Genomic DNA, 115,343 nt, shown 5'->3' on the forward strand with positions numbered 1-115,343 from the left:
TGGCGACGGCGGCTTCGGTGCAGCCGAGGTCTTTCAGCCGGTCGAGGAGTTCGATGATCGAGCCGCCGGTGGCGATCTCGTCGTCGAGGATGATCGCCCGTTTGCCGGCCACGTCGCCGACGATCGCGTCGATCACCACCCGGTCGTCGGCCAGCCGCTGCTTCGAACCCGCCGCGACCGGAAGGCCGAGCAGCCGGGCGAACTGGGTCGCGGTCTTCGCGTTCCCCAGGTCCGGGCTCACCACGACGGTGTTGGTCAGGTCGGCCGAGCGGAAATGATCAGCCAGTACGCCGATCGCGGTCAGGTGATCGACCGGCACCGAGAAGAACCCGTGCACCTGCGGCGCGTGCAGCGCCATCGTCAGCACCCGGTCGACTCCGGCTGCGACCAGGAGGTCCGCTACGAGCCGGCCGCCGATCGAGATCCGGGAGGCGTCCTTCTTGTCGGAGCGTGCGTACGCGTAGTGCGGCATCACCGCGGTGATCTGCTCCGCGGAGGCACCCCGGGCCGCGTCGATCATCAGCAGCAGCTCCATCAGGTGCTCCTGGGTCGGCGGCACCAGCGGCTGGACGATGTACACGTCACGCTGCCGGCAGTTCACCTGCAACTGGACCTGCAGGCAGTCGTTGCTGAAGCGATGAATCTCCACCGGCGACAGCTCGACGCCGAGATCGGCGCAGATCCGGTCGGCCAGACCGGTATGGGCACTCCCGCTGAACACGACGATCTCTCGCACGGCTCTCCCCGAACGCTGTGACCCGACAGCCGAAGCGTAGCTCGCAACCCGCAGCCCACCACCCACCCGGTCACCTCGCGGACAACCACCCAGGCCGCCCTCACCCTCCGGACGACGCGTCCCAAGGAGCGCCGGACTCTGATGACGCCCCGGACGGCAGGTCGTCAGCGCAGGAGGCGGCCGGCGTCGGCGCTGGCGGCCAGCGGGACGGGAGTGCGTGAGGGCGTGGGCGTTGGCGCTGGAGGCCAGCGGGACGGGAGTGCGTGAGGGCGTGGGCGTTGGCGCTGGAGGCCAGCGGGACGGGAGGTCTTGAGTGCAGGAGGCGTCGGCTGGTGGCGCCCCGGACGGGAGTCGTCAGCGCAGGAGGCGGTTGGCGTTGGCGCTGGTGGCCGGCGGGACGGGAGGTTGTCAGTGGAGGAGGCGGGCGATGGTTTCGGCGGCGGTGCGGCAGGCTTCTGCTGAGGCGTCCAGGTGGGTGACCAGGCGGAGTTGGGTGACTCCCACTCCCCCGACCAGGACACCTTCGGCCTTGGCAGCCGCGACAACTGAGGCGACCGTCTTGCCGGTGGCGGCGAGGTCGGCTACGACGATATTGGTGTCCACCTGGTCGGGTTTGACCGAACCGGGGGCAGCGTCGGCCAGGATCTCGGCGATCTCCCGCGCGTGCGCATGATCCTCGGCCAGCCGCTCGACGTTGTTCCGGATCGCATAAAGACCCGCACCAGCCAGTACGCCGGCCTGCCGCCAACCGGCACCCAGCCGCTTGCGCCAGACCCGCGCCTCCCGAATCAGCTCGGCCGACCCCACCAGCACCGACCCGACCGGAGCACCCAAACCCTTCGACAGGCAGACGCTCGCCGCCGCAGCCCGTGAACCGAAGGCCGACATCGGTACGCCGGACGCCACCGACGCGTTCCAGAGCCGGGCGCCGTCGAGGTGCAGCGGCATCCCGAGCGCGTCGAGTTCGTCCGCGAGAGCGTCGTACGCCGTCTGGATCGTGCCGCCGCCGAAGTTGTGGGTGTTCTCGACCGAGACGGCCGACGTCGTCACGAAGTACGGGCCGAGATCGGGCGCGATCAGGGCGCGGATCTGGTCGAGATCGATCTGCCCGCCCGGCGCGCTCCACGTGCGCGTGGTGATGCCGCTGATCGCCGCGTGCGCGCCCAGCTCGGCCCGCGCGATGTGCGCACTGGCCTCGCAGAGCACCTCGGAGCCGGGCGCAACGAGCGCCCGTACGCCGAGGATGTTCGCCAGTGACCCGGTGACGGTGAACAGTCCGGCCTCGTGCCCGAGCAGACCGGCGACGGTCTCCTCGAGCTCGGTGACAGTCGGATCCTCGCCGTACACGTCGTCGCCGAGCGGAGCGCTCGTCATCGCGGCCAGCATGCCCGCCGACGGCCGGGTCACGGTGTCCGAGCGGAGATCGATCACGCCGTTGCCTTCTCTCGAACCAGTCAGCTCAGGCCTGCGCGCCGCGCAGACGCTCGGCGACCAGGAATGCCAGCTCCAGCGACTGGTGCCTGTTCAGCCGCGGGTCGCAGGCCGTTTCGTACCGGTTGACCAGATCCTCGGCCACTAGCTCCTCGCCACCGCCGAGGCACTCGGTGACGTCGTCGCCGGTGAGCTCGATGTGCATACCGCCCGGCCAGGTGCCGACCTGCTCGTGGGCGTCGAAGAAGCCCTGCACCTCGTTGATCACGTCGTCGAAGTTGCGCGTCTTGTACCCGTTCGGGGTCTCGTAGGTGTTGCCGTGCATCGGGTCGCACACCCACGCGATCGGCGAACCGTGATCGCGGACCGCCTCCAGCAGCGGCGGCAGCCCGTCGCGGATCTTGCCCGCGCCCATCCGGGTGATGAAGGTCAGCCGGCCCTCGATGCCCTTCGGGTTCAGCTTGTCGATCAGGGCGCGGATGTACTCCGGGGTCGTGGTCGGCCCGATCTTCACCCCGAGCGGGTTCGACAGCGAGGCCAGGAACTCCACGTGCGCGCCGTCCAGCTGGCGGGTCCGCTCCCCCACCCAGAGCAGGTGACCGGACACGTCGTACGGCTGCTCGGTGCGCGAGTCGATCCGGGTCAGGGCGTGTTCGTACTCGAGGATGAGGGCTTCGTGCGAGGCGTAGAAGTCGACCGTCTTGAACTCGTCCGCGGTCGCTCCGCAGGCCCGCATGAAGGCGAGCGCGCGCTCGATCTCGGAGGCGAGCTGCTCGTAGCGACGTCCGACCGGCGAGGACTTCACGAAGTCGGTGTTCCAGGCGTGCACCTGGTGCAGGTCGGCGTACCCACCGGTGGTGAACGCGCGCGTCAGGTTCAGCGTCGCGGCGGCCGCGTTGTAAACACCCCGAAGCCGCTGCGGGTCCGGGATCCGCGACTCCTCGGTGAACTCCAGCCCGTTGACCGCGTCACCCCGGTACGACGGCAGGGTGACCCCGTCGCGGGTCTCGTCGCCGCTGCTCCGCGGCTTCGCGTACTGCCCGGCGATCCGGCCGACCTTCACCACCGGCACACTCGCGGCGTACTGCAGAACGACGGCCATCTGCAGCAGCACCCGGAGCTTGGCCCGGATGTTCTCCGCGGTGACCCCGTCGAAGGTCTCGGCGCAGTCGCCGCCCTGGAGCAGGAACGCCTCGCCGCGCGCGACCGCCCCGATCTTGGTGGTCAGGTCGTCGCACTCACCGGCGAACACCAGCGGCGGCAACTTCCTGAGCTGCCCGATCACATCCTCGAGCACCTCCGCGTCCGGCCACTCCGGCTGCTGCAGCGGCTTGAGCGCCCGCAGCTCCTCCAGACTCGGAACCCCAGGCACCAGCGCAGAACTCAACGTCGCGAATTGCATACCCGAACCATATTCCAGCCCGCATAACCGCTGCGTAACCGTCTCACCCGAGCGAGCTGGGGTCCGCTGGTACGTCGACGGCGTGGGCCCGCAGGACCGACAGAGGGATCGTCTCGAGGGCGCGAGCGTGCGTGGAGGCCAGTACTACGGGTGCCGCGGCGCCGGCGTGGTACGCCTGCAGCCAGCGGACCGCCACCACGCACCACCGGTCGCCCGGCTGCAACCCGGGGAAGCTCAGCTCGGGCCGCGGCGTGGTCAGGTCGTTGCCGACGGACTGCTGGTGCGCCAGGAACTCGGTCGTCACCACCGCGCAGACCGTATGACTGCCGAGGTCCTCGGGTCCGGTGCTGCAGCAGCCGTCGCGGAAGAACCCGGTGAGCGGATCGGTCCCGCATTCCTCCAGTGCCCCGCCGAGCACGTTCAGCTCGCTGTCCATCGGGCTGGTCAGGAGGCCTTCGTGTCGTCGATCCGCGGCTTGACGTGGTTCTCCACGATCTCGCCCGCCTTGATCAGTTCCTTGGCCTTGTCGGCGTAGATGTCGACGTACTCCTGGCCTGACAGCTCCATCAGTGCGTACATGATCTCGTCGGTGACCGAACGGAGTACGAACCGGTCCCGCTCCATGCCCTCGTACCGGGAGAAGTCCAGCGGCTTACCGATCGCGACGCCGGGGCGGATCAGGCGCGGCAGCCGGCGGCCCGGCTCACGGATCAGCCACTGCGGCCAGACGGTGCCGGGCGGGTTCATCTTCTCGGTGTCGATCATCGCGACCGGGATCACCGGCACGCCGGCCACGATCGCCATCCGGGCGACGCCGGTCTTGCCCTTGTACAGCCGGCCGTCGGGCGACCGGGTGCCTTCGGGGTAGATGCCGAACAGTTCACCTTTGGCGAGGATCTCCAGGCCGGTGTTCAGCGCGGCCAGCGAGGCACGGCCGCCGGAGCGGTCGATCGGGATCTGGCCGACGGACCGGAAGAAGGTCGCCACCAGCTTGCCCTTGAGACCGGGCGCGGTGAAGTACTCCGACTTGGCCGGGAAGACGATCTGCCGCGGTACCGCCACCGGCAGGAACACCGAGTCCATGAAAGCCAGATGATTGCTGACCAGCAGCGCCGGTCCGGTCGCCGGAACGTTCTCCAGCCCGCTGACCTTGGGACGGAAGAGCAGCTTCACAATCGGTCCGACGAAGAATCGCCTGAGGAACAGGTACAGCATCCGCCTTCACCTCCGTCGCTCGGCCGATACCCTACGTTCCACCCTCCACCCAGGGCAACGTTACGGGCAGGAATAGCCGTGTCGCGGACAGTGTTGTCAGCCCGTTGCAGACTGGGTGCGAGATCGGTCACGAGAGCCGGGCGACACCCTGGCCGGGGCTGGGCGAGCCGCCTCCGGGCTGCGACCATAGCCGTCTCGGGTACTACGAGAACTTGTCGAGGAGCAGCCGTGCCAGTGCAAGCCCACGCGGAGGAGTTCCGCAGCCCCGGTTCCGGCGGAGGAGCCGGCACGGGGATCCTGCTGAGCCACGGCTTCACCGGGTCGCCCCGCTCGATGCGCCCGTTCGCGGAGCATCTCGCCGCCGAGGGCTACGGCGTCGCCGTACCGCGGCTGCCCGGTCACGGCACCGACTGGCGGGAGATGAACACGACCCGCTGGCAGGACTGGTACGCCGTCCTCGACAACGAACTCGAGCGGCTCCGCAAGGAGCACGACCAGGTCTTCGTGGCCGGCCTGTCGATGGGCGGTTGTCTCGTCCTGCGGCTCGCCGAGCAGCACGGCGCGGACATCTCCGGCGTCATCCTGGTGAACCCGTCGGTCCGCACCGACGACAAGCGACTCGTCCTGCTGCCGGCCCTCCAGCGGCTGGTCCCCTCCTTCCCAGGCATCTCGAACGACATCAAGAAGCCCGGCGTCGACGAGGGCGCGTACGACCGGATGCCGCTCAAGGCCCTGTACTCCCTGTCGCAGCTGTGGCGGGTGACCCGCGACGATCTGGCGAAAGTCACTCAGCCGGTGCTGTTGTTCCGCAGTACTGTCGATCATGTCGTGGAGCCGAGTTCCGGACGGGCGATCCTGTCGGCGATCTCGTCCCGCGACGTGACCGAGACCCTGCTCGAGGACAGCTATCACGTGGCCACTCTGGACAACGACGCACCGCGGATCTTCGCGGACACTTCCGCCTTCATCAGTCGGCTGACTGCCGCCAGGCCGGCCGCTGATGCGTGACAACGGCCTGTCCGCCTCGGCGTACACGTCGATGGGCGGCATCGACCCCCTCGTGAGCGAACCGGTCCTGGCCGCACTGGCCGAGGCGGGCATCGCCGCGTACGCCGTGACGCCGGGTGAGCCGGGTCCTTCCGGCGAGCCGGCGGCCACCCCGGTGAGTGACACCGACGGTGACGTCACGGGGCTCGCCGAGGTCGACGTACCGAAGAAGGCCGATGTGGACGCGCCGGAGAAGTCGACCCCGGCCGAGAAGATCGGCGCTGGACTGGACGAGATCTTCGTCGACGCCGGCTCCGCCGAGCAGGCCCGTGGGGTGATCGACCGCAGCGCCGAGGACGCCGAGTGGAAGTCGCTGGTCGAGCAGTTCAACGCCCCCTCGGCGCCGGGGCACTCGGACTCGCCGGTGCCCAGGTGGCCGGTCAGCGAGGACGTCGACGAGAACTCCTACGAGCCGCTGATCGACGTACCGGCCGGCTTGGACGTGGATGACACCGACGAGGAGCCGCCGGAGGAACCGCCGGCCCGGCGTACTGACGATCCGCACGACCACTACGTGCCGCCGGAGCCACCTCGCGGACCACGGCTGGACTGGATCAGCCGGGCGGCCTGGCTCGGGCTGCTGGGCGGGCCCGCCTTGCTCATCCTGGCGGCCCTGTTCGACTTCGGTACCGGCCGGATCACCACGCTCGCGGTGGTCGGGTTCATCGCCGGCTTCCTCACCCTGGTGATCCGGATGAAGGACCGGCTCCCGCCGGATGACACCCCGGACGACGGAGCCGTGGTCTAGCACCACTAGAGTGCCGATCGTCGGACAATCCGACGACCGCTCTGCAGAGGAGGCAGCCCCGTGCAGGTCACCGAGACCGTCGAGATCACCGGCCACCTGATGGACACGGGACTGCTGTCCCGCGTCCTGGACGACATTCGCGGGTACGGCGGTGACTACACGCTGGACAAGTTCGACCTGGGCTACGACAAGGACGACCCGTCCACGGTCCGGATGACCGTCGGCGCCGAGGACGAGGAGTCGCTGCAGCGGCTGCTGATGCGGATCCAGACCAAGGGCGCGAACCTCGTGCACCCGGGCGAGCCGGAGATCTCCGACGTCAGCCAGGACGGTGTCTTCCCCGACGGGTTCTACTCGACCACGAACCTGCCGACCAGTGTCCGGCTCAACGGTCACTGGGTCTCGGTCCAGCAGCCGGAGATGGACTGCGGGCTGCTGGTCGAGGGCGAGACGGTCCGGACCATCCCGATGTCCGAGGTGAAGGTCGGGATGAAGATCATCACCAGCGCGCAGGGCGTCCGGGTGACGCCGCCGCTGGTCGAGACGATCGAGGACGCGTTCGGGTTCATGGACTCCGAGGTGTCCAGCGAGAAGCCGCAGCGGGTGCTGGTGAAGCAGGTCGCGGACGGGATGCGCGAGGCCAAGGCGAACGGCCAGAAGGTGCTCTGGGTGGGCGGCCCCGGCATCGTGCACACCGGCGCCGCGCCCGCCATGGTCGCCATCATCGAGGCCGGCTTCGTCGACATCCTGTTCGCCGGGAACGCGCTCGCGACGCACGACATCGAGTCCTCGCTGTACGGCACCTCGCTGGGCGTCGACCTCGCTCGCGGCCGCGGTGTCGAGCACGGGCACGAGCACCACATCCGCGCGATCAACACGATCCGCAAGGCCGGCTCGATCGCCGACGCGGTCAAGCAGGGGGTGCTGACCTCGGGCGTGATGCACTCACTGGTGCAGAACGGCAAGAGCTTCGTCCTGGTAGGTTCCGTCCGCGACGACGGACCGCTGCCGGACGTCTACACCGACGTCCTGGAAGGCCAGCGGGCGATGCGCGCCGAACTCGAAGGTGTCGGCTACTGCCTGATGGCGGCGACCATGCTGCACTCGGTTGCCACCGGCAACATCCTGCCGGCGTCGATCCCGCTCACCTGCGTGGACATCAACCCGGCCACGGTCACCAAGCTCGCCGACCGCGGCTCGTCCCAGGCCCGCGGCATCGTCACCGACGTCGGCCTGTTCGTCGAGCACCTCGCCCGCGAACTCTCCCCGACGTACGCCGGCGCCAACTGACCGCCGTAGCCCGCTTGCCGTACGCCGGTACGCCGCTCGCCGGCGTGATCTTGTCGGTGCCGTGGTTCATGGTGGATCCATGGCACTGAGAACGAAAGCGAACTGGTTCGGCGTCGCGCTCAACTCGCCGGACCCACAGAAGCTGGGACGGTTCTACCAGCGGCTCCTCGACTGGACGCTGTACGCCGACGAGCCCGACTGGGTGACACTCGCCCCGGACAAGAAGACCGGCTACAACCTCGCCTTCCAGCGGGAAGAGCTCTACGAGCGACCGGTGTGGCCCGCCGAGAAGGGGAAGCCGCAGATGATGATGCACCTCGACATCGCGGTCGACGATCTGCAGCAGGCGGTCGCGCACGCGCTCGAGGCCGGCGCCGAGCTGGCGGAGTTCCAGCCGCAGGACGACGTCCGGGTGATGCTGGATCCGGACGGGCATCCGTTCTGCCTGTATCTGGATTCGGACGACTAGGTGGTGTGGGTTACGGCGTGACCCATCGCCGCAGGGCAAGATGGCGGGCATGACCGAACTGGTGCACCTGGCTGTGGCCGAAGGCGTCGCGACGATCACGCTCGACTCGCCGCACAACAAGAACGCGCTCTCGCAGCAACTGACGGGTGAACTGCTGGCCCACCTGGAGTCCGCGGGCGCCGACGAGGCCGTCCGGGTCATCGTGGTGCGCTCGGCGCTGGATGTGTTCTGCTCGGGTGCCGACCTGTCCGAGGCGACCTCGGTCGGGATGGGCGTCGGCGCGCAACGGATGGTCGACGTCCAGCGCGCGATCGTGGCCAACCCGAAGCCGGTCGTCGCCCGGGTCGCGGGTCCGGTCCGGGCCGGCGGCATCGGGATCGTCGCCGCGGCCGACATCAGCGTGGCCGCCGAGAGTACGACGTACGCGCTGACCGAGGTGCGCCTCGGGCTGGCGGCCGCGACGATCTCGCTGACCGTCATCCCTCGCCTGACCGACCGGGCCGCCGCCCTCACCTTCCTCACCGGCAACACCTTCGACGGCACCGAAGCCGCCCGCCTCGGCCTGGTCACCCAGGCGGTCCCCGACGACGACCTCGACACCGCCGTCGCCGGCATCGTGTCCTCGCTGCTGAAGGGCGCGCCGCAAGGCCTCCGGGAGACCAAGAAACTCCTCACCCGCGAACTCCTCGCCGACATCGATGCCCGCGGCACCGACCTCGCCGAGCTCTCGGCGTCTCTGTTCGGCTCCCCCGCCGCCCAGGAAGCCATGCTCGCCTTCCTCAGCCGCAAGAAGAAGTGACTACGGCCTGAATCCGCCGTTGCTGTAGAGCAACTGGCCGTTCATCCAGCCACCTCGCTCCGAGCAGAGGAAGCTGATGAGGTTCGCGGTGTCCTGTGGGGTGCCGAGGCGCCCCAGGGCGGTGGCGGCGATCCCCAGTTGCTTGATCTCCGGCGACATCCAGCCGGTGTCGATCGGACCGGGGTTGACGACGTTGGCCGTGACACCGAGTTCCTTCAGCTCCTCGGCGGCCGCCAGGGTGATCCTGTCCAGCGCCCCCTTGCTGGCGCCGTACGGCAGGTTGTGCGTGGTGTGGTCACTGGTCAGCGCGATGATCCGGCCCGCCCCGAACGGCTCGTCGTACTGCTCCGCGAACGCCTTGATCAGCAGCCAGACCGCCCGCGCGTTGACCGCGAAGTGGCGGTCGAAACTCTCGACGGTGGTATCGAGGATGCTGCTGTCGACACTCTCGGCGTGCACCATCACCAACGCTCGCACCGGCCCGAGCTCGTTCCGCACCTTCCCGATCAAGGCGGCCGGCGCCTCGACGTCCTGGAGATCGGCCTCGACAGCGAGCACTCGCGCGCCGTACCCCTTGAGCACCGCCGTGGTCTCCGCCCGAGCTTCCGCGTCGGCTCCCCACGGCATCCGCGCGTCGTACCCGGTCAGGTAGCTGAAGGCGACATCCCACCCAGTGGCCGCCAGACCCGCCGCGATCCCCGCCCCGATCCCGGCCCGCCGTCCGACTCCGGTCACCAGCGCCACCGGTCGCCTCGATTCACTCATACCGCCATCCTTGCGCGATTTCCCTGCCACACAAAGGGATTAATCGGTTGCGGATCGCACTCGGCGATTGCTGGACTGGGCAGCATGAGGATCTCCGCTGCCATGCGTACGACGTTTCGCGAGCAGGGCTTTCTGGTCGTTCCCAACGTTCTCACCGAGGATCAACTGGCGACGGGCCGGATGCTGGTGGCGGCGGAGTTGGAGAAGCACCCACCCGAGCCGGGCCACGTCGGCTTTCATTTCGCCTGGCCCCGGTTCGAGGACGGCGGGCATCCGCTGCTCGAGCTCTACCGTGAGGCCGTCGCACCGCTGGCGGCCGAGCTGGTGCGGCCGGAGTTCGGCGTCGACGACCCCGACTTCGCCCAGATCGCGACGACGATTCCGCCTTGGTCGCACCGGCCGGGAGCACCGCACGTGGACGGTGTGACTCCGCTCGCGCCGGACGGTACGCCGTACACGTTCTCACTGCTCGCCGGGATCTGGCTGACCGACCAGCAGGAGGAGTACCACGGGAACCTGCACGTCTGGCCGGGCACGCATCGCCGGTTCGGGGAGTATCTGGCCGAGCACGGCGCCGATGCCCTGGCCGAGCTGTCGAAGGACACGAGCGGCGCGCCGTACCCGAAGATCGAACTGGGCGAGCAGGTGCAGGCGACCGGCCCGGCCGGAAGTGTGTTGTTCGCGCATTACCTGCTGGGGCACAACATCGGCGGCAACACCGGCCCGGAACGACGAGAGACGATCTACTACCGGCTGCAGGCCCACGGGCACCGCGACCGGTGGCGCGACGTAGTGATCGACCCGTTGAGCGAGTTCACGGAAGGGTGAGTTCGACCAGCATCGGGAGGTGGTCGGAGCCCGCGGCCAGGTCGGCGCGGGTGACGCCTTCGACAGAGTCGAGTGGGATCACTCGGCCGGCGAGGCCCGGCGACAGCATGGCGCCGTCGATGCGCTTGACCGGGTTGTCCGAGTGGAAGGTCGGGCCGGCGTCGACGCCGAGGTCGGTCAGGCCTTCGGCGGCCAGCCGGTCCCAGACGGGGCCGCCTGGTTCCTCGTTGAGGTCGCCGACGAGCAGGTAGGGCAGGCCGAACGACTTGCACCCTCGCAGTACCTGGTCGAGTTCGTGCTGGCGACCACGGATGTGCAGGCCGAGGTGGCAGACGATCAGCGCCAGTTCGAGCTCACCGAGCTTGGTCCGGCCACCGACGGCACCACCGGGGAGCTGGGTCGCGATGAACCGCAACCGCCGGCGGACGAACGGCCGCCAGACCCGCCACTGCGAAGGACTGGCGAAATCGGTGCTGTCGGCAACCAGTACGGCGTTGCGGGCCGACGCCGCGACGTACCGGAGTCCGAAGGTCGCCGCCATCGCCTCCCGCTTGCGGCGCGTCCCCCACCAGGTCGGCGCTTCCTGGATCAACGCGATGTCGGGTGCGCAGGCGCGAACCACCCGGGCCAGCGCCTCGCGATCATCGCCCCAGCGGTGCACGTTGTACGACAGCACCCGCAGCGACGGGCGCTCCGTCATGCCTCGGGCTCGCCTTGCACCTCGGCGGACCGCTTGGACAACTCCGGTTCCGCCGTCCGCATGCCCGTACGCCGGCCGACCGACTTGCGCGCGGCCCGTTCGAGCCGGGCGGACCGTCCGCTGCGGGCGGCCGTCTTCGCCGTCACCGCGGTCGTCTTCACCCGGACCCGGCGCAACCAGGTCGCCTCTTCGCGGGCCAGGTCCGCGGCGCCGACCATGCCCGCCTCGGGTCCGAGCACCGCGCGCACGATCCGCGCCTCGGGCCGGAACCCGCGACCGGTCAGCGTCCGCTTGAACGCCTCTCGCGCGGGCGCCAGCAACAGCTCACCGGCATCGGAGACGCCGCCACCGATCACGAAGGTGCCCGGGTCGAGGGCCGCGGCGAGGTTGGCCAGTCCGATGCCCAGCCAGCGGCCGACATCCTCGAGCAGTTCGACCGCGACCGGGTCGCCGTCCTTGGCCAGCTCGGTCACCATCGGACCGTTGATCTTGCGCGGATCGCCTTCGGCCGCGCGGAGCAGATTGTGCGCGACCGGAGAATTGGAAAGCGCAAGCTCCCGGGCCTCCCGGGTCAGCGCGTTGCCCGAGGCGTACTGCTCCCAGCAGCCGCGGTTGCCGCACTCGCACCGGTGACCGCCCGGCACGATCTGCATGTGGCCGAACTCGCCCGCGATGCCGAACTTCCCACGCTGCAAGGCGCCGTCGTTGAGGATCGCGCCGCCGATCCCGGTCCCGAGGGTGACGCAGACCAGGTGGCTCTCGCCTTGACCGCCGCCGAACCGCCATTCCGACCAGGCCGCCGCGTTCGCGTCGTTCTCGACGACGACGGGCAGCCCGAGACGGCGTTCGACCGCGTCGCGCAGCGGCTCGTGCCGCCAAGCGAGGTGCGGTGCGAACAGGACGGACGAGCGCGTGCCGTCGACGAACCCGGCCGCGCCGATCCCGACCGCGATCACGTCGTGCCGCGACTCGAGGTCGTGCACGATCTCGGCGATCGCGTCCTCGGTCTCGCGCGGGTCCTTCGTCGGGGTGTCCCGGCGGAGCCGGTCCAGGATGTTGCCCTCCGGATCGACCACGCCGGCGGCCACCTTGGTGCCGCCGATGTCGATCCCGATCGTCAGCGCCTGTGTCAGAGCCATCGCACGACCCTCCTGGTGGAACCCCCTGCAACCAGCGAACCACCCCTGGACAAGTCCCTCATCGATGCCCCGCCGGCGCCAGGACCGCTGCAGGCAGCCTGCCTCACCGGTGCTTCTCCGGGGCCGGGGCGGGCCTGCGGGCCAGGTCCGCGGCGCCGATGATGCCCGCGTCGTTGCCGAGCAGCGCCAGCCCGAACGTCGGGTGCGGCCGGTTCGCCTTGGCCGGCAGGTTCTTCTCGAACGCGATCGTGGCCGACCTCAGCAGCAGGTCGCCCGCGGCACTCACCCCGCCGCCGATCACGATCGTGGCCGGGTCGAACAGGGTCGCGATACTCGCCAGCCCCTCCCCCAGCCAGCGGCCCAGATCGTCGAACAACTCGACTGCGCAAGGATCCCCGGCGGTCGCCGCCTGGGTGATCATCGGCCCCGTCAGCAGGGCCGGATCGGTGATCCCGCAGACGCTCAGCATCTGCGCCGCCGCCAGCGAACCGGACTCCGCCTGCGCCCGTCCCTCCCGCACGAGAGCGCTGCCCGACGCGTACTGCTCGATGCACCCCCGGGCTCCACAACCGCACCGATGCCCACCCGGTACGACGCGCATGTGCCCGAGTTCCGCGGCCACACCGTTCGCGCCGCGAAGCAACTCGCCGCCGATCACGACGCCACCACCGATCCCGGTGCCGACGGTGATGCAGACCATGTGCTCGACGTCCCGGGCGGCGCCGAAGGCGAACTCGCCCCAGGCCGCCGCGTTCGCGTCGTTCTCCACCACCACAGGAACCTTGAGTACGTCGGCCACCCGCGCGCCGAGCGGCTCGTCGCGCCAGGCGAGATTCGGTGCGAACAGCACCGTCGAGCGGTCCGACGAGACGAACCCGGCGGCGCCGATCCCGACGGCCTCCACCTCGTGGTCGGCGATCAGCTCGGCGGCCGCTTCGCAGATGGCGGCGGCGGTGGCATCCACCGAGTTCGCCGGGGTGTCGCGGTGGGTACGGGCGCCGATCTTGCCGTCGGCGCCGACCACCCCCGCCGCGATCTTCGTACCGCCGACGTCAACGCCGATCGTCAGTCCCATGGTTCGGGGTCCTCACTCACATCGATCCGGTCCACCCGGGACCGGGCCGGCTGTTCTCCGGGATCCTCGGCGGTCCGCGACTCTGCGTCCGCCCGGGCTTGCCGCGCGGCCTCCGCGGCGGCTTCCAGCAACGACCGCAGCGAGCCGAGTACGCCGGCTGCCGCGCTCGACAACTGCTCGATCGTCTCCGGGCTCGTGGTGCGCACCTTCGCGATCAACTGGCAGACCGGACACCACTGGCACTCCGGTCCGCCGCGATGCGCCGTACCGTGCTCGTGCTCGTCCGCTGCCTCGTCCGCCGGCTCCTCGTGCACCGGCTCCTGGTGGGACGAGTGCTGGCCTTTGGCCTCGGTGGTCGCCTGCTGCAGTACCGCGAACAGCTTGGCGGCCTCCTCCGCGACCGATCCGACCGGTTCCTTGGTCACCTGGTGCCCTCCGTGATCGCGGCCGGCTCCGCGTCGTACTGCTCGCGAATGCCTTGGGCCAGCTCCTGCGCCGTAGTACCGGCCAGTGGCTCACGGGGAGCGAACCGGACCTGCAACCGCCCGTTGTCGAGTCGCGCGCCGGCGACGACCGCTCGGGCCAGCGCGGCCGGCAGCGGGAGAACACGGCGGTACGAACCGACCGTGATGATCAGATCGTCCCCGTGCCGGGCGAGTTCGAGGTCGCTGGCTGTTGCCAACGGCAACGGCATGGTCAGCGTGTAGGTGCGCCCGTCGGTGTCGATGTGGCGGTCCACCCACAGCGAGGTCTCGTCCGTCGCCCGCGCGAACGGGTCGTCGCCGCCGTACATCTCGACGGCGAACGCGGCGAGCTCCTCGACGCCGACCGGCTCGCACGCGCGGTACGGCGACTCCCAGATCGGCAGCGGGCGGAACGAGTCGGCCACGTCTTCGAGGATCCCGCGCTGGGCGGCGACCCACTGGCGGCGCCAGTTGTCGGCACCGGCGGCGGGGAACACCCGGTTCGCGATCACGCCGTCGACGCGGTACCCGTACAGGGACAGGGTGGTGAGCGAGCGGCGGGCCTCGGCTACGACCACGGCCTCTGGGGTGAGTACAAGACGGACGGAGGCGTCCGGGCCGGCGAGCAGCGCGCGGATGTCGGCAAGGTCGCGGTGCAGCCGGCGCAACGCGTCGAACACGCTGTCGTCGGGCATCGGGATCCCGGCCGCCTTGCTGAGCAGCGGCCGGAAGGTGCGGGCCACCTTGCGCTCGACGTTGAGGATCCGGTCCATGTACCAGTTCAGCGCCTCGGGCAGCGCCAGCAACCGCAGCGTCTCGGCGGTCGGCGCGCAGTCGACCACGATGACGTCCCAACGGCCGGACCGGACGTGGTCGCGCACCTCGAGCAGCGCGAGCACCTCCTCGGCGCCCGAGAGCACGGTCAGCTCCTCGGCCTCGATCGGGTCGACGCCGACCTCGTGCAGCACCGAGCGCAGGTACGACTGGATGTCACCCCAGGCGCGCTCGAACCGCCGCTGGGCGTCGATCTGCTGGACGAACAGCAGGTCGTCGATCTCGGTCGGCTCGCCGCCGACCGCGCTGTCGAAGGCGTCCGACAGCGAGTGCGCGGCATCCGTCGACAGCACCAGCGTGCGCAATCCGCGTAACGCGGCGAGTGTGGCCGTGCCGGCCGCCGACGTGGTCTTGCCCACGCCGCCTTTCCCTGTGTACAGCAGTACCCGAGTCACCGGTATCAGGACTCGACGCGCTTCTTGAGCCCCTTCAGGGCCGTGTCGATGATGACCTTCTCCGCCTTGCGTTTGAGCATCCCGATCATCGGGATCGCCACGTCGACGGCGAGCCGGTAGGTCACCTCGGTGCCGTCCGTGCCGAGATCACGCAGTACGTAGGCGCCGTCCATGCCCTTGACCATCTTGGCCTGGACCAGCGTCCAGGTGACCTCGTTGCGGGACCACACGTAGTCCAGCGTGTACTCGTCGGAGATCGCCCCGGCGTCCACCTTGAACCGGACCTGCTTGGGCCGTCCCGCCTCGTCGGTGGAGAGCACCTGCGTCTCCCGCATCGAGTCCGCCCACTCCGGATAGGCCTCGAAATCCGCGATCACCGCCATGATCGCCTTCGGAGTCGCGTTCACGACGATGGTCGAGGTGGTCTGCTCTGCCATCGATTCACCTCTTCGCTGCCGGGACGTGTTCTGCCGGGACGGGTCCGCGGCCGGTGGTGAGGCCCCGTTGCCCACACCGGAGACTATCGCGGGTTCGGAGTCCGGCCTGCCTTCGCCCGCGGCGCGGCCCGACTCCAGCTCGTCCTTGAACCGCCAGAGCCGCTCGCGGTACCGCGCGACGTACTGCTCCTTGAGCTTGCGCAGCCGCCGCGGTCTCGTGGAACCGGCCGGGTCGACCCGGAGATACCAGTGCACGACGACACCGTCGCGGACCGGCTCGAGCCACCACTCCGCAGTACCGATCGCCGCTCCGGTGACCGCCCAGCGCACGCCTTCGCGACCGCGCCGCTCCGACGGCGTCAGGGTCAGCTCGGGCCACCACTCGCGCCAGAGGGTGTCCGCGCCCAGCCTCTCCGCGACGTAGGCTGGATCAGCAACGACCAAGTCGTCGCAACTGATGTCGAGCGATGGCATACGTGTTTCCTAGTTCCCTGGGTCACATCTGTCTGGCTACTACCGGGTAGGTGACTGTAGCGTGCGCCGGAGTCGACAAATCGTGACCGACTGAGGAGACGCGGATGCGTGAGTACACCGTTCCAGCTGTGATCGAGCCCCCGGCCACCGGTGGCCTGAGCGATCCCGTCTGGGCGAACGCCTCCTCCCATCCTGACACCGCCGTCTTCAGCCGCCGGGTCGAGGGCGGCTGGCTGGACATCAGCGCGGCCGAGTTCGCCCGCCAGGTGAGCGGGGTGGCGAAGGGCCTGATCGCGGCCGGCGTCAAGCACGGCGACCGGGTCGCCCTGCTGAGCGCCACGCGGTACGAATGGACGCTGATCGACTACGCGATCTGGAGTATCGGCGCGGTCACCGTCCCGGTCTACGAGACGTCCTCGGCGTCGCAGATCCAGTGGATCCTGACCGACTCCGAAGCCGTCGTCGCGATCGTCGAGAACGCCGCCCACGGTGCCGTCGTCGAGTCCGCCCGCGCCGAGGCCCCTGCCCTGCAGGAGGTCTGGCAGATCGAGTCGGGCGCGATCAACGAGCTGACCGTGCTCGGGCAGGAGATTACCGACGCCGAGCTCGACAAACGCCGTACCGCGGTCGTGCCGTCGGACCTGGCGACCTTGATCTACACGTCCGGGACCACCGGGCGGCCCAAGGGGTGCAAGATCACCCACTCGAACTTCATGGACGAACTGGGTACCGCGGTGAAGATCCTCGACGGGTTGTTCGCCGAGGGCGCGTCGACGCTGCTTTTCTTGCCATTGGCCCATGTTTTCGCCCGGATCATCCAGGTGGGCTGCGTGATGATGCGGGTCAAACTCGGCCACACCGCTGATGTGAAGAACCTGGTGCCGGACCTCGGCTCGTTCAAGCCGACGTTCATTCTGAGCGTGCCGCGGGTTTTCGAGAAGGTGTTCAACACGGCCAGCCAGAGCGCGCACGCTTCGGGCAAGGGCAAGATCTTCGACGCTGCTGCTGAGACAGCTATCGCTTACTCGACCGCGGTGTCCGACGGTGGGCCTGGCTTCGGGCTTCGCGCCAAGCACGCTCTCTTCGACCGGCTGGTCTACGGGAAGTTGCGCGCTGTGCTCGGTGGCAACGTCCAGTACGCCGTCTCCGGCGGCGCGCCGCTGGGCGACCGGCTGGGCCACTTCTTCCGAGGCATCGGCGTCCCGGTGCTCGAGGGCTACGGCCTCACCGAAACCACCGCCGCCCTCGCCGTGAACCTCCCCGACGACATCCGCATCGGTACCGTCGGCCGCCCCCTGCCGGGCGTCACCGTCGGCGTCGCCTCCGACGGCGAACTCTGCTTCAAGGGCGGCCAGGTGATGGCCGGCTACTGGAAGAACGACGAAGCCACCGCCGCCGCGATCGACGGTGACGGCTGGTTCCACACCGGCGACCTCGGCGAATTCGATGCCGACGGCTTCATCCGCATCACCGGCCGGAAAAAGGAAATCCTCGTCACCGCGGGCGGCAAGAACGTGGCCCCCGCAGTACTGGAAGACCGCATCCGCCTGCACCCCCTGGTCAGCCAGTGCATGGTCGTCGGCGACGGCAAACCCTTCATCGCCGCTCTGGTCACCATCGACCCGGAAACCATCGTCGCCTGGGCCAAGACCCGCGACAAGCCCACCGACGTGCCTTCGCTGGTCCACGACGAAGACCTGATCGCCGAAATCCACACCGCCATCGACGACGCCAACGACGCAGTCTCCAAGGCCGAAGGCATCAAGAAGTTCACCATCCTCCCGACGGACTGGACCCAGGAGAACGGCGAACTCTCGCTGAAACTCTCCCTCCGCCGCCACATCGTCATGGAAAAACACAAAGAAGACGTAGAGGCTTTGTACGCGAAGTAGTACGCCGCCCCTTTCGTTCCTCCTCCGTCGTCACTCACCCACCCACCCCGAGACGCCGCTCCTCCGTCGCGGCTCTTTGCGCGTGGCGGGCGCTCGTTCGGACGTGCTCGGTCTGGTGGATCTGCCGGGTCAAGTAGTCCACGGGGTGTGACCGCTGCCGTCGCGCACCTCGCCGGCCCGAATCGGCGAACCGAGGCTGCTGGCGGTGCGAGAGTCGGCTGGGGACGGATTAAAGTGGGCGGGCGCAGGTAGGGAATCCGAGCGACGGTGGAGAGGGAATCTGTGGCTGACCACATTCGGGGGGCGCGGGTGCTTGACGTGCTGGGGGCGGGGCAGCCGTGGGAAGTGCCGGATGAGTGGGTGGCTGGGGTTCGGGGGCAGCTGCGAGGGTGGGCTGACGATGCTGGGGCGTTGCGGCCGGGGGTGTTTCCGGAGTTTGTCGCGGGGACTCCTGCGGCGGTGTGGTTTCTGCATCAGGTGGCGCCACTGCTGGGCGGGTGGATCCCGGTACTGCGGGGTGAGTACGCCGATATCGCTGCTGTACTGACTCGCGACTTTCATCGGGCGCCGGTGCGGCTCGGGGGCGACGGGTACGTCGTACGGGTGGCGGCTGGTGATTGGCCGTTGCTGGCGGTCGGAGGGGCGCGCGGGTTCAACGAAGAGGGCCGTCGGCAAGCATTGCAGTTGTCGCGGGACGTTGTGAGTCTGTTCGTCGACGCGCCGCCGTTGGCCGCTCGGGCCCGGGTGCTGACGAGTGCGTTCGATCGGGTGCTGGGTGATCGTGAAGCGACCCGGATGCATCTGCAGGCGGACTACGAGACGATCGTGCAGTTCTGGCAGACCGCCGTACTGAGTGATGCCGAGCGGGCTGTGTTGCCGGAGTTGGCTGGGCCCGCGGCGGCGTTGCAGTATTCGCTCGAGGCGCTGCGGGCGGCGCACGCGGAGTTGTCGGCAGTTGTCGTAGATGATGACGCTGCTGAGTTTCCGCAGTTGTTGGCTCGGTTGATCCGCGCGACCGGACTCAAGAATCAGCCGCCGGCCGTGGGGCAAATTCTCGGCATGGCCGGGTGGGATGTCGAGCATGCGCTCGCTGAGCTCCGGGACCGCTTCGATCCGCAGGTTTGGTTGGCGCGGAATGCGCAGTGGCTGGAGCGCGCGGTGGCGCAGGGGCAGCGGATGCCGGCGCGGTCGTGGGCGGCTGCGGCTACGCGCGTGTCGGTGCACCTGGCCGGCGTACTGGAGAGCGGTCCGTGGCCGGAGCCTGAGATGCCCGACCTGAGCGCGTTCTTCCGGATCCTCGACGGCGAACGCGCTGTCGGTTCCGCATCGTCTGCCGGTACTACGAATCAGCCGGCCGCTGCGACGCCCATCACGCTTGCCTGGGCCTCCCCCACTACGGACGGGACCGACTCGCCGACCGCCGCCCCGAAGCCGAAGGCCGACGGTGCCGATGTGCACGAAGTAAACGAGGGCAGCGCGACTGGCGGCGTACCCGAGCCGGAGGTTGGCGCGGTAGACGGAGCGGAGGTCGACGACGTACGTCAGTCGGCCGTCGGCGTCGGCGAGCCGGCGGCGGACGACGTACCGGAGCAGGCATCCGAGAGCACCGCTGCTGTGGCGACCGGGCCGCGGTCGGAGGGCAACGAGTTGGCTGCCGCGGGCAACGACATCGGTGCGCTGGCCGAACTGGAGGCGTTGGTCGGGCTGGAGACGGTCAAGGAGTCGGTACGCCGGATGGTGGCCGAGATCAAGACCAACCAGCGGCGCAAGGAGTTCGGGCTGCCGACGCAGGAGCGGGCGCGGCACATGGTGTTCGTCGGGAAGCCCGGTACGGCGAAGACGACGATCGCGCGGTTGCTCGGGCGGATCTACAAGGAACTGGGCGTGCTCGAGAAGGGGCACGTGGTCGAGGTCGACCGGTCCGACCTGGTCGGTTCCGCCGTCGGTGCCACTGCGCCGATGACCGCGGCGAAGTTCCGCGAGGCGCTCGGCGGGGTGCTGTTCGTCGACGAGGCGTACACGCTGGTGCCGGAGAACATCCCGGGTGACTTCGGGCACGAGGCCGTTGCCACCTTGCTGAAGATGATGGAGGACTACCGCGACGAGGTCGTCGTGATCATGGCCGGGTACCACCGCGAGATCCAGCGGTTGATGGAGTCGAACACCGGCCTGGCGTCTCGCTTCCCGAAGCTGCTGGCGTTCAGCGAGTACGACACCGACCAACTCGTCGCCATCTTCGAACTCCAGGCGCGGCAGAAGGGCATGATCTTCACCGACGAGGTGATGAAGGTGGTTCGCCGGATCATCCCGCCCGCGCCGCGTGGCCACAACTTCGGCAACGGCCGGTTCATCCGGAACGTGCTCGAAGAGGCGATCTCCAACCAGTCGACCCGGCTGGCGCTGCGCGACCCGGACACCCTGACCGAACGCGACCTGCGCGAACTCCTCCCCGAAGACATCAAACCGGCCGCCTCCATGCGCGCCGAGGACTACCTCCTCCAACGGCCCGGTAGCTAGGCGTACTGCGCGCCCTGGGCAGCCGGGCACGCCGACATCATCCGCTCACTGCTCACCGATCGTCGATGCCGGCCGGCGGACCGACAGTCCGCCGACCGGTTCAGCGTCGTACGCGGTACTAGGCCTTGGGCTGGGGGTAGCCGTCGGCGAACTCGGCTTCCTCGTAGACGCGACGCAGCTCGACGGAGCCGTCGCGGAAGGGGGCCTTCTTCAGCCACTCGACGGCCTCGTCCATCGACTCGACCTGCCAGATCCAGTAGCCGCCGACCAGTTCCTTCGCCTCGGTGAAGGGGCCGTCGACAACACTCTGGCCCTCCTCGGTGAAGCTGACCAGCTTGCCTTCGCTGGTGGGCGCGAGGCCCTCGCCGGACAGCATCACGCCCGCCTTGGTGAGCAACTCGTTGAACCGGCCCATCTCCGCAAGGTCGTCGACCGCGCGCGGGTCCGTGGGGTACGTCTGTTCGTCCGCCGGCGTCATCTTCACCAGCACCATGACTCGCATGTCTGTCTCCTTGACGTGGTTGCCAGAGTCCGATTCAACCCTGGCCTCATCACCGCGTCGAACGAAGCAGGCCGGGATCGACACCCACGGAAAGTTTCCGCGCGGGTTTCCGAAGTTTCCGTGGAAAGTGCTCATTGGGTGAGCACTATTGGGCGCGAGGATGGGGACATCGCAATCGAGAACGACACCAGGGAGAACCCGATGTTCCGAGGATTTGCCACCATCAGCTTCTACGCCGACGACCTCGCCGCCGCCCGGGACTGGTACTCCGAACTGTTCGGGCAGGAGGCGTACTACGCGTTCCCGGTGGCGCCCGCGGCCCCGGCGTACGTGGAGTTCCGGGTCGGTGACGACGGGGACGAGATCGGGTTCATCGATCGCAGGTACGCCCCGCCCGGAGCGTCCAACGCCGCCGGCGGCGCGGTCATGCACTGGCACGTGGACGACCTGGCCGGCACCTTCGAGAAGCTGCTGTCGATGGGCGCCAAGGAGTACGCGCCGATCACCGCGCACGGCGACAGCGACTTCGCCACCGCCGCCGTGGTCGACCCCTTCGGCAACGTCCTCGGCATCATGCACAACCCCCACTACCTGGAGATCCAGGCAGCGCGCCAGGCGCGGTAACAACCGAAAACGTTTTCCTCAGTCGATCCCGTCCCGCCGAGCTCGCCGCGGGACGGGATCGACGCCCAGGAAGCGAGTGATTCGGACGATGTGGTTGCCGCGGATGTCCAGAACGATGTGACCGGCGTAGCGGCGGTCCTGATGCTCCCCTGTCCCGTGGCCTGGGTTGGTGAAGTAGCAGCGGAACGCAGGCTGAAGGTTGGCGCCCGACTCCTCGAGGTGGACGACCGAGGTGCGGCCCTCATTACTCGCCCGCAAGAAGGCGGCGATCGCCGACGGGCCGTAGTACTCGTGAGGAGCCGGCGGCATCGCCAGCCAGGCGTCGTCGGTGAGCATGCTGGTGATGGTGGTGATGTCGTCGGCGACGAAAGCCTCGGCGAATCGCTTGGCCAGTTGGCGTTCTGTCGACCCATCGGGGACAGGACCGCGGCTGTCGGTAGGCAGCGAAGCCCGGGCTCGCTGGAGGGCTCCCTTGATCGCGGTCGGGCTGGTGTCCATCAGCTCGGCGACGTCGGGCGCGCTGAAACCGAGTACGTCGACCAGGAGCAGAGCGGCGGCCTGCTTCGGTGGCATCCGTTGCAGCGCGGCGATGAAGGCGAGCTCAACGTTCTCCCGGCGTACGGCGTGGGTCTCGGGACCACCGACGGTGAGTTCGTGCAGCCACTCGTCGGGATACGGCTGCAGCCAGGTGACGTCGCCGCGTCGCGACGGTACGGGTGGGTCGAACGGCGGGACCGGTTCGGCGGGCGGCCGGCGTTTGCTGTCGCGGATCGCGTTCAGGCAGCGGTTGGTCGCGATCCGGTACAGCCAGGTGCGAACCGAAGACCTCCCCGCGAACCCGGCGAGCCCGCGCCAGGCGGCGAGCAGGACCTCCTGCATCACGTCGTCGGCGTCCGTGACCGAGCCGAGCATGCGATAGCAGTGCAGGTGCAATTCGCGGAAGTAGGGCGCGGTCAGCTCACGGAAAGCGTTTTCGTCTCCCGCCTGCGCCTCTGCCAACGTCGACACCCGCCCATGGTGCCAGGTCGCCGGCTCGCCCCGTACTACGAACTCGGCGGGCCGAGATCCCCGCCTCATCCGGCCCCGAGCCGACCGATCCACCGCCGACCGTTCCATCGGGGACCAAGCTGGTGTCTATCCAGTCATCAGCTCATTCAACGAAGGGATCACCCCGATGACGGAGACCACCATGACGGCGCTCGACACCGTACTCGCCTACCACCACGCGTGGACCGGCCACGACTTCGACCTGGCCATGCGGTACCTCGCCGACGACATCGTCTGCGAAGCGCCGGCCGGCCGGATCGAAGGTGCCGCGGCCTTCCGCGACTTCATGGAGCCGTTCTCCAAGACCGTGACCAGTTCGACGCTGCTGTCCGCCTTCGGCGACGAGACCACCGCGCTGCTGATGTACGACACCGTGACCATCCCGGTCCCGCACGCCCCAGGCGCCGAACTCCACACCGTCGAGAACGGCCGCATCACCCACCTCCGAATCATCTTCGACCGCCTCCCCTTCACCCAGGCCCGCAACAGCTAGCCGGCCGCACGCGTTGGAGAACGCGCTCTCCGGTCCCGGATGCAGCGGGCATGCTCGGCGAAAACTCCGTCGCTGATCCTTTGGTACTGCGGTCCAGCGCTCAGCCCGATTGTCCGCTCCAGCGCTTGGCCGTCTCGACGTAGCGCGCCACCCAAGGGGACGGGTTGCCCGGTTTCCAGGCGATCACCGTGGTGTAGGGCTCGGCGTCGGTGACCGGGCGGTAGACGACGTCGGGGCGGACGTTTCGCTGGGTGAACGACACCGGCAGCAACGCGATCGCCTGGCCGAGTGCGATCACTTCCAGCATCTGCGAGCTGTCCTGCACGGCCGGACCGATCGGAGTGCCGGTCGGCTGGCCGTCCGGCTGGCCGGTCCAGTAGTTGCTACCGGCAACCGTCTGGCCCGGGCGGTGACTGAAGACCTGGCCGCGGAGATCGGCCACGCTGAGCACCTCGCGGTCGGCAAGTTCGTGGCCGACCGGGAGTGCCGCCATCCGGCTCTCGACCGTCAGGACCTCCTGAGCGAGCGCGTTGTCGAGGTGCGGCGAGCCGATGATCGCCAGGTCGGCGCGGCCGTCCATCACCCGGTCGACCTGATCACCGAAACCGCTGACCTCGAACCGGATCTCCGCCGCACCCGGGTCGTCCCGGAACTCCCGGGCGACGAAGTTCAGCAGGTCGGTGGCGGCGCCCGGCTTCGCGGTGACGACCAGGGTCGCGGTCTGCGACCCGGCGCGCCGCGTACGGCGTACGGCGGCGTCGAGGGAGTCCAGGACCAGGGCCGACTCCTTGAGCAAGGTCTCGCCTGCTTCGGTCAGGCGGATCCGGCGCGGGTCGGAGCGGTCGAACAAAGCAACGCCGAGGCGGCTCTCCAGGGCGCGCATCGCCCGCGACAGCGGCGGCTGGGCGATGCCGAGCCGCTCGGACGCGCGCGTGATGTTCAGATCCTCCGCGACCGCCCGGAAGTAGCGCAGCTCACGGATCTCGGGTTCCGCCATACCTCCAGGGTATGCCGGGCCACCCGATCGGTCTTTTTCTTTCCGGCCGGTGGCGACTGAACTGGTCACCATGAACACGAACGAGGTCGCACTGGTCACCGGTGCCAACAAAGGAATCGGCCGGGAGATCGCCCGGCAACTCGCGACTCTGGGGCTGACCGTCTATTTGGGGGCCCGCGACAACGAACGCGGTCGGACCGCCGCGGCGGAACTGGCTGACGCGGGCGATGTCCGGTTCGTCCAACTGGACGTGACCGACGCCGACTCGGTCGCTGCCGCCGTGAAGGCGATCGAGGCGGACGCGGGCCGGCTCGACGTCCTGGTCAACAACGCGGGCATCGCCGTCGAGTGGGACGTCGAGCTGGTCGATCTGACGGCCGAGCAGCTGCGGACGACGTACGAGGTCAATGTCTTCGGCGTGGCGACGGTGACGTCGGCGTGCATCCCGCTGCTGCGGAAGTCGCCGAATGCCCGGATCGTCAACATGTCCAGCAGCCTCGGGTCACTCGCGAGGTTGAGCGACTTCGAGAGCCCGCAGTCCAGGCATCAACTGATGGCCTACAGCTCGTCCAAGGCCGCGCTCAACGCGCTCACTGTCATGTACGCCGCCGCGCTCCGGGCCGACGGCATCAAGGTGAACGCCGCCACGCCGGGTCTGGTCCCCACCGACATCAACGCGAACGCGCCGATCCCCCGCGGCAGCCGCACGGTCGCCGACGGAGCCGTCGCTCCCGTCTACCTGGCCACGCTCCCGCCCGACGGCCCCACCGGCGTCTCCCGCGGCCCCAACCCTGACGACTCCATCCCCTGGTAGCGCGCCCGCCGGTACGCCGCTCCGCCCGTACGCCGCTCGCCCGGCGGGCCGCTCCGCCCCGTACGCCGCTCGCCCGGCGGGCCGCTTCGCCGGCGGGCAGCTTCGCCGGCGGGCCGCTCACCCCGGTACGCCGTTCAGCCGGTCGAGAGCGCTCTCCGGGCCAGCACCATGGTTGTCACGGTCCCGACCACGCCGCCGACGCAGATCGCCAGATTGGGGCGCATCAGCGTGCCGAGCACCCCAGCAAGCGCGATCCCGACTCCCTGAATCGCCATCAACCCGCTGGTCTGGACGGTGAACAGCCTCCCCCGGTACGCCGGCTCGACGGCGGCCAGGATCAACGGATCGATCCCTTGGTTGAACGCATAGCCGGATCCCGAGATCGCCAGCAACACCGCGGCGACCGCGATCGAAGGCTCGGCGGCAAAGGCGATCGCCGGCACCTGTGTCAGCAGAATCAACGGCACCACGAGCCGCCTCCGCACTCCCGGCGACAGCCGCGAAGCAACCAGCTCGCCAAGGATCGAACCGACCGCATACCCAGTGAGAAGCGCACCGGCCAGCGACGCGGCGACGCCGAGCTGACCGGTGTAGGCGACCGCCAGCCCGTCCGGCATCGAGGAGAACGCCGGAACGACCCAGGACAACACAACCAGTCGCCGGAGCCGGGGCTTGCCGAAGACATATCCCAACCCAGCAAGGGATTCCCGCACCGTACTACGGGTCGCCGTGCCGCTCCTGGGCGTCGAGGGCGTGCCGATCCCGATGAGCACAGCCGAGGCCGCGAAGGAGGCCGCGTCGAGAGACAGCAGCCAACTGGGCCCGACCGCCGCAACGGTGACCGACCCGATCGCCAAGCCGGTCAGGATCGTCAGCTGACCGATTGCCCTGAGCAACGATCGACCGACCGGGAACAGGTCGGCGTCCAGCAGGTGGGCCAGGCTCGCGGCCCGGGCACCGGCGAAGACGGGAGCAACGACGCCGGTCACCAACAGCAGTGCGAGCAGGCCGGCCACCGGCATGCCGGGAATCAGCATCGCGGCGATCGCGGCCGCGCAGATCAGGTCGCAGCAGACCAGGACGGGCCTGGCCGGGAACCTGTCCGCGAGCGAGGAGAGCACGGCTCCGCCGAGCGCGTACGGCAGGAACGAACAGACCAGGACCAAGGCGGAGAGCAACGGCGACCGGGTCCGTTCGAAGATCATGATCGCGAGCGCGACCTCGGCCGCGACCGACCCGGCCATCGAGACACCGTGCGCGATGAAGATCGGCCGCAGGCCGGGCACCCGGAGTACGGAGGTGTAGCCCGCGGGGCGGGCGGAGATCGAGGTGGACACGGCAGAGAGCGTGCTCCGGCCGTTCCCGGCCCGCGTAGTCTTTCGGGTATGCCCGAAAGTCTCCAGTCGTGACGATCCTCAAGTTCGGCCAGGCGGACGCGCTGCGGTGCCGGTTCGGGATCTCGCCGTTGTGGGAGACGATCTCGGCCGTGCGGGTGCTCAACGGCCAGCGACACCGGCCGCTGTACTCGCCCTGGGTCGCGGCCAAGGCCGACGCGACGGCCGGCCTGGAGCTGGGCATGCTGCGAGCTGTCCAACCGAGGACCGGCTACACACCCGATTTCCTCACTCCCCCACCGAAGGCTTCCCGAGCCCGGTTCGAGACGGAGATAGCGCGCGTTCGGAGTACCCCGCTGCATCAGGTACGGGCCGAGCTGATCCAGTCCCGCGACACCCGGAACAATCCGGGCGCGCCGGCGATCAACAAGATGCTCACCGATCCGGCCGCGGCGCGCGAAGGGTTCGCGGCCGAGATCGAGGCCGCCTGGCATGCCTTGATCCAGCCGGACTGGTCGCTGATCAGCCGGGTCCTCGAGGACGACCTGGCCTACCGAGGCACCCAGCTCACGTCGGGCGGGTTGGCGAAGCTGTTCGACGATCTGCATCCCGCGCTGACCTGGGCCGACGATCGACTGATCACCTCTCAGTTCCGTGAGCAGGACCGCGAACTCGAGGGCCAGGGGCTCCTGCTCGTGCCGGGAGTGTTCGCCTGGCCGTATCTGGTCCTGGTGACCGCAACCGGCTACCAGCCGACGGTGGTGTATCCGGCTCGCGGCGCTGCCCGGCTGTGGTCCGACGCACCGGCTCCCCCTGATCCACTGGCGACGCTGCTCGGCCGCACCCGGGCGACGCTGCTGGTCGCGCTGGATCCACCCGCGACCACGAGCGCCTTGGCAGCGCAGTACGGGTTGGCTCTGGGGACCGTGGCAGAGCACCTTGGCGCGCTGCACGGGGCGGGGCTGGTGAGTAGACGGCGTACGGGCCATCAGGTGCACTACCGGCGTACGGACGTCGGGCAGGCTGTCGTCGACGCCTCGGTGGGCTGACATCCCACCGGGACAAGGCAAGGCGGGTCAGAATGCTGCGGTGAGCAAGGTTCCGAAGGCACCCGCGCCAAGTATGCGACACACCCGTCGGTGGCCCGCTTCCCTGGCGGTGATCGTGGTGCTCGGGCTACAGCTCGCGGTACCGCCGCAGCTCATGGACCTGCCGCGCTGGTTGCTGCCCGCCTTCGGGGCCGGGCTGCTGGTGCCGCTGGTATGGACGAACCCGCTCCGCCTGCACGTGGACGAGCCATGGCTACGCAAGGTCGAGCTGATCCTGCTGGCCGTGCTGGTGGGGATCAACGCGGTCTACCTGCTCGAGATGATCGTCTATCTCGGCGATGACAGCACGGACGGTCTGGTGCTGGTGAAGGCCGCGCTGTTGATCTGGGTGACCAACGTGGTCGCCTTCGCGGTCTGGTACTGGGAGATCGATCGAGGTGGGCCGTTCGCGCGGATGCCCGAGCACGAGCACGAGGAGGAGCGCGCGGACCTGCTGTTCCCACAGATGACGCTCGACCTCCCCGGCTGGCAGGGCTGGCTGCCAGGTTTCACCGACTACCTGTTCGTGGCCTTCACTGCGGCCACCGCCTTCAGCCCGACCGACACCATGCCGCTCACCGCCCGCGCCAAGACGCTGATGGGATTCCAGTCCGGCGTCTCTCTGCTGACCATCGCCATCGTCGCCGCCCGCGCGGTCAACGTTCTCTAGCCCGGCTCCTGCCAGGGGAACGGCGCGAGGTCCGGCTCGACCCAGCCGGTCCTTGCCGCGGGAGCCGCCAAGGTCGCCGACCGGTAGAAACGCAGCAGCAGACGCTTGTCGAGGAGCGCCGGATTGCGGTCGGCAAAAGCGTCGAAGTCTTCGACGGGCTCCTCCGTCGCATGGTGTCCGACGAGTTCCACCCACGCCCTGCTCACCGTCGCGTGATACTTCTGCGGCGCACCGGCGTACCGCGCGGTCTGCTGGATTCCCTGACTGACAAGGCCGATCGCAGTCGCCACCCCGTGCCGGCGAACCGCCAGCCAGGTCAGCCGCACATGCTCGCGATGCCCGAACCGGTCGGCTGTCCGCAGGGTCTCGGTCATCAACTGCTCGAAGTCACTCACCACTACCGCCTCCTGCCAGTGCCCTGAGCACCCGGCGAAAGTTGCCGACCACCTCTGCCGGGAGATCGGCCAGGGCCTGGTGTTCGATCTCGGCGATGGCGGCCGCTATCAGGTCCGCTGTCTCCCGTCCGTCCTCAGTCAGCTCGATCAGCACCGCCCTGCGATCCCCGGCCCGCACACCCCGGGTCAGACAGCCTCGCCGCTCGAGCCGATCCAGTACGCCGGTCAGCGTGGTCGGCCTGATCCCGATGGCCGCGCCCAGCTCCGACACGGTCCGGGGACGGCCGTCCGACAGGTTGCCCAGCGCGTTGATCTCGGACGGCGACAGGTCGAGGTCCACCAGTTTCGCGGTCAGCTCCTGGAGCGTCGCATGGGTCGCCCGCTGCAACTCCAGCAGCAGCCGCGCAGGTTCTTCCGATTCGGATATCACGTTTTCGTACTATACGGATCCGTAGTATCCACGGCAACCGCTCAGCAGCTGAAATAGCTCTCGACGCCGTGTAATGAGTGTGAAAGTGTTATGCCCATGTACAGGACGACCCTGGACGCCGAGTGAGGAGCTGAGATGCACGCACCGCCGGATGCCGCCCGGACCAAGTCGATCGGGCTTGGATTCGCCCTGTTCTCGGCGCTGACCTTCGGAGGTTCCGGGCCGTTCGCGAAGGCGCTCATCGGGGCCGGCTTCTCCCCCGAACAGGCCGCTTGGCTGCGCATTCTGGGCAGTGCCGTCCTCCTGGTTCCGCTGGTCCTCGTCCTTCGCGGCCGGGCCGGGGTCCGCGCCGCCCGGAAGTCCTGGCCGCAGCTGGTGCTCTACGGCCTGACCGGTATCGCCGGCTGCCAGACGCTCTTCTTCATCGCCGCCAGCCGGCTGCCGGTCGGGGTGGCGATCCTGCTGGAGTTCACCGGCCCGGTGCTCGTGGTCGGCTGGCTCAAGTTCGGCCGGAAGGTCGCCGTACCGCGGGCTGCCGCGCTCGGGGTGGCCATCGCGCTGGTCGGCCTCGCCACGGTGGTCGAGGTCTGGTCCGGACTCCAGCTCGACCTGCTCGGCCTGCTGGCCGGGCTCGCGGCCGCCGCCTGCCAGGCGACGTACTTCATCTTGATCGACAAGCTCACCGGCGTCGCGGATCCGCTGGTGATGACCGCCGCCGGCAGCGTCGTCGGCGCCGTCCTGCTGACGGCGATCTCGGCGCCGTGGGCCGTTCCGTGGCATTCGCTGACCGACACCATCGCGATCGGTGAGCGCTCCGCGCCGGGCTGGATCTTCGCCGCGTGGCTCATCGTGGTCAGCACCGTCGTCGCGTACCTCGCCGGCGCCGCCGCAGTACAGCGCTTGTCCGCGGCGATCGGTGGAGCGGTCGCGTACGTCGAGGTCGTCGCGGCCAGCCTGTTCGCCTGGATCCTGCTCGGCGAGACGCTCAAGACGAACCAGATCATCGGTGGCGTCATCGTCCTGCTGGGTGCCTTCGTGGCACAGTCATCCGTCGGCAAGGTGACGCCTGGCGAACTGCCCGGCACGCCCGATCTCGAGCCATCAGAACCTGACCTCGATCGCGCCACGCTCTGAGCTACTGCGCGGCGGAGCGGGTGGCACGATGGGCGGATGGATCCGATTGCGGCGGTAGCGGGTGGCAAGGTTCGCGGGTCGACGAAGGACGGTGTGACCGCCTACTTGGGCATCCCGTACGCCGCCGGTCCACAAGGTGCCGACCTGTACGCCGCACCGAAACCGGTGACTCCGTGGGACGGCGTCCGGGCGACGACCTCGCTCGGGCCGACCGCGCCCCAGCCGGGGTACGAACCGCCGTTCGACAAACTGCTGAACAACCCGATCATCCCTGGCGCGGAGTTCCTCAACGTCAATGTCTGGACGCCTGGCGGCTCGGGCCTGCCGGTGCTGGTCTGGTTCCCCGGCGGCGCTTTCCGCAACGGCTCGAACGCGACCCCGGCGTACGACGGAACGGCCTTCGCCCGCGACGGCGTCGTACTGGTCAGCGTCAACTACCGGCTCGGGGTCGCCGGCTTCGGCGTCGTGGCGGGTGCGCCCAATAATCGCGGGCTGCTCGACCAGTTGGCTGCGCTGGCCTGGGTCCAGGAGAACATCGCGGCGTTCGGCGGCGATCCCGGCCGAGTCACCATCTTCGGTCAGTCCGCGGGTGGGATGAGCGTCGCGACCTTGCTGTCGCTGGCGGCGTCGGAGGGTCTGTACCAGCAGGCGATCGTGCAGAGTGGATCGGCCGAGGCGGTGGCCTTGGCGAGCGATGCGAGCTTGATGACGGCCGAAGTGGCGAAGCGACTCGGCATCGAGGCGACGCCCGAGGCGCTTGGCGCCGTACCGATTCCTGACCTCATCAAGGCCCAGCAGGCCGTGTCGGTCGACCTCCGGCTGAACCCGGATCCATCCCGTTTCGGTGCGAGCGTGGTCAAGGCAGGTGGCGGGATCATGCCGTTCTTCCCGGTGGTGGACGGTGAGCTGATCCACGAACTCCCCCTCGACGCCATCGCCGGTGGCGCGGCGGCGGGCATCGATCTGCTGATCGGGACGACGACGGAGGAGTTCCGGTTCTTCACGGTGCCCAGCGGGATCGCCGCCAGTATCACCGCCGAGGCGCTGCCCGTGCTGCTCAGCCGGGCGGGCATCGATCCGGCCGTTGCCGGACCGTACGCCGCCAACCGGCCGGGCCAGTCTCCTGGCGAGATCTACACCGCGATCACCAGCGACGCCCACTTCGTGTTGCCGACGATCCGGCTCGCCGAGGCGACCAGCGCCACGGCGTACGTGTACGAGTTCAACTGGAAGTCGCCGCTGCCCGGGCTCGGCTCATGCCACGCGCTGGAGATCCCGTTCGTGTTCGACACGTTGGCGAACGAGCCGTCGCCCTTGCAGGGTGACGATCCGCCCCAAGAGCTGGCCGATCGGATGCACGCGGCCTGGGTGGCCTTCGCCACCACCGGGGATCCGGGCTGGTCGCAGTACGACACGACCTCGAGGCCCGTGATGAGCTTCGACCACCCGGAGTCCCGGCAGTTGGCGGATCCACACGGCGACGAACCGGCGCTGCTACGGAAGTAGCGACTGGACGAGCTCGCGCGGCAGGCCGTGCGTCTCGTGCAGGTAGTCGAAGTCGCTCTGGTCGAGCGTCTTCTGGAACCGTTCGTGGCTGATGATCCGGCGCCCGCGCTCCAGCAGGTTCGCGAACCTGATCTCCTCGTCGATCAGGATCCGGCGGACCAGCGTCGGCAGTTCGCCCTGGTGGAAATGCTCGAGAGTGTGCTTGTACAGCTCCATCGGCAGGTCCGAGACGGTGTAGCCGTCGTCGACTCGCCAGAGCAGCGTCAGCACCCGGCGGATCAGCCGGCGCAGCACGTAGCCGCGGCCCGTGTTGGAGGGGTGCACGCCATCGCCGACGATCACCATGCTCGACCGGAGGTGGTCGATGACGATCCGCTGCGACTCCAGGTCCAGCTTCCACAGGCCGGGGACGATCCGCATCCACGGTTCGAACAACGAGGTCTCGTACACCGAGTCCTTGCCCTCGAGCAGCATCGTCAGCCGCTCCAGCCCGAGTCCGGTGTCGATGTTGCGCTGCTGGAGCGGCTCCAGCGAGCCGTCGTCGAACCGGCGGTAGCGCATCATCACGTGGTTCCACACCTCCACCCAGCGGTCGTCGGTGGACGGCGTACCGGTCGGCGTACCGTTGCCCGTCCAGAGGAAGATCTCCGAATCGGGACCGCACGGACCGGTCGGGCCGTTCGACCACCAGTTGTCGTCGGTGGTCAGCTCGATCGGCACGCCGAGCGACTGCCAGGTGCGCAGCGATTCCTGGTCGAGCTCCACCTGGTTGTCACCGCCGAACACGGTCACGTACAGCCGGCCGGGGTCGATGCCGTACCCCTCGGTGAGCAGCTCGTAGCCCCACCGCAGCGTCTGCTCGCTGCCGTAGTCGCCGAGCGACCAGGACCCGAGCATCTCGAACACGGTCAGGTGGGTGCGGTCGCCGACCTCGTCGAGATCGGTGGTCCGCAGGCATCGCTGCACCCCGGTCAGCCGGCGGCCCATCGGATGTGGTTCGCCTTCGAGATAAGGCGTCAGCGGATGCATCCCGGAGGTCGTGAACAGCACCGGGTCACCGGGGCGCGTGATGAGCGACGAGCCCGTGGTGGGCACGTGGCCGCGGTCGGTGAAGAAGTCGATGAAGGTCTTCTGGAGGCTCATTTCTGGATTCCTTTGCGGGTGTGGACCGGAAAGGTGAGCCTGGTTCTGGGCAAAACAAAACCGGCGGACCGTTTCCGGTCGCCGGTGGGTTCGAAGAAGATGTCAGGCAGCGGCAGCCGGAGAGCACGAAGCTCGTACGGCTGCTGCGAGGCGCGACATCTGATGCATGGGACCCAGAGTACACACACTCGCGCGGGGTTTGTCCACGAGGTTGGCGTCACACCTCGAGCAACTGCCGCAGCGTCTGCCCCGATCGTTGCCAGGTCCACTCAGCCGCGACCCACTCACGACCGGCCTTGCCCATCGCCTGGGCCCTGGCCGGATCGGTCAGCAGCTGAACGAGCCGTACGGCGACCGCGACCGGGTTGTACGGATCCACCAGATACCCAGTCTCCCCGTGCCGGACGGTGTCGGAGGCGCCGCCGGAATCGCCGACCAGGACCGGCTTCCCGGTCGCGGCGGCCTCCAGCGAGACGATCCCGAGCGCCTCGGGTTCCAACCCGAACCGCCTCGTCCGGCAAGGCATCGCGAAGACGTCCGCCGCATCGACGTACGGCGGGATGTCGGCCCACGGCACCGCGCCGGTGAAGCGCACCGCGTGTTCCACTCCCATCGTCTTCGCGAGTGCGGTCAGCGGTTCTCGTGCGGGCCCACCGCCGACGAGGAGCAGGACAGCTGTCGGTACTTCGGCCAGAACCCTTGGCCACGCGCGGATCAGCGTGTCCTGGCCCTTGCGAGCTACCAGCCTCGACACGCATGCCACGACCGGAACGCCTTCCAGGCCAAGGCCCTTGCGCACCTGCTCGCCACCACACCCCGGGTAGAACCTGGAGGTATCGACCCCTGGCGTCAGTCTGCGGACTTTCGCCTTATCGGACAGGGCTTTCGTGATCTGTTCCTCGCACCAGTTCGAGACCGTGGTCACCGTGTCGGCCGCATCCCCGATCCGCCGCAACGCCTGCCGGGTCCCCGGTACGCCGGCCCACCAGGTCTCGTGTCCGTGCGTCATGGCGACGATCCGCCGCGCTCCGGCTTTGCGGAGGGCGGGCCCCATCAATCCCAGCGGCGCGGCGGCGCCGAAGAGCACGCGATCCGCCTGATAGCGATGCATCACGTCCACGGCGTGCCGGGTGATGCGTGCCGTCGGCAACAACATCGACGTACGGTCCCGCTCGACCGGAAACGCCAGCCCTGCGTCGTACTGCGTGTCGCCGGGCATCCTCGCGGTGAAGACGACCAAGTCGTCCAGTTGGTCGCACAGCGAGCGGACGAAGGTCTCGATCCCGCCCTGGCGCGGGGGGAAATCGTTGGTGACGACGAGAACGGTCATCGCCGGACCAGCGGCGGGACCACCGATCCGTGCTCGCTCGCCCAGGCCCGGCCCATCGCGATCCGCTCAGGTGGAGTCGGGTGGTTCGCGAACATCCAGTAACGCCAGCGGCTCGGGTTGAGGGCGGAGATGTTCGTGACCGACAACTGATGCTCCATGGCGACGAAGTCCACCGGATCGTTCGTCAGGCGGAGCGAGTGGAAGTCGGCGCGGGCCTCGATCTTGCGGCTCACGAGGTTTTCAACGGGTGCGGACAGCGCAGTACCAGCGGTGATCATTGCCAACAGCAACGCCGTGTGCCGTGGATCGGACATGCGTGCTCCGAGCAACAATCGCAGCAGGACCACCGCGAAGGCTGCTCCCAGTGCGCCGATGAAGGTGCCGTGGAGTACGTCGCCCTCGGCCGCGTGGCCCAACTCGTGCGCGACGACGAGCCGCACTTGCGCCGGCGGGGCGTCCTTGAGCAGCGTGTCGTACACGACCAGCCTTCGGGTCGATCCGAAGCCGGAGACGTAGGCGTTGAGGGACGTGGTCCGCTTGGAGGCATCCGCCACCAGGACATCCTTGACCGGTACGCCGTCCTGCTTGGCCAACTGGAGGAGTTCGTCGCGCTGCGCGCCGGGTGCCAGCGAGGTGAAGTCGTTGAAGCGCGGCTCCACCAGGACGGGATAGGCGAAGGAGATACCGAGCACCAGGACCGCGCCGGCGATCGCGGCCGACGCCCACCACCAGTTCCGCCAGCGCCGTGCCAGCGCGACCAGGCCGAGCGCGATCGCGATCAGCACGATTGCCATCAGCAACCAGTTGACCGCGCGGTCGCGGATCCACAGTCCCCAGTCCTGGGTCGACAGCCCGTACTTCCGGGCGACTCGCTCGGCCATCACGTCGGTCGGTACGGTCACCAGGCCGGCCAGTAGTCCCAACCCGGCCACGAGAACCGGCACCGCGTAGTACCAGCGGAGCTTGATCGCGTCGTACAGGCGGCGGCCGAGCGGGCTGAAGCCGATGACGAGCGGGACGAGGAGCGAGAGTACCCAGGAAGCGGTCGACCAGGGCAAGAGCTCGTGCCGGAACTGGTTCTGCCGGTCGATCTCGGCCGTGGTGAAGTCGAGCGTCGCGTCCGGTTTCGGCAGGTCGATCAGGTGCCAGGGCGTGGTCGTGACGATCACGGCGATCAGGGCGGCGGCCAGCACCACCGCGACTACCCGGGGTACGGCGTTTCGCACCGGTCCGGGCGCCGGCTCAGACACCGGCGAGCCTCTGCAGGTACTTCTGCCAGTCGGCGACGAACTGCTGTTCCGTCGTACCGAGCACCGAACGGAACGCGTCGGTCAGGCCGGTCGGGCTCTTCGAGGTGTGCACGGCCCGGTAGAACTTCACCAGTTTCGCCTGCCCCTCGCGCTCGCCGATCAGCCGGCAGGCCAGCCAGGCCGCCTCGTACGACTGGGCCAGGTCCGTCGACGAGGCGGAGAACGCCTCCGGCGGCGGCAGCCCCTTCGGCACCTTGCCGGCCCGGATCGCCTTGAACAACTCCTTCGCCGCCGACTCGTCCTGGACGGACACGGCGGTGAAGGCCACGTAGTCGGCGAACCCCTCGGCCAGCCACAGCGGCACCGGCGAGGCGGTCGCCGTCGAGGCGACGTGGGTGGTCTCGTGCGTCAGGACGATCCTGCGACCCTGCTTGCCCAGTTCCTCGAACAGCTTCGGGTTGGCGACGATCCGCACCGGCGCGCCCGCCTGCGGCGTGTCGAGCTCGGCCATCGTCACCGCGGCGATCTGCGTGTAGGTGCCCGGCTGCGCGCCGAGCACCGACTCCATCTCGGCTTGCTTGGCCGGCAGGTAGATGACGGTCTTCTGCCGCCAGTTCTTGCCCCACACCCTGCTGACCGACTCGACCGCCTTGTCAGCCACGGTGGCGTAGTCGTCCGCGTTCGCCTGCGAGTTGAGGCTGATCACCAGACTGTGCGTGCCCTTGGCGACGTCGATCGCGCCGAGCGCCCAGATCGGCCGCCGCTGACCGGCGACGAACCGTTCGCTGAACGACGCGGCGTACGTCGTACCGGCTCTGGTGACGAAAGTGACCGGCATCGTCTCGCGAGCAGGCTTCGCGTCGTACCCGGTGAGCTGCCAGGACACCTCGACCTGCGCGAGCCAGGATTCGGTGCCGCCGAGGGCGCTCTTGCGGTCCGGTTCGAGCGCGGCCGGGTCGTCACTGACGTAGCGCAACTGGAAGGTGGCCAGCGGCAACTTTCCGAGATTGTTGAAGACCGTCCGGGCCTGGTCGTCGAACGCCTTCGCCTGCGGGTCGATCGCGCTCATGAACGTCCCGCGGCTGTCTGTCTTGACGGCGTCGGCCATCCGCTGCAGCACCGCCTCGCCCTCGACGGCGCGACGTACACCCTCGGCCGCGTCATCCGGTGACTGACTCTGGCTCGGTACGCCGTTGTGGCCGTGCGCGCCGCCCGGCTCCGCGGGAGCGTTGGCGACGTTGCGGAGGCCGGCGTACCCGGCACCGGCGACCACGACAACTGCCATGCCGAGCGCGACCCGCTTCAGAAGTGCGGGTGAGAGGTTGGCCGGGAGTTTGAGGTTGCCAGGCTTGAGGTTGCTGAGCTTCGTCAGCCTGAGGCTGCCGAGCAGAGGCGCGCCGCCGCCTGCGGCGTGCTGGGCCGGGATCAGGATCGTGGTCTGGTCCGACACCGGCTTCGCGGGCTGAGGGGTCGGCGGATCGGCCGGCCTGGTGCCGCCTTTTTCGTCGATCACCTCGGCCCCTCGCTACTCAGCTGCCCCCGTCCGGGGCATCACTCTAATGTCCCAGGGATCATCTGCCGTTCCGGACAGTGAAGCACTCGGCCGGTGACATGACTCGGCTCCGGGGACCTGCCCCGGAGCCGACGATCATGTCAGAGGTGCGGATCAGCCCGGGCGGACCGCGCCGGTGTAGCCGCTCATGTAGTCGACGTCGTTGATCTGGACCGGCTTGCCCGGGCGGGGTGCGTGCACCATCTTGCCGTTGCCGATGTACATCCCGACGTGGTGGATGGGGCTGCCGAAGAAGACCAGGTCACCGGGCATCAGGTTGGACCGGCTGACGCGGCGACCCTCGCCGTACTGCGCCGCGGAGGAGTGCGACAGCGAGACGCCGGCCTTGCCCCAGGCGTACATCGTCAGGCCGGAGCAGTCGAACGAACTCGGACCGTCGGCGCCCCAGACGTAGCTGTCGCCCTGTTGGTCCAGCGCCGCCTGGACGGCGATGCCGGCGCGGCCGCTGACCGGCACGTTCGGCAGGTTGTCGTCCATCCGGCCCTTGTCGCGGCTCGGGCGCTTGGCGCGGGCGTCGTTGGCTTCCTTCTCGTTCTCCGCCTGGATCCGGGCGCGATCGGCGTCGCTGAGCTTGCCGAGCACCTTCTCCGCGGCGTCGAGGTTCGCCTGGAGCTGCTTCTTCAGACCTTCTTGCTGCGCCTTCACGGCCTGCAGCGCGGCGAGCTCGCTCTGCTCGCTGGCCTGCAGGTCGGACAGCTTGCCCTGGGCGTCCTGGAACTTGCGGAGCGCCGAGTTCTGCTGGCCGGCGAACGCCTGCGCGGTGGAGGCCTGGCTGAGGAACTGGTCGGGGTTCGTCGACAGCAGCAACTGCGCCGTCGTGGACATCCCGGACGTCTGGTAGCCGGCGACCGCGAGGGACCCGATCTGCCGCTTGACCGCATCGACCTGGACCTGCTGCTTGGCGATCCCGGCCTGCAGTGCCTTCACCTTGGCCTGCTGCGCGGAGATCTTGCCGCGGAGCTCGTTGGCCGCCTCACCGGCGACCTCGGCCTTCTCCTGCAGATCCGCTACCTGGGCCTTCGCCTGCGCCAAAGTCGGCTTCGGGTCCGCGTCCGCGGCTCCCTGAATGAACAGCACACCAGCGGCTACAGCGGTGGTGGTGATGGCGGCGAGGGCAATACCTCTGGTGCGGTTAAAGCGGCCGGTGGACACAGCCTGGTCGGTCCCTTCCTGTGCTGACGCCGTCCCCGTCGACCGCGCCTGGTTCTCGCTGGGAGTCCTACCGCTGTAACTCCCGAACGACCCGGCGGGTCACACCTCGGCTAGTCGCTGCCCGGCCGGTCTGGTCAACCGGCACGCTGGGGCAACGAGAGGTAACAGTAGTAACCGATTCGTGACCGATGCAATTCGCCCCTCTGGTTTGATCCAAACTTAACGTCCGGAAAGCCCTTCCAGCGCAGCTCTCAGACGGCGTCGGCAGCCGGATCCCCTTCCGCAGCAGCGTTTGGCTCGACGCTACTGACGGCATGCACCAAACGCAGGGGCGGAACCAGCCCGGACTCGGCCAGCACGCCGAGGGCGGCGAGCTCCTCGTCGTCCACCCGGATCGAACTCTGCTCGGGCGGCATCCCGAGCAGCACCGTGACCACGCAGTCACGGCACCCCGGACCTCTCATCACACACGCGTCGCAGTCGATCAGCACAACGTCCTCCAAAGTGGGGAAGCACCCGGACTTGCACCCGGCTGAAAAGGACGCTAGAGGGCCCCTCCGACACTTTCCCGCCCCAACCCGTTGCCCCCTCCCCCAAATGGGCGTACCGACGGACAGTAGGTAGCGCGCAACTCCAAGGATTTACCGCGCCGATCCGGGGTTTTCAGCCTCAGCCCAGCCCGAGCACACCGCCGTACGGGTGACACCTCCTGTCCGTCGGTACATCGGCCGATCGCAACGCCCAAGCCACCTCGTACTACGGAGCGCTCACATCCCCGCCAGACGCTGCGCCAGCGCGCGCCGGATCGTGGCGACGACCCAGTCCGGGTTCGACAGCACCTGCTCGTAGGTGAACCTGAGGACCAGCCAGCCCGCCGCCACCAGTTCGTCGTACCGCCGGCAGTCAGCCGCGAACTCACTCCGGCCCCCATGGAACTGGTATCCATCAGCCTCGATCGCAAGCCGCGCCTGCCGGTGACCGAGATCGACCCGGGCCCGGAACGGACCCGCCTCGACAACCACCTGCGGCTCGAATCCCTCGATCCCGGCATCCAGTAACACCGCCCGCAGGACGGACTCGAGGAAACTGCCGGCCCACGCGTGCGCCACGCCCGCGATTCGGCGAGCGTTCGGAGTTCCAGGGCCCCGCATTCGTGTCGCTGCCGCCACCAGGTCCGAACGGTGGATGCTCGTTCTGGCGAGCGCGGCGTCGGCCACGGCCAGTGCTTCGGCGAACGGAAGGATCCGCGCGCAGTCGAGGACGGTGCGTGTGACTGAAGTCGTCCGGCCGGGGATATCGCCCGGATCGATCTCTGCCCAGTGGAGGACCGCCGGCGGGCCCGGGCGTGAATGCCTGTTGGGCGGGACAGTGACGTGCGGCAGTTCTGGTGGGGTGAGGAGCGGGAGGCCCCAGTACTCCGCTGCGCTCAGGTGCGACAGGACCCCGTCGTAGGCGATGGCGACCCGTTGAGCCGCGAACAGTCCGGACCGCACGTAGATGCCGCGGGCAACCCGCTCGATCACGCCGAACTTGACCGCCTTGGCGACCGCGCGACGAGAACTGCCCGCCACCAACTCGCCGAAGGTTGCCAGCCCACCGTTTCGCGCGAGTACCTGCGTCACCGCCTCCATCGGCAAACCTTGCCTGGTGACGGCCGATCGGCGTCGAGCGTTGTCCACAAGCGCGTACCGACGGACAGGAGGTGTCCCTCGCCACTGGCTACGGCCCAGGCTCAGCGGCCGCCTTGCGGGCCGCAGTACGGCCGGATCTCCTGTCCGTCGGTACGCCGCCGGGCAGCCCGAGGCCGGATGAGCGCGGCGGACCGGCGTACCGGGGGGCGGCGTACTGGCGTGTTGGGTGGGTCAGGGGCGGGTTATGCGGCTCAGGAGGGTTTTGGCGGAGAGGGCTCGGGCGCCCATGGTGATGGTGCTGTCGGCTACTTCGCGGTCGGTGGAGACGACTACGACGGGGCGGCCTGGGGGTTCTGCGCGGACCAACTGGCGGATGACCTCGTCGGCGATGACGCCGGCGGGGCTGAAGCGGACGCGTACGCCGCGGGGTGGGGTCAGCTGGACGGGTCCGGAGAGTTCGGCGCCGTCGAACACCACCGTGACCTCGATCCGCCGTTGCGCCACCAGCGCCCCGAGCGCGGTGACGAGGCGTTGCCGCTGGGAGTGGAGCGGAGAGTTCGGCCAGGCCGTCTTGGTGACGTTGTAGCCGTCGATGATCAGGTGCACCTGCGGAAGCGCCAGGAGCTCGTCGAAGAGCGCCGGATCGTCCTCCGGCGCGGAACGGCCGACCGGAGAGGCGGACGGCTCCACACCGGCAACGGTGTCAGCTGGGCGGAGGTCTCCCCCGGGCGGCAGCGCCAGTTCGCGACGGAGTCCTCCCGCGGCCTCGACCAAGGTGTCCAGCAGCAGGCGCGTCCTGGTCGAGATGAGCTCGCGCTCTTGTCCCGCAGTACGGCGGGCAGCGTGTTCGACCGCCTCCAGTTCGGTGATGCGGGCCCGGAGTTTGCGCAGCTCACGGTCGACTTCGGCGCGGGCCGCGTCGACGCGTTCGTCGGCCGTGTTCGCCTCGACGGTGCGCAGTTCGAGCTCGCCTTGCAGGCCGGTGATCCGCTGGCGCGCCTCGTTCAGCTTGCGGCGGAGCGTGACATTCTCGGCCTTGAGGTCGGTGACCTGCTCGCGCAAACGTTCCCGCACCTGCCGGGTCTCGGTCCGGGCCTGGTCGAGTTGCTCGCTGAGCCGGTGCACCGCCTCGTCGTCGTGCTTCGGCTGCTCGGCCGGAAGCTGGGCGGCGTCTGCGACCCGCTGCTCCCAATCGACCGGCCGAAGCAGGTACGCGAGCGCGGCGACTTCCACCGGCTCGGCCGCGGGCACCGGGATTCCCTCGGCGACCGGGTCGCCCAGCTCGGGGTGCTCACGCCGTACCTCGAACGCGATCAGCCGGCGGAAATGCTCGTCGGTGTCGAGGATCGGGCCGAGTACGGACGCCGAGAGCTTCGCGCGCTTGCCGGGCGCGAAACTGGCGAACCGCCGCAGCGGGGGTGGGATGTCGGTCGCGGGCAGCTGACCCAGAGCCTGGGCGGCGAGGGTGAGAACCCGTTGCCGCACCGGTTCGGGCAAGGTGGTGGCAGCGGAGCTCGCGGCGGCGCCGGCCTCAGCCACCGGTCCGCAGTCCGGCCGGAACGGCTGCCTGGCTCCGCCAGTGACGCAGACCACAACGCCCGGGCCGGAAGCCCGGATTCGCGGTGATCGCTTGTGTACGCATACTGAGAGCCTAGTCGGTCCGCGTGCGTGTCACCTGGGGAATTGTCGGTGGGGCCTTCTAGCGTCTTGGCCATGAGCAGCCCATCGCCGGATCACGCCGCTGCCCCGGCGCCCGCGCCGGTCATGCCGATCCGTGGTGTGCAACCGAGTTTCGACGACCTCGGTACGCCGTTGCGCGACGTCACCTTCTGCGTGGTCGACCTGGAGACCACCGGTGGCGCGCCGGGCGCTTCGGGGATCACCGAGATCGGCGCGGTCAAGGTTCGCGGCGGCGAGGTGCTCGGGGAGTTCCAGACGCTGGTGAATCCGGCCGAGCCGATCCCGCCCTTCATCGCCGTACTGACCGGCATCACCGACCTGATGGTTGCCTCGTCGCCGCGGATCGACTCGGTGCTGCCCGCGTTCCTGGAGTTCGCCCGCGGCTGCGTGATGGTGGCTCACAACGCGCCGTTCGACATGGGTTTCCTGAAGCACGACAGCCAGATCCACGGCTATGACTGGCCCGACTTCGCCGTCGTCGACACCGCCTTGCTGGCCCGCCGGGTGATCACGCCCGACGAGGCGCCGAACTGCAAACTCGGCACGCTCGCGAAGTTGTTCCGGGCAACCACCACGCCGAATCACCGCGCCCTGTCCGACGCCCGGGCGACCGTCGACGTGCTGCACGGTTTGTTCGAGCGGGTCGGCTCCCTCGGCGTACAGACCCTGGAAGACCTGCAGACGTACTCCGCCCGCGTGGCGCCGCAGGTCCGCGCGAAGCGGCATCTGGCCGAGTCGTTGCCGCACGCACCTGGTGTCTACCTGTTCACCGACGACCGCGGCGAGGTCCTGTACGTCGGGAAGTCGAAGGACCTGCGCACCCGCGTCCGGTCGTACTTCACCGCCTCCGAGACCCGCACCAGGATCGGCGAGATGATCGGGATCGCCACCGGGGTCCGCGGCATCGAGTGCGGGACGGCGCTGGAGGCCGAGATCCGCGAGCTCCGGCTGATCGCGGAACACAAACCGCGGTACAACCGGCGCTCGAAGTTCCCCGAGCGGCAGCACTGGCTGAAGGTGACCGTCGAGCCGTTCCCGCGGCTGTCGCTGGTGAAGCAGGTGCGCGACGACGACGCCGGGTATCTCGGGCCGTTCAGTTCGCGGAAGACGGCCGAGCGGGCGATGGCGGCGCTGCACGAGGCGTTCCCGATCCGCCAGTGCACGGTCCGGATGTCGCGCACGCCGTCCGTCTCGCCGTGTGTGCTGGCCGAGATGGGTCGGTGTGTGGCGCCCTGCGACGGGCGGATCTCAGCGGATTCGTACGGCGAATTCGTCACCGCGCTGCGCTCGGCGCTGACCGTCGACCCGGCGCCCGTCGTCGAGGCGCTGGATCGCCGCATCGACGTACTGTCGGCCGACGAGCGGTTCGAGGACGCGGCCGTGCATCGTGATCGGCTCAGCGCGTTCGTCCGGAGCAGCGCGAAGATGCAGCGGATGTCGTCTCTGACGGGGTGCGCGGAGATCTGCGCGGCCCGGCGTACGGACGACGGCGGCTGGGAGTTGCACGTGATCCGCCGGGGGCGGCTGGCGGCGGCGGGGATCAGCCCGCGCGGGACGGATCCCCGGAAGTACCTGGAGATGCTGCGCGCCTCGGCCGAGACGGTCCTGCCCGGAATCGGACCGGTGGCGAGCGCCTCACCGGAGGAGATCGAGCTCGTACTGCGCTGGCTCGACTCCCCCGACATCCGCCTGGTCGAGATGGACGGCACCTGGACCTGCCCGATCAGCGGCGCCGGCCGGCACGTGAGCCGCCTCGACAACTCGTACTCCGAAGACCACCACCACCCGAGCGAACGCCGCCGCCGCATGCGCCCCCTCGGAGCCACCCGCGCCGGCTGAGCGCCCATCGCAGTACGGCTCCACCGAGCAGCGCGACTGGGTCGGCCGAGCGGCACATCGGGGTTGGTTGAGCGGCGCGATCGGGGTTGATCGAGCGGCGCGCTCTGAGTTGGTTGAGCGGGCGCGATCGGGGTTGGGTGAGCGGGGCGCATTATGCTGCAGCGGCAGGTTTCGAGGTTCTGGTTCCGGGGTTCCGGGTTCGAGGAGAGGACGACATGGTCACCGCGATCGTGTTCATCAAGGCCGACGTCGCACGCATTCCCGAGGTCGCCGAACAGGTGGCGGCGATCGACGGCGTCAGCGAGGTGTACTCCGTGACCGGCGGGCTCGACCTGATCGCGATGATCCGGGTCGCCCACCACGACGACCTGGCGACCGTGATCCCCGACCACGTGAACCGGGTGCCCGGCGTCCTGAGCACCGAGACGCACATCGCGTTCCGCACCTACTCCACCCACGACCTCGAGGCGGCCTTCAGTCTGGGCCAGGAGGACGGCGTCTGAGGGCCGGAAATCCGCCCCTTCCTGACACGAGCTGAAGTTACGGTGAACCCATGAGCAACCCTCCCGCGGGCTGGTATCCGGACCCCACCGGACAGGCCAACACCATCCGCTGGTGGAACGGGACGCAGTGGACCAACAAAACCGAAACCGAGGTCCCCACCGAAACACCCGCCGCATCACCTGCCGCCGAGAGCAAGCCAAGCACCTCCGCGAGCACCTCAACCGGCGCGGACGGCTCAGACGGCCCGTCCCCGGACAGTACGACGAACGCCGCCGCTGGTGTCACCCCGGATCAGGCGACGTCCGGCTCTGCTCCTGAGCCACTTCAGGCGATCTCAGGCGGAGCCGCCGGCGCAGGCGAGGCGATCGCCGGGAACGCGGGTGGATCGGCCACGGCTCAGACGAGTTCGGATGAGGCTGGCTCTGGTGAGAGTGCGGCTGCTGCGGCTGCCGCGGCTGCTGCGGAGAAGGTGAGTGCGGCGGAGAAGGCGAAGGCGACTTGGACTCAGGTGCCGCCAGTGCCAGTGCCCGCCAACCATTGGACTCAGCAGCCCGCCCGCCCGTTCGATCCGAACGCCAAACCGTCAGCCAGCGCAGCAGCAGCCTCTGACAGTGCGGGCGAGGACGCGCCGGAGGGCCGGTGGAAACTCAAGCTGGCCGAACCTGTGCGCAGTACGTCCGATGACGACTCCGAGTCGAAAGGCGATAGCCAGGCTCGGGGGAACGGCGTAGGTGAGGTGGCCGCGACAGCTGGCAGCGGCGCCGGGGCTCCTGCTGACGCCGCGGGCAACGGCGACGGAAGCGCGTCAGGCCACGACGATGGTGACGGTGATGGTCAGGCGACCGTGGTTGCGGGTTCGTGGGCGCGGAGCGGCGGTGACCAGGAATCGCAGACGCAGGAATGGGCACCGACGAGCTGGACCGTGCGACCGACTCAGGTCAACACCGGCGAAGGCTGGAACGCGGGCACGCAGCAGAGCACGAATGGCGGCTGGCAAACAGCAGGCAGTACGCCGTGGCAAACAACCGGTGCTCAGGCAGGCGATTCCGACAACAACACCCCACAGATTGCCGGAGTCTGGCAGCCCAACGCCACAAGCCAGGAAGCCGAAGCACAAGGCAACGAGACAGCTGGCGGCACCGGGGCCTGGGGCAACAACCAGAGCACCGACGCAGAAGCCGGCACCGCAACCTGGCAAGCGAAAGACACCAACCAAGTCGGCGATGCCGCCGAAACCCAAGGCGACACAACGCAGAGTGGTACCGGAGGTTGGGGCAACGTTGCGGCGGGGCAGGGCGCTGAAGGCACCGGCGACGGCGGGCAAGCCGGCCCGTGGCAGGCCACCACTGCCGAGCAAGGCGCTGGGAGCACCGGCGACGGTGGGCAGGCTGGGCTCTGGCAGGCGACCACTGCCGAGCAGGGCGCTGGGGGCACCGGCGACGGCGGGCAGGCTGGGCTGTGGCAGGCGACCACTGCGGGGCAGGGCGCTGGGGGCACCGGCGACGGCGGGCAGGCTGGGCTGTGGCAGGCGACCACTGCGGGGCAGGGCGCTGGGGGCACCGGCGACGGCGGACAGGCTGGGCTGTGGCAGGGGGCTGCTGGCGGGCAGGGTGGGGGCGCGCAGGGCGGCGTACAGGGTGGCGTCGCGTGGGGCGGCGGTGCTGCGGAGAGTGGTGGCGGGAGCGGCGAGGACGGGAAGCTCGGTCTGTGGCAGCCGGTTGCTGGTGAACAGGGCGATGCGGCGCAGGGCGGCGTACAAGGTGGCGCTGGAGGTTGGGGCAGCAACGCTGCAGGGCAAGGTGCTGGGGGCACCGGCGACAGCGGGCAGAGTGGCTTGTGGCAGGGGGCTGCTGGGGAGCAGAGCGGTGTGCAGGGTGGCGAATGGCAGGGCGGGCAGGTGGCTCTGCAGGGGGGCGGGCAGTGGCAGGGTGGGGCAACTCAGACGGCTACTGCTTGGCAGCAAGGTGGGGGTGGGCAGTGGAGTGGCGGGGACGAGGCGGACAAGGGGTCGGGGCGTAAGGGCGGCGGGTCTCGTGGTGCTGGTGGGTCGGGTGCCGGGGGCAACAAGACGACAATTGTGATTGCGGCGGCGGTGGGGTTGGTACTCATCGTCGTGGCGGCGGTGTTCTTCATCTTGAAGGATCGCAACGACAACACCGCCGACCCGAGCACGTCGCCGACCGCTCCGGTGTCGACCGGGCCGACCAGCGGTACCTCGGATCCGACGTCGGCGCCGACCTCCGCGCCGACCTCGGCGCCCACGTCGCAGCCGACGAGCCAGCCGACCGGACCGCAGAGCAGCATTTCTCCCGGTCAGTCCAAGAACCCCAAGCTGCACGAGGGTTCGCGGATCGCGTCGGACGCGATCTCGTTCCCGCGGCTCAGGCCGCCGTGGTCGGACCGCAAGCGGCTGGTACCGCAACTGCTCAACTCCAGCGGCCAGTACGTGCTGCTGCAAGAGAACTTTGACGGCAAGAACGACTGGTACGCCGACGTCTTCGTCGGCGCGCTCGGTACGGCGACCCTGTTCAACGGGAACACGCAGGCGACCGCTTCGGATTTGTCGTTCCAGATCCAGAGTTCGATGTACGGCGACATCCCGGTGACGTTCAAGCCGCTGCGGAACGGACCGGTGAAGCGGACGGGCAAGCCCGGCTGGTACTACCAGCAGTCGGTCACGGTGAACTCGCCGAAGATCACCGCGAAGGTGCTGACGCTGACGGTCGCCGTCTTCGACCTCGGTGACGGAACCGCAGTCGCGTACATCAGCGACATCCCCACGAACCGGCCGGACCTGAGGACGGCCGAGAGCCAGGTCTACAAGGGAATCAACGTTGGCTGAGAACGAGACCCCGCAACCGCCCCAGCGCCCTCCGGCGAGGCACAGCGCACCCCCGCGCCCCGCCACGCCGCCCGGCCCTCCCAACCCCCACCAGGAGCAAGCCCTCCCCGACCCCCGATTCCCCACCAACCCACCTGCGGGTGACCCCCGCACACCCCAAGGCACACCGCCCGCTGACGCTGTCTCGCCACGTCCGACACCCGACCCGCTGTCGTCGACTCCGTCGTCAGCCCCACGGTCCTCGGATCCCCTGGCGAGTCCGCGGTACCCCGCTCCCCCGCCGGATTCCCTGGCGAGTCCGCGGTCTTCCGCTCCCCCGTCGGATGCCCTGGCGAGTCCGCGGTCTCCCGCTCCCCCGCCGGATCGCCTGGTGAGTTCGCGGCCTCCGTCGTCGTCGGATGCGCTGTCGGGGCCGTCGGTGGGTTCGAGTTTGGCGGATGCGTTGTCGTCGGATGCGTTGTCGGGCGGCGCGTCGGTGGGTGATCCGTTGGGCGGGCAGTCGCGCGCGCCGGCGCCGCCTCCTCCGCCGCCTTCCATGTCCGCTGATCAACCGCAGGCCCGACCGACTCAGGCAGTCCCTGGGCAGCAGCCACAAGCGCCGGTTGGACAACCGCAGCACCAGGTAGGTCGGCCGCAGCCACGCCCGGATCAGCTGCGCGGGCAGCAGCCGCAGTTTCCTGCTGCGCAAGGACACCCGCCACAAGGTGGGTCTACGCAAGGACGCCCGGCACAAGGTGGACCTGCGCAAGGACGCCCGGCACAAGATGGACCTGCGCAAGGTGGACCTGCGCAAGGACGCCCGCCGCAAGGTGGACCAGGGCAACAACTGCCGCCACAAGGTGGTCCGCAGCCGCAGTACTGGCCGGGGCCGCAAGGTGGCGGGCAGCCGGTGCAGGGATTTGGACCGCAAGGCGGCCCGCCGCAGTACGGGCCTGGGCACCAGCAGGGCTGGCAGCCGCCGCATGCACCGACACAACAGGGTGGCGGCCAGCCGCCGCACGGACCGACACAACAGGGTGGCGGCCAAGCGCCGCACGCACCGACACAACAGGGTGGCGGCCAGCCGCCACGCGGGCCGATGCAGCAGGGTGGCGGGCCGGCGCAGTACGGGCAGCCGCAGTACGGGCCTGGGCCGCAGGGTGGTGGGCAGCCGCAGTACTGGGCTGGGGCGCAAGGTGCTCCGCAACCGCAGTACGGGGTGCAAGCGGGCGTCGAGGCCGATGAAGAGTACGGCGTGGTTGGGCGTCGACGGAAGCCAACTGGTGGGCCGGATTCGACGCGGACGCCTCGGTTGGTCGGGGCGGCGTTGCTGGTGGTGGTCGCGCTGCTGACCGCCCTCTGGAGCGTGAACTGGATCTGGAGCAAGGCCGACGCCGTCACGCCCGTCGCGGTGCCGTCGGCGAAGCAGACGCCGTTGAAGACGGTGAATCCGTCGGCCAGCCCGTCGCCGACGCCGCCGCCGGTCGGCAAGGTGGTCGGCTCCAATATTGTTGCCTTCAACAACGACACGATGCCGCTGATGAGTTCGCAGTGGAGCGACAACTTCGACCGCAGCGGGATGCTCGGCGGCGCCGCCACCTGGCTGACCGTGCACGCCAAGTACGACGGCAAGGGCACCTGGGGCAACTTCGTGTCCTTCGGCCAACTCCCCAAGGACGTCCCGTACAGCAACACTCCGGCCGGCCTCAAAGCCGCGGCCCAGTCGGCCGGCGGCATGGCACTGACCCGGTTGTACGACGCCAACACCAAGCCGTACGCCGTCACCCACCGCCCGATCACCGTCGCCGGCCACCCCGGCCACGAGATCACCGCCCGGATTCCGGTGAAGGTGCCGAAGCTGAAGGAGACGTACTCCGTCATCCTGATCGCGGTGATCGACCGCGGTGACGGTACGGCGGCCGTCTCGATCGGCGACATCGCCGGCTCGACCCCGCAATGGTTGCCGGTCTGGCGAAGCCGCGTCGCCCAGATCAAGATCAACGGCTGAGAAGCAGAACAGCCGCCCGCTCCCTCAAGGGACGCGGGCGGCTGTTCTCAAGAGAAACCTCAGCGCACCTCGGCGCAAGCGGCGATCCACCGATCCAGCAGCGCCTTCGCCGCACCGGAGTCGATCGACTCGATCGCCCGGTCCATCCCGGCGCGGATCCGGGAAACCAACGGCCCGGTGCTGCCGTCGTGCGCAGCCAGCGCGGCACCGGCATTGAGCAGTACGACGTCGCGCACGGCTCCGCGTTCACCGTCGAGCAGCGCCCGGACCACCTTCGCGTTGTACGTCGCGTCGGCACCCTTCAACGCCCCGGCGGGGACCGGCTCGATCCCCAGCTCCCGCGGGTCCAGCGCCTCGGGCCCTTCCACCACACCACGTCCGACCGTCCACACCTGCGACGTCGTCATCGTGGTCAGCTCGTCGAGCCCGTCGTCACCGTGGAACACCAGCGCGTCGATCCCCCGCCGAGCCAGTACGCCGGCCATCAGACCCGCGATTCGCGAATCCCCGACCCCCACGGCCTGCGCCGAAGGGTTGCCCGGATTCGCCAACGGGCCAAGGAAGTTGAACGTCGTCGGCACGCCCAGCTCACGACGCGGTACGGCGGCATGCCGCAAGGCGGGGTGGAACGCCGGCGCGAAGCAGAACGTGATCCCGGCCAACTCCCCCACAGCGGCCACCTGGGACGCGGTCAGGTCCAGCGGAATCCCGAGCTCTTCCAGTACGTCGGCCGCGCCGCAGGCCGAGGAAGCAGCCCGGTTGCCGTGCTTCAGTACCTTCGCGCCCGCGCCGGCCGCGACGATCGCGGACATCGTGGAAATGTTCACAGTGTGCGCTTGGTCACCACCGGTACCGACGACGTCCAGCGTCCGGCCCGGTACGTCGATCCGGGTGGCGAAGTCGCGCATGGTCGCCACCAGGCCCTCGACCTCAACGACGGTCTCGCCCTTGGACCGCAAGGCGATCACGAATCCGGCCAGCTGCGCCGGAGAGGCCGCGCCGGACAGGATCTGCTCCATCGCCCAGGCGGTCGCCGACGCGTCGAGATCCTCGTGACGCAGCAGCGGATTGAGTACCTGCGGCCAGGTGTACGAGCGTGCCGTAGTACCGGCAGTCATCGCCGGCGGGTCAGGTCGTCGCGGGGAGCTTGGCGGCGCGCGCCCGGAGCAGCTCCGCGGCCGCCTCGGCCAGCTTGATCGGGTCGATCGGGTGCGCCACGGCCGCCTCGGCGCGCGACCAGGTCGCCAGCCACGCGTCCTGCGGGCGGCCGATCAGGACGAGCACCGGCGGGCACCGGAAGATCTCGTCCTTCAGCTGACGGGCGATCCCCATCCCACCGGCGGGAACGGCCTCGCCGTCCAGGATCGCCAGGTCGACGCCGCCGGCGTCCATGGCCTTGATCACCGCGGGCTCGGTGGCGCACTCGAGGTACTCGAGCTCGGGCAGATCGGCCGCGGGCCGCTTGCCCAACGCCAGCCGGACGGACTCCCGCGTCGTACGGTCGTCGCTGTAGACCAGCACCTTCAGCGGACGCTCTGAGCTCATCGATTCATCCCAAGCTGTGTGTCTGTGACGAGTGGACGTGAAACCAACACGGCGAATGCTACCGGGGACCCTGCTCGGCCCTGCGCGCCTGTTCCTCCAACCGGTCCAGCCGGCGGTCCTCGCGCTTGGCTTCGCGCTGCGACTGCTTCACCCACTGGACGAAAAGGACCGCGAAGAAGACGATTCCGACGATGTCGCCGGAGCCCCACAGAAGACCGCCCGCGATGTACTGGTCACGCAGAGGTGACGGCGGCCAGCTCCGGCCGAAGCTGGTGTACCAGTCCTCCGCGATCAGCTTGTTCGCCGACATGATCGTGATGCCGAGGAACGCGTGGAACGGCAGCGTCAGGAACGTGAGCATCAACCGGAACGGGTAGATCACCCGGCCGGGGACCGGATCGAGGCCGAGCAGCGGCCAGAAGAACAACGATCCGACCACAATGAAGTGGAAGTGCAGAAGATCGTGCAGCACGGCCGAGCGCAGCGTCGCGTCGTACCAGCCGCTGAAATAGAGCACCCAGGGGCTCAGAACGAAGAGCGTGAAGCCGATCAGCGGGAAGCAGAGCACCTTCGCCAACCGGGAATGCAATACGGAGAGCAACCATTTCCGCGGGTTGGCGGGAAGGGTGCGGAGGGCAAGCGTCACGGGTGCCCCGAGCGCCATCGCCAACGGAGTGAGCATCGACAGGATCATGTGCTGGGCCATGTGAACGCTGATCAGGACCGTGTCGTAGGTGCCCAGAGCGGACTGGGTGGCGATCACGGCACTGCCGAGGCCGAGTCCGACGAAGGCGAGAGTGCGGCTCACCGGCCACTTGTCGCCCCGCGCGCGAAGGCGGCGTACGCCGTACAGGTAGAGGCCGCCGACAACGATGATCACTGCGAGTAACACCGGCTCGAAGGTCCACGCCGTCAGCAGTCGCGACGGCGTGAACGGCGCGATCTGGTCGCCTGGTCCGGCATGGAGGGGAAGCACGGTTCCACAGTAGAAAGATGTTGTGACCGACATGCATGGGGGTGGGCGTGCTGTCGGATCCCCGGACCGACATAATGACGCCGTGGCCACTGCAACCGCGCTCCCAGCGTCCCGTGAACACGGACACCATGACCGTCCCAGCATGGTCAGTGTCGGCACGATCGTCTGGCTCTCGAGCGAACTGATGTTCTTCGCCGCCCTGTTCGCGGCCTACTTCACGATCCGGTCCGTGACGACCGCCGCGGCGGCAGCGGGGACCGAGTCCCTGTGGGAAGCGTCGACCGCGATGCTGAACGTGCCGTTCGCCTCGGTGAACACGTTCATCCTGGTCGCGTCGTCGTTCACCTGCCAGGCCGGCGTCTTCGCCGCCGAGCACGGCAAGGTCGGACGCACCGGCGCCCTGGCGAACATCCGCTCCTGGGGTATGCGTGAGTGGTTCATCCTCACCTACCTGATGGGCGCGGTGTTCATCGCGGGCCAGGTGACGGAGTACGCCAAGCTGGTCCACGAGGGCGTGACGATCGCGTCGTCGCCGTACGGATCGGTCTTCTACCTGACCACCGGGTTCCACGGTCTGCACGTGACCGGCGGTCTCATCGCTTTCGTGTTCGTCCTCGCCAGGACGTACATGGCACGCAAGTTCACCCACGAACAGGCCGTCTCCGCGATCGTCGTGTCGTACTACTGGCACTTCGTCGACGTGGTCTGGATCGCCCTGTTCGCGACCATCTACCTGCTCAAATGAGTGAGAAGAGACTTTCCTTGTCACCGGCGCGCTTCCTCTCCGCGCGACGACGGCACCGGTCAGCCGGCCTCGTCGTGCTCCTGTTCGGCCTCCTGGCGGTGGGCTCCGCGTACGCCGCGTTCGCCCCTGACAACGCGGTGGCGGACAACTCGGCCCAGTCCCAGCAGATCGAAGAGGGCAAGAAGCTCTTCGCGGTCGGCTGTGCCAGTTGCCACGGCCTGAACGCCGAGGGCGGTGGCAACGGCGAAGGCAAGCAGGCCGGCCCGTCCCTGATCGGAGTCGGCGCGGCCGCGGTCGACTTCCAGGTCGGCACCGGCCGGATGCCGGCGATGCAGCCCGGCGCCCAGATCCCGCGCAAGACCCCGGCGTACACGCCCGCGGAGATCGAGGCACTGGCGGCGTACGTCGCGTCACTGGCCCCCGGCCCGGCGGTACCGGCCGAGGAGTCGTACGACATCAGCAAGGCGACCGACGAGCAGATCACCCGCGGTGGCGAGCTGTTCCGCACCAACTGCACGGCGTGCCACAACTTCGCCGGCCGCGGCGGTGCGCTGCCCGGCGGCAAGTACGCGCCGTCGCTGATGAACGTCGACCCCAAGCACATCTACGAAGCGATGCTGACCGGTCCGCAGCAGATGCCGGTCTTCTCCGACCAGGTCCTGCGGCCGGAGGACAAGCGTGACGTGATCGCGTACCTGAACGCGTTGCAGCAGCAGAAGGACCCCGGTGGCTTCGGCCTCGGCCGGCTCGGCCCGGTCTCGGAGGGTCTGTGGGGCTGGCTGGTCGGTATCGGCCTGCTCGTCTGCGTGGCGGTCTGGATCGGCGCCAAGGGCGTCAAGGCCAAGGGAGTGAAGGCAGAGTGACCGACGAGAAGCTCCCCGTAGTACCTGGTGAGCACGACAGCAGTGTGGTGGTGGCGGAGCCGATCCCGGATCCGGGCATCGAGCCGCACGAGCCGCGGATCACCGATATCGACCCGAAGGCCGCCGACCGGGTCGAGCGCCAGGTCGCGACGCTGTTCAGTCTGGCCGGCCTGCTGGCGCTGGGTTCGTGCGTCGCGTACTTCGCGATTCCGCGCGACTCCACGCTCCAGTTCGGGCCGCTGTCCGGAAACGCGAACAACCTGGTCATCGGCCTGTGCCTCGGCCTCGCGCTGTTCATGATCGGCGCCGGTGCGATCCAGTGGGCCAAGAAGCTGATGGTCGACACCGAGATCTCCGAGGAGCGGCACGACGCGCACTCCTCGCCGGCCCAGAAGGCCGAGATCATCGAGGCCTTCCAGCTGGGCACCGCCGAGTCCGGCTTCACCCGCCGCAAGCTGATCCGCCGGTCGCTGATCGGCGCGATGGGCCTGCTCGGCCTGCCGGCCATCGTGCTGCTGCGTGACCTCGGTCCGCTGCCCGGCCGCAGCCTCTACAACACGATCTGGGCCAAGGGCATCCGCGTCGTCAACGACGTCACCCTGCGCCCGATCAAGCCGTCCGACCTGATCGTCGGCCAGCTGGTCAACGCGGCGCCCGCGAACCTGGCGCCGATGCAGGAGGAGAGCGCGGTCGAGTACCAGAACGCCAAGGCGAAGGCCTCGGTGATCGTGGTGCGGATCGCCCCGAACGAGATCCGGGTCCCCGCGGGCCGGGAGAACTGGGGCGTCGACGGGATCCTGTGCTACTCCAAGATCTGCACCCACGTCGGCTGCCCGATCTCGCTGTACGAGCAGCAGACCCACCACGTGCTCTGCCCGTGCCACCAGTCGACCTTCGACCTGGCCGACGGGGCCAAGGTCGTCTTCGGCCCTGCCGCCCGCCCGCTGCCTCAGCTACCGTTGGCAGTGGACGCGGAGGGCTACCTGGTCGCGCAGAGCGGCTTCACCGAGCCGGTTGGCCCGAGCTTCTGGGAACGAGGGTGACGACAGTGTCCACGACGAAAGACTTCCCACCACCGGTCAAGTGGATCGATGACCGTCTCGGCATCGGCAAGATCGGCAAGAAGAACCTGCGGAAGGTCTTCCCCGACCACTGGTCGTTCATGCTCGGTGAGATCGCGCTCTACAGCTTCATCATCCTGATCCTGACCGGCATCTTCCTGACCCTGTGGTTCAAGCCGTCGATGGGCGAGGTCGAGTACCAGGGCTCGTACAGCCTGCTCAAGGGCCTGCACATGTCCGAGGCCTACGCCTCCACGCTGGACATCACCTTCGACGTCCGCGGCGGTCTGCTGATGCGGCAGATCCACCACTGGGCGGCCGTACTGTTCGTCGCCTCGATGATGGTCCACCTGCTGCGCATCTTCTTCACCGGCGCGTTCCGCAAGCCGCGTGAGCTGAACTGGGTGATCGGCTTCACGATGCTGTTCCTCGGCATCATCGAGGGCTTCATCGGCTACGGCCTCCCCGACGACCTGCTCTCCGGAACGGGTCTGCGCATCACCCAGGGCATGATCCAGGCGTCGCCGGTGATCGGCACGTACCTGAGTTTCTTCATCTTCGGTGGCGAGTTCCCGGGCAACGAGTTCGTCTCCCGGTTCTTCACCATCCACGTCCTGCTCATCCCGGGCCTGATCCTGGCGCTCGTGACGGCGCACCTCTTCCTGGTCGTCTACCACAAGCACACGCAGTACCCCGGCCCCGGCCGGACCGAGAAGAACGTCGTCGGCTACCCGCTGATGCCGGTGTACATGGCCAAGGCCGGCGGCTTCTTCTTCGTCGTCTTCGGCGTCACCGCGCTGATGGGCGCGTTGCTCCAGATCAACCCGGTGTGGCTCTACGGTCCGTACAACCCGGCCGAGGTCACCGCGGGCTCCCAGCCCGACTGGTACATGGGCTGGCTGGAGGGCTCCGTGCGCCTGATGCCGGGATTCGAGTCGCATTTCTGGGGCGTCACGCTCAGCTGGAACCTGCTGATACCGGCGCTGCTCATCCCGCCCGCGTTCGTCACCCTGGTCGCCCTGTATCCGTTCATCGAGCAGTGGATCACCGGCGACAAGCGCGAACACCACCTGCTGGACCGGCCGCGCAACATGCCGACCCGGACCGGTATCGGCGCCGCCTTCATCACCTTCTACGGCCTGCTGTGGATCGGTGGCGGCAACGACCTGATCGCGACCCACTTCGGTGTCTCGCTGAACAACGTGACCTGGTTCCTGCGGGTGATGATCTTCCTCGGCCCGGTGTTCGCCTTCTGGGCCACCCGGCGGATCGCGATCTCGCTGCAGCGCTCCGACAACGAGCGGCTCCTGCACGGGCTCGAGTCGGGCATCATCATGCGGCTGCCGCACGGTGAGTACATCGAGAAGCACACCCCGATCTCGACGTACGAGGCGTACGAGCTCACGGCCCGCGACCGGATCCTGCCGCTCGACATCGGCCCCGAGACCGACGAGAACGGCGTACGGGCCCCGAAGCGAGCGCTGAACAAGGTGCGCGCCAGGCTCTCCCGCTTCTACTTCGCCGACTCGGTCCAGAAGCCGACCGCCGAAGACATCGCCGAAGCGCACGCCCACGGTCACGGCCACGACGACCACGAGGAACTCGGCCACGCCGACGAGGTCCCCGGCCTCACCGGCACCGTCGAGATCGACGACGAGACAGCACGCGAACAAATCACCAAGCACTGACGTAGCACCACGAAGACCCCGGCTGGAGTTCCAGCCGGGGTCTTCTCTTGTACTGCGAGGAAAAGCCCCCACGCAGCCTCCTCCGTCGCCCGCTCCCGCCCACCCCAAGTCACGGCTCCTCCGTCGCCGCTCGAACTACGTGGGCACCCCGAACGCTCCGGCCGAGCGACCTCGCCTTCATCCGGCGAACCTGCTTCCCCTCCTCCACCAGCTCCCCCACCCCGGATCGCGGCTCCTCCGTCGCCGCTCGAAGGCGGTAGTAGCCCAGTGCTCTGGCCAGTGCCTCGCCGTCGCCCGACGACCAGATCCCCACGCGGCCTCCTGCATGTCAGCTCCCACCCACGCCACGTCGCGACTCTTCCGGCGCCGCTCGAACGCGCGACAGCACTTCAGGGGCCCAGCCGACGGACTCGCAGTCGTCTGGTGCCTCCCACTCACCCCGTCGCCGCTCGACGGCGGTAGCAGCCCGGGTGCGCCAACCGACGGACTCCCCGTCGTCCGGTCCTTCCCACCCCACTCCCCCGTCGCCGCTCAACGGCGGCAGCAGCCCGGGGGCGCCGGTCGACGGGCTCGCAGTCGTTCGGTGAACCGACCCACTCCACTTCCCCGTTGCCGCTCGGCTAACTGCGGGGAAGTGCTCAGGTGGGTTCTGGGTTCGACGGGCCTCCGTGCCAGGAGTGCCAGAGTTTGCCGTAGGTGTGGCCCGCGGTGACCAGTTCGGTGTGGGTGCCGAGTTCGACGAGTTTGCCTGCTTCCATTACGGCGATTCTGTCGGCGTCGTGGGCTGTTTGGAGGCGGTGGGCGATGGCGATCACCGTGCGGCCACGTAGTACCGCTGCCAGCGATTGTTCTGTGCGTCGTGCTGTTCTGGGGTCGAGTTGGGCGGTCGCCTCGTCCAGGATCAACGTGTGGGGATCGGCTAGGACGACTCGTGCCAGCGAGAGTTGCTGGGCGCCGGCGCCGTCGAGGGTGAAGTCGGTGCCGAGTTCGGTGTCCAGTCCGTGCGGTAGGTCGGCCAGCCACGGGGCTCCGACCGCGTCCAGTGCCGCGTGCAGTTCCTGGTCGGTGGCGTTCGGGCGGGCGATGAGCAGGTTGTCGCGCACAGTGTCGTGGAAGACGTGGTGATCTTGGGTGATGAGTACGACGTGCTCCCGCAGGTGGTCGGGCGGGAGGTCGGCGACCGGCGTACCGCCGATGGTCACCGAGCCGGTGTGAGGACGGTCGAGGCCGGCCAGGAGGCGGGCCAGCGTCGACTTCCCCGCACCAGAGGTGCCGACGATGGCCAGCCGTTCTCCCGGCTGCACGAGGAGATTGATGTCGCGCAGGACGTCGCGAGCACCTGTGTAGCTGTAGTACGCGTTCTCGACCTGGATCCGGTCGCCGGTGGGGCCCGCGGCAACGTCGGGCTCGGTTTCCTCAGCTGGTACGTCGGCCAGTCCTTCGACGCGAGCGTACGACGCCCCGGCGCCTTGGAGCTGTTCGATCCAGAGCATGAGTGTGTCGAGCGGACCGACGAGTTGGCGCAGATACACCGTGGCGGTCACCACGACTCCGAGGCTGACCGAGCCATTCAGATAGAGACCGCCGCCGACAAGAAGTACTCCGGCGACCGGCAGGCCCAACGAGACTTCCGACCACGGAAACAGCACCGTTCGCAGCCACAAGGCCCCTAGGAACGCAGACCTGGCTCGAGCGATGGCGGTTTCCGTAGCCTCGGTCCGTCGGTCCTCCAACCCGAGCAACTGGACCGTACGCGCGCCTTTCGCGGTGCTGGCGACAACGTCGGCCAGCTCCGCACCAGCTGCGGCGACTGCCAGATAGGCCGGCCTCGCGCGCCGCAGATACCAGCGCACAGCCGCTCCGACGCCGATCAGGCATACCAGCCCGCAAAGCCCCAGCCGCAGGTCCAGAACCAGCACCGCGACGATGAGGAACAAGGCGTGGACGATAGCCACGAGAACCTCGGGCACGGCCGATCGCAGGGTCAGGGCCACCCGCGAAGCATCGGTACTGCCGCGGGCGATGAGGTCGCCGGTAGGAAGTTGGTCCGCGCTTCGCGCTGGCAGTGTGAGCGTCCGCTGCAGGAACCGTTCCCGAACGCGTGCGGCGGTCCGTTCACCGAACCGGTACCCGATCTTGAGAGCCCACCACGTCAAGACTGTTTGTACGACGGTGAACACCAGCGCGCCGAATGCCAGCCGGTCCACCGTGCTGAGCACGTCACCGGAGCCGGACCTGGTTTGGATCGTGTCGATGATTCGACCCAGCAGCCACGGACCGACCAGCCCCGCCGCCGAGGCGAGCCCGTTGACGAAGATGAGCCCAGCGACCGCACTGCGGTCCGCGCGCAGATCTCGTACGGCGGCAGCACGGACCTCGGCCGGCCCTGCAACCGGCAGCTGTCTACTCATCGTCCACCTGCTCGCCATCGTTTTGAGTGCGAGTGACCAGCTCGCGGTAAGCCGAGTCGCGGCGCAGAAGGTCCGCGTGCGTGCCGACCGATGCGGCGTGACCGTCGACCAGGAGGACGACCTCGTCAGCGCGATCGAGCACAAGTGGCGACGACGCCGTGACGACCGTGGTCATGTCGCGCCGGGCTTCGCGAAGCCGGTCGATCATGGCCGCTTCGGTGGTGGCGTCGACCGCCGAGGTCGGATCGATGGCCAGCAGGACATCGGGGGCGGCGTACACCGCCCGTGCGAGTTGGAGACGTTGCCGCTGGCCACCGGAAAGGTCACTTCCGCCGGCGGCGATCACCCCGTCCAGACCGCCGGGCAGCGCCTCTACGACGTCCTCGGCCACGGCGGTGCGCAGCGCAGTACGGATCCGGTCGTCGTCAGGCTCGAGACGTCCCGCGACGATCTCCCGCGCCGTACCGGCGAAGACCTCGGCATGGTTGTCAGCGACAACCAACCGGCGCCTGAACTCCTCGTCGGCGACATCCGCGATCCGCACACCTGCCCAGGTCACACAGGCCTGGGAGTCGATGCTCAGGTGCCCGACCTCTCGATCGCCGCGACCGCCTCGGCCGGCTGGGCAGCTACCAGCGCGGTGAAGGTGCCGGGACGGATGATCACGCCGGAGGCTGGGTCGGCCAGCGGGCCACAGCCAGGCGGGAGCGGCACCGGATCGTGGTCGTTGTGACGCGGTACCGGCAGGTTGAGGAGATCGATGATTCGCTGACCGGCGACCCGGGCACGAGCGATGTCACCGCTGCCCTCGATGAAGAACGCCACCGGTACGGCGAGCACAGCCACGTAGCCGTAAACCGCGACGAGGTCGCCGATGCTGATGTCGCCCGCAGCAGCCATCCTCGCCGACAACCAGACGACCGCGGCCAGGAAGAGCGCCGGCAACCCGGTGGACAAGGCACCCACCCAGCTCGACGGTCCGGCGACACGGTAGCCGCGACCCACCAGTCCCTGCGACTGCCGTTCGTACCGTTCCGCCACGAACGTCTTCCCACCCAGTCCGTTGAGCACGCGGAGCCCGGCCAGTACGTCGACCAGTCGTGTCGTCAGGTGCCCTTGCTGGAACCTGTACGCCGTGCCGGTGTGCTCGATGCGTCGCAGGAACGGGCCGACAGTGACAGCGAGCAGTGGTACGCCGGCGAGGACCACTGCGGCCAGCAGCGGCGAAATGGTGAACAGCACGACGGCGACGACGGCGTACGCAACCACCGCGCCGACGCCAGGACCCGTCACGGTCAACGCTTGCGCGACGGTCTGGGCGTCAGCGATGCCGACGGTGACCACCTCGCCGGCGCTGACCCGCCGCGCCAGGGATGCACCCAGGCGGGCTGTGTGCCAGACCGTCGCCCGCACCGTCCGAAAGGACGCGTCCATTCGGATCTTGGTCATCGTGCGATGCCGGCTGATCCCTAGCAGCGCGTTGAGCACGCTGACCAGGAGCAGTACCAGAACCCAGGCGACGAGAGCGGTCGTATCGCGCGCGACGAGTCCCTCGTCCACCGCACGAGACAGCACCCACGGCGGTACTGCGAGGCCGACCGTCCAGCAGGTGCCCAACGCCGCACCTACCGCGACACGCCTCGACTGCGACCTGGTCAGCCAGAAGAGGAAGCGATAGGGGCTCGAAAGATCAGCCGCCGTGGGCGGGACCCAGGTCTCGGGCATCCGGTCCAACCACCGCCGTACAGCCGCCATCCTGCAGCTCCTCCGGTTTGTGATTGCATTCACAAGGAGGCCTCAGCCTACCCGACCGAACGGCCGAGGAGGACCCGGGAACCACGATCACCCCGAGACCGGACAGGTCTCGGGGTGATGGGGTGACGAGCGTCAGGCGAGGGCGGAGCCGGCCTTGTAGGAGCTGTAGGACTGGTTCCAGTCGGTCCAGCCGTTGCCGGTCTCCATGTGCCGGGACGTACCGGTGACGACGACGGGGTCGCCGCGGAGGGTCTGGCCGAAGAACCACTGGGCGTCCTTGAGGCTCATGCCGACGCAGCCGTGGCTGACGTTGGCGCTCCCCTGGCTGCCGGACGACCACGGAGCGCCGTGGATGAACTCGCCGGAGCTGGTGACTCGCTGGGCCCACTGGACATTGCTGATGTTGTAGTAGTTCGGGTCACCCGGCTTGATACCGATGGTGGCCGCGTCCATCCGCTTCGTCTTGAACTTCTCCATGATGACCTTGACCCCGGAGCGGGTGGTGAAGCCGTCCTTGCCGGCCGTGATCGGGATCGTCCGGGCGAGCTTGCCGCCGATGGCAACCGTCATCACGTGCTTCGCGACGTCCACGTGGGAGACGACCGACCGGCCGATGGTGAAGCTGATCTTGCGGCTCGAGGCGCCCCAGACGTCGCCGCCGGCGTTGACGCCCCGGGTGTTGATGTCGACGGTGACCTTGGTGCCGGCCGGCCAGTAGGCCTTCGGGCGGTAGTTCACCTGCTTGGCGTTCATCCAGTGCCAAGTGCCCTCGACCGGGACCGACGTGGTCACCTTGAGGCGCTTCTCGACGGCGGCCTTGTCGGTGACCGAGCGGTTCCAGAAGATCTGGATCGGCATCGCGACGCCGACGGTCTCACCGTTCAGCGGGGCGACCGAGGCCTTCAGGCTGCTGCCCGCGGACAGCGTGGTGAAGGTGGAGTCGATCTCGATGCTCTTGCCGTCGGTACCCTGCGCCGTCCCGGACACGGTGTACGTCGCGCCGGGCTTGAGGCCTTCCGCGGACGTCCACTGGGACTTCTCGGAGTTGAGGGTGCCGGAGACCTTGTCGCCGTCGTCGTCCTTGAGGGTGACGTCCTGGATGGTGCCGGCCGTGGTGGTGACGGTGACAGGCTTGTCCGGCCGTACCGCGGAAGCGCCCTTCGCCGGGACGATCTTGATGTTCGCGGCGGCCGGGTCGTCGGCGGGCTTGCTGCTGTCGTCACCGGGAGTAGTCGAGGCGCCGGGCGTGGAGCTGCTCTGCGAGCCGGCGGGCGGCGAATCAGCCGACTTGGTGTCGCTGCAAGCCGTGCCGATCAGCAGCATCATGCATACCCCAGCCACGGCCAAGCCGTGTTTCCGCACCGTACTACTCAGCACCCTGAACTCCCCTGTCAACGAAATTCCCGCCGGGCAAGGGTAGCTTGCCCAGCGGTCCTACCCACGCACTGCACGTCACCAGCACGGCGAGGCCCCCACGGCCCGCTGTACTGGTGACGTTGTGCAGAACGGTTTGGTTCGGTTTTCTATGAAATTGCCGCGGCCGGCTCGCCGGCGGGACGCTCAGTGAGCGTGGTCGCCGCGGTAGTACTCGAAGATGAAGCCCGACAGCGTGACGATGCCGAAACCGCAGCCGACGATGAACAGCCACCAGCCGAACACGATGCCGAGGACGACGACCGCCAGCGTGCCGGCGCACCACAGGGGCCACCACGAGTACGGCGGGAAGAAGCCGAGCTCGCCGGCGCCTTCCACGATCTCGGCTTCCTTGCGGTCCTCCGGCCGGGCGTCCATCCGGCGCCCGGTCACGCTGAGGTAGAACGCCACCAGCAGGGAGAGGAAGAACGTCATCACCAAGGCGGTGGTGCCGGTCGGGTCCTCCGACATGAGCCAGTAGATCGGCGTGACGATGAGGACGAACACCGTCAGGATGCCGAAGACCCAGGCCTCAGCCTTCATGCCTTGCCCTCCCCGTCCACGCCGGTACCGGCGCTGATGTTGCGTTCAAGGTTCTCGACGCGGCCCTGGTCCTCGCCGGCGTCGAGCAGGTTGTCGCGCGGTGCGCCGGAGTCGCCGTACTCCGCCATTGCGATCTCCGGGTGGTGCAGGTCGAAAGCGGGGCTCTCGGACCGGATCCGCGGCAACTGCAGGAAGTTGTGCCGCGGCGGCGGCGAACTGGTCGCCCACTCCAGCGAGCGGCCCCAGCCCCACGGGTCGTCGACACCGACCAGCGGCGCCTTCCGCGACTTGTAGACGTTGTAGAAGAACGGCAGCATCGACAGGCCCAGGATGAAGGCACCGACGCTGGACACCTCGTTCAGCGTGGTGAAGCCTTCATTGGCGCCGTACGACGCGTAGCGCCGCGGCATGCCCTCGACGCCGAGCCAGTGCTGCACCAGGAACGTCGTGTGGAAGCCGATGAACAGCAGCCAGAAGTGCAGCTTGCCGAGCTTCTCGTCCAGCATCCGGCCGGTCATCTTGGGCCACCAGAAGTAGAAGCCCGCGAACATCGCGAACACCACCGTGCCGAACACCACGTAGTGGAAGTGCGCGACCACGAAGTACGAGTCGGACAGCTGGTAGTCCAGGGCCGGTGAGGCCAGGATGACGCCGGTCAGGCCGCCGAAGAGGAAGGTCGTCAGGAAGCCGATCGACCACAGCATCGGGGTGTCGAACGACACCGACCCGCCCCACATCGTGCCGATCCAGTTGAAGAACTTCACCCCGGTCGGGACCGCGATCAGGAACGTCATGAACGAGAAGAACGGCAGGTTCACCGCGCCGGTGACGAACATGTGGTGCGCCCACACCGCCACCGAGAGGACCGCGATCCACAGCGTCGCGCCGACCAGGCCGATGTAGCCGAAGACGGGCTTGCGGCTGAACACCGGCAGGATCTCGGTGATGATGCCGAAGAACGGCAGCGCGATGATGTACACCTCGGGGTGCCCGAAGAACCAGAACAGGTGCTGCCACAGCAGTGGCCCGCCGTTGGCCGCGTCGAAGACGTGAGCCCCCAAGGCTCGATCCGCCTCCAGCATCAGCAGCGCACCGGCCAGGATCGGGAACGCGATCAGCACGAGGATCGACGTCACCAGGATGTTCCAGGTGAAGATCGGCATCCGGAACATCGTCATACCGGGCGCGCGCATCGTGATCACGGTGGTGACGAAGTTGACCGCACCCAGGATCGTGCCCAGACCGGCCATCCACAGACCCATGATCCACAGGTCACCGCCGATACCCGGCGAGCGAACCGCGTTCGACAGCGGGGCGTAGGCGAACCAGCCGAAGTCGGCCGCGCCACCGGGAGTGAAGAAGCCCGACAGCGTGATCAGACCGCCGAACAGGAACAACCAGAAGCTGAACATGTTGAGCCGCGGGAAGGCGACGTCGGGGGCGCCGATCTGGACCGGCATGATCACGTTCGCGAAGCCGACGAACAGCGGCGTCGCGAACAGCAGCAGCATGATCGTGCCGTGCATGGTGAAGAGCTGGTTGTAGACCTCTTCGTTCACGATCTGCAGCCCCGGCTTGGCCAGCTCGGCGCGGATCAGCAGCGCCATCACGCCGCCGATCAGGAAGAAGATGAACGAGGTGATCAGGTACAGGTGGCCGATCAGCTTGTGGTCGGTGGTGGTCAGCCACTTGACCGCGATCTGGCCCTTGGTCCGTCGGCGCGGCAGGACCGCACTCGCCGCGATGCCGCCTGTGCGCTCGGCGAAGTCGGTCACTTCTCGCCCTCCTTGCCCGGGTGGCCCGGAATGGTGGTCGCATCCTGGCCACCGGTCGCGGCGCCGGTCTGGCCGCGGCGGGCCAGGTCCTCCAAATGCGCCTTGTACTCATCGGGCGTGACCACCTTGACGGTGAACACCATCCGGCTGTGGTAGAGACCGCACAGCTCCGCGCACTTGCCCGCGAAGGTGCCGGTCTTGGTCGGGGTCAGCTCGAGCTTGTTGGTGCGGCCCGGGATGACGTCCAGCTTGAAGTAGAACGAAGGCACCCAGAAGGAGTGGATGACGTCCGGCGAGGTCAGGTCGAAGTGCACCGACTCGCCCTGCGGCAGCCACAGCTCGGCCGGCTTGTCGAGCGTGCCGGTCTCCCAGACGCCCTCCTGCCCGTCGACGGTGTCCTTGTAGTTGAAGGTCCACTGCCACTGCTGGCCGACCACGTTGATGGTGTGCGACGGGTTGTCGCTCATCTTCGTGATCTCGTTGCCGTGCTCGACGGTGTAGAAGAACAGCACGCCGATGATGGCGAACGGGGCCAGCGTGTACAGCACCTCGAGCGGCAGGTTGTACCGCGTCTGCCGGGGCGCGTCTTCGTTGCGCTTGCGATAGCGGACGACCGCAAAGAGGATCAGGCCCCACACCATCACACCGATGATGAGGGCGGCGATCCAGGCGCCGATCCAGAGGCTCTTCATCGCCTCGGTCCGGTCCGAAGCGCCCTCGGGCAGGCCGAGTCGCTTCCACTGCTCGTTGGTCTGCGACGAGCAGCCGGTCAGCAGCAACGTGCCGACCACTACCGCCGCCGGAACCAGCAAGCGTCGCTTCGCCGGACGTGCGGCGGCCGCGGTCTTCTCCAGACCAGCTGCGCGCTCGACTCCGGGCGTGCCGTTCGAACCCACGGGGCGCCTTTCCCTTCCCAGGTGAGACTGACGACAGAACACTACTGGACACCTCTGACCGTTCTGCGCATAGGTAGGGCTAGAGCATGTCTGCCCACCCACTGCGTGCTGCGCGGCACTCGGTGGGCGTCTCGCCGCATTGGCGAAGTGCCCACGATGCTGGGCATCGAGGGCACTCCTCCAGCACACCGAGCCACTCCACCGAGCACCTGCTCGCGACTGCAGTGGGTGGGCAGACATGCTCTAGCGTTTCCCCCGTGACCGAGCCTGGGATCCAGCGTGCGTATTTAGATGCCGCGTCGTCCGAACCACTGCATCCGGCAGCCCGGGAGATGTTGCTGTCGGCAGTGGATTCCGGCTGGGCGGATCCGGCCCGGCTGCACCACGAAGGACGGACCGCGAGGCTGCTGCTGGACAACGCCCGCGCAGTGCTCGCTGAGGGTGTCGGCGTGCGCCCGGACGAGCTCTACCTGACCACGTCGGGCACCGCCGCGATCCACGCCGGCCTGGCCGCTGTGGCTGCCGCCAGGCGCCGGATTGGCTCCACCATCGTGCACTCGGCCGTCGAGCATTCGGCAGTACTGCATGCTGCTGCGGCTGCCGGTACTGCGGTGGAGGTGGGCGTGGATCCGCTCGGCCGGATTGATCGGGACGCCTTCACTGCCGAGGTGACCAAGCCCGGCGTGGCTGTTGCCGCGCTGCAGTCGGCGAACCACGAGGTCGGGACACGTCAGCCGATCAGTTGGGCAGCCGAGGTCTGCGCCGAAGCCGGTGTGCCCTTGTTCGTCGACGGAGCCGCCTCACTCGGGCACGACGCAGTACCGGCCGGGTGGTCGGCGTTGGCGGCCAGTGCGCACAAGTGGGGTGGACCGGCGGGGGTCGGGCTGCTCGCAGTACGGAAGGGCACGCGACTCGCGCCGGCCTGGCCTGTGGATGAGAGGGAGGACGGGCTGTCCCCTGGGCATCCCAACGTCCCTGCCATCTTGGCGGCCGCTGCTGCCCTGCAGGCCCGGCTGGCCGAGGCCGACGAGCTCGACAAGCAGCACCGCACCTGGATCGACGAGCTGCGGCAGCGGATCGCGAGCGACATCGCCGACGTGGAGGTGGTCGGCGACCCCGACGACCGGCTCCCCCACGTACTGACCTTCTCCTGCCTGTACGTCGACGGCGAGGCGCTGGTGACCGCGCTCGACGCTGAAGGCTTCGCCGTGTCGAGCGGCTCAGCCTGTACTTCGAGCACGCTGCGCCCCTCGCACGTGCTGGCCGCGATGGGAGTGCTCACGCACGGCAACATCCGGGTCTCGCTCGGCCGCACCAGCACACACGACGAGGTGGACCGCTTCGCGTCGGTCCTGCCGGGCCTCGTCCGGCGGATCCGGGCGGAGGTCGGGATGTGACGCTCGACTGCCGCGGCATGCTCTGCCCACTCCCCGTGATCAAACTCGCCCAGACCATCTCCGAGGTGGCGATCGGCGACACGATCACGGTCCTCGCCGACGACCCGGCCGCCGCCACCGACATCCCCGCCTGGTGCCGGATGCGCTCGCAGGAGTTGGTCTCCGCCGAGAACGAGCAGTACGTCGTACGCCGCCTCAGCTAAATCCATTCGCACCTGCTGTGAATTCGTTGGAACACTGCGGTGTGTGACTGACTTCTCGGTGAAGCCGACGCTGACTGGCGACCTGGTCATCCTGCGCCCCTTGGACGAGGACGACTACGACGCTCTGAGAGCCGCGATGGACGACCCGGAGGTGGGCCGGCTGACCGGCAGCCACGGCGAGATCACCGAGGAGCAGGCTCGGCAGTGGATGCGGACCCGCAAGGATCAGACCGACCGGCTCGATCTGGCGATCGTGGACAAGGCGACCGGTGCGACCGTCGGCGAGGCCGTCCTGAACGAGTGGGACCCCGACAACGAGTCCTGCAACTTCCGGATCCTGATCGGGCCCGGCGGCCAGGGGCGTGGACTGGGTACCGAGGCGACCCGGCTGATCGTCGGGTACGGGATCGAGGTCCTCGGGCTGCACCGGATCGAACTCGGCGTCTATTCCTTCAATCCGCGCGCTCAGCGCGCCTACGAGAAGGCAGGTTTCGTCGTCGAAGGCGTACGCCGGGACGCGCTGCGCTGGGACGGCGAGTGGTTCAACTCGATCGTGATGTCGGTGCTGGCTCCCGAGTGGAAGGCAGTACTTTCGGAGGCGTGACCACTGCCGATGAACTCGTCGCGAAGGCCGAGCGGATCGCCGTACTGACCGGGGCCGGCATCTCGACCGCGTCCGGGATCCCCGATTTCCGCGGGCCGCAGGGGCTGTGGACGACGAATCCGGCGGCCAGTGTGATGTTCGACATCGACGAGTACGTCGCTTCGCGGGCGGTCCGGATCGAGGCGTGGAAGTTCCGCCTCGCCGCGCCGATGTGGTCCGCCGAGCCGAACCCGGGTCATCTCGCCCTGGTCCAGTTGGAGCAACAGGGCCGGCTGGCCGGGATCGCGACGCAGAACATCGACGGGCTGCACCAGAAGGCCGGCTCGTCCTCCGGCCTGGTGCACGAATTGCACGGCACGGTCCGCTTCGTCGACTGCCTGAGTTGCGCTCGCCGGGTGCCGATGGACGAGGTCCTCCCCCGGCTCACCGCGGGCGACGAGGATCCGGCCTGCGAGCTCTGCGGCGGCATCCTCAAATCAGCCACGGTCTCCTTCGGCCAGTCCCTCGATCAATCCGTCCTCGAGGCAGCCGTCGCCGCCACCCGGTCCGCCGACCTCTTCCTAGCCATCGGCACCTCCCTCCAGGTGTACCCAGCTGCCGGCCTCTGCGACCTGGCGCTCCAAGCCGACATCCCCCTCGTCATCCTCAACGCCACCCCCACCCCGTACGACGAGGAGGCCACCGCCGTCCTCGCCACCCCCATCGAAACCACCCTCCCCGCCCTGGTCGGCTGGGCCACCCCGCGTCGGCCGTTACCTGAACGCGACCTTTGAGGCGTTCCCCCCGGCGGAAGGCGGAGTTAGCGTCCGGGCAGATTGTCCTGTCTTGGGGAGGGGTCCCGTGATGAGTAGGTCTGTCGTCCATCGGTTGACAGCGGGGGTGACCGCGGCTGCGATGGTCGTGCTCGGCCTCGGTACGGCGACACCGGCGCCGGCTCAAGTCGTCGCGGATCGGGTGATCACCGTCGCCGGGTCGCTGCAGAGCGAGCTGGGTTGTCCGGGCGACTGGCAACCGTCGTGTGCGGAGAGCGAACTCACCAAGGGGACCACCGGCACGCAGTACGGGCGGGTGTTCGACGTGCCTGCCGGGGCGTACGAGTACAAGGTCACGGTCAACGGGAGCTGGGACGAGAACTACGGCGCCGGCGGGACGCTCAACGGGGCGAACATCCCGCTGCGGCTCGAGGGGCCGGCCAAGGTGCAGCTCAGCTACGACGACACCACCCACCTGGTCACGGTGAAGCCGGTCGACCTCGCCGGCGGGCTGACGGCGGCCGACAAGGCGCTGGCGAGTCCGAGCCTGCGCAAGGACCTCACCAAGGAGCGGTTCTACTTCCTGATGGCGGACCGGTTCGCCAACGGTGACAAGACGAACGACGCCGGCGGCCTGACCGGCGACCGGCTCAGTACGGGGCTCGACCCGACCGACAAGGGCTTCTACCACGGTGGCGACCTGGCCGGTGTGATGCAGAAGCTGGACTACATCAAGTCCCTCGGTACGACGAGCATCTGGCTGACCCCGTCGTTCAAGAACCGGCCGGTGCAGGGCACGGGCGCGAACGTGAGCGCCGGGTACCACGGGTACTGGATCACCGATTTCACCCAGATCGACCCGCATCTGGGCACCAACGCCGACATGCGCAAGCTGATCACGCTCGCGCACGGCAAGGGGATGAAGGTCTTCTTCGACATCATCACCAACCACACCGCCGACGTGATCGACTACCAGTCCGGGCAGTACGGCTACATCCCCAAGTCCACCAGCCCGTACAAGGATGCCAACGGCAACGTTTTCGACGACAAGGCCTACGCGGGCGGCGACACGTTCCCGCCCCTCGACAAGAACGTGAGCTTCCCGAACGTTCCGGTCTTCCGGACGCCGGCCGACGAGACCGTCAAGGTGCCGGCCTGGCTGAACGACCCGACGCTCTACCACAACCGCGGCGACTCGACCTTCGCCGGCGAATCGGCCGAGTACGGCGACTTCGTCGGGCTGGACGACCTGTTCACCGAGCAGCCGAAGGTCCGCGACGGCATGATCGACGTCTACAAGAGCTGGGCCGAGTTCGGGATCGACGGGTTCCGGATCGACACCGTCAAGCACGTGAACATCGAGTTCTGGCAGAAGTTCTCGCCAAAGATCCTGGCCGCCGCGAAGACGAGCGGCGCGAAGAAGTTCTTCATGTTCGGTGAGGTCTACGACGCCGACCCGAAGTTCATGTCGACGTACACGACCAAGGGCGCGCTGCAGGCGACGCTCGACTTCGGCTTCCAGCAGAACGCGGTCGCCTTCGCCGAGGGCAAACCGAGTACGCAGTTGCGCGATCTCTACGCCAACGATGACTACTACACCGACGCAGACTCCAACGCGTACCAACTGCCGACGTTCCTCGGCAACCACGACATGGGCCGCGTCGGTACGTTCCTCAAGCAGAACGGCGTCAACGGCCAGGAGTTGCTCGCCCGCGACAAGCTTGCGCACTCCTTGATGTTCCTGACCCGCGGGCAGCCGGTGATCTACTACGGCGACGAGCAGGGCTTCACCGGTGCGGGTGGTGACAAGGACGCGCGGCAGGACATGTTCGCCACCAAGACGGCCGACTACACCGACGACGAGGTCGTCGACGGTACCGGGACCACCACGATCGGCAGCAAGGACCGCTTCGACGTCAATGCGCCGATGTACAAGCACATCGCGGGTCTGCAGAAGTTGCGCGCGCAGTACCCGGCTCTGGCCGACGGGACTCAGGTGCACCGCTACTCGTCGAACGCCGGCGGGCTGTACGCCTTCAGCCGCTTCGGTGCGGACCGTACGGAGTACCTCGTGGTGGCCAACAACGCGACCACTGCGAAGTCGGCGACCATTCCGACGTACATGAAGGACAGCAAGTTCAAGCCGATCTATGGCGGCACGACTGCGCTGAAGACCGACCGTGAAGGCCGCACTCTGCTCACCGAGGCACCGCTGTCCGTGACGGTCTACCGGGCCACCACGACCCTGCCGTACCGGGCGAAAGCGCCAGCGGTCTACATGAGCTCGCCAGAGCCGGGTGCGTCCGTCGGTGGCCGAGCGGAGATCGCTGCTGCTGTGCCGGAGAACACGCCAGTGACGGTGACGTTCGGCTACCGCCCAGTCGGTACTACGGCGTGGCAGCGACTCGGGTCGGACGACAATGCGCCGTACCGGGTCTTCCACGACGTCAGCGGACTGCCGAAGGGGACCCTGCTCGAGTACAGGGCCGTACTGCGGGATGCCTCGGGCAACTACTCGGTGTCGGGCTCGTACGGGATCGTCGGTGACGCACCGGCACCCGGTGGCGGCGGTGGCGGTGGTACCGGACCTGTCACCCAGCCGGCGAACGTCAGCGTGCCGGGCGACCACAACAGCGAGATGGGCTGCACCGGCGACTGGCAACCCGACTGCAGCCAGGCGCAGCTGACCCTGGACCCGAAGGACAAGGTGTGGAAGGGCACCTACACGCTGCCCGCCGGAGAGCACGCCTACAAGGCCGCGATCAACAAGTCGTGGGACGAGAACTACGGCGCCGGTGGTGCTTCGAACGGCGCCAACATCTCCTACACGGCTCCTGGTACGCCGATGACGTTCTACTACGAACACGGTCGGCACTTCGTCACCTCCAGCGCGGAGGGACCAATCATCACCGTGCCGGGCTCGTTCCAGTCCGAGCTGGGGTGCCCGGGCGACTGGGCGCCGGACTGCATGCGCCCCTGGCTGACCGACCAGGACGGGGACGGTACCTACACCTGGTCGACCACCGAGATCGGAGCGGGCAGCTATGAGGCGAAGGTCGCGCACAACCTGTCCTTCGACGAGAACTACGGAGCCGGCGGCGTCAAGAACGGCGCGAACATCCCGATCACCGTTCCGGGCGACGGCCTCGTCGTCACCTTCTCGTACGTGCTGGCGACCCACGTGCTGACCGTCACCTCGTCGAAGCCGGGCGCGCAGCCCGATCTCAAGCAGGCCAAGGCGTACTGGGTCGGGCGCGACCTGCTCGCAGTACCGGCGGTCGCGCATCCCGAGCGGTCTCGCTGGCGGCTGCACTGGTCGCTGACGGGTTCGCTCGCCGTCGACGCTGACGACATCGGCGGTTCGTCTGTCGGGTTGCGCGTTGATCCGGCCGGTCTTCCGGCGGCGGTACTGGCGAAGTTCCCCAAGCTGGCCGGGTACACCGCGCTGCGGTTGGATCACGCCGACGCCGCGAAGATGCTGAAGGGGCAGCTCGGCTTGGCGCAGTACGACGATGCCGGTCGGTTGCTGGATGCGACCGGGGTACAGATCCCCGGCGTACTGGATGACCTGTACGCCGGGTCGGCGGCCGGACGCTCGTACGGCGTGACGTGGCGCGGCGGGGTGCCGCGGTTCACCTTGTGGGCGCCGACCGCGCAGAGCGTCGTCCTGCTCATCGGCTCGCAACGCGTTCCCCTGAAGGCGAACTCGGACGGCTCATGGTCCGTGGACGGCCGGAGATCATGGGAGAGCGCTCTCTACCGTTTCGAGGTCAAGGTCTTCGCGCCGACCACGGCCAAGGTGGAGACCAACGTGGTGACGGATCCGTACTCCGTGGCGCTCACCACCGACTCGACGTACTCCGTGGCGGTGGATCTCGACAGCGCCGCGGGGAAGCCCGCCCTCTGGGCGAGGACTCCGTCGCCGAAGCTCGCTCGCGGTGTGGACTCGACGATCTACGAGCTGCACGTGCGCGACTTCTCGATCAGTGACCCGACCGTGCCGGCCGCGCATCGCGGCACCTATCTCGCCTTTGCCGACGAGGGCAACGGCACGAAGCACCTGCGAGCGCTGGCCGCGGCCGGGCTCAACACCGTGCACCTGTTGCCGACCTTCGACATCGCGAGCATCCCGGAGAGCGCTCACTCGGATCCCGCCTGCGATCTCAAGTCGTACCCGCCGGACTCGGAGCAGCAGCAAGCCTGTGTCGCCGCTGTCGCCGCCACCGACGGGTTCAACTGGGGTTACGACCCGTACCACTGGCTCGCGCCGGAGGGTTCTTATGCGACGGCGGCTGCCCGGGACGGGCTGGCGCGAGTTGCGGAGTTCCGCACGATGGTCGGTGGGCTGCACAAGTCGGGGCTGCGCGTAGTACTGGACCAGGTCTACAACCACACCCCGGCCGCCGGGCAGGCTCCGACGTCGGTGCTCGACAAGGTTGTCCCCGGCTACTACCAGCGGCTGAACGCTGTCGGCGGAGTGGAGAACTCGACCTGCTGCAGCAACGTCGCCACCGAGCACACGATGGCCGAGAAGATCATGGTCGACTCGACCGTGTCGTGGGCGAAGAACTACCGAGTCGACGGCTTCCGGTTCGACCTGATGGGCCACCACAGCAAGGCGAATCTGCTCAAGGTGCGTTCCGCGCTGGACAAGCTGACCCTCGCGCACGACGGTGTCGACGGCAAGAAGATCTACCTGTACGGCGAGGGCTGGAACTTCGGTGAGGTGGCGGACAACGCTCTCTTCGTCCAGGCCTCCCAGGGCAACCTCGGCGGTACCGGGATCGGCACGTTCTCGGACCGGATGCGGGACGCGGTGCGCGGTGGCGGTCCGTTCGACGACGACCCGCGCGTCCAGGGTTTCGGCTCCGGCGCCGCGAGCGACCCCAACGGTGCTGCCGTGAACGGTACGCCGGCCGAGCAGGCGAAGCGGCTCGCTCATGACACCGACCTGGTGCAGCTCGGGCTCGCGGGCAACCTCCGCTCGTTCACGTTCCACTCGGCCGACGGCGGCGCCGTCGTACGGGGTGACGGGGTCGACTACAACGGCTCGCCTGCGGGTTATGCGGATCAGCCGGACGAGGTGATCAGCTATGTCGATGCCCACGACAACGAAACGCTGTGGGACTCGCTGACGTACAAGCTGCCCGCTGGATTGCCGATGGCGGACCGGGTCCGGATGAACACGTTGTCGCTGGCAACCACTGCGCTTGCCCAGACCCCGTCGTTCTGGCACGCCGGCGCCGACCTGCTCCGCAGCAAGTCACTCGACCGCAACTCCTACAACTCCGGCGACTGGTTCAACACCCTCGACTGGACGGGCGCCGACAACGGGTTCGGCCACGGCCTCCCGCCGAAGGCCGACAACGAAGCCAAGTGGCCGTTCATGAAGCCGCTCCTGGCCAACCCGGCGCTCAAGCCGACGGCCGCGGACGTGGCGACGGCGTCCGCCGCGGCCGCCGACCTCCTCAAGCTGCGCTTCTCCACCCCGTTGTTCCGCCTCGGCTCAGCGGACCTCATCAACCAGAAGGTCAGCTTCCCCCTCAGCGGCACCCCCGCAGCCGTCCCCGGAGTCGTCACCATGCACATCGACGACACCACCGGCCCGGACATCGACCCGTCGTTGAATGGCGCCCTGGTCATCTTCAACACCACCGGGTCACCCGTGACCCAACAACTCCCATCCCTGACCGGCACCGCCTTCACCCTCTCCCCCATCCAGGCAACCGGCTCGGATTCCGTCGTCAAACAAACCACCTGGACCACCGCGACGGGCACAGCAACAATCCCCGCCCGCACGGTCGCGGTGCTGCTCCAGCACTAACGTCCACCGGTCTCCGCGTCGTTGCTGTCACCAACGACGCGGAGACGGGGGCATCACGCGTTGCGCCGACCAGCGAGCTGACCAGGCGCTCGTACTGCAGTTCCCCGGTCAGCTGACCTCGAGCGGCCGACGTGAGAGGCGCGAAGCGCGTCCGTAGTACTAAGGGACTCGGACGACGAGGGCGTGGGGGTCTACGGTGGCGGTGAGGGTGGTGCCGGCCGGGATTTCGTCGCCGTCGAGTTCGCGGCGGACGGGGTGGGTGGTGCGGAGCTGGATGGTGCGGCCGGTGAAGCGTTCGATGTGGCGGCCTTCCTGGATCGACTTGATCACCAGGCTCAGCGCCAGGCGGGGCCAGTGGGTCAGCCGGCGTGGCGCCAGGATGACCAGGTCGATCAGGTTGTCGTCCGGGAGGGCGTCGGGCAGCAGTGGGATGTTCGCCTGCAGCGTGCCGACGTTGCCGATCACAACCGTGCGGGCACGGCGGGTGATCGGCGGTCGCTCGTCGATGGTGATCTCGACCTTGACGAACGGGTGGTTGAGGTTCTTCAGCGTGGAGACGATGTACGCCGCCCAGCCCACGTGTTTCTTGAGGTCCTCCGGGGCGTCGGCGATGATCGCGGCGTCCAGGCCGAGGCCGGCCATCACCATGAAGCGGTCGGTGCCGAGTTCGTCACCCTCGACCTGCACGCTGTCGATCCGGCGCTCCGATCCGCCCAGTACTTCGGACAGCGCGGTGTCGAGGTCGAGCGAGATGCCCAGGTTGCGGGCGAGCAGGTTGCCGGTGCCGGTGGGCAGGACGGCGACCGGGATCGCCGTCCGGGCCAGTTCGCCACAAACCACGCGGACCGTGCCGTCGCCGCCGGCGATCACGACGAGGTCGACCGTCTCGTCGATCGCGCGGCGGGCCATGGTGACGCCGGCGTCGTCCTCGGTCGTCTCGAGCCACAGCGTGTTCTCGAAGTCGTGCTTGGTGAGGGCGGCGTCGACGGTCGACTGGAAGTCTTCCGGCACTTTGACCGGGTTCAGGATTACTGCGGCTCGCAAGAGTTTGTCCGTCCGGGGAGATAGCGTCTGAGGAATGAGCAGCCTTCCATGGAGTACCCCAGAAGCCCAGGGTCTAGCCACCGCCGCGCTGGACTCGTTCGTCGCCGCGCTGGACGCGTCCGACCAGGAGATCCAGACGCTGATGCTGCTCCGGCACGGTCAGGTCGTGCTGGCCGAGGAGTGGGCGCCGTACCGGCGGGCCGATCGGCACATGCTGTTCTCGGTGTCGAAGAGCTTCACGTCGATGGCGATCGGGCTGCTCGTCGAGGCGGGTCAGCTGTCGCTCGACGACCAGGTGATCTCGTTCTTCGACGCGGACGATCTGCCGGCGACGGTCAGCGACAACCTGGCCGCGATGCGGATCCGGCACCTGCTCACGATGACGACCGGACACTCCCAGGACACCGTCGAGAGGCTGAGCCGGGACCGCCGGATGGTGCGGATCTTCCTCGGTCTCGAGGTGGAGGAAGAGCCGGGCACGCTGTTCGTCTACAACAGCGGCGCGACGTACATGTTGTCCGCGATCCTGCAGAAGGTGACCGGCGAGCGGCTGCTCGACTACCTCCGGCCGCGCCTTTTCGAGCCGCTCGGCGCCACCGAGGCGATCTGGGACGTGTCCCGCGAAGGCATCAACACCGGCGGCTGGGGGCTGAGCCTCAGCACGGAGTCACTGGCGAAGTTCGGACAGTTGCTCCTGCAGCGCGGTGAGTGGGAGGGCCGGCAACTGCTCCCGGCCGAGTGGATCGACGCGGCCACCAGCCGGCAGGTGCCGAACGACAACGAGGACAAGGTGGACTGGCGGCAGGGCTACGGTTTCCAGTTCTGGCGCGCCCGGCACAACACGTACCGCGGCGACGGAGCCTTCGGCCAGTACTGCGTGGTGTTCCCCGAGCAGGACGCGAGCCTGATCATCACCAGCGCGTCGCCGGACATGCAGGCCACCCTGGACATCGTCTGGGAGCATCTCCTGCCGGCGTTCGAGGGCGCGACCGGCGACGGGACCAAGCGACCGCCACGCCTGGAGATCGTGCCGCCGAAGGGCGCGGTGCCGACCGGGAACGGACGGACCTACCGGTTCGAGCCCAACCAGGCGATGCTGAAGGCGGTCCGCCTCGATGCCGACGGCACGGGAACGTTCACCTTCGCGGTCGAGGGCCAGGGCGAGCAGGACGTCGTCTGCGCTCCTGGCGACTGGCGTGAGCTGACGGACGAGCTGACCGACCCGCCGGCCCGGTTGGTGACCAGCGCGTACGCCGATGGCGACGCCTTCGTGGCGACCTTCCGCTACCTGGAGACTCCGTTCGTGGTGACGATGACCTGCCGCACCGACGGAGAGGCGATGACGATCGAGGGCCTCAACAACGTCGGCTTCGGCCCGGCGAGGTTCACCCTGCGCTCGCGGTGACGCGGGTCACAGTCACGAATCTCCGGGCCGCCGTGTCCTTGGGTCGTACAGCTTGAGACGACGGAGGACGAGACATGAAGATTCTGGTTGCGGGTGCGACGGGCGGACTCGGACGTTCCTTGGTACCCAAGCTGGTGGCGGCCGGGCACGAGGTGACCGGGATGATCCGGTCGGCCTCGAGTGCGACCTCGGTCCGGGAGCAGGGTGCCGGCGTGGTGATCGCGGACGGGCTCGACACCGCCGCGGTCAAGGCGGCGGTGACGGCGACCGAGCCGGAGGTGGTCGTGCACCAGATGACCGCGCTGCGGGGCGGTATCGACTTCAAGAGGTTCGACAAGAGCTTCGCGGTGACGAACCAATTGCGCACGAAGGGCCTGGACAACCTGATCGCCGCGGCCGAGGCCACCGGCGTACGGCGGATCGTCGCGCAGAGCTATGCCGGCTGGAACCTCCAGCACGGTGGGTCCGCGACGAAGACCGAGCAGGATCCGCTGGAACTGGCTGCGGAATCGAGTGCCGCCGAGACGATGGCCGCGTTGCGCTACGTGGAGTCCCGCGTCACCGGGCTCGACGGGATCGAAGGCGTCGCGCTGCGGTACGCGAGCTTCTACGGCCCGACCGGCGACATCGGCGCCGGCGGCTCGATGGTCGAGCTGATCCGCAAGCGCAGGCTCCCGCTCATCGGCGACGGCAGCGGGGTCTGGTCGTTCATCCACTACGACGACGCCGCGGACGCTACGGTGAAGGCGATCGAGAGTACGGCGACCGGCATCTACCAGATCGCCGACGACGACCCGGCGGCCGCCAAGGTCTGGCTTCCCGAGTTCGCCCGGATCCTCGGCGCCAAACCACCCCGTCACGTGCCCACCTGGCTGGGCCGGCTGGCGGTCGGCGAGTTCGGAGCGGCCGCCTTCACCGAGATCCGCGGCGCCGACAACTCGCTGGCCAAACGCACCTTCGACTGGCAACCCGGCTACGCCAGCTGGCGCACCGGCTTCCGCGAAGGCCTGTGAGTTGACCTTGCCGTAACGGCAACTTCTACGGTCGGACCAGAGCCGGAAGGACCGGCTCACAGCAGCGAAGGAGCGACGGAGATGGCCTGGTCGATCGCCGAGGTGGCGCGGATGTCCGGCGTCACCAGCCGCACCCTGCGGCACTACGACGCGATCGGCTTGTTGCCCCCGGCATCGATCGGCGGCAACGGCTACCGCTACTACGAGCAGCCGCAACTCCTGCGGCTGCAGCAGATCCTCGTACTCCGTGAGCTCGGCCTCGGCCTGCCCGCGATCGCCGACGTCCTCGATCGGCAGACCGACGAGGTGGAAGCACTCCGCGACCACCATCGCCGGCTGCTGGCCGAACGCGATCGGCTCGACACCCTGGTCGGCACCGTCGCCCGCACCATCGCTGAACTCCAGCACCGGAAGGGTAGCCAGATGCCGAAGATCAACCGCCCGGAGAATCTCTTCGAGGGATTCGACCCCGGCAAGCACGACGCGGAAGCCGAGCAGCGCTGGCCGCAGGAGTGGGCCCAGTCCCAGCAGTTCGTGAGCAGCCTCACGCCGGCGGACAACCAGCGCATACAGCAGGAACTGACCGACCAGCTGGTCCGGATGGCCGAGCTGATGGTGGCCGGCAAGCCGGTCGACGACGCGGCGGTGCAGGCCGAGGTCGACACCCACTATCAAGGGGTCGCGCGATTCTGGACTCCCGACGCGACGGCGTTCAAGGCGCTCGGGCAGAGCTACGTCGACGAGCCGCAGTGGCACGGCGTCTACGAGCAGATCGCGGCCGGCCTGGCGGCGTACCAGCGTGACGCGATGGCTGTCTACGCTGACACGAAGCTGAGCTAGCTTGTGCTGGGGAGGCTGCAGACTCCCCGGACCAACCGAGTTCTTCGCGAAGGGCAATCAGTGAGTCTCTCCCGCACCGAGCAGGCCGTCCTCGACAGGATCGACGAGGAGCTGCTCGTCCGTACGGCGCAGTCGTTGCTCCGGGCAACCGGTCAGAATCCGCCGGGCGGCGAAGCGGCAACCGCGGCGGCTCTGCGTGCTGCCGCTGAGGAGCTCGGCCTGGAGGTGCTGACGAGTCCGGTCGAGTCTGGCCGGGACAACGTGTCGGTCGTCCTTTCCGGCGGCGACGGGCCTGGACTACTCCTGCTCGGGCACACCGACGTCGTGCCCGTCGGTGAAGGCTGGACCAGGGATCCGTTCGGTGGCGAACTCGTCGACGGGCGGCTCTACGGCCGCGGCGCCTCCGACATGAAGGGCGGACTCGCCGCGGCACTCATCGCACTGGCCGCTCTCCGCGGCGTCTCGTTGTCGGGGCCGGTCGAACTGGCCGCGCTGGTGGACGAAGAGGAGACCGGCAAGGGCATCCGGTCGTACGTCGAATCGGCCGGCCGATCGTTCCTCGGGTGCATCACGGCCGAGCCGACCGATCTCCAGACCATCATCGGCGCCCGCGGCGACTCCTATCTCCGGGTCGAGATCCACGGTCGGGCCAGCCACGCCGGCAACCCGGACGGCGGCGCGAACGCGATCTACGGCGCCGTCGCGGTCGTCGCCGAGGTCGAACGCCTGCACAAGGAACTGGCTGCCTCGCCCCATCCCCTGCTCGGGCCGGCGACCTGGAGCGTCGGCCGGATCGACGGTGGCACGGGCGGCTCGATCGTTCCGGCCGAGTGTGTGGTGATCGCGGACCGGCGGCTGCTTCCCGGCGAGTCGCCGGACGCCGTACTGGCCGACCTCCGGACCCGGGTCGAAGGGCTCGGGCTCTCGGAGCGCGGCCTGACCTTCGACCTCGAGATGCCGATGGAAATGCCCGCCTTCGAAACGGCTCCCTCGGCTTCGCTGGTGCGGGTCGCGGATGCCGCCCTCGCCGACGCGGGCGGTCCGGGACTGCCCCTGGGTGGCTGGACGGCAGCCTGCGACGGCGGCTTCGTCGCCCGAGACCTCGACGTACCGGTCGTCGTCCTCGGCCCCGGCTCGGTCACCACCCAGGCCCACCGCCCCGACGAATCGGTCGCCGTCACCGAACTGCTCATCGCCGCCCGCACCTACGCCCTCACCGCCCTCCGCCTCCTCGCCCGAGAAACTGCTTGATCACCGGCACGAGCCGATCCGGTCCGCCGCCAGATCCTCAGCCTCCGCCGGAACGCCCCTGCCGCCTGATCACCGGCCTCCGCTTGATCGCCTCGCGCGGTCGAGGAGATGACGCTTGACGTCCCTGGCCTACTGCGGAATCAGCTCGGCCGGCCTACTTCTCCTGAGGCAACGCGGCCGCGAGTAGCTGGGCCAGGTGGACCGGGTGGCGGTTGGTGGCGTGGGTGATCTGGGTCCGGCAGCTGAAGCCGTCGGCGATGATCTCGGTGGCTGGGTCCGCCGCTCGAACGGCCGGCAGGAGAACGCGCTCTCCGATGCTCTTCGACACGGCATAGTGGTCGCGTTCGAAGCCGAAGTTGCCGGCCAGGCCGCAGCAACCCGAGTCGGGAATCTCGGCCTCGATGCCCGCCGCCTTCATCAGTTGCCGGTCGGCGTCGAAACCGAGTACGGCGTGCTGATGGCAATGCGTCTGCACCAATGCGGCTCCGCCGACCTGCGGCGGCTCCCAGTTCGCTTTGCTCAGAAACTCGGAAAACGTTTGCGTCGAGGCGGCGACGGCCGCGGCGAGCGGGTTTCCGGCCAGCAGGTCGGGGAGCTCCTGACGGAGGGCCGCTGTGCAACTCGGTTCGAGCCCGACGATCGGCGTCCCGGCGGCGAGGTGCGGCGCCAGGATCGCGAGAGAGCGCTCCATGACGCGTCTGGCCGTGCCGAGCTGGCCGGTCGAGACCCAGGTGAGACCGCAGCAGACTCCCTTGGCCGGCAGCACCACCTCGTACCCCGCGGCCTCCAGAACCTCGACCGCGGCGCGGCCGATCTCAGGAGCAAAGTAGTTGGTGAACGTATCCGGCCAGAGCAACACCTTGCCCCGGGCCCCCACTTTCTTGCTCCTGGCAACGAACCATGCACTGAAGGTCTCCGTCGCAAAGGCAGGCACCTCGCGCTCCGTCGCGATCCCACCCAGCCGTTTCACCAGCCTCGATGCGGCGAACCAGTTCGCGAGCCGCGGTGCGTGCGACGCGAACCGGGACCACAGCGGAAGCCAGCCCATCGACCAATGCGACAACGGGCGGGCCCAGGGCCGGTGGGCGTAATGGTGATGGGTGAACTCGGCCTTGTACGTCGCCATGTCCACGTTCACCGGGCAATCGGACTGACAACCCTTGCAGGACAGGCAAAGGTCGAGCGCATCGCGCACCTCGGTCGATCGCCAGCCGTCGGTGATCAGGTCACCTTCGAGCATCTCCCACAGCAGGTGCGCCCGCCCACGCGTCGAGTGCAGTTCCTCCCGCGTCACCTGGTAGCTCGGGCACATCACTCCACCGGACGCCTGCCGGCACTTGCCGATCCCGACGCACCGGCGCTGCGCCTGCGCGAAGTCGTGATCGTCGGCCGGATAGTCGAATATCGTCAGCAGCTTGCGATCCTTCGCCGCGCCCTGATGCCGAATGCCGACGTCCACCGGCGACGGATCGACGATCATGTGCGGATTCATCACGCCGCCCGGATCCCAGATCCGCTTCAGCTCACCGAACAGCCGCACCCCGTCGGCGCCGTACATGCGAGCCAACAACTCCGACCTCGCCCGCCCGTCGCCGTGCTCCCCCGACACCGAGCCGCCGAGCTCGACGACGAGGTCCGTGGCCTGCTCGACAAACGCCCGGTACGTCGTGAGGCCACGCCGGCTGAGCAGGTCGAAATCGATCCGCATGTGTATGCAGCCCTCGCCGAAGTGCCCGTACGACGCGCCGGACAACCCGTGGCGGGACAAGATCTCGTCGAGGCCGCGCAGATAGGCACCCAGGCGTGCAGGCGGTACGGCGGCGTCCTCCCAGCCACCCCAGGCTTCGGCACCGTCGGCCCGCCGGGTTGCCAGACCGGCGGCGTCGGTGCGGCATCGCCAGAGCACCACTTGAGCCCCAGCATCGGTCACCAGGGACGCGGTCGCCGGTGAACCGGAGTCGCGGAGTTCCTCGATCAACTGCCTCGCCGCTTCGGCCGCAGCAGCCTCGTCCGCACCACCGAGCTCGACCAGCAGCCACGCACGCCCAGCCGGCAGCCCTGCCTGTACTGCGGACTCGCGGACCTCGGTCGGCAGCCGCTCGACCAGGTCGGAGTTGATCGACTCCATCGTCAGCGGGCCGTGTCGCAGGACGATCGGGACGCAGTCCGCCGACGTGATCGAGTCGGCGAACCCGAGCACACACAAAACCTTTGCTGCCGGCAACGGAGTCAGCGCCACCGTCGCCTGCAGCGTCGCCGCAAACCCACCCTCACTCCCAGCCAGCAGCCGTGCGACCTCGAACCCGTACTCCGGCAGCAACCGATGCAGCGCATACCCCGAGATCTGCCGACTGAACTGCCCGAAGCGGCGCCGGATCAGCAACTCGTTCCGTTCCACCAACTCGTGCAACGCACGCTCGATCCCGCCCGCTCGCTCACCGCGCAACTCGGCGCCGTCGACGGTCAGCCTCGTTCCGTCGGCGAGGACCAGGTCGAGCCCGAGCAGGTTGTCCGCCGTCGTACCCCACGCCACCGAATGCGCCCCACACGCGTTGTTGGCGATCATCCCGCCCAGCGTCGCCCGGGACCCCGACGACGGGTCCGCCCCGAACGCCAGCCCGTACGGCCTCGCCGCCGCCAGCAGGTGGGTCAGCACCACGCCCGGCTCCACCACCGCACGCCGCCGCTCGGCGTCGATCTCCACGATTCGATTCACGTGCCGCGACCCGTCGATCACCACCCCGCCGATCGCGTTCCCCGCCATCGACGTACCACCGCCCCGCAGGACGACAGGCGCTCCCCCGGCCGCGGCCAGGCTCACCGCGACGGCGAGATCCTCCTGATCGGCGGGCACGACGACGAGGTCCGGCACCGCCCGGTAGTTCGATCCGTCGGCCGCGTACAGCGCCCGGCTCCGCGCATCCGAAGCCACAGAGCCGCGCAACTCCTTGCCCAGCGCCCGTTGCAACCCCGCCACATCAAAGCCCGGACTCACCACACACCACAATCTACCTATCGTGCCGGCGCGAAGATCAGCGTCGGGTGACCCCACTAGGATCGCGGCATGCCTCTGCTTGTGGAGCCGGCTCTGCCCGAGGGAACGCTCCGGGACGGCGCCCAGCCCCAGCTCGCGACCAGCGACGGCTTGGTACTACGGCCCTGGCGGGCAAGTGACGCCCCGGTGGTCCAGACGGCCTTCTCCTGTCCGGACATTCAGCGCTGGCATGTCCGGCGACTCGACAGCCTCGACGAAGCAGTCGAGTGGACCAGGCAATGGGCCGGCCACTGGGACGCCGAGAGCTCGGCAAGCTGGGCAGTCGTCGACAGCGACGACCAGCCCCTCGGCCAGATCGGCCTCCGCAACATCTCGCTGGCCGAGGCGTCGGCCGACCTCTCCTACTGGGTGATCCCTGCCGCGCGCGGCCGCTCCATCGCCGCGCAATCGGTGAACGCCTTGTCCGCTTGGTCTTTCGGCCAACTCGGCTTCCACCGCCTGGCCATCCACCACTCCACCGCCAACACCGCGTCGTGCAGGGTCGCCGAACGCACCGGCTATCCCCTCGAAGGAACCATGCGGCAAGCCATCAAACACGCCGACGGCTGGCACGACTGGCACCTCCACGGCCGCCTCGCCGCCGACCACTGGCTACGGGGTTGACCCTGACACGGTGTCAGACCGTACTGCTGGCCCATGAACAACTTCCGTACTGCGCGGCAGGCGGCCGAGGCGATCAGCGCCGGTCAGACCTCGTCCCGTGAGCTCACCGAGGAACTCCTCGCCAGGATCGCCGCCGACACCGCGGTGAACGCGATCGTGGAGACACGTCCGGAGTACGCGCTGCGCCAGGCGACGGCCGCCGACGAGGTGGTCGCGTCGGGCGCTGCACTCGGCCCACTGCACGGCGTACCGATGACTGTGAAGGATGCGATCAACGTCGCCGGCCTGAAGACGACGTGGGGTGATCCTCCGTTCGCCGACTATGTGCCTGACACGTCCGCGACGCTCGTCGACCGGCTGGCCGGTGCCGGCGCGATCATCGTCGGCAAGAGCAACGTGCACACGATGCTCGGCGACTTCGGCCAGACCAGCAACGAGCTCTACGGCCGCACCAACAATCCGCACGACCTCACGCGGACGCCGGGTGGGTCCAGCGGTGGCGGTGCCGCGGCACTCGCGGCCGGGCTGACCTACCTGGAGTACGGCTCCGACCTGGTCGGCTCGATCCGCCTTCCTGCGGCCTACTGCGGTGTGTACGGCCTCAAGCCCACCGCCGGCGTAGTACCGCTGGACGGCTTCCAGCCACCCGGCCCACCAGCGCCCGCCAGCGAGTTCCCCACACTGTCGAGCGTTGGCCCGCTCGCCCGGTCGGCGGCCGACCTGCGGACCGCACTGCGAGTCACTGGCGGACCGGCGGGCAAGGCGATGTCATGGCGACTGGAGCCACCGCGCCACCGCAAGCTCCACGAGTACCGCGTGGGATTCGTGCTCGACCACCCCGACGCGCCAGTGACAGCTCAGGTCGGTGCGGCGCTGTCGGACCAGGTCGACGCGCTGGCCCGGCAAGGCGTGAAGCTCGTCGAGGGTTGGCCCGACGGCGTCGATCCGAGCGCTCAGGCGGAGGACTTCGGCTTCCAGGTCGGGCTCTTCTTCGCGCTGAACGGCGGCGGTGGTGATGGTGAGGACTTCGCGAGTCTGGCCCAGGTTTTCGACCACGAACACCGGCGGCTGGCGACCAGGGCGACCTGGCAGGCGTACTTCGAGGAGGTCGACGTCTTCCTCTGCCCGACCAGCTTCACGACCGCCTTCCCGCACGACGACCGCCCATCCGACGAGCGCACGATCGACGGCCGCCCGTACGACGCGCAGGTGTTCTGGATCTCGCACGCATCTCTGGCCGGGCTGCCCGCGGTGAGCATGCCGATCGAGTCCAGCGGTCTCCCGGTCGGAGCCCAGGTGATCGGCCCGTTCCACGAGGACGACACGGCGATCACCTTCGCGGACCTCGTGGCTGGTTCACTCTGAATCATGTTCGCGATCGGGGACTTCGCCCGGCACGGCCGGGTGTCGGTACGGATGCTGCGCCACTACGACGCCATCGGCCTGCTCCGGCCCGCCCACGTCGACGAGGCGACGGGGTACCGCAGCTACGAGGCCGCACAACTGGCGGACCTGAACCGCGTGGTCGCACTCAAGGATCTCGGCTTCACTCTCGAACAGGTCCGCACGATGCTGGCCGATGAGATCAGCCTGGTCGAGGTCCGCGCGATGCTCGCGCTGCGCCGGGCCGAACTCGAGGCCGAGGTGGCCGAGAGCGCCGCGCGACTCACCCAGGTCGAGTCGCGCTTGCACAGCATCGAGCTGGGCGACGAGGTACCGGCCGTTGTCGTGAAGGACCTGCCGGCCGGCCGGTACGTCGCCCTCGAAGGAGTCGCGGACGACTTCCGGCCGGAGCAGATCAGTCCGGTGATCCGACCGCTGTGCGCCGAGCTCGGCCAACGGTTGCCTGGGGCAACAGGGGTCGTACCGTCCGGCCGGTTGACCTGCTTCTACGAGACGTCCGGCGACCAGGTGAGGCTGCAGGCCGCAGTACCGGCCGCAGTCTCGTACGACGGGGAGCTGAACGGACTCACCGTGCTCGACACCCCGGCCTTGCGGGCTGCGACCCTGGTGCACCGCGGCCCCATCGACGAAGTACTTCCTGCGTGGCAGGCGTTGGCCCGCTGGGTCGACGACAACGGCTACCGTTCCGACGGGCCGGCGCGTGAGCTCTACCTGGACTGTCCTGATGACCCAGCTGAGTGGGTCACGGAGTTGCAGGAGCCGCTTGCCGGTCCTCGGGCGGAACCATCGCTGCCAGGCCGCTGATCAGGACCTGGAGGCCGAACTCGAAGCGCTCGTCACCCAGCGCACCGGCAGTCAGTGCACCAGCCAGGGCCACAGTGACCGGGTAGCGGTCGGCCGGAAGACTCGCGAAGTGGTTCCGCATGGCGGCCACGAACGACTCGACATCCTCCATGGTCCAGCCGCTGGCACCTTGCACGCTCTCCTCGAAGGCGACCGCGGTCACGTAGAGATGGAGCATGTCGATCGCCCAGGCCGCCGCCTGATCCGGCACCCGGCCGGCCTTGAGGATCGCGAGCATCGCCTCGGTGCTGTCCATGGCGCGCTCCCCCAGCGGCACCTGCCCGATGGCCGCCCGGGCGACCCCGGGGTTGGCCCGCATCACCTTGAGCGTCGATCGCATCATGTCCTTGAGTTGCTCCTGCCAGCGGGCCGGATCGGCTACCGGCAACTCGATGTCGGCCGCGGCCCGGTCGACCAGCAACTGATCGAGCTCCCCCTTGTTCGCCACATGTGCGTAGAGCGAAGCGGGACCCGTGTCGAGGGCCTGAGCGACCTTGCGCATCGAGACCGCCTCGTAGCCCTGGTCGAGGAGGATCCGCATCGCCGCGTCGACGATCCGCTCGCGGTTCAGCGGCGTACGGGTGGGACGGGCCGGCTTCTCGGGGCTGAGCGGCTGCCAGGGCGACGGGTTCATACCACCACTGTAGCGAACACCGTACTTGACTGGAACACCGTTCACATGTAGAACAGTGTTCGTTCACGAACACCGTTCGAATCGTAGGAGCCACCGATGAGCACCTCCCTCACCACCGAGACCGCCCCGCCCCCGGGGTCCGAGCAGACCGCATCAGCCACCGGTACGGCGTACAGGTGGCGCTGGATCGTGCTCGGCACTGTGCTGCTCGCCGAGATCATGGACCTCGTCGACGCCACCATCGTCAACATCGCCGCCCCCTCGATCCGGGCCGAACTGGGCGGCTCCGAATCCGCGCTGCAGTGGATGCTGGCCGGCTACACGCTGGCGTTCGCGATCGGCCTGATCACGTTCGGGCGGCTCGGCGACCTGGTCGGGCGGCGCCGGCTGTTCCTGATCGGCGCCGTCGGGTTCACCGTTGCCTCCGCGCTGTGCGGGCTCGCGACCTCACCCGAACTGCTGATCGGCAGCCGGGTCGCCCAAGGTCTGCTCGGCGCGGTGATGATCCCGCAGGGCTTCGCCATCCTGAAATCCGTCTTCCCGGCCGAGGAGACCGGCAAGGCGTTCGGCATGTTCGGCCCGGTGATGGGGCTGTCCGCGGTCGCCGGTCCGGTCATCGCCGGCCTGCTGATCAAGGCGGACCTGTTCGACACCGGCTGGCGGATGATCTTCTTCATCAACGTGCCGCTCGGCATCCTGGCCGTGCTCGGAGCGCTGCGGTTCATGCCCGAACTGAAGACGCCCGGCGCGACCCGGCTCGACGCGGCCGGTGTGATCCTGGTCAGCCTGGCCAGCGGCCTGCTGATCTACCCGCTGGTGCAGGGCCGCGAGCTCGGCTGGCCGGCCTGGTCGATCGCGATGATCATCTCGTCCTTCGCCGTCTTCGCCCTGTTCGGCCGGCGCGAGCGCCGGTCCGGCAACCCGGTGATCGACCCGTCGCTGTTCCGCAACCGCGGTTACGTCGCGGGACTCGGCGTGATCACCACGTTCTTCCTGGCGATGTCCGGCTTCATGCTGGTGTTCAACCTGTTCACCCAGCTCGGCCTGCACTACAGCCCGCTGCGGGCGGGCCTGGCGATGGTGCCGTTCTCGCTGGGGATCGCGATCGGTGCCCCGCTGTCGGCCGGCCTGCTGGCACCGCGGTTCGGCCGGAAGGCGCTCCAGTTCGGCATCGTCGTGATGGCGATCGCGACCACCGGAGTCTGGTTCACCCTGCACCACAACGGCGTGCAGACCACGATCTGGAACCTGGTGCCGGCCACGCTGGTGATGGGGATCGGCTCGGGCATGGTGTTCGCGCCGCTGTTCGACATCATCCTGGCCTCGATCGACGACAAGGCGGCCGGCTCGGCGTCCGGCGTACTGACCGCGATGCAGCAGTTCGGCGGCGCGATCGGGGTCGCCGTGATCGGCACGGTGTTCTTCCAGCTGATCCCGGCGCACCAGTTCCTCGGTGCCACGAAGACCAGCACTCTGGTGGCCGTCGGCCTGCTGGTGGTCAGCCTGCTGGTCACCTTCGCCCTGCCGCGGCGGGCCCGCGACGACGCCCACTAGAAGACAAGCCGAAGCCCCGCTCACCTCAGAGGTGAGCGGGGCTTCGGCTTGCTAGCTCAGTTGAACGAGTCGCCGCAGGCGCACGAACCGGTCGCGTTCGGGTTGTCGATCGTGAAGCCCTGCTTCTCGATCGTGTCCACGAAGTCGATCGAGGCGCCCTTGAGGTACGGCGCGCTCATCCGGTCCGTGACGACGCTCACGCCGTCGAAGTCGGCCACCACGTCGCCGTCGAGCTGACGCTCGTCGAAGAACAGCTGGTACCGCAGGCCGGAGCAACCACCCGGCTGCACGGCGACCCGCAGGGCGAGATCGTCGCGACCTTCCTGGTCCAGCAGCGCCTTCACCTTGGCAGCCGCACCGTCGGTCAGCAGGATGCCGGTGGCCGTCGACGCGTCAACAGCCTGCTCGGTCTGCGCTTCAGTCATTCCTGACTCCAGTCATCTCTTGAGCGCCCGGCCGCTGTGGGCAGCACGCCGCGCGCGGAAATTCCGCCGTCATCCGGGCCAACAACAGCCGCCCCGGAACCATTCCCATGGTCGCACACCAATTTGCAGGATCAACTACGCGTCCGGCCGTCAGCGGGCCCAGGTCCTGGCCACCCGCTCGGCCACGGCGGCCAGCGAACCGTGCGGGTCGGCGAACGCGCGCTCCTCACCGACCGCGTCGATCAGCGAATAGGCGGACTCCACGCCCATCGTGCGCATCTCCCGCGACCCGATCTGCACCTTGCCCGCGAGAACGACGCAGGGCCGCATCGCCTCGTTCGCCACCTTCGCCACACCCGCGATCACCTTGCCGTCGCGGGACTGGAAGTCGAACGCCCCCTCGCCGGAGATCACCAGGTCGACCTGGCCCGCCTTCTCCCGCAGCCCCGTGAGCTCCGCCACCAGGTCGATCCCCGACACGCGTTCGGCACCGAGCAGCAACAGCGCGTAACCAAGACCGCCCGCCGCGCCCGCGCCCTTGGCATCAGCGGTCTTCCGGCCGGCCAGCTCGGCGAACTTGGTCAGCCAGCCGTCAACCTCGGGCTTGCGCTCGTCGGCGATCCCCTTCTGAGTGCCGAAGATGTTGGTCGCGCCGCGCAACCCGAGCATCGGGTTCTCGACGTCGCTCGCTGCCACGAACTCGATGCCCGCCGCCCTGGTCCGGGCCGGTTCCAGGTCCACCTCGGTCAAGTTCGCGAGGCCGGCGGCACCCTTGCTGAGCTCGCCGCCCTTTGCTGTTGCGCCGAGTGCGGCGAGGAGGCCGGCGCCCGCATCGTTCGTCCCCGAGCCGCCGAGGCCCAGGATGACCCGCTTCGCTCCGGCGTCGACGGCCGCCGCGATCAACTGGCCCACGCCGTACGTCGTCGCGTCCTCGGGCCGCCGTTGCTTCGGCTCGACCAGGTGCAACCCGCACGCCTGCGCGGTCTCGACGTACGCCGTCTCGCCCGCGACCAGCACCGTCGCCGGGACCTCGTCGCCAAGGGGCCCGCGCACGGTGACCGACAGCAGCGTGCCGTCGACCACGGCGGACAGCACGTCGATGAACCCGGGCCCGCCGTCGGCCATCGGCGCCACCAGCACCTCGGCCTCCGGATCCCGCCGCCGCCACCCTTCCTCGATCGCGGCCGCGGCCTCGACAGCCGTCAACGTCCCAGCGAACTTGTCCGGAGCAATCAGCACGCGCATGTCGCCCATCCTCCCTTACTCCAACGCCACCTCCGTCCGCCCCACCAACCCACGGACACCGAGCCGCCGATCACGCCGCGCTGCGATCTGCGGCGTCCGGCGAACCCTGGGCGAGGGATGATCGGGCCCGTGAAGAAGACGACACATGAATACGGCGACCGGATCGGGGCTACGGCGGTACTGCGAGTCGGCGCGGCCGCGGCTGTGCTCGACGGCGACCGGTTGCTGTTGACCAGGCGCAGCGACAACGGCGAGTGGTGCCTTCCGGGCGGCGGGGTCGATCCCGGTGAACGTCCTGCCGAGACCGCTCAGCGAGAGGTGCTGGAGGAGACCGGGCTGACCGTGCGAGTGACCGATCTGCTCGGGGTGTACTCCGACCCCGATGTGGTCGTCTCCTACCCGGACGGCAACCGCGCGCAGATCGTCGGGATCCTGTTCCGGGCAGAGCAGGTCGAAGGCACCGCGGGCTTGTCGGACGAGGTCACCGAGGTCGGCTGGTTCACCGCCGAGGAGGCTGCGCAGCTGACCCTCATCGCCAACCACGTGCCGCTGCTCCCCACCGCCTTCGGAACAGATCGGCCCTACTTCAACGAGCCCGTGCACTGACTCCGGTGAGACCAAGGTGACGCACCACCGCGTTGGCAGCCCGACGCCCTGACACCAGCGCTCCCTGGATGGACGCCGTGTCGCGGTGGTCGCCTGCGACGAACAGACCTTCGCCCAGCTCGACCGACTGCCTTGCGACCAGCGGCGCCGGCTGTTCGGGCAGTGCCGCGGGAATGTCGTGGCGCACGACCAGGTCCCAGCTACCGGCCGACTGCCCGTACATCCGGCTCAGCTGGATCCGTACTTCGCTCTCGACCGCAGCACTGGGCCAGAGCGTGGTCGCTTGGACCAGGTGCCTGCCGGGCGGCGCGTACGACGGGGCGACGTTCGACACCACTGCGGTGTTCACGACCGGCCCGTCCTGGTTGCCGTCGACCACCAAGAGCCTGTCCGAGCGCGGCGCTTCGTCCGTCGCGAACCAATAGGTACTGAGGCCCTTCATCCGCGGCGTCTTCAACGGCACGAGTTCTGCAGCCGGATCGGTGGCGATCACCACTGCCTTCGCTTCCAGCCTGCCGTCCGTCGTGTCGACCGACGGTCCCCCAGCGATCGCGGTGGCCGCCACTCCGAGCTGTACCGGGTCGTGGAGGCGTGCGGCCAACTGCTGCGGCAACGCTGTCATCCCGGCGGCCGGCAGACCCGGCGTACCGAGGAGGAAGGCGCGCAGTAGGAGCCGTACAAAGGCAGCCGACGTCGTGCCGTCATCCGACGCCAGTACTCCGGCCAGGAACGGCTCGAGGATCTCCGAACGCAACCGGCCCGATACCCCGGCCTTGTCGAGCGACTCGGCCAGCGGCTCGTCACGGCCGGCAAGTAGGCGAGGCACTTTGCCGAGCGCCGGTGCTGCCCAGGCCGCCAGCCGAGCCAGTTCGGCCGGCCTGACGTAGCCGCTGAGTAGCGAGCGTCCGATCAGCTCGGGATTGCGCCTGGGGTCGGCAACCACCGCAGTACGGCCATGTGTCGCGACAGCGACTCCGGCTGCGAAGGAATGCAGGTCGAGCGCCGTCAGGTCGACGTACCGCTGGGCTGCGGGGTAGGACGGGTTCAGTAGCTGGAAGCCACGATCACAGCGGTAACCATCGATCACGTCGGTGCGAATGCGGCCGCCGACAGCGTCGGAGGCCTCCAGCACCGCGACGGACAGCCCTCGATCCTGGAGGGCCACCGCGCAGTTGAGACCCGCCAGTCCAGCACCGACCACGATGACATCAGCCATGCCGTGATGCTTGCACAGGGCATCGTCGTCGGGCGCGTGGACGCGTGTGGAGCAGCGGCGGCAATTTCGCATTCTGGGCAGTGAGGTGCACCACGCGGTACGAGACCTCCCTCATGGCACGATGGTTGACGTGACGACCACCGCAACCGGTTCGAAGTCCCTTCCCCTGCTGTTCCTGGGCCGCGACACCGACCCGCACTCCGAGCGCGGCGTCGAATGCCCGGGCGCGCTTCCGCCGGCTTCCGACCCGGACCTCGTCGAGCGGGCTCTGAAGGCCAAGGCCGCGCTCGGTGACCAGGTGTTCGTGCTGGGTCACCACTACCAGCGCGACGAGGTGATCCAGTTCGCCGACGTCACGGGTGACTCGTTCAAGCTGGCGCGCGACGCGGCGGCCCGCCCGGACGCGCCGTACATCGTGTTCTGTGGTGTCCACTTCATGGCCGAGTCCGCCGACATCCTCACCAACGAGAACCAGACGGTGATCCTGCCCGACCTCGCGGCCGGCTGCTCGATGGCCGACATGGCCCGGATCCAGCAGGTCGAGGCAGCCTGGGACGCGCTCGCCGACGCCGGGATCGCGGACGTGACCGTGCCCGTCACGTACATGAACTCCAGCGCCGACATCAAGGCGTTCTGCGGCCGCAACGGCGGAGCGGTCTGTACGTCGAGCAACGCGGACGTCGCGCTCGACTGGGCCTTCCAGCAGGGCGAGAAGGTGCTGTTCCTGCCCGACCAGCACCTCGGCCGCAACACCGCCGTACTGAAGATGGGCATCAGCCTGGACGAGTGCGTCGTGTACGACCCGCACAAGCCGGGCGGTGGCTTGACGCGCGAGCAACTGGCGGCGGCGAAGATGATCCTGTGGCGCGGGCACTGCTCGGTGCACGGCCGGTTCACGGCGGCATCGGTCGACGACGTCCGCGCGCGGGTGCCGGAGGTCAAGGTGATCGTGCACCCGGAGTGCCAGCACGAGGTCGTCACCAAGGCCGACCTGGTCGGCTCGACGGAGTACATCATCAAGACCCTCGATGAAGCCGAACCCGGTACGACGTGGGCCGTCGGCACCGAGCTGAACCTCGTGCAGCGGATGGCGAAACAGCACACCGACAAGAACATCCTCTTCCTGGACAAGACGGTCTGCTACTGCGCGACGATGAACCGCATCGACCTCCCGCACTTCGTCTGGGCCCTGGAGAACCTGGTCGCCGGCACCGTGGTCAACCCGATCAAGGTCGACCCCGACACCGAGAAGTACGCCAAGATCGCCCTCGACCGCATGCTCGCCCTCCCCGGCCGCTCCCACCGCGACTGACCCGCGGGTTTCAGCGGCTTGTCGACACTCCTTCAGCTGAAGGATGCAGATGATTCAACGGCTGACCCGCTCGCCTTCGGTTGAGGCGTGTGGGTGGTTCAGCGGCTGGCGGGTTGGGCGGAGTACCAGTCGGCGAGGATGGCGGGGAGGCGGTCGGGTGCCCAGCGGGTGACCGGATCGATCCTCCTCGTGATGTTGCCTAGGGCATCAGCCAGGGCGCCGACAACATCGCCGCGCCATGGCACGACCGCGCCTTCGCCCGGCCCGACGAGCGCAGCCGGTGCGCCGCGATCCAGACAGACCACCGGGCATCCGCGCGCCAGCGCCTCCGCGATCGTCCACGCCGCCGGCGCCCGCAACCACGGCGCGAGCAACGCATCAGCTCGCAACAACGAAGTCAGCACCTGCGCCCGCGGCACGTCGCCACGGAACTCCACCCGATCCCGTACGCCGAGGCGCTCGGCCAGCCGCTCCGCCCGACGCCAGTCCGGCCCATCCCCCATCACCCGCAACTCCCACCGCGCCGCGGCCGGACGAGCGAGCGCGTTGATCGCAAGCAACAGTCCCTTGTCCGGAACGAGCCGCCCGGCGAACACCGCAGTACTGGTGCCCACGGCACCGAACCCGTCACCCGGCCCTCCCCCACCGGTGACCGGCCGAATCGCGGCCATCGGCTCGACGATCACCCGGCGATCCAGCCGCGCGGCAACATCGTTGTCCTGAGCAACCACCAGATCAGCCTGCCGGCCGGCTCTGCGGTTGAACATCCACCGCGTCACGGCCGCGCCGTACCGGCGCCCCAATTCGGCCGTGAGACCACCAGGCCCCAACCAGTGCGTGAGACTCAACGGAATCGGCGTCGGCAGACTGATCGGTCCCCAGATCACCCGCGCCTGGCCCGACGTCGCCGTACCGGAAGGGACGCCCCGCTGACCGACAGTCAAATGATGGATCACCGCGAAGTCGTGTTCGTCATGCAAACGCTGGACTTTGCGGGCCGCGTGCCGGAACCACAGCGAATCGGACCACCAGTAGTCCCGCCGCCAAGGCAGGTCCAACGGCACGATGGTCAATCCCGGAACAGGCCGGACCAGCAACTCCTTGCGGATCAACTCCGCCGAATCGCCCCGGGTGACCAGCCAGATCTCATGATCAAGTGCCGCCGCCTTGCACCACGCCCAGGTGGCACCGGCCTCACGGCGATCACCGGGGCTGCATCTGATGGCGCTGATCAGAATCTTCATCCGACCACCTGCCCCATCGGATCGGAACCCTTCATACCTGACCCCCAGGTCGTCCCCCCGCCGGCCGATACCTAGAACGGACGTCGAACTCCGAGAGTAGGACAGCCCTGCACGCCTTGCCTAGAAGCCCAACCGTCTCGCTACTGGGTGTACCAACGCAACTACACACAGCTGTCGCACTCACGCTAGCAGGAGTTCGACGCTAAAACAGCCGGAAGCGACGCCCGCGCAGGTGTGGCGACCTGGCATCGTTGCCGGGCCGGCGAACGTCGTACGACAGCAGGTGAAGGTCATAAACCGCTGTCGTGCGACAACGGGTGTGGTGCTGACAGCCGCCGTCATGCGACAGCGGGTGCGGTGCTCCCAAACCGCTCAGGAAGCTGCGACCCCGGCGCGTCAGTGGCTCTGCAGACTGCCTACTCCCTCGATCAGCAACGAGCGGAAGAGCTTGTCTGCGGCGAGTTCTTTGTCGAAGACACTCTCGATCGACAGCATGGCATCGACCAGGCCGGCCGGTCCGGGACCTGCTGACGCAGCGGCTTCACGCAATCGAGCGGCCTGCGGATCATCCAGAGGCAGCTCGCGCCCGTTCACGTCTCGCCCGGCGGCGACGTAGACCATCCAGCCCGCCACCGCGAGCGAGGCAACCCGCGGCTCGGCTCCGGCTTCGAGTCGATCGCGAACGGTTCCGAGCAACCTGACCGGCAGCTTCACCGACCCGTCCATGGCGACCTGCGCCGTCCGATGTTTCAACGCCGGATTCGCGAATCGTTCGAGCACACTCGCCCCGTATGCCGTCAGGTCGAGCCCGTCAGGCGGAGTCAGAGTCGGAACGACGTCCCGCGTCATCAACTCGCCCGCCAGCTCCGCGAGCTCCGCATCGCGGACCGCCTCGGCGATGGTCTCGTACCCACGCAGACCACCCAGATAGGCGAGCATCGAGTGGGTGGCGTTCAGCATCCGGAGCTTGGCCTGCTCCCACGGCGCGACATCGTCGGTGAGCACAGCGCCGGCCCGCTCCCAGGCCGGCCGCGCACCCGCGAAATCATCCTCGATCACCCATTGGATGAACGGCTCCGCGACAACCAGCGCCTCATCCCGTACGCCGAGCAGCCGCGCCGCTTCCTCCCGGTCGGCGTCCGTCGTCGCCGGCACGATCCGATCCACCATGCCGGCCGGGAAGCGGGTCGACTCCAACTGCTCCGCCAGCCGCTGCCTGGACGAAACAGCCTCGACCCTCGCCTCGGGCACGGATACAAGCGCGGCCGCGTAGTCCTCCATCAAGCGGCGCAGGAAGGGGCCGTTGGCAACCAAGTTGTCGCAGGACAGGATCGTGAGCGGTCCCGCTCCGGTCTCCGCACGGCGGACCAGTCCGGCGGCCAGTTGCCCGACCACCGTGCGCGGCGGCCGACCGGCAAGATCGGCCTGGATCTCGGGATCCGCCAGATCGAGACCGCCGCCCGCGACGGCCCGATACCCCTTCTCGGTCACGGTCAACGTCACCAGCGTCACCGCCGGATCAGCGATCCGTGCCACGACCGCGGCCGGGTCCTCCGGCGCGGTGAGCACTTCGCGCATGCTCCCGATCACCTGCACAGAAGGCGAATCGAGACCGCGGGTGAGTACGGAGTACAGGCCGTCCTGCGGCGCCAACTGCTCCCGCACCGATGCGGATCGCTGGCTCACGCCGCTGATGCCCCAGCGGCTCTCACCGGTGATCGCCGCGGCGTGCTCGGTGAAGACGGCCTGATGCGCCCGGTGGAAGGCGCCGAGCCCGAGATGCACGATCCCGATGCTCAACTCCCGTGGGTCGACCTTCGGCGCCCACTCGACCGGCAGACTCCGCGAACTCAACCGCTCACTCACCCGCAAACCTCCACCGCTCGGGCCGCGTGGGCCTGTGATTCTTCAAGGGTCGCGACACGACCGGTACCGCCGAGGCCGCCGACGGACAGCGATGCGGCAGAAACCCCGAGCCTCACCGCGTCGATCAACTGGTCGCCGAGAGCGAGCCGTGCCGTGACCGTACCGGCGAACGAGTCACCCGCACCCGTCTGGTCAACCACCACCGGCGCCGCGATCGCCGCGACCTCGACCACCTCACCACCGTCATCCAGCAGCACCCCGTCAACTCCCCGAGTCAGCGCAACCGCCTCCACCCCAAGCGCCCGAAGCGCACCACAAACCGCCACCGGATCCCCGGCCCAGCCTTCCTCAGCCCCGCCACCGCCGTCTTCCTCGCCGCCGTGTTCCGTTGCACCGGCCCTGCCCTCGCCGCCGTGTTCCCTTGCACCACCACCGCCCCTGGCCTCACCGATGCCCGGCGCCCCGCCACGGTCCGATGCCTCGCCGCCGCCCAGTGCCTGGGTGCCGCTCCGTGACGCGACTCCGACGTTCGCCTCGTCGGCGCCTTCTCTTGGCCCGCCAGCTGGGTTGGCGGTGGTTACCAGTTGAGCCTCGCGGGGCCACGCGGGTGTGACGAGGCGGGTGGACGGCGCGAGTGCGCGAAGGTGGGCTGCGGCGCCGTTCGCGTCGATCAGGCGAGGGCGCCAGTTCGGGTCGTAGACGAAGCATCTCGCGGCAGCAGCCGCGGCCTGGACAGCCTCTGCCGAGGAGGGCGAGATCGCGCAGGCGATTCCGCTGGCGAGCACGGCGCCTGCCCTCGCGACCAACTCCAGCGGAACGTCCGCCGGACCGAGCCCCGACCCCGCACTCCCCCGGCGGACATACGTGAACTCACGCGCACCCGACGGGTCCGCGTGTTGCAGGTAAAGCCCGTGCTGCCCCTTGACCCGCATCACCAGCGAAGTGTCGATGCCGAGCGCAACCACACGTTCCAGCAGCCGGTCGCCGAGCTCGTCGTCAGGCACGCGAGCGAGCAACGCCGTGTGCGCTCCCGCCGCCGCAGACGCGGCGGCCGCGTTGAGCGCGTCGCCGGAGAAATTCAGCGTGAGCGCGACCCCCGCATCGAGCGGCTCGGTCGAACTCAGCTCGACCAGGATCTCCCCCAGCACCACCACATCCGGCGTCGCCGACGCACTCACCATGGATGCACCGTTCCGTCCTCCAAACGGTTCACCGGCAGGTACGCCGGGCGGTAGGGATACTCAGCCGCGGCCTCCTCGTCGAGATCCACTCCGAGACCCGGCTCGTCGCTCGGCTGCAGGTAGCCATCGGCGAAGGTGTAGCCGTGCGGGAAGACCGCGTCGGTCTCCGCCGAGTGCGGCATGTACTCCTGCAACCCGAAGTTCGGGATCGAGATGTCCAACTGCAGAGCGGCCGAGAGGCAGACCGGGGACAGGTCTGTCGCACCATGCGAGCCACTGCGCACGTGGTACAGCGATGCCAGATCGAAGATCCTGCGGAGATGCGTGATCCCGCCGGCGTGCACGACTGTCGTCCGGACGAAGTCGATCAGCTGCTCCTGGATGAGTTGCTGGCAGTCCCAGATGCTGTTGAACACCTCGCCGACCGCGATCGGTGTCGTGGTGTGTTGCCGGATCAGCCGGAACCCTTCCTGCAGCTCGGCCCGCACCGGATCCTCGATCCAGTACGGCGTGTAGGGCTCGAGCGACTTGCCCAGCCGAGCGGCCTCGATCGGGGTCAACCGGTGGTGGACGTCATGCAGCAGCCCGAGCGTCGGCCCGAACTCCGCGCGCACCTGGGCGAACACCGACGGAACATGCGCCAGGTACTTCTCGGTGGACCAGGCGCTCTCCTCCGGCAGAGCCGACTCGGCATTGGCCGGCTCGTACGTCGTACCGGCGTGCCCCACGCCGTAGGTCGAGGGCAGGCCCGGTACGCCGGTCTGGATCCGGACCGCTTTGTAGCCGAGGGCAACGAAACGGTCGACCTCCTTCAGCAACCCGTCGGTGGTCTCGGCGCTCGCGTGCCCGTACACGGTGACGCCATCGCGACTTCGCCCGCCGAGCAGTTGATAGACGGGGAGCCCGGCGACCTTGCCCTTGATGTCCCACAGGGCCGTGTCCACTGCGGCGATCGCCGACATCGTGACCGGTCCGCGTCGCCAGTACGCACCTTGGTAGAGGTACTGCCAGGTGTCTTCGATCCGGGCAGGATCACGCCCGATCAGCAGCGGTACGACATGCTCGGTGAGGTAGGAGGCGACCGCGAGTTCACGGCCGTTCAGGGTCGCGTCCCCGATTCCGTACACGCCTTCGTCGGTCTCGATCTTGAGCGTGACGAAGTTGCGTCCCGGGCTGGTGACGACGACCTTCGCGGAGGTGATCCTCATTCAGGCTCCTCCTTCACCCGGGCGACCAACTGCGTCGGATTCACGAAGCGGAGGGCCACGACGAGCAGCACCAGCATCATCGACGTGTAGATGACGGCCATCGCGTCGACGGACTGCTGGGCACGGATCCCCGCCGCGGACATCGAGTAGTAGAGGGCCACGACGAGGGTCTGGGAGTCCGGCCCGGCGGTCAGGAAGGTGAGCTCGAACATCCCGACCGTGCGGACCAGGACCAGGATCGCCGAGGCGAGCAGGCCTGGCACGAGCAACGGCGCGAGGATCTTGAGGAACACGGCCCTGGTGCCGGCTCCGAGCATCCGGGCCGCGCTCTCGATCCGCGGGTCCACCTGCTCGATGAACGGCGTCATCGTCAGGATCACGAACGGCACCGAGGGGACCAGGTTCGCCAGCACGACCCCGGACAGGTGACCGGCGAAGCCGAACTTGTAGAGCACGGTGGCCAGCGGGATGCCGTAGGTGATCGGTGGCATCAGGATCGGCAGCAGGAACGTGATGTAGACCAGGCGCTTGCCGGGGAAGTTCTGCCTGGCAAGCACGTACGCGGCCGGCGCACCGACCACGACCGACAGGGCGACCACGAGCGCCGACGCGATGAGCGTCACCGTGATCACGTGCAGCAGACCGAACTCGTGCCAAGCCTCGCCGTACCACTGGGTGGTGAAGCCGCTCGGCAGCCAGGTGTCGAACCAGCGCCGTCCGAACGAGCTGACCAGCACGGATCCGACCACGCCGGCCAGATTGACGAAGAAGAACGCCACCACGGCCCAGATCACCCAGGCGGTCGGCGTCGCTCGCAGCGACCGGCGTACTCCCTTTGCTCGGGTCGGCCCGTCGTTGTGCACAGCTGCGCTGGTCGATGTTGGGGCGCTCATCCTTTGCCTCCGGTCGATCCGGTGTAGAGCCGAGACCGCCAGATCAGCACGACCGCCACCACGACCAGCTCGACCGCACCCATGATCATCGCGATCGCCGAGGCGTAGGCATAGTCGTACTGCTCGTACGCCGCCTGGTACGCCGCCAGCGAGATCACCCGGGTGGACCCGGCCGGATTACCGACCAGCACCGCGGACGGGAACACCGAGAAGGCCAGAACGAACGTCAGCAGGAAGGTGGTGGCGAGGCCCGGGGCGAGCAGCGGCAGAGTGATCCGGCGGAACCGCTGCGATCGGGAAGCGCCGAGAGTCGCCGCCGCCCGCTCGAGAGTCGGGTCGATGCCGCTGAGGTACGACAGCACGAGCAGGAACGCGAACGGGAACCCGGTGACGATGAGCGAGAAGAACACGCCCCAGTAGTTGTTCGTCAGCCGGATCGGATCGTCGGTCAGTCCGATGCCCATCAGCACCCGGTTGAACCAGCCGGTCGGGCCGAGGAAGTTGAGCAGCCCCTGCGCGGTGAGCACCGTGCCGAGCGTGATCGGGATGACCAGCACCGTCGTCATCAACCGCTTGCCGCGGAACCTGCCCCGCATCCGGAAGGCGATCGGCACGGCGGCCAGCACGTTCAGCAAGGCCGCCGGGAGCGCGATCTTGAGCGTGGTGAGGATCGTGTCGCGCTGGTAGGCGTCGCTGAAGAACTTCTGGTAGTTGGCGAACGCGCCACCACCGTTCATCGGCTGGAACGACAGGCTCAGCCCGTAGACGAACGGGTAGATGAACAGCACGAGCACGAATACTGTTGCCGGCAGCAACAACCACAGCCGTCGGTCCACACCCCGTTCGGCCAGCCGATGGCGCCAGTCGAGCCCGCTGACCGTGCTCATACCGCCAGACCAGCCGTGGCAAGCTCGGCGGCCGGAAGCTCGGCCGAACCGCCGGACGGGTACACCAGGAGCCGTCCGGGAGTGATGCTGACGGACACGTGCTCGCCTGGCTCAACCTTGCGGTCCGTGCGGGTATGGAGCCGGACGCCGTCGGACAGCACCACTTCCGCAGCCAGTTCGCGCCCTTGGTACTCGATGACCTCGACGCGTCCTCGCAATCCGGCGACGTCGTCGTTCCCGAGTCGCACGTCCTCGGGGCGCACAGCTGCTACCACCTGATCACCAGTAGCGAGGGCTCCGGTCTGAGCGACTCCGTCGGCCTGAGGCGGAAGCTGGGCGACTCCTTCGACGGTCGTGCCGCCCAGGGGTACGACTATCGTCTCACCGTCGACCCGGCCGGCCGTCACGGGCAGCAGGTTGCGGTACCCCATGAAGTCGGCAACGTGCCAGGTGGCTGGTTTGGTGTGCACCTGCTCGGGAGTGCCGATCTGCTGGACCCGCCCGAGTCGCATGACCACGAGCCGGTCGGCCATGCTGAGCGCCTCTTCCTGGTCGTGCGTCACGTAGACCGTTGTGAGCCCGAGCGACTGGTGCAACCGCCGGATCTCGGTCCGCATCTCCAGCCGGAGCTTCGCGTCCAGGTTGCTCAGCGGCTCGTCCATCAGCACGAGCGACGGTTCGAGCACGGTCGCCCTGGCGATCGCCACCCGCTGCTGCTGACCGCCGGAGAGCTGGCCGGGCAGTTTGCTCGCGTGCTCGACGAGCCGGACCATCTCGATCGCGGCCTCGGTACGCCGGCGTACCTCGTCCTTCGGCAGGCGGCGCATCCGCAGCCCGAAGGCGATGTTGTCGCGCACCGTCAGGTGCGGGAAGAGCGCATAGTTCTGGAACACCATCCCGAACCCGCGCTTCTCCGGCGGCAGCGTGTCGATCCGCTGGTCGTCCTGCCAGATGCTGCCGGCGGTCAGCGGCAGCAACCCGGCCAGGCAGTTCAGCGCCGTCGACTTGCCACACCCCGAGGGGCCCAGCAGGGCGATGAACTCGCCCCGCTGGATGGTCAGGTCCAGGTCGGCCAGAGCGTCCGCAGTACCGAATCTGCGGCCCACCCCGGTCAACCGGAGTTCGTCGAATCCGGTCACGACTTCTTCACCTTGCCACCGCCGACCTCGCGGTCCCACTTGTCGAAGGCAGCGACCAGGCTCTTCGCGTCCAGCGGCACCTCGGTCGGGTTCTCCGCGATCAGCTTGTCGTACTCCGGGCGGCCGTACTCCTTGATCGCGTCCTGGCTCTCCTGCGGCGCCTGGGTCAGCTCGACGCCCTTGATCGCGGGACCGGGGTAGAAGTAGCCCTTGTCGTAGGCCTTGGCCTGCTGCTCCGGGGTGAGCATGAACTGGAGCAGCTGGAGGATCGCGGCCTGCTTGTCGGTCGAGACTCCCTTCGGCACAACGGCGTAGTGCGCGTCGGTGACCCAGTGGAAGCCCTTGAGCGTCGTGATCGCGGCTTCCTTCGGCACGGTACCGAGAACTCGCGGGTTGATGTCCCAGCCCGTGGTGCTGACGATGATGTTCGACGAGCCGTTCGCCAGCGCCTTCATGGTGTCCGCGGTGCCGGACGGGTAGTAATCGACGTACTGGTTGAGCTCCTTGAGGTACGCCCAGGTCTTGTCCCAGCCGTTGATCGGGTCCTTCGGGTCCTTGTCGCCGAGCACGTACGGCAGTCCCATCAGGAAGGTCCGGCCAGGGCCGGAGTTCGCCGGCCGCGCGTACATGACCTTGCCCTTGTTCGCCTTCGCGTAGGCGAGCAGCTCCTCGGCACTCGTCGGCGGCTGCGGCACCTTGGCCGGCAGATACTCCAGCAGCGGGCCGGACGGGTAGTAGGTGACCGTCACGCCGCTGTTGCCGGCCAGCTCCTGCATCTTCTGCGCCGGCGCGAGGTAGTCCTTCATGCCGGGCAGTCGATCGGCGTACTTCGGCAGCAAGTCGTTCCACAGCCCCTGTTGCTGTCCGGCGGACAGCCCGTCCGTGCCGGTCAGCACCAGATCGATGTCGACCCGGTTCGCGTTCTGCTGGGCCTTGATCTTGCCGGCCAGCTCGGGCGCCGGGGACTTGGAGTAGGTGACCTTGGAGATCACGTCCGAGTGCTGTTTGACGAACTCGTCGATCATGCCCTGGGTCAGCTGCAGGTTGCCGGCCACGTCCAGGATGTTGAGGGTGACCGCCTTGGCGGGCTTGTCCGGCACCTCGCCGGTACTGCCGGCCGACGGTTTACCGGTGGTCGGAGCTCCACAGGCGGCCAGTACGGCGAGCGTGCCGGCAGCGGCAATCATCCGGAAGTGACGCATCGGACCTTCTCCTCTGTTTCAGGGTCGTGCGGGGTCGGGTGCCACGCCGGTCGAGTCCCGCACCATCAGTTCGCCGTGCAGAGTCGCGCGAAAGCTGATCGAACCGGGATCGCGATCCTCCAGCAGTCCGAGCAGCAGCTCGACGGCGAGCCGGCCGGACTTCTGCTTCGGCAACCGCACGGTGGTGAGGGCGGGACGGGCCATCCGGGACATGGCGATGTCGTCGATGCCGACCACGCTGAGGTCGTCGGGCACCGAGATTCCCCGTGCGTGCAGTCGGGCCAGCAGCCCGATCGCGACCAGGTCGTTGTAGGCGATCACCGCGGTCGCGCGAGTCGCGACCACCTGGTCGGCGGCCGCCATGCCTCCGTCGTACGTGGGCTGGAACGAGCCGACCGGAGCCAGCTCGACCCGGTGGTCGTGCACCGCGGAGTACAGCCCGATCTTGCGGTGCCGGTTGGACCAGGACGCCTGGGGACCACCGACCCACGCGATCCGGCGATGGCCGAGCGCGACCAGGTGGTCGACCGCCAGGCGCATTCCTTCTTCGTTGTCGAAGGTCACCGCGGGGACGCCCTCGACGAGCCGGTTGATCAGCACGACGTTGGTCTCCTGCGCGATGCCGATCAGCTCGTGGTCGGACGACCGGGGTGAACACAGGATCAGCCCGTCGACCTGTTTGGCCAGCGCCCGGACCAGGCCGATCTCGGCGGTCGCGTCCTCGTCGGAGTCGGCCAGGAAGACCGCCACGTCGGACTCGACGGCGCGGGCCTGGACGCCCTTGACCACGCTCGGGAAGAACGGGTTGGCGAGGTCGGGCACGACCAGGCCGATGTTGCCCGTCCGGCCGGTGATCAGTCCCCGGGCCGCCTTGTTCGGCGCGTAGCCGAGGCTGTCGGCGGCGGCCATCACCCGGGCACGGGTGGTGGGGTTGACCACGTGTGGCAGCGAAAGCGCCCGCGACACGGTGGACGGGGAGACCCCGGCCAGGCGCGCGACATCGCGAATCGTTGCGGGCACGGCCACCTCCCTGTCGCTCACGGGCACTGCCGGGCGGTGCCGTGGAGCGAGTCTGCAATCCTTTGCAACACTGTGTCAAGAGCTGGTTCCACGCTCTGTGGACAGTGGTCGATTTCCTTTATTTACGGCACTTGTGTCACGCTTTGATCACTGCAATCCTTTGCAGCAGTCGTTGCAGCCGACACCTGACGGAGGACTCATGCCGAAGGCTCTGCAGCCCCATCCGGACCGCGCCCTGCCCGCCGGCGAGGCGCGCGAGGTGGCCCGGCGGATCCATGCATCGACCCGGTCGCTGCCACTGCTCTGCTTGCACGGTCACGTCGATGCCGCCTTGTTCGCGGCGGACGAGGCGTTCGGCAATCCAGCCGACCTGCTGGTCGTGCCGGACCACTACGTGACCCGGATGCTCGTCTCACAAGGCGTTTCGCCGGACCGGCTGGGCCTCCCCCGCCTCGACGGCACCCGGACGGCCGAGCCACGCGAGATCTGGCGAGAGTTCTGCTCCCACTGGCACCTCTTCCTCGGGACACCGAGCCGGTACTGGCTGGAGCACGAGTTCGCGGAAGTGCTCGGCTTGACGGTGGCGCCGTCCGCCGAAACCGCCGACGAGCTGTACGACGAGATCTCCTCGCGTCTGAAGGAGCCGGAGTTCCGGCCGCGCGCGTTGCTGGACCGGTTCGGGATCGAGGTCATCTCGACCACCGACGCCGCTACCGACGATCTCGCCCAGCACGCGAAGATCGCGGCCGACCTGCCTGGCCGGGTGATCCCGACCTTCCGTCCCGACGCACTGGTCCACCTCGACCGGCCCGGCTGGAGCGACCTCGCCGGTCGACTCGGCGAACTGGCCGGCGCCGACACCTCGTCGTACGAGGGTTATCTGGAGGCGCTGCGGCAACGGCGGCAGGCGTTCATCGCGGCCGGCGCACTGGCCACTGACCACGGCCATCTGAGTGCGGCGGCCACACCACTGGAGCACGGCGAGGCGGCGCGTATCTATGCGTCCGCGCTGCGGGGTGAGGTGTCCGCGGCTGACGCGGCCGCATTCGCTGGGCACATGCTGTTCCAGATGGCGGCGATGTCTGCCGAGGACGGTCTCGTGCTGCAACTGCATCCGGGCGTACTGCGGGATCACGACCCGGCGATCCACGCGACGTACGGGCCTGACCAGGGGCACGACATCCCGGTGGCGGCGGAGTTCACCCGGTCACTGCGGCCGCTGTTGGAGCGCTTCGGTCATGCCGAGGGATTCCGGATGGTGTTGTTCACCGTGGACGAGACTGTCTACTCCCGTGAGCTTGCACCACTGGCCGGGGTGTACCCGAGCCTGCGGCTGGGTGCGCCGTGGTGGTTCTTGGACAGCCCTGACGGGATGCGCCGGTTCCGCGAGTTGGTCACCGAGACGGCCGGCTTCTACAACACGTCCGGCTTCGTCGACGACACACGCGCCTTCCTGTCGATCCCAGCCCGCCACGACCTGGCGCGCCGGATCGACGCCGGCTACCTCGCCAAACTCGTCGTCGAGCACCGCCTCGACGAAGACGACGCCTTCCAGGTGGCCCAGGACCTCGCCTACAACCTCGCCGCCACCACCTACACCCGCCGAAGCTAGCCCGCTTGCCTTTGCCAGGTGGCTTGTCCTGTCAGTGTGGCTGTCGACCGGGGTAGAGAGGGTCGCTGACGGTGGCCCTCGCGGCGGTAGTCTCTCGCTCACTTGACCGTTGGCAACGGAGGATCGATCCAGTGGCTTCCCTCATCGACGACATCGGCGCGTCCGCGGCGCTGATCTCGCACGCGCTCCAGTCGTCCGGCTATCAGGCCGACTTCAGCGCGCAGAGCCTGTGGTCGATCGATCGGTTCTTCGACGACAACTCCGACCACGGTCAACCGACGCCGGGCGGACTGCTCGCGACCGATCTCGGTTCGCGGATCTTCGCGCTGGGTGCCTACGTCGGCGAAGTCATCCGACGCAATGCCGGCGGCGCCTGGCAGGCGAATGACGAGGACCCACAGAACGAGATCAACGTCGAACTGATCCTCGCCGACGGCACCACGATCTGGCCCGTCCAGCGCGTCATGAAGCGCTACCAGAACGGCCCCGAGGACAGCATCGCCATCTACGCCACAGCACTCGGCCTGAACGTCGGCCCAGCACCCCAGCCAGTTCAACCACAGAATCCGCCACAGCCGGCCAAAAAGCGCCGCTTCTTCGACCGCTGGCGTTAACCCCTCCGACAACGCACGGTAGATCTCCAGGGGGCCGGGATCGCCGCGCTACGGGCTGTTCTTCGGGCACACAGCTCGCACGCCTCCTCGGGCACTCAGTTCCCACAAGCTCCTCTCCGGCACGCGGTTCGCACACGCTCCTCGGCAGGCGGTTCGCACATGCTCCTCGGGCACACAGCTCGCACGCCTCCTCGGGCACACAGCTCGCACGCCTCCTCGGGCACACAGCTCGTACGCCTCCTCGGGCAGGCACTTCGTACGCCTTCTTGGGCACACAGCTCGCACGCTCTTCGGGTACGCAGTTGGTCGCGCTCGTCGGGCAGGGTGTTAGGGGGTTGTGGGGTGGTGGTGGCGTCTGGGGTGGGAATGGGGGAGACTGGGCGCGGGTGACGGGGAGTTACCGGGGGCAAAGTTGACGGGGTGCCTGCGTGGTGCGGGTGATCACAGCTGGGGGGCTGGTGTGCTGGAGGAAGTTACGCGTATGCAGTGGCGCGCGGTCGGGGAGCCACGGGCTGGATCGCCGGTGGTTTGTCCCTGCGATCGGACCGTTGCGGATGTCCGGTTGGCGCTGCTGGGGGTGAGGTTGCCGTTTGCGGTGTTGGGGGATGTCACTGTGGGTGAGCCTCCTGCCGACGGACGGGTACGGATTCCGGCTGGAGAGGACGACATCGCCCGCGCGCTGGTGGCCGGCGAGGTCGTGGTTGGTGACTGTGAGTCGACGCCGGTTGCTGTGCTGAGCGACCTCTCGTCGTCACCGGATGCGGGGTGGATCGAGGGGCGGCTGGCGGGTGTTGGTGAAGGCGCCGAGTTGCCTGCGGCCAGCGGGCGGACGCGGGTGGTTGTGACGTCGGCGCGGCCGTTGACCGAAGCTGATGTCGAAAGCGTGCGTCGGCTCGGGGCGGATGAGGTGGTGCTGGTCGTGCCTGAGAGTGGCGCCAGTCCGGACGGGGTGCCTGCTGGGGTGTTGAGGCAGTGTCTGGAGCTCGTCGCGCCGGAGGACTTCACGCTGGTGCCGATGCCGGTGAGTTGGCGTGGGTCCGAGGCCGATGAGGCGCTGACGGCGGCGACCGCTGCCAGGCTTGAAGGAACACACCTCTGGCGGCTGCGCCCGGCGACGGAGACCGGCGCGGACAAGAAACAGCGGGCCGGCGACGAGCTTTGGGCCGAAGGCCTCGAACGGTTGCGCGAGGCAACTAGTGAGCCGGCAAGCAGCGCGGACGTGTTGCTGGACAAGGCGATGCCCGTGCTCGGTCGGTGGCGACCGCCTCGGCGGCAACGCGGCGTGGTGGTGTTCTTCACCGGGTTCTCGGGATCGGGGAAGTCGACGCTGGCCAAGGGGCTGGCGGATTACCTGACCGGGCAGGTGGATCGCGCGGTGACGCTGCTGGACGGCGACGTCGTACGGCGATTGCTGTCGTCGGGGCTCGGGTTCGATCGGGCCGGGCGGGATCTGAACGTGCGCCGGATCGGGTTCGTGGCGGCCGAGGTCGCGCGGCACGGTGGGATCGCGGTGTGCGCCCCGATCGCGCCGTACGCGGAATCGCGGGCCGCTGTTCGCGAGATGGTCGAGGCGGTCGGCGATCTCGTGCTGGTCCACGTCGCGACGCCGCTGGCAGAGTGCGAGCGCCGGGACGTGAAAGGCCTGTACAAGAAGGCCCGGGCCGGTGTGGTCACCCAGTTCACCGGGATCAGCGACCCGTACGACGAACCGCTGGACGCCGAGCTGCGGGTGGACACGACCGGGGCCTCCTTCGAGGAGTCGCTGGCCGTCATCACCGATTTCCTCGCGGCAGGCGGCTGGCTGCCAACGCAGACAACGCAGGCCGCGCAGGCAACGAAGGTCGCGCACGTCTCACCGTCCGATCCGCAGCCGGAAGGCTGAACGATGGACTGGGGCCTGGCGGCCGCGGCCTTCGGCGTGGGCATCGTGGTCGGCCTGACCGGCATGGGCGGTGGCGCCCTGATGACACCGGTGCTGGTGCTGTTCTTCGGTGTACCGCCACTGGCCGCCGTTTCCAGTGACCTGGTCGCCAGTGCCGTGATGAAGCCGGTCGGCGCGGCAGTCCATCTCAAGCGGGGCACCGTTCATCTCAAGCTCGTCGGCTGGTTGTGTGTGGGGTCGATCCCAGCGGCGTTCGGCGGCGTACTGATCGCCCGGGCACTCGGCGACGGCGAGGAGGTGCAGACGATCATCCAGCGCGCGCTCGGCGTCGCGCTGCTGATCGCCGCGACCGGACTGGCCGTCCGCGCCTACATCCGGCTGGTCGAGCGGGCCCGCAAACGCGACGGGCTGCTTCCGCCACTCCCCCAGGGCCGCCCGAAGCTCACGGCCCGGCCGCTCCCGACCATCCTGGTCGGCGTCCTCGGCGGGCTCGTTGTCGGCCTGACCTCGGTGGGTTCGGGGTCGCTGATCATCATCGCGCTGATGGCGCTCTACCCCGGCCTCAAGGCGAGTGAACTCGTCGGCACCGATCTCCTCCAGGCCGTGCCGCTGGTCGCCTCGGCCGCCGTCGGACATCTGCTGTTCGGCGAGTTCCAATTGAACCTGACCGCGGCGATGCTGGTCGGCTGCGTTCCGGGCGTCTGGCTCGGCGCACGGATCTCGTCCCGGGCGCCGGGTGGCCTGATCCGCCGCGTCCTCGCCTTCGTCCTGCTGGCCTCCGCGCTCAAGCTGCTGGGAGTCCCGAACGCCGCGACCGGTCTGACCCTGATCGGCGCCGTCCTGCTCGCGCCGCCGCTGTGGATGCTGGTCCGCCGCCGCCACGGCTTCCCGATGCTCGCCCGCGCCGACGCCACTCCCGACCCCACCAACCACACCGGCGACGGCAGCACCCCACCGGACCACCTCGAACAGAAGGTTCAAAGCTGATGAGCACGGTCGTCTTCGAGAGCTGGCGGGGCAAGTACTCCGACAGTCCGCGCGCGGTCTCCGAGCGGCTCGGCGTACTGCGCCCTGACCTCCGCCGCATCTGGGTCGTCTCCAGCCAGGACGTGGAACTCCCCGACGACGTGGGCCGAGTGGTCCGCAACACCCCCGCGTACTTCGCCCGGATCGCCGCGGCGAGGTACTTCCTCAACAACGACATGATGCCGCGCTACCCGCTGAAGACGAGCAGGACGACGTACGTGCAACTGTGGCACGGGACGCCGCTCAAGCGGGTCGGCTTCGACGTCCCGGACGCCCAGTACGACGGAGCAGATCTCTACGCCAAACGACTCGCCAGAGACGTCAAGCGGTGGGACCACCTCGTCTCACCGAACCACTTCTCGACCGAGAAGCTCTCCAAAGCGTTCCGGTACGACGGATCGGTGCTCGAGATCGGCTACCCCCGCAACGACGCGCTCTCCGGCCTCAACGCAGCCGAGCTCCGGGACAAGACCCGCGCCGAGCTCGGCCTCTCCCCCAGCACCCGGGCGGTCCTCTACACCCCGACCTGGCGCGACGACGCGCTCACCGGGACGGCTAAGCCGAACCCCTTGGCCGCCGAGGTCGAGCAGGTGCTCGCCAAGACGCCCGAGGACACCGTGCTGCTGTTCCGCTTCCATCACCTGGTCGCGGCGTCCTCGCCGGTACCGCGGCATCCCCGAGTGCTGGACGTGAGCGGTCACCCGGATATCCAGGCGCTCTATTTGGCGGCCGATCTGATGATCACCGACTATTCGTCGACGATGTTCGACTTCGCGATCACCGGCCGGCCGATGATCTTCTACACCTACGATCTGGCCGACTACCGCGACCAGCTCCGCGGCTTCTACTTCGACCTGGAGGCCGAGGCGCCCGGCCCGCTCGTGACGACCACGGCCGAGCTGACCGCAGTACTGAACGACGAGGAGTCGCTGAGGACGTCGTACGCCGGAGCGTACGACGCCTTTCGCGAGAAGTACTGCCACCTCGACGACGGCCACGCCACCGATCGCCTGATCGAGGCGGTCTTCCAGTAGAACTCAGCTGCGTTCGTAGCTGATGTTGTCGAGCAGGCCGTTGAACTGGTCCGTGGACGAGCCGATGATCTCGCCGTCCTCGCCGATCTTGGCGCCGACCGACAGCGGCTCCGAGCCGATCATGTCGAGTGTGCCGATCGGACCGGTCTTCTCGAGTGTCTCCGGCGGCTGGTTGGTCTCCAGGTTCTGGACGGTCAGTTTCACGGTCTTGTCCGACCGGTGACAGGTCAGCCGGTACCACTTCGACGAAGTCAGCAGCGCCTTGGACTTCACCACGACCGCGCCGTCGGTGCCGCGGATCACGCAGGAGGCGTGGTGCTTGTCGACCTGGATCTTGTACTGCGCGGCGTCGGCATACAGCCCGCGTTGCATCACGTTGTCCCCGTTGTCGATCGCGGTCCCGTTGGACTTCGCATCCAGCCGGACGTCGGCGCCGAAGGTGAAGTCCGACAGCCCGGGCGACAGCCACTCCTCCGGCTCGATCCGCAGCGCGCTGAACGAGCCGCTGCTCTCCCCCGAGTACGGCGGTGTCCGCAGCGCGATGCCGCCCTGGTGACCCGCCACGAAGGTCGCCTTCTGCTTGTTCCGGCTGAGCAGGGAGATCTCGGCGGCGGCCGATCCCTCGCCGATGATGTCCCGGCCCGCGGCCGATCCCTGCTCCTGGTCGTCGAACGTGATCAGCAGCTGTGGATCGGGCGGCGGCGTCGTCGTGACCGCCGCCGTTTCGTCGTTCTCCGCACCGGCCGCCGGCCCGCACGACGGCACCGCCGCCAGCGCGACCAGCGTCACGCCGACAGTTCCCCATTTGGTCATCGAGCCCGGCATCCGCCACCTCCTGGCCGAAGCGTAATCCTCCCGCCCGGAGGATGCGTGATTCACCGCGGACTCAGCAGGACTGTCCATGCCGTTGCCGATGGACTCGAGCTGTTCGCGGTCGCCGTCAGGCCGCCCTGTGGCCCGGTCGGTACGGCGGCGCCGCGGTCGGTCAGCAGGGTGGAGATGTATCCGTTCGGCACTCCGAACGACGTACTGCGAACCTGCTCGCCGGCCGGGGCCGTCCACGACGTCGTCGCCGACGACTTGTCCGCCCAGTAGGAGACCCGCCACGCACCGGCGATCGTGTTGTTCACGACCGGAGTGGTGTGGCCGGCCCGCGTCACGGTCTCGTTCATGGAGTCGAACGCGCCGACCGGAGCCGTCAGGCTGGTCCCCGAGTACGCCGCCACCGTCATCCCTGCCTTGCTGTACGCCGAAAGGTTCACCGATACGTCCTTGCCGGCGTCACCGGCGTCGGCGACCTTCTGCCAGACCCTCGTGACGTATCCGGAGCCGTTGAGCGTCCTCACGAGGTTCCAGCCGGTGACTCCGGTCGGACCGGTCAGGGTCGCCGTGGTGTTCTGGGTGAAGAACAACAGCAGTCCGTCGCCCGCACTGGTCGACGGCGGCACCGTCACCGTGTGCGTGAGCGCGTTCTGGTTGGACGAGTTCGCTCCCACGAACTCGATCGGGTTCGCCACACTCGACACGACCTGCCCCCGGCTGTCGGTCCCGGTGGCGCCGTCGTCGTCGGTCACCGTCAGCGTGACCGTGTAGGTCCCACTCGCCGCGTACGTGTGCGGAGCCGTCGGCCCGGTCGCCGTTTCACCGTCGCCGAAGTCCCACGCGTACGACGTGATGCTGCCGTCCGGGTCGCTGGAGTTCCCCCCGTCGAAGCTGCAGGCCAGTAGATCGCAACTGGCACCCCACGACGCCGAGGGGCGGATGTTCGGCACCGGTCCGGTCCCGGCGTACAGGAACGTGCCCTGCGACCGCCAGTCCTGGCCGTCGATCCCGGGACCACTGGTGACCACCGCCGTACCGGCGACCGGGACGTTGTTGGCGAAGTTGACCCGGTGCAGGTTGCCGTCCGCGCCGGTGCCCCAGTAGAGCTGGTTGCCGGACAGGAACATGCCCGAGACCTGGCTCCAGTTGATGCCGGTGATGTTGCCGCTGGCCACGAACCGGGAAGCGCCGACGATCTGGCTCTCCGGCGTGAAGTAGCGGTAGTACAGCGACGACTGACCGGCCACGGTGTAGAACAGCCGTCCGTTGCTGAAGAACATCCCGGTGAGGTTGCGCAGGTCGGTCGCGAACGCGGTCAGCCCCCGCAGGTTCACGGTGCTCGCGGAGCCGAAGGTGGTGCCGTTGTACGACCTGCGCGTCAAGGTGCCGTCGGAGTTGCCGGTGTAGAGGATGCCGTCGATCATCACGGCGCCCCGGGCGTTGGTGAAGTTCGCAGTACCGGTGTCGACCGTACTGGCGTCACCTGCCGTTGTCCCGTCGTACTGGCGGACTGTCGTGGTGGCACCGAGTCGGTAGACCGGGCCCGGCAGCTGGCCGGTGTACCCCGGCGGGGGCGTCACCGACGAGTTCGGGAACATCGCCAGCCGGCCGTGGAACTCGTAGTTCTGTCCGACCCGGTCGGTGTCGCTGCCCATCAGCAGACCACCGGGGACCGAGGTCAGGTCGAAGACGCCGACACCGCGGGTCCTGGTCGGGTTCCACGAGTAGGGCAGGCCGTTCAGTGGGTCCAGCGCGGCCAGACCTTCACGAGACACCGCGCCCGGAGCAGCGGCGTTGCTGCCGCCGGTGTTGTTGAGCCAACGCTGGTGACCGCCGACGTACACGGCAACCCCGGTGACAGCGACGCTCCACAGCGTGTCACCGCCGGTGTAGTCGATCCAGGTGGGCTGCTGGTTGCCGCCGGTCGGTGCCGTCTCCCAGCGGGAGGCGGAGTCACACAGCTTGTCGGGCGGAGTACCGCCGGTGGTCACGACGACGAAGTACGCGCCGTCCGGGGAGAAGTCGACGTCGTGCACGTAGGTCAGGAACTGAGACGAGCAGTTCGGCTCGAAGCGCGGCGTCGACCAGTTCCGGACGGCGGCCGACGTGGCGTTCAGGTCCAGCATCACGATCTGGGTCCGGGACAGGCCGCCGACCACCGAGAAGTTGCCGAGTGCAATCAGTTTGGTGCCGTCGGGCGTGATGTCGAACTTGTCGACCTGCAGGGCGCCGCCGCGGACCGGCGAGCCGAAGGGAATGCTGAGGTACGGATCGACCGCGCCGGTCTCCGGGTTCACCGTGGCCATCAGGGTGTGGCTCACGCCGCCGACCGAGGAGAACGTGCCACCGATGAAGATCCGGCCGCCGGAGCTCTTCATGTCGTAGACCGAACCGTTCACCGACGGCCGGAAGGTGCTGTTCAGGACCCCGTCGGCCAGGTTGATCCTGGCCAGCCGTGGCCGGCTGGTCCCGTTCACGGTGCCGAAGCTGCCGCCGACGTACACGGACAACCCGTCCTCGCTCGGCAGCAAGGTCTCCACCGCACCGTTCAGCGTCGGCAGGAAGCCGTTGTCGAGTGCACCGGTGGTCGCGTTGTAGGCGAAGATGCTGCGCCGGGCGATCTGCGTCGAGCTGGTGGCCGACCGGATCGTGGTGAAGGTGCCGCCGACGATCACCCGGTTGCCGATCTGGATCAGCGCGTGCACCTCACCGTCCAGCGCGTGCGGCGTCCAGTCGACCGGGTCGTCACTGACGATCGTTGCTTTGGGCAACTGCACCGCGTCGGCCGGATGGCCCCGCCCCGCGGTGAGTAGCGTGCCCAGCAAAGCGAGCGCGACCGCGGACAACAGCAACAGCGAACGGCGTAATGCCATACGTGGAACCCCCTGGCTGAGCGGCCCGATGGAGCGCCGACGGCGCTTCCCCCCACTGGATCCGCTGGATTTCTGTGGTGGTGCCGGCACATCGCTCCACGGGAAGAGCACCGGCCCACCGATTGCCCCGCTGCAAACCCCCTAGGCGGGAGCCACCACAACGCTGAACATCAGCGCCTTCGCCGAGGAGGAGTCCGCGGTAGCGGTCAGTCCTCCGACCGTGCCGGGTGCCAGCGGTCCGCTGTCACCGGTGAGTGCTGTGATCCGGCCGGAACCGGAGCCGGCGGAAGCCAGCCGTACGACCAGGCCGGCCGGTGGGGCCAGCGCCGTCGTCGCGGAGGACTTCTCACCCCAGTAGCTGATCAGACGCGACCCGTCCACCGTCGCCGTCACGGTCGGCGTCGTGTGAGTGGCCTGCAGGACGGTCTCGCTGCCGGCCGCCGAGGCAGACACCGTGCCGTTGGTACCCCGGTAGGCCACCAGAGTCGCATTGGCCTTCGTGAGTGCGGAGGTCGCGACGAGAGCCTGCGTCCCGGCATCGGACGCGGTCGCGAGCTTGCGCCAGACCCGGCCGTTCTGCCCGCTCGAGGCGATGGTCTGAACCTGGGTCCAGCCCGCCGGTCCGGTCACTGTCGGCGCCGGGTCGTTGTCGGCGAAGAAGAGCAGCAGCAGATCTCCCGCGGCCACTCCGGACGGCACGGTCACCGGGAACTGGGTCGCGTTCGTGTTCACGCCGTTGGCGCCGACGAAGGTCACCGCCCCGGCGTTCTGGCTGACCGTCACGCTCTGCGTGGCCTGTCCCGGTGCACCGTCGTTGTCCGTCACGGTCAGCGTGACCGAGTAGGTGCCCGCGGCGGCGTACGTGTGGCTCGGGCTCGCGCCCGTGCCGGTGCCGCCGTCACCGAAGTTCCAGGCGTACGACGTGATGGTGCCGTCCGGGTCGGTGGAGCCGGCCGAGGAGAAGCTGCAGCTCAGGTTGCTGCAGGTCGAGCCGACATGCGCCACCGGCGGCTGGTTCGCCGGCGCACCGGTGCCCTGGAACAGGAACAGCGATCGCGCCCGCCACTCGTCCGTGGACACGACCACGGAGGAGCCGCTCGGTACGCCGGTCGCACTGGACCAGTCTGCTCGCCGGAGGCCGCCGCCGGCCGAGCTGGCCCAGTAGATCGAGTTGCCGGTGACGAACATGCCGTTCATCGCCGACCAGGTGATGCCTGCGACGTTGCCCGTGGCGGTGAAGCGCATCGCGCCGACGACGCCGCTCTCCGGCGTGAAGTACCGGTAGAACAGGCTGGTCTGGCCGGCGAGCGTGTAGTAGATCCGGCCGGCGTCGAAGAACAGGCCGGTGATCTGGGCGACCTCGCTGTGCCAGGTGCTCATGTTGACGATCAGGTCGCCGGTGTTGACGGCCGACGCCGCTCCGAAGGTAGTGCCGTTGTAGCTGCGCCGGTTGAAGCTGCCGTCGGCCCAGCCGGCGTACAGGAAGCCGTTGAGCATGAAGGCGCCGCGGTTCGTCCCCCAGGCGATCCCGCCGGCACCGACCGCTGTTCTGGTGCCGAAGGTCGTGCCGTCGTACGGCGTGCGGTTGATCAGGTCGGACGCGGGGTTGCGTGGTCCGGCCAGGTAGATGTCGCCCGGCAGGGTGGGCGTCGGGTTCGGCGGGACGACGGTGCCGCCGGCGAGCGGGAAGAACGCGATCCGCGGGTGGTACTCGAAGTTCGCGCCCAGGTGCTCGGTGTCCGAACCGACCCACAGGCCGGCCGAGGTGGAGAACAGGTCGAAGACGCCGACACCGCGTTCCCGGGTCGGGTTCCAGGAGAACGGCAGACCGTTCGCCGGGTCCAGGGCCGCGATGCCCTGTCGCGAGACCGCACCCTGGCCGGGGCTGTCGCCCGCGAACGGGTTGTTCTGCCAGCGCTGGTGACCGCCGACGTACACGGCCGTGCCGGTGATCGCCACCGCGTAGGTGGTGTCACCGCCGGTGTTGTCCAGCCAGTAGTAGCCGAGGCCGCTGCCCCTGGCACCGGTGTTGAAGCGCGCGGTCGAGTCGCAGGCGATCCCGGCACCGCCGTACGCGCCGGTGGTCGAGACGACGAAGTACGAGCCGTCCGGCGAGAAGTCGAGGTCGCGCATGTACGTCTCGAACGACCGCGAGCATGCGGTGTTGTAGAAGTCGGTCTGCCAGTTCTCGACCGCCGCGGTGGCGCCGGTGAGGCTCAGCATGAAGATCTGGTGGTGCTTGACCGCGGAGATCGTGTCGAAGTTGCCGATGCCGACCAGGTGGCTGCCGTCGGGCGTGACGTCCATCTTGATCACGGTCGTCACGCCGCCGTTGTGCAGGCCGGCGATGGCCAGCCGCATGAACGGGTCGAAGGCACCGGTGGTGGCGTTCACCGTGGCCAGCGCGACCTGCGGCTGGCTCTGCACGGTGGTGAAGTTGCCGGCCAGCCAGAGCCGGTTGCCGACCAGGCGCATGTCCTTGATCCGGCCGTTCAGCTTGGGTGCCTTGAAGGTCGGGTCCAGCGCACCGGTGGTCGCGTTGATCCGCGCGGTACTCGGTGACCCCGCGCCGCTGACGTTGTTGAAGTAGCCGCCGATGTAGACGGTGGAACTGTCGGCCGACGGGATGATCGTGGTGACTTCACCGTCGGGATTGGGCACGAAGCCGGTACTGATCGCGCCGGTGGTCGCGTCGAACGCGGCCAGGTTGTTCCGGGTCAGGATCGGGCCACCGGTCGCGGCCTGGATCTGGGTGAAGGTGCCACCGATCAGGATCGTGTTGCCGACCTGCAGGATCGCCTTCACCGCGCCGTTCAGCACGTTCGGGGTGAAGTTCGCCGGATCGGCGCTGACCACCCGGTCCTGTGGAACATGAACGGCTTGACTGGCCTGCACCGGGACCACCCAGGCCAGCACGGCCACAGCGATCGCGAGCATCACGGAAACAGCACGGCTACGCACAAGACCCTCCCCCAAAAACCCCGTCGCGCAGAATGCCCGGCGGACACCACTGGAAAACCGGTGAAATGTGGCGCCCCAACTACCACAAGTCACGACGAACAAATCCCCTGTCGTCGGTATATCGAGAATTCCCTGGAGCTGTTACAGCGGGAGCGGCCGGTGACCGCTCCCGCCGTAATTCGTGATCAACTCGGCGCGATGACCACCGAGAACATCAGCGCTTTCGCCGACGCCGAGTCGGCGGTAGCGGTCAGGCCACCGAGAGTGCCCGGCGCCAGCGGACCGCTGTCACCGGTCAGCGACGTGATCCGGCCCGATCCGGAACCACTGGACGAGGCCCGGACCGTCATCCCGGC

General features: G+C 68.5%; 99 protein-coding genes (2 of these 99 only partly in view). 43 read left to right on the forward strand and 56 right to left on the reverse strand.

Annotation, left to right across the window (positions count from 1 at the left end):
• The 5 genes from EV138_RS02585 to EV138_RS02605 all read right to left on the reverse strand — a co-directional run.
• A protein-coding gene (locus tag EV138_RS02585) for a ribose-phosphate diphosphokinase (protein ID WP_133976856.1) crosses the window boundary here: on the reverse strand, positions 1-736 show its 5' portion. Its footprint begins 242 nt before the window's first position; 736 of the gene's 978 nt are visible here — the first part of the coding sequence; its start codon is at positions 734-736; its stop codon lies beyond the left edge, outside the window.
• Between the two features lie 408 nt (positions 737-1,144).
• Entirely contained in the window at positions 1,145-2,167 is a 1,023-nt protein-coding gene (locus tag EV138_RS02590; protein WP_133976857.1) for a threonine aldolase family protein, read from the reverse strand.
• A 28-nt stretch (positions 2,168-2,195) separates the two neighbouring features.
• Positions 2,196-3,569, reverse strand: a complete 1,374-nt coding sequence (locus EV138_RS02595) for a class II 3-deoxy-7-phosphoheptulonate synthase (RefSeq protein WP_202866597.1) — start codon at positions 3,567-3,569, stop codon at positions 2,196-2,198.
• 43 nt (positions 3,570-3,612) lie between these two features.
• Entirely contained in the window at positions 3,613-4,005 is a 393-nt protein-coding gene (locus tag EV138_RS02600) for a DUF2237 family protein (protein WP_133976858.1), read from the reverse strand.
• An 8-nt stretch (positions 4,006-4,013) separates the two neighbouring features.
• Positions 4,014-4,784 carry a lysophospholipid acyltransferase family protein gene (locus EV138_RS02605; RefSeq protein ID WP_112240380.1) on the reverse strand — a complete coding sequence of 257 codons (771 nt, stop codon included), beginning with the start codon at positions 4,782-4,784 and terminating at the stop codon, positions 4,014-4,016.
• 228 nt (positions 4,785-5,012) lie between these two features.
• On the opposite strand from EV138_RS02605, the gene EV138_RS02610 reads away from it, so the two are divergent.
• From EV138_RS02610 to EV138_RS02630, 5 genes are all read left to right on the forward strand, one after another.
• Positions 5,013-5,792 (forward strand): alpha/beta hydrolase, encoded by a 780-nt coding sequence (locus EV138_RS02610; RefSeq protein ID WP_238157915.1) that lies wholly within the window; start codon positions 5,013-5,015, stop codon positions 5,790-5,792.
• Entirely contained in the window at positions 5,785-6,579 is a 795-nt protein-coding gene (locus tag EV138_RS02615; protein WP_133976859.1) for a hypothetical protein, read from the forward strand. Before EV138_RS02610 ends, EV138_RS02615 begins: the two co-directional genes overlap by 8 nt.
• Before the next feature lie 60 nt (positions 6,580-6,639).
• On the forward strand, positions 6,640-7,869 hold the full coding sequence (locus EV138_RS02620; protein WP_133976860.1) for an ornithine cyclodeaminase, nickel-pincer nucleotide-dependent: 1,230 nt from the start codon (positions 6,640-6,642) through the stop codon (positions 7,867-7,869).
• Positions 7,870-7,948: 79 nt separating this feature from the next.
• Complete coding sequence (locus EV138_RS02625; RefSeq protein WP_133976861.1) at positions 7,949-8,338, forward strand: VOC family protein; 390 nt, start codon at positions 7,949-7,951, stop codon at positions 8,336-8,338.
• A gap of 49 nt (positions 8,339-8,387) precedes the next feature.
• Entirely contained in the window at positions 8,388-9,137 is a 750-nt protein-coding gene (locus EV138_RS02630) for an enoyl-CoA hydratase-related protein (protein WP_369410705.1), read from the forward strand.
• On the opposite strand, the gene EV138_RS02635 is transcribed toward EV138_RS02630, so the two are convergent.
• On the reverse strand, positions 9,138-9,902 hold the full coding sequence (locus EV138_RS02635; protein WP_133976863.1) for an SDR family oxidoreductase: 765 nt from the start codon (positions 9,900-9,902) through the stop codon (positions 9,138-9,140).
• A gap of 102 nt (positions 9,903-10,004) precedes the next feature.
• On the opposite strand from EV138_RS02635, the gene EV138_RS02640 reads away from it, so the two are divergent.
• Positions 10,005-10,730: a phytanoyl-CoA dioxygenase family protein gene (locus EV138_RS02640; protein ID WP_166678469.1), complete on the forward strand. Its 726-nt coding sequence runs from the start codon at positions 10,005-10,007 to the stop codon at positions 10,728-10,730.
• Here the strand turns inward: EV138_RS02640 and EV138_RS02645 are convergent.
• The 6 genes from EV138_RS02645 to EV138_RS38545 all read right to left on the reverse strand — a co-directional run bounded on the left by EV138_RS02645 (position 10,717) and on the right by EV138_RS38545 (position 16,248).
• Complete coding sequence (locus tag EV138_RS02645) at positions 10,717-11,430, reverse strand: endonuclease/exonuclease/phosphatase family protein (RefSeq protein ID WP_133976865.1); 714 nt, start codon at positions 11,428-11,430, stop codon at positions 10,717-10,719. The two genes, EV138_RS02640 and EV138_RS02645, sit on opposite strands and share 14 nt — an antisense overlap.
• On the reverse strand, positions 11,427-12,569 hold the full coding sequence (locus tag EV138_RS02650; RefSeq protein WP_133976866.1) for an ROK family glucokinase: 1,143 nt from the start codon (positions 12,567-12,569) through the stop codon (positions 11,427-11,429). The genes EV138_RS02645 and EV138_RS02650 overlap by 4 nt, the downstream gene beginning before the upstream one ends.
• A gap of 103 nt (positions 12,570-12,672) precedes the next feature.
• Positions 12,673-13,644, reverse strand: a complete 972-nt coding sequence (locus EV138_RS02655) for an ROK family glucokinase (protein WP_133976867.1) — start codon at positions 13,642-13,644, stop codon at positions 12,673-12,675.
• Complete coding sequence (locus EV138_RS02660; protein WP_133976868.1) at positions 13,635-14,069, reverse strand: hypothetical protein; 435 nt, start codon at positions 14,067-14,069, stop codon at positions 13,635-13,637. Before EV138_RS02660 ends, EV138_RS02655 begins: the two co-directional genes overlap by 10 nt.
• Positions 14,066-15,337, reverse strand: a complete 1,272-nt coding sequence (locus EV138_RS02665; protein ID WP_133976869.1) for an ArsA family ATPase — start codon at positions 15,335-15,337, stop codon at positions 14,066-14,068. Before EV138_RS02665 ends, EV138_RS02660 begins: the two co-directional genes overlap by 4 nt.
• Before the next feature lie 5 nt (positions 15,338-15,342).
• Entirely contained in the window at positions 15,343-16,248 is a 906-nt protein-coding gene (locus EV138_RS38545; protein ID WP_133976870.1) for an SRPBCC family protein, read from the reverse strand.
• A gap of 104 nt (positions 16,249-16,352) precedes the next feature.
• On the opposite strand from EV138_RS38545, the gene EV138_RS02675 reads away from it, so the two are divergent.
• Positions 16,353-18,140, forward strand: a complete 1,788-nt coding sequence (locus EV138_RS02675; protein WP_133976871.1) for an AMP-dependent synthetase/ligase — start codon at positions 16,353-16,355, stop codon at positions 18,138-18,140.
• Between the two features lie 459 nt (positions 18,141-18,599).
• The gene (locus EV138_RS02680; protein WP_238157917.1) at positions 18,600-20,657 is read left to right on the forward strand and encodes an AAA family ATPase; all 2,058 of its coding nucleotides are present in this window, start codon (positions 18,600-18,602) and stop codon (positions 20,655-20,657) included.
• Positions 20,658-20,775: 118 nt separating this feature from the next.
• Here the strand turns inward: EV138_RS02680 and EV138_RS02685 are convergent, their stop codons facing one another.
• A complete protein-coding gene (locus tag EV138_RS02685; RefSeq protein WP_133976873.1) occupies positions 20,776-21,159 on the reverse strand; it encodes a YciI family protein in 384 nt (127 codons plus the stop codon).
• Between the two features lie 201 nt (positions 21,160-21,360).
• Here EV138_RS02685 and EV138_RS02690 point away from each other — a divergent pair, with 201 nt between their 5' ends.
• Positions 21,361-21,783: a VOC family protein gene (locus EV138_RS02690; RefSeq protein ID WP_133976874.1), complete on the forward strand. Its 423-nt coding sequence runs from the start codon at positions 21,361-21,363 to the stop codon at positions 21,781-21,783.
• 18 nt (positions 21,784-21,801) lie between these two features.
• Here EV138_RS02690 and EV138_RS02695 read toward each other — a convergent pair whose 3' ends face one another.
• Positions 21,802-22,791, reverse strand: a complete 990-nt coding sequence (locus EV138_RS02695) for an RNA polymerase subunit sigma-70 (RefSeq protein WP_238157918.1) — start codon at positions 22,789-22,791, stop codon at positions 21,802-21,804.
• A 166-nt stretch (positions 22,792-22,957) separates the two neighbouring features.
• Between EV138_RS02695 and EV138_RS02700 the strand changes: the two genes are divergently transcribed.
• Positions 22,958-23,323: a nuclear transport factor 2 family protein gene (locus tag EV138_RS02700; RefSeq protein ID WP_166678470.1), complete on the forward strand. Its 366-nt coding sequence runs from the start codon at positions 22,958-22,960 to the stop codon at positions 23,321-23,323.
• Between the two features lie 100 nt (positions 23,324-23,423).
• Here the strand turns inward: EV138_RS02700 and EV138_RS02705 are convergent, their stop codons facing one another.
• Complete coding sequence (locus EV138_RS02705; RefSeq protein WP_133976876.1) at positions 23,424-24,320, reverse strand: LysR family transcriptional regulator; 897 nt, start codon at positions 24,318-24,320, stop codon at positions 23,424-23,426.
• 70 nt (positions 24,321-24,390) lie between these two features.
• On the opposite strand from EV138_RS02705, the gene EV138_RS02710 reads away from it, so the two are divergent.
• Positions 24,391-25,134, forward strand: a complete 744-nt coding sequence (locus EV138_RS02710) for an SDR family oxidoreductase (RefSeq protein ID WP_133976877.1) — start codon at positions 24,391-24,393, stop codon at positions 25,132-25,134.
• Positions 25,135-25,268: 134 nt separating this feature from the next.
• Here EV138_RS02710 and EV138_RS02715 read toward each other — a convergent pair whose 3' ends face one another.
• Positions 25,269-26,471 carry an MFS transporter gene (locus tag EV138_RS02715; RefSeq protein WP_238157920.1) on the reverse strand — a complete coding sequence of 401 codons (1,203 nt, stop codon included), beginning with the start codon at positions 26,469-26,471 and terminating at the stop codon, positions 25,269-25,271.
• Positions 26,472-26,539: 68 nt separating this feature from the next.
• On the opposite strand from EV138_RS02715, the gene EV138_RS02720 reads away from it, so the two are divergent.
• Both EV138_RS02720 and EV138_RS02725 read left to right on the forward strand, forming a co-directional pair.
• Entirely contained in the window at positions 26,540-27,517 is a 978-nt protein-coding gene (locus EV138_RS02720) for an ArsR/SmtB family transcription factor (RefSeq protein ID WP_133976878.1), read from the forward strand.
• 40 nt (positions 27,518-27,557) lie between these two features.
• Positions 27,558-28,226 (forward strand): hypothetical protein, encoded by a 669-nt coding sequence (locus EV138_RS02725; RefSeq protein WP_202866598.1) that lies wholly within the window; start codon positions 27,558-27,560, stop codon positions 28,224-28,226.
• Here the strand turns inward: EV138_RS02725 and EV138_RS02730 are convergent.
• Together EV138_RS02730 and EV138_RS02735 are read right to left on the reverse strand one after the other, a co-directional pair.
• On the reverse strand, positions 28,223-28,621 hold the full coding sequence (locus tag EV138_RS02730) for a hypothetical protein (protein ID WP_202866599.1): 399 nt from the start codon (positions 28,619-28,621) through the stop codon (positions 28,223-28,225). The two genes, EV138_RS02725 and EV138_RS02730, sit on opposite strands and share 4 nt — an antisense overlap.
• Positions 28,614-29,051 carry a MarR family winged helix-turn-helix transcriptional regulator gene (locus EV138_RS02735; RefSeq protein ID WP_202866600.1) on the reverse strand — a complete coding sequence of 146 codons (438 nt, stop codon included), beginning with the start codon at positions 29,049-29,051 and terminating at the stop codon, positions 28,614-28,616. Before EV138_RS02735 ends, EV138_RS02730 begins: the two co-directional genes overlap by 8 nt.
• Before the next feature lie 135 nt (positions 29,052-29,186).
• On the opposite strand from EV138_RS02735, the gene EV138_RS02740 reads away from it, so the two are divergent.
• Together EV138_RS02740 and EV138_RS02745 are read left to right on the forward strand one after the other, a co-directional pair.
• Positions 29,187-30,185: an EamA family transporter gene (locus EV138_RS02740; RefSeq protein WP_133976879.1), complete on the forward strand. Its 999-nt coding sequence runs from the start codon at positions 29,187-29,189 to the stop codon at positions 30,183-30,185.
• A gap of 36 nt (positions 30,186-30,221) precedes the next feature.
• Positions 30,222-31,691 (forward strand): carboxylesterase/lipase family protein, encoded by a 1,470-nt coding sequence (locus EV138_RS02745; RefSeq protein ID WP_133976880.1) that lies wholly within the window; start codon positions 30,222-30,224, stop codon positions 31,689-31,691.
• Here EV138_RS02745 and EV138_RS02750 read toward each other — a convergent pair.
• The 8 genes from EV138_RS02750 to EV138_RS02785 form a co-directional block, all read right to left on the reverse strand.
• Positions 31,680-32,834, reverse strand: a complete 1,155-nt coding sequence (locus EV138_RS02750) for an alanine--tRNA ligase-related protein (protein ID WP_133976881.1) — start codon at positions 32,832-32,834, stop codon at positions 31,680-31,682. The two genes, EV138_RS02745 and EV138_RS02750, sit on opposite strands and share 12 nt — an antisense overlap.
• A gap of 217 nt (positions 32,835-33,051) precedes the next feature.
• On the reverse strand, positions 33,052-34,164 hold the full coding sequence (locus tag EV138_RS02755) for a glycosyltransferase family 4 protein (RefSeq protein ID WP_133976882.1): 1,113 nt from the start codon (positions 34,162-34,164) through the stop codon (positions 33,052-33,054).
• Complete coding sequence (locus tag EV138_RS02760; RefSeq protein ID WP_238157922.1) at positions 34,161-35,414, reverse strand: M48 family metallopeptidase; 1,254 nt, start codon at positions 35,412-35,414, stop codon at positions 34,161-34,163. The genes EV138_RS02755 and EV138_RS02760 overlap by 4 nt, the downstream gene beginning before the upstream one ends.
• Positions 35,407-36,927, reverse strand: a complete 1,521-nt coding sequence (locus tag EV138_RS02765; protein WP_202866601.1) for a gluzincin family metallopeptidase — start codon at positions 36,925-36,927, stop codon at positions 35,407-35,409. Before EV138_RS02765 ends, EV138_RS02760 begins: the two co-directional genes overlap by 8 nt.
• Positions 36,928-37,080: 153 nt before the next feature.
• On the reverse strand, positions 37,081-38,064 hold the full coding sequence (locus EV138_RS02770) for a C40 family peptidase (RefSeq protein ID WP_238157923.1): 984 nt from the start codon (positions 38,062-38,064) through the stop codon (positions 37,081-37,083).
• A 326-nt stretch (positions 38,065-38,390) separates the two neighbouring features.
• Positions 38,391-38,576 (reverse strand): hypothetical protein, encoded by a 186-nt coding sequence (locus EV138_RS02775; protein WP_369410708.1) that lies wholly within the window; start codon positions 38,574-38,576, stop codon positions 38,391-38,393.
• Positions 38,577-38,906: 330 nt separating this feature from the next.
• Positions 38,907-39,770: a type IV toxin-antitoxin system AbiEi family antitoxin domain-containing protein gene (locus EV138_RS02780; protein WP_133976885.1), complete on the reverse strand. Its 864-nt coding sequence runs from the start codon at positions 39,768-39,770 to the stop codon at positions 38,907-38,909.
• A 231-nt stretch (positions 39,771-40,001) separates the two neighbouring features.
• On the reverse strand, positions 40,002-41,309 hold the full coding sequence (locus tag EV138_RS02785) for an NYN domain-containing protein (RefSeq protein WP_133976886.1): 1,308 nt from the start codon (positions 41,307-41,309) through the stop codon (positions 40,002-40,004).
• A gap of 174 nt (positions 41,310-41,483) precedes the next feature.
• Here EV138_RS02785 and EV138_RS02790 point away from each other — a divergent pair, with 174 nt between their 5' ends.
• The 4 genes from EV138_RS02790 to EV138_RS37825 all read left to right on the forward strand — a co-directional run bounded on the left by EV138_RS02790 (position 41,484) and on the right by EV138_RS37825 (position 48,622).
• Positions 41,484-43,289 (forward strand): DEDD exonuclease domain-containing protein, encoded by a 1,806-nt coding sequence (locus tag EV138_RS02790; RefSeq protein ID WP_133976887.1) that lies wholly within the window; start codon positions 41,484-41,486, stop codon positions 43,287-43,289.
• A gap of 215 nt (positions 43,290-43,504) precedes the next feature.
• Entirely contained in the window at positions 43,505-43,792 is a 288-nt protein-coding gene (locus EV138_RS02795) for an Lrp/AsnC family transcriptional regulator (protein WP_133976888.1), read from the forward strand.
• Between the two features lie 50 nt (positions 43,793-43,842).
• Positions 43,843-46,635 carry a DUF2510 domain-containing protein gene (locus EV138_RS02800; RefSeq protein ID WP_133976889.1) on the forward strand — a complete coding sequence of 931 codons (2,793 nt, stop codon included), beginning with the start codon at positions 43,843-43,845 and terminating at the stop codon, positions 46,633-46,635.
• A gap of 889 nt (positions 46,636-47,524) precedes the next feature.
• Entirely contained in the window at positions 47,525-48,622 is a 1,098-nt protein-coding gene (locus tag EV138_RS37825; RefSeq protein ID WP_238157924.1) for a hypothetical protein, read from the forward strand.
• Positions 48,623-48,681: 59 nt separating this feature from the next.
• Here EV138_RS37825 and trpD read toward each other — a convergent pair whose 3' ends face one another.
• From trpD to EV138_RS02820, 3 genes are read right to left on the reverse strand one after another with little or no spacing between them, the layout of a single operon-like run.
• Positions 48,682-49,740: an anthranilate phosphoribosyltransferase gene (gene trpD / locus EV138_RS02810; RefSeq protein ID WP_133976890.1), complete on the reverse strand. Its 1,059-nt coding sequence runs from the start codon at positions 49,738-49,740 to the stop codon at positions 48,682-48,684.
• Between the two features lie 10 nt (positions 49,741-49,750).
• Positions 49,751-50,167, reverse strand: a complete 417-nt coding sequence (locus EV138_RS02815) for an Rv3143 family two-component system response regulator (RefSeq protein WP_133976891.1) — start codon at positions 50,165-50,167, stop codon at positions 49,751-49,753.
• Between the two features lie 58 nt (positions 50,168-50,225).
• On the reverse strand, positions 50,226-51,143 hold the full coding sequence (locus EV138_RS02820) for a cytochrome c oxidase assembly protein (protein ID WP_133976892.1): 918 nt from the start codon (positions 51,141-51,143) through the stop codon (positions 50,226-50,228).
• A 31-nt stretch (positions 51,144-51,174) separates the two neighbouring features.
• Between EV138_RS02820 and ctaE the strand changes: the two genes are divergently transcribed.
• Genes ctaE through qcrB form a run of 4 tightly spaced genes read left to right on the forward strand, consistent with a single transcriptional unit; the run spans position 51,175 to position 55,500 of the window.
• On the forward strand, positions 51,175-51,888 hold the full coding sequence (gene ctaE, locus EV138_RS02825) for an aa3-type cytochrome oxidase subunit III (protein WP_202866847.1): 714 nt from the start codon (positions 51,175-51,177) through the stop codon (positions 51,886-51,888).
• Positions 51,885-52,751 (forward strand): cytochrome bc1 complex diheme cytochrome c subunit, encoded by an 867-nt coding sequence (gene qcrC / locus EV138_RS02830; RefSeq protein ID WP_112240295.1) that lies wholly within the window; start codon positions 51,885-51,887, stop codon positions 52,749-52,751. The genes ctaE and qcrC overlap by 4 nt, the downstream gene beginning before the upstream one ends.
• A gap of 44 nt (positions 52,752-52,795) precedes the next feature.
• On the forward strand, positions 52,796-53,794 hold the full coding sequence (gene qcrA, locus EV138_RS02835; RefSeq protein ID WP_238158393.1) for a cytochrome bc1 complex Rieske iron-sulfur subunit: 999 nt from the start codon (positions 52,796-52,798) through the stop codon (positions 53,792-53,794).
• Positions 53,791-55,500, forward strand: coding sequence for a cytochrome bc1 complex cytochrome b subunit (gene qcrB / locus EV138_RS02840; RefSeq protein ID WP_133976894.1), 1,710 nt, complete (start codon positions 53,791-53,793; stop codon positions 55,498-55,500). Before qcrA ends, qcrB begins: the two co-directional genes overlap by 4 nt.
• Positions 55,501-55,609: 109 nt before the next feature.
• Here the strand turns inward: qcrB and EV138_RS02845 are convergent, their stop codons facing one another.
• From EV138_RS02845 to ctaC, 8 genes are all read right to left on the reverse strand, one after another.
• The gene (locus EV138_RS02845; RefSeq protein WP_133976895.1) at positions 55,610-55,813 is read right to left on the reverse strand and encodes a hypothetical protein; all 204 of its coding nucleotides are present in this window, start codon (positions 55,811-55,813) and stop codon (positions 55,610-55,612) included.
• Between the two features lie 325 nt (positions 55,814-56,138).
• Positions 56,139-57,911 carry an ABC transporter ATP-binding protein gene (locus tag EV138_RS02850; RefSeq protein WP_133976896.1) on the reverse strand — a complete coding sequence of 591 codons (1,773 nt, stop codon included), beginning with the start codon at positions 57,909-57,911 and terminating at the stop codon, positions 56,139-56,141.
• Positions 57,904-58,470: an ATP-binding cassette domain-containing protein gene (locus EV138_RS37550; protein ID WP_202866602.1), complete on the reverse strand. Its 567-nt coding sequence runs from the start codon at positions 58,468-58,470 to the stop codon at positions 57,904-57,906. Before EV138_RS37550 ends, EV138_RS02850 begins: the two co-directional genes overlap by 8 nt.
• 20 nt (positions 58,471-58,490) lie before the next feature.
• A complete protein-coding gene (locus EV138_RS37555; protein WP_202866603.1) occupies positions 58,491-59,666 on the reverse strand; it encodes an ABC transporter transmembrane domain-containing protein in 1,176 nt (391 codons plus the stop codon).
• A gap of 132 nt (positions 59,667-59,798) precedes the next feature.
• Complete coding sequence (locus EV138_RS02860; protein ID WP_238157925.1) at positions 59,799-60,992, reverse strand: L,D-transpeptidase; 1,194 nt, start codon at positions 60,990-60,992, stop codon at positions 59,799-59,801.
• A 234-nt stretch (positions 60,993-61,226) separates the two neighbouring features.
• The gene (locus EV138_RS02865; RefSeq protein WP_133976897.1) at positions 61,227-61,622 is read right to left on the reverse strand and encodes a cytochrome c oxidase subunit 4; all 396 of its coding nucleotides are present in this window, start codon (positions 61,620-61,622) and stop codon (positions 61,227-61,229) included.
• Positions 61,619-63,397, reverse strand: a complete 1,779-nt coding sequence (gene ctaD / locus EV138_RS02870) for an aa3-type cytochrome oxidase subunit I (RefSeq protein WP_133976898.1) — start codon at positions 63,395-63,397, stop codon at positions 61,619-61,621. Before ctaD ends, EV138_RS02865 begins: the two co-directional genes overlap by 4 nt.
• A complete protein-coding gene (gene ctaC, locus EV138_RS02875; RefSeq protein ID WP_133976899.1) occupies positions 63,394-64,293 on the reverse strand; it encodes an aa3-type cytochrome oxidase subunit II in 900 nt (299 codons plus the stop codon). Before ctaC ends, ctaD begins: the two co-directional genes overlap by 4 nt.
• A 257-nt stretch (positions 64,294-64,550) precedes the next feature.
• On the opposite strand from ctaC, the gene EV138_RS02880 reads away from it, so the two are divergent.
• The 5 genes from EV138_RS02880 to pulA all read left to right on the forward strand — a co-directional run bounded on the left by EV138_RS02880 (position 64,551) and on the right by pulA (position 73,073).
• Entirely contained in the window at positions 64,551-65,690 is a 1,140-nt protein-coding gene (locus EV138_RS02880) for a cysteine desulfurase family protein (RefSeq protein WP_238157926.1), read from the forward strand.
• Entirely contained in the window at positions 65,687-65,893 is a 207-nt protein-coding gene (locus EV138_RS02885) for a sulfurtransferase TusA family protein (protein WP_133976900.1), read from the forward strand. The genes EV138_RS02880 and EV138_RS02885 overlap by 4 nt, the downstream gene beginning before the upstream one ends.
• A 43-nt stretch (positions 65,894-65,936) precedes the next feature.
• Positions 65,937-66,497: a GNAT family N-acetyltransferase gene (locus EV138_RS02890; RefSeq protein ID WP_133976901.1), complete on the forward strand. Its 561-nt coding sequence runs from the start codon at positions 65,937-65,939 to the stop codon at positions 66,495-66,497.
• Positions 66,494-67,270, forward strand: coding sequence for an SIR2 family NAD-dependent protein deacylase (locus EV138_RS02895; protein ID WP_133976902.1), 777 nt, complete (start codon positions 66,494-66,496; stop codon positions 67,268-67,270). The genes EV138_RS02890 and EV138_RS02895 overlap by 4 nt, the downstream gene beginning before the upstream one ends.
• A 70-nt stretch (positions 67,271-67,340) precedes the next feature.
• Positions 67,341-73,073 carry a pullulanase-type alpha-1,6-glucosidase gene (pulA, locus tag EV138_RS02900; protein ID WP_133976903.1) on the forward strand — a complete coding sequence of 1,911 codons (5,733 nt, stop codon included), beginning with the start codon at positions 67,341-67,343 and terminating at the stop codon, positions 73,071-73,073.
• A gap of 159 nt (positions 73,074-73,232) precedes the next feature.
• Here pulA and EV138_RS02905 read toward each other — a convergent pair whose 3' ends face one another.
• Positions 73,233-74,117 carry a diacylglycerol/lipid kinase family protein gene (locus tag EV138_RS02905; RefSeq protein WP_238157927.1) on the reverse strand — a complete coding sequence of 295 codons (885 nt, stop codon included), beginning with the start codon at positions 74,115-74,117 and terminating at the stop codon, positions 73,233-73,235.
• Positions 74,118-74,151: 34 nt separating this feature from the next.
• Here EV138_RS02905 and EV138_RS02910 point away from each other — a divergent pair, with 34 nt between their 5' ends.
• From EV138_RS02910 to EV138_RS02925, 4 genes are all read left to right on the forward strand, one after another.
• Positions 74,152-75,522 (forward strand): serine hydrolase domain-containing protein, encoded by a 1,371-nt coding sequence (locus EV138_RS02910; protein ID WP_133976904.1) that lies wholly within the window; start codon positions 74,152-74,154, stop codon positions 75,520-75,522.
• Between the two features lie 74 nt (positions 75,523-75,596).
• Entirely contained in the window at positions 75,597-76,535 is a 939-nt protein-coding gene (locus tag EV138_RS02915; protein WP_133976905.1) for an NAD-dependent epimerase/dehydratase family protein, read from the forward strand.
• Between the two features lie 81 nt (positions 76,536-76,616).
• Positions 76,617-77,375: a MerR family transcriptional regulator gene (locus EV138_RS02920; protein WP_133976906.1), complete on the forward strand. Its 759-nt coding sequence runs from the start codon at positions 76,617-76,619 to the stop codon at positions 77,373-77,375.
• A 60-nt stretch (positions 77,376-77,435) separates the two neighbouring features.
• Positions 77,436-78,626, forward strand: coding sequence for a M20/M25/M40 family metallo-hydrolase (locus EV138_RS02925; RefSeq protein WP_133976907.1), 1,191 nt, complete (start codon positions 77,436-77,438; stop codon positions 78,624-78,626).
• 154 nt (positions 78,627-78,780) lie between these two features.
• Here the strand turns inward: EV138_RS02925 and EV138_RS02930 are convergent, their stop codons facing one another.
• Entirely contained in the window at positions 78,781-81,624 is a 2,844-nt protein-coding gene (locus tag EV138_RS02930) for an FAD-binding and (Fe-S)-binding domain-containing protein (RefSeq protein ID WP_133976908.1), read from the reverse strand.
• A 66-nt stretch (positions 81,625-81,690) separates the two neighbouring features.
• Between EV138_RS02930 and EV138_RS02935 the strand changes: the two genes are divergently transcribed.
• Genes EV138_RS02935 through EV138_RS02945 form a run of 3 tightly spaced genes read left to right on the forward strand, consistent with a single transcriptional unit; the run spans position 81,691 to position 84,492 of the window.
• Positions 81,691-82,284 carry a GNAT family N-acetyltransferase gene (locus EV138_RS02935; RefSeq protein WP_133976909.1) on the forward strand — a complete coding sequence of 198 codons (594 nt, stop codon included), beginning with the start codon at positions 81,691-81,693 and terminating at the stop codon, positions 82,282-82,284.
• A gap of 33 nt (positions 82,285-82,317) precedes the next feature.
• A complete protein-coding gene (locus tag EV138_RS02940; protein ID WP_133976910.1) occupies positions 82,318-83,649 on the forward strand; it encodes an amidase family protein in 1,332 nt (443 codons plus the stop codon).
• 3 nt (positions 83,650-83,652) lie between these two features.
• On the forward strand, positions 83,653-84,492 hold the full coding sequence (locus tag EV138_RS02945) for a MerR family transcriptional regulator (RefSeq protein WP_133976911.1): 840 nt from the start codon (positions 83,653-83,655) through the stop codon (positions 84,490-84,492).
• Here the strand turns inward: EV138_RS02945 and EV138_RS02950 are convergent.
• Entirely contained in the window at positions 84,431-85,165 is a 735-nt protein-coding gene (locus EV138_RS02950; RefSeq protein ID WP_133976912.1) for a TetR/AcrR family transcriptional regulator, read from the reverse strand. The genes EV138_RS02945 and EV138_RS02950 overlap by 62 nt on opposite strands.
• A 96-nt stretch (positions 85,166-85,261) precedes the next feature.
• Here EV138_RS02950 and EV138_RS02955 point away from each other — a divergent pair, with 96 nt between their 5' ends.
• Positions 85,262-86,719: a DHA2 family efflux MFS transporter permease subunit gene (locus tag EV138_RS02955; RefSeq protein ID WP_133976913.1), complete on the forward strand. Its 1,458-nt coding sequence runs from the start codon at positions 85,262-85,264 to the stop codon at positions 86,717-86,719.
• A gap of 56 nt (positions 86,720-86,775) precedes the next feature.
• Here the strand turns inward: EV138_RS02955 and EV138_RS02960 are convergent, their stop codons facing one another.
• Together EV138_RS02960 and EV138_RS02965 are read right to left on the reverse strand one after the other, a co-directional pair.
• Positions 86,776-87,144 (reverse strand): HesB/IscA family protein, encoded by a 369-nt coding sequence (locus EV138_RS02960; RefSeq protein WP_112240247.1) that lies wholly within the window; start codon positions 87,142-87,144, stop codon positions 86,776-86,778.
• Between the two features lie 150 nt (positions 87,145-87,294).
• Complete coding sequence (locus EV138_RS02965) at positions 87,295-88,389, reverse strand: glycerate kinase family protein (RefSeq protein WP_133976914.1); 1,095 nt, start codon at positions 88,387-88,389, stop codon at positions 87,295-87,297.
• Positions 88,390-88,518: 129 nt separating this feature from the next.
• Between EV138_RS02965 and EV138_RS02970 the strand changes: the two genes are divergently transcribed.
• Positions 88,519-88,995 carry an NUDIX domain-containing protein gene (locus EV138_RS02970; RefSeq protein WP_238157928.1) on the forward strand — a complete coding sequence of 159 codons (477 nt, stop codon included), beginning with the start codon at positions 88,519-88,521 and terminating at the stop codon, positions 88,993-88,995.
• Here the strand turns inward: EV138_RS02970 and EV138_RS02975 are convergent.
• Entirely contained in the window at positions 88,976-90,211 is a 1,236-nt protein-coding gene (locus EV138_RS02975; protein ID WP_133976916.1) for an NAD(P)/FAD-dependent oxidoreductase, read from the reverse strand. The two genes, EV138_RS02970 and EV138_RS02975, sit on opposite strands and share 20 nt — an antisense overlap.
• 121 nt (positions 90,212-90,332) lie before the next feature.
• Here EV138_RS02975 and nadA point away from each other — a divergent pair, with 121 nt between their 5' ends.
• Positions 90,333-91,523: a quinolinate synthase NadA gene (gene nadA / locus EV138_RS02980; RefSeq protein ID WP_238157929.1), complete on the forward strand. Its 1,191-nt coding sequence runs from the start codon at positions 90,333-90,335 to the stop codon at positions 91,521-91,523.
• 98 nt (positions 91,524-91,621) lie between these two features.
• Here nadA and EV138_RS02985 read toward each other — a convergent pair whose 3' ends face one another.
• The 9 genes from EV138_RS02985 to EV138_RS03025 form a co-directional block, all read right to left on the reverse strand.
• Positions 91,622-92,767, reverse strand: a complete 1,146-nt coding sequence (locus tag EV138_RS02985) for a glycosyltransferase family 4 protein (protein ID WP_133976918.1) — start codon at positions 92,765-92,767, stop codon at positions 91,622-91,624.
• 396 nt (positions 92,768-93,163) lie between these two features.
• Complete coding sequence (locus EV138_RS02990; RefSeq protein ID WP_238157930.1) at positions 93,164-94,633, reverse strand: mannitol dehydrogenase family protein; 1,470 nt, start codon at positions 94,631-94,633, stop codon at positions 93,164-93,166.
• Positions 94,630-95,814, reverse strand: coding sequence for a PfkB family carbohydrate kinase (locus tag EV138_RS37830; protein WP_238157931.1), 1,185 nt, complete (start codon positions 95,812-95,814; stop codon positions 94,630-94,632). Before EV138_RS37830 ends, EV138_RS02990 begins: the two co-directional genes overlap by 4 nt.
• Positions 95,808-97,022, reverse strand: coding sequence for a D-mannonate dehydratase ManD (gene manD / locus EV138_RS03000; protein ID WP_133976919.1), 1,215 nt, complete (start codon positions 97,020-97,022; stop codon positions 95,808-95,810). The genes EV138_RS37830 and manD overlap by 7 nt, the downstream gene beginning before the upstream one ends.
• Positions 97,019-97,915: an ABC transporter permease gene (locus EV138_RS03005; RefSeq protein WP_133976920.1), complete on the reverse strand. Its 897-nt coding sequence runs from the start codon at positions 97,913-97,915 to the stop codon at positions 97,019-97,021. Before EV138_RS03005 ends, manD begins: the two co-directional genes overlap by 4 nt.
• Positions 97,912-98,802, reverse strand: coding sequence for an ABC transporter permease (locus EV138_RS03010; RefSeq protein WP_133976921.1), 891 nt, complete (start codon positions 98,800-98,802; stop codon positions 97,912-97,914). The genes EV138_RS03005 and EV138_RS03010 overlap by 4 nt, the downstream gene beginning before the upstream one ends.
• Entirely contained in the window at positions 98,799-99,941 is a 1,143-nt protein-coding gene (locus EV138_RS03015; RefSeq protein WP_133976922.1) for an ABC transporter ATP-binding protein, read from the reverse strand. The genes EV138_RS03010 and EV138_RS03015 overlap by 4 nt, the downstream gene beginning before the upstream one ends.
• Entirely contained in the window at positions 99,938-101,143 is a 1,206-nt protein-coding gene (locus EV138_RS03020; protein ID WP_133976923.1) for an ABC transporter substrate-binding protein, read from the reverse strand. Before EV138_RS03020 ends, EV138_RS03015 begins: the two co-directional genes overlap by 4 nt.
• Positions 101,144-101,161: 18 nt before the next feature.
• Positions 101,162-102,163, reverse strand: coding sequence for a LacI family DNA-binding transcriptional regulator (locus EV138_RS03025; protein WP_133976924.1), 1,002 nt, complete (start codon positions 102,161-102,163; stop codon positions 101,162-101,164).
• Between the two features lie 199 nt (positions 102,164-102,362).
• On the opposite strand from EV138_RS03025, the gene uxaC reads away from it, so the two are divergent.
• The 5 genes from uxaC to EV138_RS03050 all read left to right on the forward strand — a co-directional run bounded on the left by uxaC (position 102,363) and on the right by EV138_RS03050 (position 108,331).
• The gene (gene uxaC, locus EV138_RS03030) at positions 102,363-103,775 is read left to right on the forward strand and encodes a glucuronate isomerase (protein ID WP_133976925.1); all 1,413 of its coding nucleotides are present in this window, start codon (positions 102,363-102,365) and stop codon (positions 103,773-103,775) included.
• 131 nt (positions 103,776-103,906) lie between these two features.
• Positions 103,907-104,389, forward strand: coding sequence for a hypothetical protein (locus tag EV138_RS03035; protein ID WP_133976926.1), 483 nt, complete (start codon positions 103,907-103,909; stop codon positions 104,387-104,389).
• Between the two features lie 613 nt (positions 104,390-105,002).
• Complete coding sequence (cysC, locus tag EV138_RS37560; RefSeq protein WP_238157932.1) at positions 105,003-106,271, forward strand: adenylyl-sulfate kinase; 1,269 nt, start codon at positions 105,003-105,005, stop codon at positions 106,269-106,271.
• 3 nt (positions 106,272-106,274) lie between these two features.
• A complete protein-coding gene (locus tag EV138_RS03045) occupies positions 106,275-107,258 on the forward strand; it encodes a sulfite exporter TauE/SafE family protein (RefSeq protein WP_133976928.1) in 984 nt (327 codons plus the stop codon).
• Entirely contained in the window at positions 107,258-108,331 is a 1,074-nt protein-coding gene (locus EV138_RS03050) for a CDP-glycerol glycerophosphotransferase family protein (RefSeq protein WP_133976929.1), read from the forward strand. The genes EV138_RS03045 and EV138_RS03050 overlap by 1 nt, the downstream gene beginning before the upstream one ends.
• 3 nt (positions 108,332-108,334) lie before the next feature.
• On the opposite strand, the gene EV138_RS03055 is transcribed toward EV138_RS03050, so the two are convergent.
• The 4 genes from EV138_RS03055 to EV138_RS37835 all read right to left on the reverse strand — a co-directional run.
• Positions 108,335-109,156, reverse strand: a complete 822-nt coding sequence (locus EV138_RS03055) for a LamG domain-containing protein (RefSeq protein WP_133976930.1) — start codon at positions 109,154-109,156, stop codon at positions 108,335-108,337.
• A gap of 50 nt (positions 109,157-109,206) precedes the next feature.
• Positions 109,207-112,026, reverse strand: coding sequence for a PKD domain-containing protein (locus EV138_RS03060; RefSeq protein ID WP_133976931.1), 2,820 nt, complete (start codon positions 112,024-112,026; stop codon positions 109,207-109,209).
• A gap of 141 nt (positions 112,027-112,167) precedes the next feature.
• Positions 112,168-114,987 (reverse strand): PKD domain-containing protein, encoded by a 2,820-nt coding sequence (locus EV138_RS03065; protein ID WP_238157933.1) that lies wholly within the window; start codon positions 114,985-114,987, stop codon positions 112,168-112,170.
• Between the two features lie 185 nt (positions 114,988-115,172).
• Positions 115,173-115,343, reverse strand: partial view of a PKD domain-containing protein gene (locus tag EV138_RS37835; RefSeq protein WP_238157934.1) — the final stretch only. The gene runs 3,417 nt beyond the window's last position; the window shows 171 of its 3,588 coding nt (coding positions 3,418-3,588); its start codon lies off the right edge, out of view — the gene reads right to left on this strand; its stop codon occupies positions 115,173-115,175.

It is taken from the genome of Kribbella voronezhensis (assembly GCF_004365175.1).
Taxonomy (GTDB): Bacteria; Actinomycetota; Actinomycetes; order Propionibacteriales; family Kribbellaceae; genus Kribbella; species Kribbella voronezhensis.

Excerpts from the sequence above, each read along its gene's own strand:
- EV138_RS02595 (WP_202866597.1), bottom strand. The coding sequence starts at position 3,569 with ATGCAATTCGCGACGTTGAGTTCTGCGCTGGTGCCTGGGGTTCCGAGT.
- EV138_RS02600 (WP_133976858.1), bottom strand. The coding sequence starts at position 4,005 with ATGGACAGCGAGCTGAACGTGCTCGGCGGGGCACTGGAGGAATGCGGG.
- EV138_RS02605 (WP_112240380.1), bottom strand. The coding sequence starts at position 4,784 with ATGCTGTACCTGTTCCTCAGGCGATTCTTCGTCGGACCGATTGTGAAG.
- EV138_RS02615 (WP_133976859.1), top strand. The coding sequence starts at position 5,785 with ATGCGTGACAACGGCCTGTCCGCCTCGGCGTACACGTCGATGGGCGGC.
- EV138_RS02625 (WP_133976861.1), top strand. The coding sequence starts at position 7,949 with ATGGCACTGAGAACGAAAGCGAACTGGTTCGGCGTCGCGCTCAACTCG.
- EV138_RS02630 (WP_369410705.1), top strand. The coding sequence starts at position 8,388 with ATGACCGAACTGGTGCACCTGGCTGTGGCCGAAGGCGTCGCGACGATC.
- EV138_RS02635 (WP_133976863.1), bottom strand. The coding sequence starts at position 9,902 with ATGAGTGAATCGAGGCGACCGGTGGCGCTGGTGACCGGAGTCGGACGG.
- EV138_RS02640 (WP_166678469.1), top strand. The coding sequence starts at position 10,005 with ATGCGTACGACGTTTCGCGAGCAGGGCTTTCTGGTCGTTCCCAACGTT.
- EV138_RS02645 (WP_133976865.1), bottom strand. The coding sequence starts at position 11,430 with ATGACGGAGCGCCCGTCGCTGCGGGTGCTGTCGTACAACGTGCACCGC.
- EV138_RS02650 (WP_133976866.1), bottom strand. The coding sequence starts at position 12,569 with ATGGCTCTGACACAGGCGCTGACGATCGGGATCGACATCGGCGGCACC.
- EV138_RS02655 (WP_133976867.1), bottom strand. The coding sequence starts at position 13,644 with ATGGGACTGACGATCGGCGTTGACGTCGGCGGTACGAAGATCGCGGCG.
- EV138_RS38545 (WP_133976870.1), bottom strand. The coding sequence starts at position 16,248 with ATGCCATCGCTCGACATCAGTTGCGACGACTTGGTCGTTGCTGATCCA.
- EV138_RS02675 (WP_133976871.1), top strand. The coding sequence starts at position 16,353 with ATGCGTGAGTACACCGTTCCAGCTGTGATCGAGCCCCCGGCCACCGGT.
- EV138_RS02685 (WP_133976873.1), bottom strand. The coding sequence starts at position 21,159 with ATGCGAGTCATGGTGCTGGTGAAGATGACGCCGGCGGACGAACAGACG.
- EV138_RS02690 (WP_133976874.1), top strand. The coding sequence starts at position 21,361 with ATGTTCCGAGGATTTGCCACCATCAGCTTCTACGCCGACGACCTCGCC.
- EV138_RS02700 (WP_166678470.1), top strand. The coding sequence starts at position 22,958 with ATGACGGAGACCACCATGACGGCGCTCGACACCGTACTCGCCTACCAC.
- EV138_RS02705 (WP_133976876.1), bottom strand. The coding sequence starts at position 24,320 with ATGGCGGAACCCGAGATCCGTGAGCTGCGCTACTTCCGGGCGGTCGCG.
- EV138_RS02710 (WP_133976877.1), top strand. The coding sequence starts at position 24,391 with ATGAACACGAACGAGGTCGCACTGGTCACCGGTGCCAACAAAGGAATC.
- EV138_RS02740 (WP_133976879.1), top strand. The coding sequence starts at position 29,187 with ATGCACGCACCGCCGGATGCCGCCCGGACCAAGTCGATCGGGCTTGGA.
- EV138_RS02745 (WP_133976880.1), top strand. The coding sequence starts at position 30,222 with ATGGATCCGATTGCGGCGGTAGCGGGTGGCAAGGTTCGCGGGTCGACG.
- EV138_RS02750 (WP_133976881.1), bottom strand. The coding sequence starts at position 32,834 with ATGAGCCTCCAGAAGACCTTCATCGACTTCTTCACCGACCGCGGCCAC.
- EV138_RS02755 (WP_133976882.1), bottom strand. The coding sequence starts at position 34,164 with ATGACCGTTCTCGTCGTCACCAACGATTTCCCCCCGCGCCAGGGCGGG.
- EV138_RS02780 (WP_133976885.1), bottom strand. The coding sequence starts at position 39,770 with ATGGAGGCGGTGACGCAGGTACTCGCGCGAAACGGTGGGCTGGCAACC.
- EV138_RS02790 (WP_133976887.1), top strand. The coding sequence starts at position 41,484 with ATGAGCAGCCCATCGCCGGATCACGCCGCTGCCCCGGCGCCCGCGCCG.
- EV138_RS02795 (WP_133976888.1), top strand. The coding sequence starts at position 43,505 with ATGGTCACCGCGATCGTGTTCATCAAGGCCGACGTCGCACGCATTCCC.
- EV138_RS02800 (WP_133976889.1), top strand. The coding sequence starts at position 43,843 with ATGAGCAACCCTCCCGCGGGCTGGTATCCGGACCCCACCGGACAGGCC.
- trpD (WP_133976890.1), bottom strand. The coding sequence starts at position 49,740 with ATGACTGCCGGTACTACGGCACGCTCGTACACCTGGCCGCAGGTACTC.
- EV138_RS02815 (WP_133976891.1), bottom strand. The coding sequence starts at position 50,167 with ATGAGCTCAGAGCGTCCGCTGAAGGTGCTGGTCTACAGCGACGACCGT.
- ctaE (WP_202866847.1), top strand. The coding sequence starts at position 51,175 with ATGCATGGGGGTGGGCGTGCTGTCGGATCCCCGGACCGACATAATGAC.
- qcrC (WP_112240295.1), top strand. The coding sequence starts at position 51,885 with ATGAGTGAGAAGAGACTTTCCTTGTCACCGGCGCGCTTCCTCTCCGCG.
- EV138_RS02850 (WP_133976896.1), bottom strand. The coding sequence starts at position 57,911 with ATGAGTAGACAGCTGCCGGTTGCAGGGCCGGCCGAGGTCCGTGCTGCC.
- EV138_RS37555 (WP_202866603.1), bottom strand. The coding sequence starts at position 59,666 with ATGGCGGCTGTACGGCGGTGGTTGGACCGGATGCCCGAGACCTGGGTC.
- EV138_RS02860 (WP_238157925.1), bottom strand. The coding sequence starts at position 60,992 with ATGATGCTGCTGATCGGCACGGCTTGCAGCGACACCAAGTCGGCTGAT.
- EV138_RS02865 (WP_133976897.1), bottom strand. The coding sequence starts at position 61,622 with ATGAAGGCTGAGGCCTGGGTCTTCGGCATCCTGACGGTGTTCGTCCTC.
- pulA (WP_133976903.1), top strand. The coding sequence starts at position 67,341 with ATGAGTAGGTCTGTCGTCCATCGGTTGACAGCGGGGGTGACCGCGGCT.
- EV138_RS02910 (WP_133976904.1), top strand. The coding sequence starts at position 74,152 with ATGAGCAGCCTTCCATGGAGTACCCCAGAAGCCCAGGGTCTAGCCACC.
- EV138_RS02915 (WP_133976905.1), top strand. The coding sequence starts at position 75,597 with ATGAAGATTCTGGTTGCGGGTGCGACGGGCGGACTCGGACGTTCCTTG.
- EV138_RS02920 (WP_133976906.1), top strand. The coding sequence starts at position 76,617 with ATGGCCTGGTCGATCGCCGAGGTGGCGCGGATGTCCGGCGTCACCAGC.
- EV138_RS02935 (WP_133976909.1), top strand. The coding sequence starts at position 81,691 with ATGCCTCTGCTTGTGGAGCCGGCTCTGCCCGAGGGAACGCTCCGGGAC.
- EV138_RS02940 (WP_133976910.1), top strand. The coding sequence starts at position 82,318 with ATGAACAACTTCCGTACTGCGCGGCAGGCGGCCGAGGCGATCAGCGCC.
- EV138_RS02945 (WP_133976911.1), top strand. The coding sequence starts at position 83,653 with ATGTTCGCGATCGGGGACTTCGCCCGGCACGGCCGGGTGTCGGTACGG.
- EV138_RS02950 (WP_133976912.1), bottom strand. The coding sequence starts at position 85,165 with ATGAACCCGTCGCCCTGGCAGCCGCTCAGCCCCGAGAAGCCGGCCCGT.
- EV138_RS02955 (WP_133976913.1), top strand. The coding sequence starts at position 85,262 with ATGAGCACCTCCCTCACCACCGAGACCGCCCCGCCCCCGGGGTCCGAG.
- EV138_RS02960 (WP_112240247.1), bottom strand. The coding sequence starts at position 87,144 with ATGACTGAAGCGCAGACCGAGCAGGCTGTTGACGCGTCGACGGCCACC.
- EV138_RS02965 (WP_133976914.1), bottom strand. The coding sequence starts at position 88,389 with ATGCGCGTGCTGATTGCTCCGGACAAGTTCGCTGGGACGTTGACGGCT.
- EV138_RS02975 (WP_133976916.1), bottom strand. The coding sequence starts at position 90,211 with ATGGCTGATGTCATCGTGGTCGGTGCTGGACTGGCGGGTCTCAACTGC.
- nadA (WP_238157929.1), top strand. The coding sequence starts at position 90,333 with ATGGTTGACGTGACGACCACCGCAACCGGTTCGAAGTCCCTTCCCCTG.
- EV138_RS02985 (WP_133976918.1), bottom strand. The coding sequence starts at position 92,767 with ATGAAGATTCTGATCAGCGCCATCAGATGCAGCCCCGGTGATCGCCGT.
- EV138_RS37830 (WP_238157931.1), bottom strand. The coding sequence starts at position 95,814 with ATGGTGAGTGCGTCGGCGACGCCGGATGTGGTGGTGCTGGGGGAGATC.
- manD (WP_133976919.1), bottom strand. The coding sequence starts at position 97,022 with ATGAGGATCACCTCCGCGAAGGTCGTCGTCACCAGCCCGGGACGCAAC.
- EV138_RS03005 (WP_133976920.1), bottom strand. The coding sequence starts at position 97,915 with ATGAGCGCCCCAACATCGACCAGCGCAGCTGTGCACAACGACGGGCCG.
- EV138_RS03010 (WP_133976921.1), bottom strand. The coding sequence starts at position 98,802 with ATGAGCACGGTCAGCGGGCTCGACTGGCGCCATCGGCTGGCCGAACGG.
- EV138_RS03020 (WP_133976923.1), bottom strand. The coding sequence starts at position 101,143 with ATGCGTCACTTCCGGATGATTGCCGCTGCCGGCACGCTCGCCGTACTG.
- uxaC (WP_133976925.1), top strand. The coding sequence starts at position 102,363 with ATGCCGAAGGCTCTGCAGCCCCATCCGGACCGCGCCCTGCCCGCCGGC.
- EV138_RS03045 (WP_133976928.1), top strand. The coding sequence starts at position 106,275 with ATGGACTGGGGCCTGGCGGCCGCGGCCTTCGGCGTGGGCATCGTGGTC.
- EV138_RS03050 (WP_133976929.1), top strand. The coding sequence starts at position 107,258 with ATGAGCACGGTCGTCTTCGAGAGCTGGCGGGGCAAGTACTCCGACAGT.
- EV138_RS03055 (WP_133976930.1), bottom strand. The coding sequence starts at position 109,156 with ATGCCGGGCTCGATGACCAAATGGGGAACTGTCGGCGTGACGCTGGTC.
- EV138_RS03060 (WP_133976931.1), bottom strand. The coding sequence starts at position 112,026 with ATGGCATTACGCCGTTCGCTGTTGCTGTTGTCCGCGGTCGCGCTCGCT.